At 73.9% G+C, this 113,260-nt stretch carries 112 protein-coding genes and 1 riboswitch (1 of these 113 cut by a window edge); of the genes, 46 read left to right on the top strand and 66 right to left on the bottom strand.

Going from position 1 to position 113,260, the window contains the following annotated elements:
* A protein-coding gene (locus BGP03_RS06925; protein ID WP_296372555.1) for an alpha/beta hydrolase crosses the window boundary here: on the top strand, positions 1–464 show its 3' portion. Its footprint begins 241 nt before the window's first position; only the last 464 of its 705 coding nucleotides appear in the window; the start codon falls outside the window, past its left edge; it ends in the stop codon at positions 462–464.
* Here BGP03_RS06925 and BGP03_RS06920 read toward each other — a convergent pair.
* Together BGP03_RS06920 and dut are read right to left on the bottom strand one after the other, a co-directional pair.
* The gene (locus tag BGP03_RS06920; protein ID WP_298796549.1) at positions 446–2,269 is read right to left on the bottom strand and encodes a DUF3710 domain-containing protein; all 1,824 of its coding nucleotides are present in this window, start codon (positions 2,267–2,269) and stop codon (positions 446–448) included. The two genes, BGP03_RS06925 and BGP03_RS06920, sit on opposite strands and share 19 nt — an antisense overlap.
* On the bottom strand, positions 2,266–2,748 hold the full coding sequence (dut, locus tag BGP03_RS06915; RefSeq protein WP_296372710.1) for a dUTP diphosphatase: 483 nt from the start codon (positions 2,746–2,748) through the stop codon (positions 2,266–2,268). Before dut ends, BGP03_RS06920 begins: the two co-directional genes overlap by 4 nt.
* A 68-nt stretch (positions 2,749–2,816) precedes the next feature.
* On the opposite strand from dut, the gene BGP03_RS06910 reads away from it, so the two are divergent.
* Positions 2,817–3,296: a DUF3093 domain-containing protein gene (locus BGP03_RS06910; protein WP_296372559.1), complete on the top strand. Its 480-nt coding sequence runs from the start codon at positions 2,817–2,819 to the stop codon at positions 3,294–3,296.
* 40 nt (positions 3,297–3,336) lie between these two features.
* Here BGP03_RS06910 and BGP03_RS06905 read toward each other — a convergent pair whose 3' ends face one another.
* A complete protein-coding gene (locus BGP03_RS06905) occupies positions 3,337–3,639 on the bottom strand; it encodes a DUF4193 domain-containing protein (RefSeq protein WP_296372562.1) in 303 nt (100 codons plus the stop codon).
* A gap of 242 nt (positions 3,640–3,881) precedes the next feature.
* Here BGP03_RS06905 and BGP03_RS06900 point away from each other — a divergent pair, with 242 nt between their 5' ends.
* A complete protein-coding gene (locus tag BGP03_RS06900) occupies positions 3,882–4,979 on the top strand; it encodes a phosphotransferase family protein (protein ID WP_298796552.1) in 1,098 nt (365 codons plus the stop codon).
* Positions 4,976–5,614, top strand: a complete 639-nt coding sequence (gene cei, locus BGP03_RS06895; RefSeq protein ID WP_296372566.1) for an envelope integrity protein Cei — start codon at positions 4,976–4,978, stop codon at positions 5,612–5,614. Before BGP03_RS06900 ends, cei begins: the two co-directional genes overlap by 4 nt.
* A gap of 9 nt (positions 5,615–5,623) precedes the next feature.
* On the opposite strand, the gene BGP03_RS06890 is transcribed toward cei, so the two are convergent.
* The gene (locus BGP03_RS06890; protein WP_298796735.1) at positions 5,624–6,388 is read right to left on the bottom strand and encodes an inositol monophosphatase family protein; all 765 of its coding nucleotides are present in this window, start codon (positions 6,386–6,388) and stop codon (positions 5,624–5,626) included.
* Positions 6,389–6,746: 358 nt separating this feature from the next.
* Between BGP03_RS06890 and BGP03_RS06885 the strand changes: the two genes are divergently transcribed.
* Both BGP03_RS06885 and BGP03_RS06880 read left to right on the top strand, forming a co-directional pair.
* On the top strand, positions 6,747–8,198 hold the full coding sequence (locus tag BGP03_RS06885; RefSeq protein WP_296372568.1) for an RNA polymerase sigma factor: 1,452 nt from the start codon (positions 6,747–6,749) through the stop codon (positions 8,196–8,198).
* A 256-nt stretch (positions 8,199–8,454) separates the two neighbouring features.
* On the top strand, positions 8,455–8,934 hold the full coding sequence (locus BGP03_RS06880) for a peptidoglycan-binding domain-containing protein (protein WP_296372570.1): 480 nt from the start codon (positions 8,455–8,457) through the stop codon (positions 8,932–8,934).
* Here BGP03_RS06880 and BGP03_RS06875 read toward each other — a convergent pair whose 3' ends face one another.
* Positions 8,935–9,591: a response regulator transcription factor gene (locus BGP03_RS06875; protein WP_298796555.1), complete on the bottom strand. Its 657-nt coding sequence runs from the start codon at positions 9,589–9,591 to the stop codon at positions 8,935–8,937.
* 30 nt (positions 9,592–9,621) lie between these two features.
* On the opposite strand from BGP03_RS06875, the gene BGP03_RS06870 reads away from it, so the two are divergent.
* Together BGP03_RS06870 and BGP03_RS06865 are read left to right on the top strand one after the other, a co-directional pair.
* Positions 9,622–10,902 carry an ATP-binding protein gene (locus BGP03_RS06870; RefSeq protein WP_298796557.1) on the top strand — a complete coding sequence of 427 codons (1,281 nt, stop codon included), beginning with the start codon at positions 9,622–9,624 and terminating at the stop codon, positions 10,900–10,902.
* 97 nt (positions 10,903–10,999) lie between these two features.
* Positions 11,000–11,485, top strand: coding sequence for a hypothetical protein (locus BGP03_RS06865; protein WP_296372574.1), 486 nt, complete (start codon positions 11,000–11,002; stop codon positions 11,483–11,485).
* A 52-nt stretch (positions 11,486–11,537) separates the two neighbouring features.
* Here BGP03_RS06865 and BGP03_RS06860 read toward each other — a convergent pair whose 3' ends face one another.
* Positions 11,538–12,119 (bottom strand): carboxymuconolactone decarboxylase family protein, encoded by a 582-nt coding sequence (locus BGP03_RS06860; RefSeq protein ID WP_299735875.1) that lies wholly within the window; start codon positions 12,117–12,119, stop codon positions 11,538–11,540.
* Positions 12,120–12,139: 20 nt separating this feature from the next.
* Between BGP03_RS06860 and BGP03_RS06855 the strand changes: the two genes are divergently transcribed.
* From BGP03_RS06855 to dinB, 3 genes are read left to right on the top strand one after another with little or no spacing between them, the layout of a single operon-like run.
* Positions 12,140–12,691: an HD domain-containing protein gene (locus BGP03_RS06855; protein ID WP_296372578.1), complete on the top strand. Its 552-nt coding sequence runs from the start codon at positions 12,140–12,142 to the stop codon at positions 12,689–12,691.
* Positions 12,688–13,773, top strand: coding sequence for an NYN domain-containing protein (locus BGP03_RS06850; RefSeq protein WP_296372580.1), 1,086 nt, complete (start codon positions 12,688–12,690; stop codon positions 13,771–13,773). The genes BGP03_RS06855 and BGP03_RS06850 overlap by 4 nt, the downstream gene beginning before the upstream one ends.
* 30 nt (positions 13,774–13,803) lie before the next feature.
* Positions 13,804–15,006 (top strand): DNA polymerase IV, encoded by a 1,203-nt coding sequence (gene dinB / locus BGP03_RS06845; protein ID WP_298796736.1) that lies wholly within the window; start codon positions 13,804–13,806, stop codon positions 15,004–15,006.
* On the opposite strand, the gene tatA is transcribed toward dinB, so the two are convergent.
* Positions 15,007–15,279, bottom strand: a complete 273-nt coding sequence (tatA, locus tag BGP03_RS06840) for a Sec-independent protein translocase subunit TatA (protein WP_298796560.1) — start codon at positions 15,277–15,279, stop codon at positions 15,007–15,009.
* Positions 15,280–15,506: 227 nt separating this feature from the next.
* Here tatA and BGP03_RS06835 point away from each other — a divergent pair, with 227 nt between their 5' ends.
* Positions 15,507–17,018: an MFS transporter gene (locus tag BGP03_RS06835; protein ID WP_296372583.1), complete on the top strand. Its 1,512-nt coding sequence runs from the start codon at positions 15,507–15,509 to the stop codon at positions 17,016–17,018.
* A gap of 65 nt (positions 17,019–17,083) precedes the next feature.
* Positions 17,084–19,351: an FUSC family protein gene (locus BGP03_RS06830; protein ID WP_299735871.1), complete on the top strand. Its 2,268-nt coding sequence runs from the start codon at positions 17,084–17,086 to the stop codon at positions 19,349–19,351.
* A 41-nt stretch (positions 19,352–19,392) separates the two neighbouring features.
* Here BGP03_RS06830 and BGP03_RS06825 read toward each other — a convergent pair whose 3' ends face one another.
* The 3 genes from BGP03_RS06825 to BGP03_RS06815 all read right to left on the bottom strand — a co-directional run bounded on the left by BGP03_RS06825 (position 19,393) and on the right by BGP03_RS06815 (position 24,714).
* On the bottom strand, positions 19,393–20,940 hold the full coding sequence (locus BGP03_RS06825; RefSeq protein ID WP_298796564.1) for a S53 family peptidase: 1,548 nt from the start codon (positions 20,938–20,940) through the stop codon (positions 19,393–19,395).
* 43 nt (positions 20,941–20,983) lie between these two features.
* Entirely contained in the window at positions 20,984–21,814 is an 831-nt protein-coding gene (locus BGP03_RS06820; protein ID WP_298796566.1) for a hypothetical protein, read from the bottom strand.
* 941 nt (positions 21,815–22,755) lie between these two features.
* Positions 22,756–24,714: a glycoside hydrolase family 3 N-terminal domain-containing protein gene (locus tag BGP03_RS06815; RefSeq protein ID WP_298796568.1), complete on the bottom strand. Its 1,959-nt coding sequence runs from the start codon at positions 24,712–24,714 to the stop codon at positions 22,756–22,758.
* A 310-nt stretch (positions 24,715–25,024) separates the two neighbouring features.
* Here BGP03_RS06815 and BGP03_RS06810 point away from each other — a divergent pair, with 310 nt between their 5' ends.
* A complete protein-coding gene (locus BGP03_RS06810; protein WP_296372594.1) occupies positions 25,025–25,708 on the top strand; it encodes a LuxR C-terminal-related transcriptional regulator in 684 nt (227 codons plus the stop codon).
* A gap of 4 nt (positions 25,709–25,712) precedes the next feature.
* Here the strand turns inward: BGP03_RS06810 and BGP03_RS06805 are convergent, their stop codons facing one another.
* Both BGP03_RS06805 and BGP03_RS06800 read right to left on the bottom strand, forming a co-directional pair.
* Entirely contained in the window at positions 25,713–26,384 is a 672-nt protein-coding gene (locus BGP03_RS06805) for a response regulator transcription factor (RefSeq protein WP_296372596.1), read from the bottom strand.
* Entirely contained in the window at positions 26,381–27,526 is a 1,146-nt protein-coding gene (locus BGP03_RS06800; protein WP_298796570.1) for a sensor histidine kinase, read from the bottom strand. Before BGP03_RS06800 ends, BGP03_RS06805 begins: the two co-directional genes overlap by 4 nt.
* A 165-nt stretch (positions 27,527–27,691) precedes the next feature.
* Between BGP03_RS06800 and BGP03_RS06795 the strand changes: the two genes are divergently transcribed.
* Complete coding sequence (locus tag BGP03_RS06795) at positions 27,692–28,111, top strand: DUF1707 domain-containing protein (RefSeq protein ID WP_296372601.1); 420 nt, start codon at positions 27,692–27,694, stop codon at positions 28,109–28,111.
* Between the two features lie 9 nt (positions 28,112–28,120).
* On the opposite strand, the gene BGP03_RS06790 is transcribed toward BGP03_RS06795, so the two are convergent.
* The 4 genes from BGP03_RS06790 to BGP03_RS06775 all read right to left on the bottom strand — a co-directional run bounded on the left by BGP03_RS06790 (position 28,121) and on the right by BGP03_RS06775 (position 31,791).
* Positions 28,121–28,324 carry a hypothetical protein gene (locus BGP03_RS06790; RefSeq protein ID WP_296372603.1) on the bottom strand — a complete coding sequence of 68 codons (204 nt, stop codon included), beginning with the start codon at positions 28,322–28,324 and terminating at the stop codon, positions 28,121–28,123.
* A gap of 124 nt (positions 28,325–28,448) precedes the next feature.
* Entirely contained in the window at positions 28,449–29,219 is a 771-nt protein-coding gene (locus tag BGP03_RS06785) for an alpha/beta fold hydrolase (protein WP_298796573.1), read from the bottom strand.
* A 1-nt stretch (position 29,220) separates the two neighbouring features.
* Entirely contained in the window at positions 29,221–30,702 is a 1,482-nt protein-coding gene (locus tag BGP03_RS06780; RefSeq protein WP_296372606.1) for a DUF2252 domain-containing protein, read from the bottom strand.
* 204 nt (positions 30,703–30,906) lie between these two features.
* The gene (locus BGP03_RS06775) at positions 30,907–31,791 is read right to left on the bottom strand and encodes an ABC transporter substrate-binding protein (RefSeq protein ID WP_298796575.1); all 885 of its coding nucleotides are present in this window, start codon (positions 31,789–31,791) and stop codon (positions 30,907–30,909) included.
* 86 nt (positions 31,792–31,877) lie between these two features.
* Here BGP03_RS06775 and BGP03_RS06770 point away from each other — a divergent pair, with 86 nt between their 5' ends.
* Positions 31,878–32,228: a YciI family protein gene (locus tag BGP03_RS06770; protein WP_296372610.1), complete on the top strand. Its 351-nt coding sequence runs from the start codon at positions 31,878–31,880 to the stop codon at positions 32,226–32,228.
* Complete coding sequence (locus BGP03_RS06765; RefSeq protein WP_298796576.1) at positions 32,229–33,434, top strand: DUF6596 domain-containing protein; 1,206 nt, start codon at positions 32,229–32,231, stop codon at positions 33,432–33,434.
* On the opposite strand, the gene BGP03_RS06760 is transcribed toward BGP03_RS06765, so the two are convergent.
* Positions 33,424–34,611: a multidrug effflux MFS transporter gene (locus BGP03_RS06760; protein ID WP_296372614.1), complete on the bottom strand. Its 1,188-nt coding sequence runs from the start codon at positions 34,609–34,611 to the stop codon at positions 33,424–33,426. The genes BGP03_RS06765 and BGP03_RS06760 overlap by 11 nt on opposite strands.
* A 35-nt stretch (positions 34,612–34,646) precedes the next feature.
* Positions 34,647–34,781: a hypothetical protein gene (locus tag BGP03_RS06755; protein WP_296372617.1), complete on the bottom strand. Its 135-nt coding sequence runs from the start codon at positions 34,779–34,781 to the stop codon at positions 34,647–34,649.
* 62 nt (positions 34,782–34,843) lie between these two features.
* Between BGP03_RS06755 and BGP03_RS06750 the strand changes: the two genes are divergently transcribed.
* Positions 34,844–35,377, top strand: a complete 534-nt coding sequence (locus BGP03_RS06750) for an O-acetyl-ADP-ribose deacetylase (protein WP_298796738.1) — start codon at positions 34,844–34,846, stop codon at positions 35,375–35,377.
* A 90-nt stretch (positions 35,378–35,467) separates the two neighbouring features.
* Here BGP03_RS06750 and BGP03_RS06745 read toward each other — a convergent pair whose 3' ends face one another.
* Both BGP03_RS06745 and BGP03_RS06740 read right to left on the bottom strand, forming a co-directional pair.
* Entirely contained in the window at positions 35,468–36,574 is a 1,107-nt protein-coding gene (locus BGP03_RS06745) for an acyl-CoA dehydrogenase family protein (RefSeq protein WP_298796579.1), read from the bottom strand.
* The gene (locus tag BGP03_RS06740; protein WP_296372621.1) at positions 36,567–37,748 is read right to left on the bottom strand and encodes an acyl-CoA dehydrogenase family protein; all 1,182 of its coding nucleotides are present in this window, start codon (positions 37,746–37,748) and stop codon (positions 36,567–36,569) included. The genes BGP03_RS06745 and BGP03_RS06740 overlap by 8 nt, the downstream gene beginning before the upstream one ends.
* A 97-nt stretch (positions 37,749–37,845) precedes the next feature.
* Between BGP03_RS06740 and BGP03_RS06735 the strand changes: the two genes are divergently transcribed.
* The 3 genes from BGP03_RS06735 to BGP03_RS06725 all read left to right on the top strand — a co-directional run bounded on the left by BGP03_RS06735 (position 37,846) and on the right by BGP03_RS06725 (position 42,084).
* Entirely contained in the window at positions 37,846–39,462 is a 1,617-nt protein-coding gene (locus tag BGP03_RS06735; RefSeq protein WP_298796582.1) for a CocE/NonD family hydrolase, read from the top strand.
* Positions 39,463–39,484: 22 nt separating this feature from the next.
* Positions 39,485–40,600, top strand: coding sequence for an NDMA-dependent alcohol dehydrogenase (locus BGP03_RS06730; RefSeq protein ID WP_296372626.1), 1,116 nt, complete (start codon positions 39,485–39,487; stop codon positions 40,598–40,600).
* Between the two features lie 65 nt (positions 40,601–40,665).
* On the top strand, positions 40,666–42,084 hold the full coding sequence (locus BGP03_RS06725) for a sigma factor (protein WP_298796585.1): 1,419 nt from the start codon (positions 40,666–40,668) through the stop codon (positions 42,082–42,084).
* Positions 42,085–42,158: 74 nt separating this feature from the next.
* Here the strand turns inward: BGP03_RS06725 and BGP03_RS06720 are convergent, their stop codons facing one another.
* The 9 genes from BGP03_RS06720 to BGP03_RS06680 form a co-directional block, all read right to left on the bottom strand.
* A complete protein-coding gene (locus BGP03_RS06720; RefSeq protein WP_296372715.1) occupies positions 42,159–43,538 on the bottom strand; it encodes a rhamnulokinase family protein in 1,380 nt (459 codons plus the stop codon).
* Between the two features lie 99 nt (positions 43,539–43,637).
* Positions 43,638–45,080 carry an L-fucose/L-arabinose isomerase family protein gene (locus BGP03_RS06715; RefSeq protein ID WP_298796587.1) on the bottom strand — a complete coding sequence of 481 codons (1,443 nt, stop codon included), beginning with the start codon at positions 45,078–45,080 and terminating at the stop codon, positions 43,638–43,640.
* A 67-nt stretch (positions 45,081–45,147) separates the two neighbouring features.
* Complete coding sequence (locus tag BGP03_RS06710) at positions 45,148–47,184, bottom strand: bifunctional aldolase/short-chain dehydrogenase (RefSeq protein ID WP_298796589.1); 2,037 nt, start codon at positions 47,182–47,184, stop codon at positions 45,148–45,150.
* An 81-nt stretch (positions 47,185–47,265) separates the two neighbouring features.
* Positions 47,266–48,426: an L-rhamnose isomerase gene (gene rhaI, locus BGP03_RS06705; RefSeq protein ID WP_296372632.1), complete on the bottom strand. Its 1,161-nt coding sequence runs from the start codon at positions 48,424–48,426 to the stop codon at positions 47,266–47,268.
* Complete coding sequence (locus BGP03_RS06700) at positions 48,423–48,761, bottom strand: L-rhamnose mutarotase (protein ID WP_296372635.1); 339 nt, start codon at positions 48,759–48,761, stop codon at positions 48,423–48,425. The genes rhaI and BGP03_RS06700 overlap by 4 nt, the downstream gene beginning before the upstream one ends.
* A gap of 21 nt (positions 48,762–48,782) precedes the next feature.
* Positions 48,783–49,856: a rhamnose ABC transporter substrate-binding protein gene (gene rhaS, locus BGP03_RS06695; RefSeq protein WP_296372637.1), complete on the bottom strand. Its 1,074-nt coding sequence runs from the start codon at positions 49,854–49,856 to the stop codon at positions 48,783–48,785.
* An 11-nt stretch (positions 49,857–49,867) separates the two neighbouring features.
* Complete coding sequence (locus BGP03_RS06690) at positions 49,868–50,908, bottom strand: ABC transporter permease (RefSeq protein ID WP_298796739.1); 1,041 nt, start codon at positions 50,906–50,908, stop codon at positions 49,868–49,870.
* A gap of 4 nt (positions 50,909–50,912) precedes the next feature.
* Positions 50,913–51,914 (bottom strand): ABC transporter permease, encoded by a 1,002-nt coding sequence (locus BGP03_RS06685; protein ID WP_296372639.1) that lies wholly within the window; start codon positions 51,912–51,914, stop codon positions 50,913–50,915.
* Positions 51,915–51,999: 85 nt separating this feature from the next.
* Positions 52,000–53,499 carry a sugar ABC transporter ATP-binding protein gene (locus tag BGP03_RS06680; protein WP_298796591.1) on the bottom strand — a complete coding sequence of 500 codons (1,500 nt, stop codon included), beginning with the start codon at positions 53,497–53,499 and terminating at the stop codon, positions 52,000–52,002.
* Positions 53,500–53,648: 149 nt separating this feature from the next.
* On the opposite strand from BGP03_RS06680, the gene BGP03_RS06675 reads away from it, so the two are divergent.
* Complete coding sequence (locus BGP03_RS06675; protein WP_296372641.1) at positions 53,649–54,644, top strand: LacI family DNA-binding transcriptional regulator; 996 nt, start codon at positions 53,649–53,651, stop codon at positions 54,642–54,644.
* Positions 54,645–54,710: 66 nt separating this feature from the next.
* On the opposite strand, the gene BGP03_RS06670 is transcribed toward BGP03_RS06675, so the two are convergent.
* Positions 54,711–55,400 carry an FCD domain-containing protein gene (locus BGP03_RS06670; protein ID WP_298796594.1) on the bottom strand — a complete coding sequence of 230 codons (690 nt, stop codon included), beginning with the start codon at positions 55,398–55,400 and terminating at the stop codon, positions 54,711–54,713.
* Between the two features lie 36 nt (positions 55,401–55,436).
* Here BGP03_RS06670 and BGP03_RS06665 point away from each other — a divergent pair, with 36 nt between their 5' ends.
* The 3 genes from BGP03_RS06665 to BGP03_RS06655 all read left to right on the top strand — a co-directional run bounded on the left by BGP03_RS06665 (position 55,437) and on the right by BGP03_RS06655 (position 58,666).
* Positions 55,437–56,162 carry a (Fe-S)-binding protein gene (locus BGP03_RS06665; RefSeq protein WP_298796596.1) on the top strand — a complete coding sequence of 242 codons (726 nt, stop codon included), beginning with the start codon at positions 55,437–55,439 and terminating at the stop codon, positions 56,160–56,162.
* A 73-nt stretch (positions 56,163–56,235) separates the two neighbouring features.
* Positions 56,236–57,699, top strand: a complete 1,464-nt coding sequence (locus BGP03_RS06660) for a LutB/LldF family L-lactate oxidation iron-sulfur protein (protein WP_296372646.1) — start codon at positions 56,236–56,238, stop codon at positions 57,697–57,699.
* A 355-nt stretch (positions 57,700–58,054) separates the two neighbouring features.
* Positions 58,055–58,666, top strand: coding sequence for an LUD domain-containing protein (locus tag BGP03_RS06655; RefSeq protein ID WP_298796598.1), 612 nt, complete (start codon positions 58,055–58,057; stop codon positions 58,664–58,666).
* Here the strand turns inward: BGP03_RS06655 and BGP03_RS06650 are convergent.
* Complete coding sequence (locus BGP03_RS06650) at positions 58,644–58,913, bottom strand: DUF3099 domain-containing protein (protein ID WP_296372651.1); 270 nt, start codon at positions 58,911–58,913, stop codon at positions 58,644–58,646. The genes BGP03_RS06655 and BGP03_RS06650 overlap by 23 nt on opposite strands.
* On the bottom strand, positions 58,895–59,140 hold the full coding sequence (locus BGP03_RS06645; RefSeq protein WP_299735857.1) for a hypothetical protein: 246 nt from the start codon (positions 59,138–59,140) through the stop codon (positions 58,895–58,897). The genes BGP03_RS06650 and BGP03_RS06645 overlap by 19 nt, the downstream gene beginning before the upstream one ends.
* Before the next feature lie 161 nt (positions 59,141–59,301).
* On the opposite strand from BGP03_RS06645, the gene BGP03_RS06640 reads away from it, so the two are divergent.
* On the top strand, positions 59,302–60,075 hold the full coding sequence (locus tag BGP03_RS06640; RefSeq protein ID WP_298796604.1) for a tetratricopeptide repeat protein: 774 nt from the start codon (positions 59,302–59,304) through the stop codon (positions 60,073–60,075).
* A 26-nt stretch (positions 60,076–60,101) separates the two neighbouring features.
* Here the strand turns inward: BGP03_RS06640 and BGP03_RS06635 are convergent, their stop codons facing one another.
* The 4 genes from BGP03_RS06635 to BGP03_RS06620 all read right to left on the bottom strand — a co-directional run bounded on the left by BGP03_RS06635 (position 60,102) and on the right by BGP03_RS06620 (position 63,562).
* Positions 60,102–60,851: an ABC transporter ATP-binding protein gene (locus BGP03_RS06635; RefSeq protein WP_298796606.1), complete on the bottom strand. Its 750-nt coding sequence runs from the start codon at positions 60,849–60,851 to the stop codon at positions 60,102–60,104.
* Entirely contained in the window at positions 60,844–61,578 is a 735-nt protein-coding gene (locus BGP03_RS06630; RefSeq protein WP_298796607.1) for an ABC transporter permease, read from the bottom strand. Before BGP03_RS06630 ends, BGP03_RS06635 begins: the two co-directional genes overlap by 8 nt.
* 122 nt (positions 61,579–61,700) lie before the next feature.
* Entirely contained in the window at positions 61,701–62,678 is a 978-nt protein-coding gene (locus BGP03_RS06625; protein WP_296372660.1) for an ABC transporter substrate-binding protein, read from the bottom strand.
* A 27-nt stretch (positions 62,679–62,705) separates the two neighbouring features.
* Positions 62,706–62,817: riboswitch (TPP riboswitch) on the bottom strand.
* Between the two features lie 13 nt (positions 62,818–62,830).
* Positions 62,831–63,562 carry an SDR family oxidoreductase gene (locus BGP03_RS06620; protein ID WP_296372662.1) on the bottom strand — a complete coding sequence of 244 codons (732 nt, stop codon included), beginning with the start codon at positions 63,560–63,562 and terminating at the stop codon, positions 62,831–62,833.
* Positions 63,563–63,696: 134 nt separating this feature from the next.
* Between BGP03_RS06620 and BGP03_RS06615 the strand changes: the two genes are divergently transcribed.
* Positions 63,697–64,233: a hypothetical protein gene (locus BGP03_RS06615; protein ID WP_298796608.1), complete on the top strand. Its 537-nt coding sequence runs from the start codon at positions 63,697–63,699 to the stop codon at positions 64,231–64,233.
* Positions 64,234–64,746: 513 nt separating this feature from the next.
* Here BGP03_RS06615 and BGP03_RS06610 read toward each other — a convergent pair.
* From BGP03_RS06610 to BGP03_RS06595, 4 genes are all read right to left on the bottom strand, one after another.
* A complete protein-coding gene (locus BGP03_RS06610; protein ID WP_296372666.1) occupies positions 64,747–65,940 on the bottom strand; it encodes an ROK family protein in 1,194 nt (397 codons plus the stop codon).
* The gene (locus BGP03_RS06605) at positions 65,937–67,382 is read right to left on the bottom strand and encodes an ABC transporter permease (RefSeq protein WP_296372668.1); all 1,446 of its coding nucleotides are present in this window, start codon (positions 67,380–67,382) and stop codon (positions 65,937–65,939) included. Before BGP03_RS06605 ends, BGP03_RS06610 begins: the two co-directional genes overlap by 4 nt.
* Positions 67,383–67,416: 34 nt before the next feature.
* Entirely contained in the window at positions 67,417–68,190 is a 774-nt protein-coding gene (locus BGP03_RS06600) for an ATP-binding cassette domain-containing protein (RefSeq protein ID WP_296372670.1), read from the bottom strand.
* A 69-nt stretch (positions 68,191–68,259) separates the two neighbouring features.
* Positions 68,260–69,381 carry a substrate-binding domain-containing protein gene (locus BGP03_RS06595; protein ID WP_296372672.1) on the bottom strand — a complete coding sequence of 374 codons (1,122 nt, stop codon included), beginning with the start codon at positions 69,379–69,381 and terminating at the stop codon, positions 68,260–68,262.
* Between the two features lie 290 nt (positions 69,382–69,671).
* Between BGP03_RS06595 and ppk2 the strand changes: the two genes are divergently transcribed.
* Positions 69,672–70,598 carry a polyphosphate kinase 2 gene (gene ppk2, locus BGP03_RS06590; protein WP_298796610.1) on the top strand — a complete coding sequence of 309 codons (927 nt, stop codon included), beginning with the start codon at positions 69,672–69,674 and terminating at the stop codon, positions 70,596–70,598.
* Between the two features lie 94 nt (positions 70,599–70,692).
* Here the strand turns inward: ppk2 and BGP03_RS06585 are convergent, their stop codons facing one another.
* Positions 70,693–71,505: an EamA family transporter gene (locus BGP03_RS06585; protein WP_296372720.1), complete on the bottom strand. Its 813-nt coding sequence runs from the start codon at positions 71,503–71,505 to the stop codon at positions 70,693–70,695.
* 377 nt (positions 71,506–71,882) lie between these two features.
* Between BGP03_RS06585 and BGP03_RS06580 the strand changes: the two genes are divergently transcribed.
* On the top strand, positions 71,883–72,029 hold the full coding sequence (locus BGP03_RS06580) for a hypothetical protein (protein ID WP_296372724.1): 147 nt from the start codon (positions 71,883–71,885) through the stop codon (positions 72,027–72,029).
* 770 nt (positions 72,030–72,799) lie between these two features.
* Here BGP03_RS06580 and BGP03_RS06575 read toward each other — a convergent pair.
* On the bottom strand, positions 72,800–74,515 hold the full coding sequence (locus BGP03_RS06575; RefSeq protein ID WP_298796612.1) for a DEAD/DEAH box helicase: 1,716 nt from the start codon (positions 74,513–74,515) through the stop codon (positions 72,800–72,802).
* Between the two features lie 196 nt (positions 74,516–74,711).
* On the opposite strand from BGP03_RS06575, the gene BGP03_RS06570 reads away from it, so the two are divergent.
* Together BGP03_RS06570 and phaZ are read left to right on the top strand one after the other, a co-directional pair.
* Positions 74,712–76,409, top strand: coding sequence for an alpha/beta fold hydrolase (locus BGP03_RS06570; RefSeq protein ID WP_296372678.1), 1,698 nt, complete (start codon positions 74,712–74,714; stop codon positions 76,407–76,409).
* On the top strand, positions 76,406–77,233 hold the full coding sequence (gene phaZ, locus BGP03_RS06565) for a poly(3-hydroxyalkanoate) depolymerase (RefSeq protein ID WP_298796614.1): 828 nt from the start codon (positions 76,406–76,408) through the stop codon (positions 77,231–77,233). The genes BGP03_RS06570 and phaZ overlap by 4 nt, the downstream gene beginning before the upstream one ends.
* A gap of 69 nt (positions 77,234–77,302) precedes the next feature.
* Here the strand turns inward: phaZ and BGP03_RS06560 are convergent, their stop codons facing one another.
* Positions 77,303–77,947: a class I SAM-dependent methyltransferase gene (locus tag BGP03_RS06560; protein WP_296372681.1), complete on the bottom strand. Its 645-nt coding sequence runs from the start codon at positions 77,945–77,947 to the stop codon at positions 77,303–77,305.
* Positions 77,948–77,953: 6 nt separating this feature from the next.
* Positions 77,954–78,202 (bottom strand): DUF3039 domain-containing protein, encoded by a 249-nt coding sequence (locus BGP03_RS06555; protein ID WP_296372683.1) that lies wholly within the window; start codon positions 78,200–78,202, stop codon positions 77,954–77,956.
* A 10-nt stretch (positions 78,203–78,212) separates the two neighbouring features.
* Between BGP03_RS06555 and BGP03_RS06550 the strand changes: the two genes are divergently transcribed.
* Positions 78,213–79,145: a pseudouridine-5'-phosphate glycosidase gene (locus tag BGP03_RS06550; protein WP_296372722.1), complete on the top strand. Its 933-nt coding sequence runs from the start codon at positions 78,213–78,215 to the stop codon at positions 79,143–79,145.
* 150 nt (positions 79,146–79,295) lie between these two features.
* Positions 79,296–80,171 (top strand): carbohydrate kinase family protein, encoded by an 876-nt coding sequence (locus BGP03_RS06545; RefSeq protein ID WP_298796616.1) that lies wholly within the window; start codon positions 79,296–79,298, stop codon positions 80,169–80,171.
* A 51-nt stretch (positions 80,172–80,222) separates the two neighbouring features.
* Here BGP03_RS06545 and BGP03_RS06540 read toward each other — a convergent pair whose 3' ends face one another.
* The 7 genes from BGP03_RS06540 to BGP03_RS06510 form a co-directional block, all read right to left on the bottom strand.
* Entirely contained in the window at positions 80,223–80,537 is a 315-nt protein-coding gene (locus tag BGP03_RS06540; RefSeq protein WP_296372686.1) for a DUF3099 domain-containing protein, read from the bottom strand.
* Positions 80,538–80,664: 127 nt separating this feature from the next.
* On the bottom strand, positions 80,665–81,495 hold the full coding sequence (locus BGP03_RS06535; protein WP_296372689.1) for an ATP-binding cassette domain-containing protein: 831 nt from the start codon (positions 81,493–81,495) through the stop codon (positions 80,665–80,667).
* On the bottom strand, positions 81,492–82,226 hold the full coding sequence (gene cbiQ, locus BGP03_RS06530) for a cobalt ECF transporter T component CbiQ (protein ID WP_298796619.1): 735 nt from the start codon (positions 82,224–82,226) through the stop codon (positions 81,492–81,494). The genes BGP03_RS06535 and cbiQ overlap by 4 nt, the downstream gene beginning before the upstream one ends.
* Positions 82,226–82,513, bottom strand: a complete 288-nt coding sequence (locus BGP03_RS06525) for an energy-coupling factor ABC transporter substrate-binding protein (RefSeq protein ID WP_298796621.1) — start codon at positions 82,511–82,513, stop codon at positions 82,226–82,228. The genes cbiQ and BGP03_RS06525 overlap by 1 nt, the downstream gene beginning before the upstream one ends.
* Before the next feature lies 1 nt (position 82,514).
* Positions 82,515–83,189: an energy-coupling factor ABC transporter permease gene (locus BGP03_RS06520; protein WP_298796624.1), complete on the bottom strand. Its 675-nt coding sequence runs from the start codon at positions 83,187–83,189 to the stop codon at positions 82,515–82,517.
* Between the two features lie 74 nt (positions 83,190–83,263).
* Positions 83,264–83,665 (bottom strand): metalloregulator ArsR/SmtB family transcription factor, encoded by a 402-nt coding sequence (locus BGP03_RS06515; protein WP_296372699.1) that lies wholly within the window; start codon positions 83,663–83,665, stop codon positions 83,264–83,266.
* An 18-nt stretch (positions 83,666–83,683) separates the two neighbouring features.
* On the bottom strand, positions 83,684–84,295 hold the full coding sequence (locus tag BGP03_RS06510; RefSeq protein ID WP_298796626.1) for an HhH-GPD-type base excision DNA repair protein: 612 nt from the start codon (positions 84,293–84,295) through the stop codon (positions 83,684–83,686).
* A gap of 128 nt (positions 84,296–84,423) precedes the next feature.
* On the opposite strand from BGP03_RS06510, the gene BGP03_RS06505 reads away from it, so the two are divergent.
* Genes BGP03_RS06505 through dtd form a run of 3 tightly spaced genes read left to right on the top strand, consistent with a single transcriptional unit; the run spans position 84,424 to position 86,838 of the window.
* Positions 84,424–84,843, top strand: coding sequence for a sigma factor (locus tag BGP03_RS06505; protein WP_298796628.1), 420 nt, complete (start codon positions 84,424–84,426; stop codon positions 84,841–84,843).
* 32 nt (positions 84,844–84,875) lie between these two features.
* Positions 84,876–86,381 (top strand): methyltransferase, encoded by a 1,506-nt coding sequence (locus BGP03_RS06500; protein ID WP_298796629.1) that lies wholly within the window; start codon positions 84,876–84,878, stop codon positions 86,379–86,381.
* Positions 86,382–86,415: 34 nt separating this feature from the next.
* Positions 86,416–86,838 (top strand): D-aminoacyl-tRNA deacylase, encoded by a 423-nt coding sequence (dtd, locus tag BGP03_RS06495; RefSeq protein ID WP_298796631.1) that lies wholly within the window; start codon positions 86,416–86,418, stop codon positions 86,836–86,838.
* Positions 86,839–86,963: 125 nt separating this feature from the next.
* Here dtd and BGP03_RS06490 read toward each other — a convergent pair whose 3' ends face one another.
* From BGP03_RS06490 to BGP03_RS06480, 3 genes are read right to left on the bottom strand one after another with little or no spacing between them, the layout of a single operon-like run.
* Positions 86,964–87,332, bottom strand: a complete 369-nt coding sequence (locus BGP03_RS06490) for a hypothetical protein (protein ID WP_296375601.1) — start codon at positions 87,330–87,332, stop codon at positions 86,964–86,966.
* 32 nt (positions 87,333–87,364) lie between these two features.
* On the bottom strand, positions 87,365–87,778 hold the full coding sequence (locus tag BGP03_RS06485; protein ID WP_296375603.1) for a helix-turn-helix transcriptional regulator: 414 nt from the start codon (positions 87,776–87,778) through the stop codon (positions 87,365–87,367).
* A gap of 17 nt (positions 87,779–87,795) precedes the next feature.
* Positions 87,796–89,505 (bottom strand): alpha/beta fold hydrolase, encoded by a 1,710-nt coding sequence (locus BGP03_RS06480; protein ID WP_298796634.1) that lies wholly within the window; start codon positions 89,503–89,505, stop codon positions 87,796–87,798.
* Between the two features lie 313 nt (positions 89,506–89,818).
* Here BGP03_RS06480 and BGP03_RS06475 point away from each other — a divergent pair, with 313 nt between their 5' ends.
* From BGP03_RS06475 to BGP03_RS06455, 5 genes are all read left to right on the top strand, one after another.
* Positions 89,819–91,096 (top strand): DUF3141 domain-containing protein, encoded by a 1,278-nt coding sequence (locus tag BGP03_RS06475; RefSeq protein WP_298796635.1) that lies wholly within the window; start codon positions 89,819–89,821, stop codon positions 91,094–91,096.
* A gap of 149 nt (positions 91,097–91,245) precedes the next feature.
* Complete coding sequence (locus tag BGP03_RS06470) at positions 91,246–92,286, top strand: sigma-70 family RNA polymerase sigma factor (RefSeq protein ID WP_296375609.1); 1,041 nt, start codon at positions 91,246–91,248, stop codon at positions 92,284–92,286.
* A 203-nt stretch (positions 92,287–92,489) separates the two neighbouring features.
* On the top strand, positions 92,490–93,005 hold the full coding sequence (locus BGP03_RS06465) for a flavin reductase family protein (RefSeq protein WP_298796640.1): 516 nt from the start codon (positions 92,490–92,492) through the stop codon (positions 93,003–93,005).
* Positions 93,002–93,535 (top strand): NAD(P)H-dependent oxidoreductase, encoded by a 534-nt coding sequence (locus tag BGP03_RS06460; protein ID WP_296375612.1) that lies wholly within the window; start codon positions 93,002–93,004, stop codon positions 93,533–93,535. Before BGP03_RS06465 ends, BGP03_RS06460 begins: the two co-directional genes overlap by 4 nt.
* A gap of 117 nt (positions 93,536–93,652) precedes the next feature.
* On the top strand, positions 93,653–96,238 hold the full coding sequence (locus tag BGP03_RS06455) for a PEP/pyruvate-binding domain-containing protein (protein WP_298796642.1): 2,586 nt from the start codon (positions 93,653–93,655) through the stop codon (positions 96,236–96,238).
* On the opposite strand, the gene BGP03_RS06450 is transcribed toward BGP03_RS06455, so the two are convergent.
* A complete protein-coding gene (locus BGP03_RS06450) occupies positions 96,210–96,584 on the bottom strand; it encodes a tautomerase family protein (RefSeq protein ID WP_296375617.1) in 375 nt (124 codons plus the stop codon). The genes BGP03_RS06455 and BGP03_RS06450 overlap by 29 nt on opposite strands.
* 29 nt (positions 96,585–96,613) lie before the next feature.
* Here BGP03_RS06450 and BGP03_RS06445 point away from each other — a divergent pair, with 29 nt between their 5' ends.
* Positions 96,614–97,333, top strand: coding sequence for an aldolase/citrate lyase family protein (locus tag BGP03_RS06445; protein ID WP_296375619.1), 720 nt, complete (start codon positions 96,614–96,616; stop codon positions 97,331–97,333).
* Here the strand turns inward: BGP03_RS06445 and BGP03_RS06440 are convergent.
* The 4 genes from BGP03_RS06440 to BGP03_RS06425 are packed head-to-tail and all read right to left on the bottom strand — an operon-like array spanning position 97,308 to position 101,008.
* Positions 97,308–98,246, bottom strand: coding sequence for a ribose-phosphate pyrophosphokinase (locus tag BGP03_RS06440; protein ID WP_298796645.1), 939 nt, complete (start codon positions 98,244–98,246; stop codon positions 97,308–97,310). The genes BGP03_RS06445 and BGP03_RS06440 overlap by 26 nt on opposite strands.
* Entirely contained in the window at positions 98,239–98,769 is a 531-nt protein-coding gene (gene idi / locus BGP03_RS06435) for an isopentenyl-diphosphate Delta-isomerase (RefSeq protein ID WP_363093303.1), read from the bottom strand. The genes BGP03_RS06440 and idi overlap by 8 nt, the downstream gene beginning before the upstream one ends.
* A gap of 2 nt (positions 98,770–98,771) precedes the next feature.
* Positions 98,772–99,920, bottom strand: a complete 1,149-nt coding sequence (locus BGP03_RS06430) for a cation:proton antiporter (protein WP_298796649.1) — start codon at positions 99,918–99,920, stop codon at positions 98,772–98,774.
* Complete coding sequence (locus tag BGP03_RS06425) at positions 99,917–101,008, bottom strand: DUF2252 family protein (protein WP_298796651.1); 1,092 nt, start codon at positions 101,006–101,008, stop codon at positions 99,917–99,919. Before BGP03_RS06425 ends, BGP03_RS06430 begins: the two co-directional genes overlap by 4 nt.
* A gap of 73 nt (positions 101,009–101,081) precedes the next feature.
* On the opposite strand from BGP03_RS06425, the gene BGP03_RS06420 reads away from it, so the two are divergent.
* Entirely contained in the window at positions 101,082–102,134 is a 1,053-nt protein-coding gene (locus tag BGP03_RS06420; RefSeq protein WP_298796653.1) for a glycoside hydrolase family 172 protein, read from the top strand.
* Here the strand turns inward: BGP03_RS06420 and BGP03_RS06415 are convergent.
* Complete coding sequence (locus BGP03_RS06415; protein ID WP_296375627.1) at positions 102,088–102,444, bottom strand: hypothetical protein; 357 nt, start codon at positions 102,442–102,444, stop codon at positions 102,088–102,090. The two genes, BGP03_RS06420 and BGP03_RS06415, sit on opposite strands and share 47 nt — an antisense overlap.
* Before the next feature lie 244 nt (positions 102,445–102,688).
* On the opposite strand from BGP03_RS06415, the gene BGP03_RS06410 reads away from it, so the two are divergent.
* Positions 102,689–103,558, top strand: a complete 870-nt coding sequence (locus BGP03_RS06410; RefSeq protein ID WP_298796655.1) for an SDR family oxidoreductase — start codon at positions 102,689–102,691, stop codon at positions 103,556–103,558.
* Here the strand turns inward: BGP03_RS06410 and BGP03_RS06405 are convergent.
* Genes BGP03_RS06405 through BGP03_RS06385 form a run of 5 tightly spaced genes read right to left on the bottom strand, consistent with a single transcriptional unit; the run spans position 103,464 to position 108,888 of the window.
* Positions 103,464–104,942: an FGGY-family carbohydrate kinase gene (locus BGP03_RS06405; RefSeq protein ID WP_296375629.1), complete on the bottom strand. Its 1,479-nt coding sequence runs from the start codon at positions 104,940–104,942 to the stop codon at positions 103,464–103,466. The two genes, BGP03_RS06410 and BGP03_RS06405, sit on opposite strands and share 95 nt — an antisense overlap.
* The gene (locus tag BGP03_RS06400; protein WP_298796657.1) at positions 104,939–106,573 is read right to left on the bottom strand and encodes a fucose isomerase; all 1,635 of its coding nucleotides are present in this window, start codon (positions 106,571–106,573) and stop codon (positions 104,939–104,941) included. Before BGP03_RS06400 ends, BGP03_RS06405 begins: the two co-directional genes overlap by 4 nt.
* A 2-nt stretch (positions 106,574–106,575) precedes the next feature.
* Positions 106,576–107,343 (bottom strand): exo-alpha-sialidase, encoded by a 768-nt coding sequence (locus BGP03_RS06395; protein ID WP_298796659.1) that lies wholly within the window; start codon positions 107,341–107,343, stop codon positions 106,576–106,578.
* A complete protein-coding gene (locus BGP03_RS06390) occupies positions 107,340–108,185 on the bottom strand; it encodes a dihydrodipicolinate synthase family protein (RefSeq protein WP_296375632.1) in 846 nt (281 codons plus the stop codon). Before BGP03_RS06390 ends, BGP03_RS06395 begins: the two co-directional genes overlap by 4 nt.
* 40 nt (positions 108,186–108,225) lie before the next feature.
* Positions 108,226–108,888 carry a GntR family transcriptional regulator gene (locus BGP03_RS06385; protein ID WP_298796661.1) on the bottom strand — a complete coding sequence of 221 codons (663 nt, stop codon included), beginning with the start codon at positions 108,886–108,888 and terminating at the stop codon, positions 108,226–108,228.
* An 82-nt stretch (positions 108,889–108,970) separates the two neighbouring features.
* Between BGP03_RS06385 and BGP03_RS06380 the strand changes: the two genes are divergently transcribed.
* On the top strand, positions 108,971–110,155 hold the full coding sequence (locus BGP03_RS06380; protein ID WP_298796663.1) for an MFS transporter: 1,185 nt from the start codon (positions 108,971–108,973) through the stop codon (positions 110,153–110,155).
* Between the two features lie 7 nt (positions 110,156–110,162).
* Here BGP03_RS06380 and BGP03_RS06375 read toward each other — a convergent pair whose 3' ends face one another.
* The gene (locus BGP03_RS06375) at positions 110,163–110,912 is read right to left on the bottom strand and encodes an aminotransferase class IV (RefSeq protein WP_298796664.1); all 750 of its coding nucleotides are present in this window, start codon (positions 110,910–110,912) and stop codon (positions 110,163–110,165) included.
* Positions 110,913–111,276: 364 nt separating this feature from the next.
* On the opposite strand from BGP03_RS06375, the gene pabB reads away from it, so the two are divergent.
* Positions 111,277–113,260, top strand: a 1,984-nt coding sequence (pabB, locus tag BGP03_RS06370) for an aminodeoxychorismate synthase component I (RefSeq protein ID WP_299735818.1), incomplete at its 3' end; no start/stop codon positions are given.

Raw genomic sequence — 113,260 nt, 5'->3', positions numbered from 1 at the left:
TCGCGGGACTGCTGCTCGCCCTGCCTGCGTGGACGGGCCCACCGAACGGCGCACCGGCCGCGCTCGCCGCCCGGGCCACCGCCGCCCTGGTCCGCGCCGAGGGGCTGGAGGCCGCGCTCGCCCCGGCCCGTGCGTCCGCCCCGCCCTGGCTGGCGACCGAGCTGGGCCGGGCCTGGGCGGGCTACGGCGACGGGCTCGCCGCCTCCCTGGAGTGCGCGGCCGCCACCCCGGCCCCCGACGAGGCCCGGCTTCGGGGCTCGACGGTGCCCGCCGGGATCGCCGGGCTCGTGGACGACCCGGTGCACCCGCTCGCGGTGGCGCGGCGGTGGCGGGCCCTGCTCCCCCGCTCGGCCCTGCTGACCACCTCGCTCGCCACCTTCGGCGCCGACCCCCGGGCCGTCGGCCGGGCGGCCGTGCTCGGCTGGCTGCGGGCGAGGGACGGGGATCAGTCCAGGCGGTGGTGACGACCCGTCGGACGTTCCGCGGCGGGCGGCGGCAGGGGTAGCGGTTCCGTGACCAACCCCGAGACCGCCTGCTGGGGCATCGACGGCTGGGACACCGGCGGCCGCAGGGTCTCGGTCATCGGGTCGGGCGCGGGGCCGGACCGGGACGCGTGGAGTGCCACCCACGGCCGGGTCTCCGCGCCGCGGCCGGTGCCCGTCCCGTGGCCGTTCCGGTCCGGCGGGGGCTCCACCGCGGCGTGCCGGCCCACCCGCAGCACCTCGGGCACCGCCGCACCTCGGGCGGGAGCCGACGCCGCGGTCAGGGCCGGCTCGGCCAGGCGCCGGCGACCCGCCCGGGGCGGAGCGGGCACCGGACCGGGCCGCACCGCGTCGCGGGCCGGGCCGGACGGGTGTTCGGTTCCCTCCCCCGGACCGGCCGGGGACTGCACCACGGGTCGGCGACCGGAGCGGGAGCCGATTGTCGGCGAGCCGTCCACCGCGCGCCGGCCGTCCGGCCGGCGCGCGGGGTCGACCGCCCGGCCCGACCCGGTCGAGCTGTCGGGCCACGGGGCCCAGGGCCCGGTGAGGCCGGGGCTGACCGGCAGGTGCTCGCCCGGCTCCCGCAGGCGACGGCGCCCCCCGCCCGGGATCGGCGGGGGCAGCACCCAGGGCGCGGTCTCGGAGCCGCGCGGGCTCGCGGCGGGCGGCATCCGGGCGGCGGACCGGCGCCCGTCCACCACGGTGGGCCGGACGTCGGTGGGCCGGACGTCGGTGGGCCGGACGTCGGGGTCGACGGCACGGTGCCCCGGATCCGCCCACGCGGGTGCGCCGTGGGCCGGGGGGCCGGGCCGGGCCGTGATCGGCGGGGCCGCGTCCACGGGGAGCGGACCGTTCACCGCAGGCGCGCGGCGCACCGGGATCGCCGTGGTCGGGGGAGAGAGGTCCGGCGCCGAGAGATCATCGACCGGCGACCACCCGGCCGCCCGGCTCGCAGCCGGCCCGGCCACCGGCAGGGCCGTCGTGGGCTGGGCCGTCGTCGACCGGGAGGCCGCAGGGGCGGGCGCGGCCTCGGCCGGGTACGCCGCGGTGGGTGCGCTCCGGTAACCGTCGTCGGCGGACGGCCGCAGCTCCACGACCGACCCGGTCGCCGCCGGCGCGGCGGTCCCGGTATCGGCGGTCCCGGTGTCGGCGGTCCCGGTGTCGGCGGTCCCGGTGTCGGCGGTCCCGGTGTCGGCGGTCGCCACCGCCAGGTGCTCGGGCACCTCCAGCGGCAGGACGGTCCGCACGGGGTAGGGCGAGCGGCCCCGCACCACGATCGTGCCGCGCATCATGCGACGCAGCTGCGCGTCGAGGGCATCGGCGTCCCGGGTCGGCCCGGTGGCGACCCCGTAGAGCATCCACCGCGCGCCGTCGACGCCGACGAACAGCGAGGTGGCGGCCCCGCTCGTGGCGTGCAGCTCGCGGCCCCAGTCGCCCTGGAACGACCGGACCCGGGCCCCGCCCTCGCGCAGCGAGGCGTCGATCTCCTTGACCAGGTCCGGCCACAGCCGCGACGACTTCGGCGCGGCCAGCGCGCTCACCGACAGCCGCCCCTCGGGCACGGCGACGTGCACCGCCTGCATGCGGCCCTTCTCCGCCGGGTCGACGTCGACGGTGCCGCGCTCGGGCACGGGCACGCGCACCGCGCCGAAGTCGACGGTGCCCGCGGCGAGCGTCACCTCCGGGTCCAGGTCCTCGACGTCGTGCGGGCCGTCGCCGGGGACGTGCACGGGCTCGTACGCGGCCTCGTCCCCGGCGTCGAGCCAGTCCTGCTGCTGGGCGGTCACCGGGCGCCCAGCCGTTCGTGGCCCCCGGTGGACCCGTGCCCGCCCAGGCCGCGCTCGGACGCGGGCAGCTCCGCGACCTCGACGAACCGCACCTGCTCCACCCGCTGGACGACGAGCTGGGCGATGCGGTCGCCGCGGCGCAGCACGATGTCGTCGCGGGGGTCGAGGTTGACCAGGCAGACGAGGATCTCGCCCCGGTAGCCCGCGTCGACGGTGCCGGGCGCGTTCACGATCGACAGGCCCGTGCGGGCGGCCAGCCCGGAGCGGGGGTGCACGAAACCCGCGTAACCGGACGGCAGCGCGATCGCGACGCCCGTGCCGACCAGCGCCCGCTCCCCGGGGGCCAGCACGACGTCGGCCGCGGCGCACAGGTCGGCGCCGGCGTCACCGGGCCGGGCGTAGGCGGGGACGTCGGTCGCGGGGTCGAGCCTGCGCAGGAGCACGTCGACCGGGCGCCCGGGCTCGTCGGCGGCGGGCAGGACGGTGGACGCCTCGGGCTGGGGAGCTGCAGGGCCGGGCACGACGGTTGAGGCTACCCTCGGGTCTCGTGACCGAACATCCGTCGCCCACCCCACCTGCGACGTCCGGCAGCTCCGGATTCGACGAGCGGTTGTCCGTGCCGTGGTTCTGGTACCTGCTGGCCGCCGGGATCGGCGTGCTGCTGGGCGCCGAGATCCACATGGGCTACCCCGGGATCCGGTCCTGGATCGGGTACGTGGTGCTCATCCCGCTGTTCGTGGGGGCCGTGTACTGGCTGGGCCGCACCCGCGTGCAGGTGGCCGGCGGGGAGCTGCGTGTCGGCAAGGCCTCGGTGCCGCTGCGCCACATCGGGCGCGTGGAGACCGTGACGAAGCAGGACAAGCAGGAGGCCCTGGGTCCGCAGCTCGACCCGGAGGCCTACCTCATGCACCGCGGCTGGATCGGCCCGCTGGTGCGCGTGGAGATCACCGACCCCGAGGACCCCACGCCCTACTGGATCTTCAGCGCGCGGCACCCGGACAAGCTCGTGACCGCGCTGGGACGGTGACGCCCCAGCGCGGTGCGCCGGTGGATCAGGCCGCCCGGAGTCAGGCGGCGCAGTCGCGGCAGATGTACTGCGTGCCGTGGGTCTCGGCCAGCCTGCTGCGGTGGTGCACCAGGAAGCAGCTGGCACACGTGAACTCGTCGGCCTGCTTCGGGAGCACCTTGACGGTGAGCTCCTCGCCGGACAGGTCGGCGCCGGGCAGCTCGAAGCTCTCCGCCGTGTCCGTCTCGTCGACATCGACGACGGACGACTGGGCCTCGTTGCGACGGGCCTTCAGCTCGTCGAGCGAGTCCTCGGCCATGTCGTCGGTCTCGTTGCGCCGTGGTGCGTCGTAGTCGGTCGCCATCGTTCCCACCCTCTTGACATGCATATGTGTCTTCGTCGTGCCGCTGGACAACGTCACAGCGACGGTGTTTGTGCCCGGCGATCGAGTGACGCAGGTCTCAATCGGTTGCGGAGTCCCGGATCGGGTCCCGAGACGATCGACTCCCTCTGGGGCGCGCAGACGATAGCCCACGCGCCCCGGACGCGCGCAGCGCCCCGGTCGGCAGCACGCCCGGAGGCCACCCGACCACTAGGGTTCCCAGCGTGGCAGCACCTTCCGAGCCCCGTCCCGACACCGCACCCACCCATCCGGGGGCCGATCCGGCCACCATCGGGGCCTGGCTGGCCGACCGACTCGGCGATCCGGGCTGGCGGAAGTGTGACCTCGCCCCGATCGGGGCGGGTCGCTCGAATCTCACCTATCGGGTGACGAGCGCGGCGGGATCCGTGGTGCTGCGCAGGCCGCCGGTCGGCGAGGTGGCGGCCACGGCGCACGACATGGGCCGCGAACGCCGGGTGATCTCCGCGCTCGCCGGCACGCCGGTGCCGGTGCCGCGGGTGCTCGCGTTCTCCGAGGGCGGCCCGCCGGTGGACGCGCCGTGCTTCGTGATGGAGCTCGTCGACGGCGTGGTGCCGCTGGGCGAGCTGCCCCCCGGGTGGGCCACCGAACCGGCCGACCGCCGCCGCCTCGGCGAGGCGCTCGTGGAGACCCTCGCCGACCTGCACACCGTCGACCCCGCCGCGGTCGGCCTCGGCGACTTCGGGCGCCCCGAGGGCTTCATGGCCCGCCAGGTGCGGCGCTGGGTCACGCAGTGGGAGAAGGCGGGCGAGGCCGGCCACCGCGCCGCGGACGCCGCCGACGTCACCGAGCTGGCCGCGACGCTCGCGGCCGCCGTGCCCACCACGCAGCGGCACGCGATCGTGCACGGCGACTACCGCATCGACAACTGCCTGTTCGACCACGCCGACCCCGGCCGCATCACCGCGGTGCTCGACTGGGAGATGTCCACGCTGGGCGACCCGATGGCCGACCTCGGCCTGCTGCTCGTCTACTGGTCGCAGGCCGACGACGACGCGGTGTGGAGCGCCGGACGCTACATCGACGGCCCCACCCGGCTGCCCGGCTTCCCCACCCGCGCGGAGCTCGCCACCGCCTACGCGCAGCGCTCCGGGCTCGACCTGGACCCCCTGCCCTGGTACGTGGCGTTCGGGGCGTTCAAGCTGGCCGTCGTGCTCGACGGCATCCTCGCGCGCGTGCACGCCGGGATGGTCCCGGCCTCCATGGCCGAGGGCCTCGACGGCAGCGCCGGGCCGCTCGCCGCGCTGGGGCGGCACGTGCTCGCCGAGGGGGTCGGCGCGTGAGACAACGTCCCTACCAGCGTCGGCGCCGCGGCCCGATCCTCACCCTGGTCGTCGTGCTGGCCGTCGCCGCCGTGGCCACCTGGACCACGGTGCTGGTCACCGCGAGCTCCAGCAGCGGCGGCGTCGCCTGCCCCACGCCGACCGCGGGCCCGCCGCCCGGCACGGTCCTGCCCCCCGACGCGCTCGACGCGGTCGCGCCGGTGCCGCCGTCCACGGTGAAGGTGCGGGTGCTCAACGCCGGCGGGCAGCGCGGGCAGGCCAACCTGGTCGCCGCGCAGTTCGGCGACCTCGGGTTCGCCCAGGGTGCCGCGCCGGAGAACGACCCGCTGTTCCCCGACGGGAACATGACCTGCAAGGGCCAGATCCGGTTCGGCCCCGCCGGGGAGGGCGCCGCGAGCACGGTGGCGCTGGCGGTGCCGTGCGTCGAGCTCGTACGTGACGCCCGGACCGACGCCGGCGTCGACGTCGCGGTGGGCACCGCGTTCGGCGACGTGAACCCGGCCAAGGCCGCCCGCGCGGTCCTCGACCGGCTGGCCGCCCCCGCCACGGGCGACGGCGGGGCCAGCAACGCCCCTCCCGCCGCCCCCACGGTCGACCAGGCCACCCTGAAGACGGCCCGCGACGTCTCCTGCTGACGCGGGCGGTCAGACGCCGGCGGCGCCGTGCTCCCGGGCCAGCGCCGCCAGCTCCACGGCGATGCCGGGGGCGGCCGCGAACACCGCGTCGGCCCCGAGCCCGTCGTCGGGCGGGACGCTGCCGGTGGGGCCCGGCACGCGGACCACCGCGCCGGCCTCCGACGCCACGAGCGCACCGGCGGCCCAGTCCCACCAGTTGCACCCGTGCTCGAGGTAGGCGTCCACCCAGCCCGCGGCCACCGCGCACAGGTCCAGCGACGCCGAGCCGGCCCGCCGGATGTCGCGCACCCGCGGGAGCAGCCCGGCCACCATCGCGGCCTGCCGCGTCCGGCGCTGCGGGCTGTAGGAGAACCCGGTGCCCAGCAGCGCCAGCGCGGGGTCGGAGACCCCCGACGCGCGCAGCGGGCGGCCGTCGCACGTGGCCCCGTGCCCGAGCGCCGCGCTCCACACCCGTCCCGATGCGGGCTCGACGACGGCCCCGGCGAGCGACACCCCGTCGCGGACGGCCGCGAGCGACACGGCGTACCAGGGCATGCCGTAGAGGAAGTTCACGGTCCCGTCGATGGGGTCGACGACCCAGGCCACGCCCGTCGCGGCCACCTCCCCGCCGTGCTCCTCCCCCACCACCGCGTCCCCCGGTCGGAGGTGCGCGATCCTGTCGCGCACGAGCGTCTCCACCGCGGTGTCCGACGCGGTGACGACGTCGGTCGGCGTGCTCTTCGTCGACACGCCGTGCCCGGGTTCCCCGTCCCACGGACGGGGCAGCCCCCGCAGGAACGCGGCCGCATCGCCGGCCACCAGCTCCGCGGTCCGTCGCAGCTCACGGGGGTCGTCGGCACCGGGCCGCGCTGCTGCACCGGGGTTCTCTCCAGGGGACTCAGTCACCACCCCATCCGACCACAGGGCCCCCGGCGGGGGGCACCTCGGCACTGCTCGGGGACGCGCGGGGGCAGCAAGGCGCGAACCACCCGGAACACGCAGCTACAATGGCCCGGTACCTCGCTCCGGCACCGCCTCCGACCATCCTGTCGGACGACGATCCGGCGGGTACCTTCGAACCGATCTCGACAGATGGCCGGGTCACGCCTTTCACGTCCGGCCCTGGCAGAGCGCACAGTAGCGAGAGGGCCTAGTGGCAGCCGCAGACTCCGCAAGCCGCACCGACACGACCGTCGACCCGACGGCCGCCGTTCCCACCCGACCCCGCAGTGCGCGGGCCTCAGGTTCTACGGGCACGGCGACTTCTACGGGCACGGCGACGAAGACCGCCTCGAAGGCGGCCCCCCGGGCTCGTACGGCCGCCGCCAAGGGTGGCGCCGCGACGAAGAAGAAGGCCTCGCCCGGCGTCGAGGGCGGCGAACCCACCGACCTCGACGGTGAGCTCGACGGCGCCCCCGAGGTCGGCGACCTCGAGGAGGTCGACGTCACCGCCGATCTCGAGGCCGATCTGGTCGTCGACGGCCCCGAGACGGCCGAGGTCGCCACGGACGACGATGACGACGATGACGACGATGACGACGACGAGGTGGCCAACACCGGCGCCAACCGTCGCAGCCCGTCGTCGCGCCAGCCGTCGTCCACGCCGCAGAAGGGCTCCGACTTCGTCTGGGACGAGGAGGAGTCCGAGGCGCTGCGCCAGGCCCGCAAGGACGCCGAGCTCACCGCCTCGGCCGACTCGGTCCGCGCCTACCTCAAGCAGATCGGCAAGGTCGCGCTGCTCAACGCGGAGGAGGAGGTCGAGCTCGCCAAGCGCATCGAGGCCGGCCTCTACGCCGCGGAGCGCATGCGCCGCTCGATCGACGCCGGCGAGAAGGTCTCCCCGCAGATGCGCCGGGACCTGCGCTGGATCGTCCGCGACGGCGAGCGCGCCAAGAACCACCTGCTCGAGGCCAACCTGCGCCTCGTGGTCTCGCTGGCCAAGCGCTACACCGGCCGCGGCATGGCGTTCCTGGACCTGATCCAGGAGGGCAACCTGGGCCTGATCCGCGCGGTCGAGAAGTTCGACTACACCAAGGGCTACAAGTTCTCCACCTACGCCACGTGGTGGATCCGCCAGGCCATCACGCGCGCCATGGCCGACCAGGCCCGCACCATCCGCATCCCGGTGCACATGGTCGAGGTCATCAACAAGCTCGGCCGCATACAGCGCGAACTCCTCCAGGACCTGGGCCGCGAGCCCACGCCCGAGGAGCTCGCCAAGGAAATGGACATCACCCCGGAGAAGGTGCTGGAGATCCAGCAGTACGCCCGGGAGCCCATCTCGCTCGACCAGACCATCGGCGACGAGGGCGACAGCCAGCTCGGTGACTTCATCGAGGACTCCGAGGCGGTCGTCGCGGTCGACGCCGTGTCATTCACGCTGCTGCAGGACCAGCTCCAGTCGGTGCTGGCCACGCTGAGCGAGCGCGAGGCGGGCGTGGTGCGGCTGCGCTTCGGCCTCACCGACGGCCAGCCCCGCACGCTGGACGAGATCGGCCAGGTCTACGGGGTCACCCGCGAGCGGATCCGGCAGATCGAGTCCAAGACGATGTCGAAGCTGCGCCACCCGAGCCGGTCGCAGGTCCTGCGCGACTACCTCGACTGACAGCCGAACACGCCGCGGGCCCCGAGCAGCAGCTCGGGGCCCGCGGCGTTTCCGCGGTCGGACGGCACCTGGTTGCCGTCCGCCGGGCCCCGAGCAGCCGTGGTGTGCCGTTCGAGCGACGGCGTGTCCCCCGATCGCCCGACACCCGCATCATCCGGTGCGGGGCCCGGCCGGCCGACGGTGCAACGGGCCGGATCGGAAGAACCTTGAGGCATCGGAGCAACCGCCCCGGACACCTCGAAGGGAACCGATCATCATGAGCACCACCCAGACCCCCGCCGTCCAGACCCCCGCCGTCCAGACCTCCGCCGCCACCTCCCGCACCCGCACCGTCGTACTCGCCACCGCCGCCCTGCTGGCCGGCGCGGGCATCACCGCGGGCGTCGTCCTCGGCCTCGGGAGCACCGCCCCCGCCGCCTCCGTCCCGGCCGCCGCGCCGAGCTCGTCGGCCCAGGTCGTCGTGCCGTCCGGGTCGGGCACGCACCACCACGTCACTCCGGTCACGCCCGTGCACCCCGTCGCCCCGTCGGCCGCGATCGAGACCCTGCAGCGCGAGCTCGGGCAGCTGAACTACTACGAGGGCCCCGTCACCGGCACGATGACGAGCCAGACGACGCAGGCCATCACCTACCTGCAGCGCGACGCCCACCTGCCGCAGACGGGCACCATGAACGCCGCCACGCAGGCCGCGCTGGCCAACTTCCTGGCGAACGGCAACAACCAGATGGGGAACTGATCACTCCACCAGGCCCTGCCGCATCGCCACGGCGACGGCGGCGGCCCGGTCGGAGACGCCGAGCTTCTCGTAGAGCCGCTGGGTGTGGGTCTTCACCGTGCTCACCCCGATGAACAGCTCGGCCGCCACCTGCGGCACCGACAGCCCGCGGGCGAAGGCCTGCAGCACCTGGCGCTCGCGCTCGCTGAGCACCGGGCCCTGCGCCGCCGCACGCAGCCGGATCTCCCCCGCCAGCCCGGCGGCGAGCTCCGCGGGCACCACCGTCCGGCCGTGCGCCACGTCGATCACCGCCTCGACGATCTCGGCGCGGCGCGCGTCCTTGGACAGGTAACCGGCCGCCCCCTCCTGCAGCGCCTGGAACACCACGGCGCTCTCCGTGTGGGCCGACAGCAGCAGGACGCGCGTGGCCAGCCCGTCGCGGACGGCGGCGCGGACCACCCCGAGACCGTCGATGTCGGGCATCTCGTAGTCGACGAGCGCCACGTCCGGGGTGTCGCGGCGGATCACGTCGAGGGCCTCGCGCCCGTCACCGACCGCCGCCACCACCTCGATGCGGCCGCTCTGCGTGAGCCCGCGGGCGACGCCGTCGCGGAAGAACGGGTGGTCGTCGGCCACCACCACGCGCACCAGGGGATCACCGCCTCGACCAGCGCTCACGGAGTGGAGCATAGGTGCCACCATGTCCCGATGACATCGCCCGAGGTCGTCGAGCCCGTTGTCGAGCCCGTTGTCGACCCCGTTGTCGACCCCGTTGTCGAAGTGGCCGTCGAGCACGCCCGGCGCGGCGTGCGGTTGCAGGTGGCCCTGCGCTGGGTGCTTCTGGCGTTCCTCGTCCTGACGCTGGTCACCGTGCCGCCGGCGGCGGGCCGCACCGCCTGCGTCGTGATCCTCGCGGGCTATGCACTGTGGACGCTCACCGTCGCGGTCTGGACGCGGCAGGCCCGCGCGTCGGACCTGCGGCTGGCGTGGCTCGCGCTGTTCGTCGACGTGCTGGTGCTGGGTGCGCTCACCCTGATCACCGGCATCGCCACCCCCGACAGCTGGACCTCCGACGTCGTCACCGTCGGGTTCCTGCTGGTCCCGGTGCTGGCCGCCACCCAGCTGCGGCCGCTGGTGTGCGCGGCGGTGGTCGTCCCGACCGTGCTCGTGTACCTGGTGGCGGGCATCGCCACGCGCGAGTCGAACGTCGAGCCGTGGGCGTCGGTGCTGCTGCGGACGGCGATCGCGGCGGGGGTGGCGGCGGGCTGTGTCGGGCTCTCCCGCATCCAGCGCTCCCGCGTGCGGACGATCGGCGGGCTCGTCGCCACCCGTACGCAGCTGCTCGCCGAGCTGGCCGGCATCGAGCAGCGGGAACGCCGTGAGCTCTCGGAGCACCTGCACGACGGCGCCCTGCAGTACGTGCTGGCCGCGCGCCACGACCTCGAGGACGCCCGCGAGAGCGGCGACCAGGAGGCGTTCGCGCGGCTGGAGCAGGCGCTGGGCGAGTCGGTCCGCCTGCTGCGCTCGACGGTCGCGGAGCTGCACCCGGCCGTGCTCGCCCGGGCCGGGCTGCCGGCCGCCGTGCGCGACCTGGCCCGGGAGGCCGCCGCCCGTGGCGGGTTCAGCGCCGAGGTCGACACGACGGGCTGGCCCGACGACCTGCGCACCCCGGTCGACGCGCTGCTCTTCCGCACCGCGCGGGAGCTGCTGGCCAACGTGGCCGAGCACGCGAAGGCCCGCACCGCCACCGTCACCGTGTCCACTGTGGATGGAAAGGCCCGGCTGGTCGTGGCGGACGACGGCGTCGGGATGCCGGAACGCCCGGCCGAGGAGGCGCTGGGCCGCGGCCACATCGGGCTCGCCTCCCACACCGTCCGGATCGACGCCGCCGGCGGCCGGCTGTGGGCCGAACCGGGAAACCCGGGCACGGTCATGACGGTGGAGCTGCCCTGTCCCCCGATCGGTGGACCCCCGGCTCGCCCCGCATGAGGCCCGGCCGGCCGACGGTGGCGGCCCGGGATCGGGCGCATCGTGGAGTCATCGGGGCAGCGAGCCCCACCGGAACCCCACGAAGAGAGACACCGTCATGACCACCGCGACCGCCGTCACCAGCACCGACGCCCCCACCGTCCGCATCCCCCGCGCGACCGCCGCGCCCGTCCTCGACGCCACCCGGCTCTGGACCGGCGGCCTCGCCACTGCGGTGGTCGCCGCGCTCATCGGCCTCGTCGGCACGCTCGTCGTGCGCGTCACCGCCCGCACCGCCGCCCTCACCACCCCGATCGGCGGCGCCGCGCTCGACACGCACGCCACCGTCCTGCTGTGCTTGTCCGCCGCCGGCGCGGCCCTGGTCGCCACCGGGCTCGCCCACCTGCTGATGGTCTCGACCCCGCGCCCGCTGGCCTACCTCGGCTGGATCGTCGGCCTCGCCACCGCCGCCGCGACCGTCCTGCCCCTGGCCGTCGGCGGCCCGCTCGCCGCCGCGGCCGCCGCGGGTGTCATCCACCTGGTGATCGGCCTGGCGATCGGGAGCCTCGTCGCCGGCGCGGCGACCGCCGCCGCCCGCCGCTGACCGCCGCCGACCGCCCCTGACGATCCGGGCCCGGACCACCGGACCCGGATCGTCAGCATGTCGCGAACAGGCGCATCTGCAGTGCGAGCGTGGCGTAGTAGCCGACCAGGGTGGACAGCTCGAAGACCTGCCGCTCCCCCAGCACCCCGGCCAGCGCCTCGTAGTCGGCGTCCGCGAGGCGGCCGCCGGCCAGCAGCGCGCGGGTCAGGTCCAGCGCGGCCCGCTCGACCGGATCGGCCAGGGCCGGCACCGCGCCGTCGCGCAGGGCCGCCAGCTCGTCCTCGGTGAGGCCGACGTGCCGGCCGACCGCCTCGTGGGCCTCCCGCTCGAACGCGCTGTCCCACGCCGCGGCCACGGCGAGCACCGCCATCTCCCGGACCCGCGGCGCCAACGACGACCCGTACCGCAGGGCCACGCCGAGCGCCTGCAACGGTCCGCCGACGGCGGGGCTGCGCAGCATCGCCTCGAACGGGCCGCGCAGCCCGCCGTCGGCGTCGACCAGCGGGAACAGCTGCGGCCCCTGCGCCCGTGGACCGCCGGTCACGGCGTCGTAGAGGGCCCGTTCGGGGCCGTCGAGATCGGCGGGGCGGCGTGGTGACAGGCGCGGCATCGGGCTCTCCCTCGTGACCGGCACGGACGGTACCGTCAGCGATCGTGGACGACCTCGTCACCCTGCTGCGGGAGATGTTCGAGAGCGACGGGGCGAGCGCGTACCTCGGGGAGGACGTCACCCAGGCCGTGCACATGCTGCAGGCCGGTGCGCTGGCCCTGGCGGCCGGTGCACCCGACCACCTCGTCGTCGCCGCCGTGCTGCACGACGTGGGCCACTTCGGCGCGGCCGATCCGATGGGCGGGCACGACAACCACCACGACGACGCGGGCGCCGAGCTGCTCGCCCGCTGGTTCCCGCCGTCGGTCACCGAGCCGGTGCGGCTGCACGTGGCCGCGAAGCGTTATCTCTGCGCCGTCGACCCCGCGTACGCCGCCGTGCTCTCCCCCGCCTCGGTGCACAGCCTGGCGTTGCAGGGCGGGCCGATGGGCGACGCCGAGCGGGCGGCGTTCGAGGCGAACCCGCACCACGCCGACGCGGTGGCCGTGCGGCGCTGGGACGACGCGGCCAAGGACCACGACGCCCCGGTGCCGCCGTTCGACGCGTTCGCGGCGGCCGTCGTGTCCGTGGCCCGTGCGGCTACGGTGACGCCGTGATCACCGACGACGAGCGCATCGCGCTGTTCCTCGACTACGAGAACCTCGCGATCGGCGCCCGCGAGGGGCTGGGCGTGTCCCCGTTCGCCTTCGGTCCCATCGCCGACGCGCTGGCCGAGCGGGGGCGCGTGGTGGCACGGCGCGCCTACGCCGACTGGTCCTACTTCGACGAGGACCGCCGCCTGCTCGCCCGCGCGCAGGTCGAGCTGATCGAGATCCCGCAGAAGGTCGGCGGCTCCCGTAAGAACGCCGCCGACATCAAGATGGCCGTCGACGCCGTCGAGATGGCGTTCGAGCGCGGCTTCATCACCACGTTCGCGATCTGCACCGGCGACTCCGACTTCACCCCGCTCGTGCACAAGCTGCGCGAGCTGGACAAGCGGGTGATCGGCATCGGCGTGCAGTCCTCCACGTCGGCGCTGCTGCCTCCGGCGTGCGACGAGTTCCTGTTCTACGACCGGCTGCCCGGCGTCGAGCCGACGCAGGAACCCCGCAAGCCCGGACGCCGCGAGCGGCCCGCGCCGCGCGAGCGGGTCGAGGTCGTCACCCCCGAACCGGAGCCCGCCCCGGTCGAGGAGCCGGCCCTCCCGGCCGAGGACCGCGAGGTCGGCCCGCTCGTCATCAGCACCCTGACGGGCCTGCAGCGCCACGCCGACGGGCCCGTGCTGGCGTCGCGGCTCAAGCGGGCCATCCTGCGCAAGGACCCCACGTTCGACGAGGCCGACCACGGCTTCCGCGGGTTCGGCGAGCTGCTGCGCAACCTGGAGACCCAGCAGGTGGTGGAGCTGCGCAAGGGCAGTGCGCAGGGCGATCCCGAGGTCACGCTGCCCGAGCACTCCTCCGCCGACGAGGACGCGTTCCGGCTGCTCGTCGACGTGGTGGGCGAGCTGCAGACGCCGTCCACGGGCCCGCAGCTGTCCGGGCTCAAGGACCAGCTGCGCAAGCGGCAGCCCGGGTTCAGCGAGAAGCGCTTCGGCTTCAACACGTTCCTGTCGTTCGCCAAGGCCGCCCGGGCCCGCGAGCTGGTGACGATGGACTGGAACGAGGACATGGGCGACTACCTGCTGCGCGTGCCCGACTGACGCGACTTTGTCGGTGCGTCGTGCGAACATCTGTTCGTGTCCCGAGACGCCACCATCCTGCACGCCGACCTCGACGCGTTCTACGCGTCGGTCGAGCAGCGCGACAACCCCCGGCTGCGCGGCCGCCCGGTCATCGTCGGCGGCGGGGTGGTCCTCGCGGCCAGCTACGAGGCCAAGGCCCGGGGGGTGCGCACGGCCATGAACGGGCGGCAGGCGCGGCAGCTGTGCCCGTCCGCGATCGTGGTGCCGCCGCGCATGGAGGCGTACTCGGCGGCGAGCAGGGCCGTGTTCGAGGTGTTCGCCCACACCACGCCGCTGGTGCAGGGCATCTCCATCGACGAGGCGTTCCTCGAGGTCGGCGGCCTGCTGAAGATCGCCGGGCCGCCGATCGACATCGCCACGGCGCTGCGCCGCGACGTGCTGGAGCAGGTGGGGCTGGCCATCACGGTGGGCATCGCGCGCACCAAGTTCCTGGCCAAGGTGGCCAGCGGCGTGGCCAAGCCCGACGGGCTGCTGCTGGTGCCGCCCGACGGCGAGCTGGCGTTCCTGCGCCCGCTGCCCGTGGAGCGGCTGTGGGGCGTCGGGCGGGTCACCACGGGCAAGCTGCACGCGCTGGGCATCCGCACGGTCGCCGACGTCGCGGATCTGGGCGAGGCCACGCTGGTGTCGGTGCTCGGCCGGGCCGCGGGGCGCCACCTGCACGCGCTGGCGCACAACCACGACCCCCGCCCCGTCGAGACGGGCGGGCGACGCCACTCCATCGGCTCGCAGCAGGCGCTGGGGCGGGGCCTGCGCAGCCCCGAGGAGCTCGACGCGATCCTCGCGGGCACGCTCGACCGTCTCGGCCGCCGGTTGCGCGCCGGCCGGCGCACCTGCCGCACCGTGATGCTGCGGCTGCGCTTCGCCGACTTCACCCGGGCCACCCGGTCGCACTCAATGCCGGAGGCCACCGCCCACACGGCCACACTGCTCGACGCCGCCCGCGGGCTGCTCGCCACGGCGCTACCGATGATCATCGAGCAGGGCATCACGCTGCTCGGGGTGTCGCTGGGCAACCTCGAGGACGACCGCTCGGTGCAGCTCGCCCTGCCGTTCGACGCGCAGTCGGGGCCGGAGCTGGACGTCACGCTCGACGCGGTGCACAAGCGCTTCGGGTCGCGCGCGGTCACCCGCGGCACGCAGCTCGGTCGCCGACCGGCGCTGGAGGTGCCCCTGCTCCCCGACGACGGGTGACTAGCCGGCCTTCTTCTCCGTGCTCACGGGCTCCACCACCGGGGCCGGGGTGGCCACCACCGGCGTCACCGGCGGAATGGCCGCGGGCGGGGCCTGCGCCGCGGGCGGGGCCGGCTCGTCCTTCGACTCCGGGTGCAGCTCCTTGACCTCCGACTTGAGGATGCGCGCCGAACGCCCGAGGCTCCGCGCCGCATCAGGCAGCCGCTTGGCGCCGAACAGCAGCACCAGGACGGCCACGATGATCAGCCAGTGGGTGGGGCTGAGAGCGCCCATGATCGCACCTATCTCCTCGACGGGCCGCAGTGGAAACCGCAGCGTGTCCCTGTAGCCAACGAACGTACGGGGCAGACGGTTCGGATTCCAGCCGACCCACCCCCACACGAAGGTGTGTATCGGACACCGGGAACGTACCGGTCACCCCGATTTGCCGGTGCCCTCCCACCGTCCGAACCTCCCCGGTAGGCGCCACCGTCGGCGCCGTGGGGACATCGGAGTACACCATGACGACAACACCGAACGCGCCGGCCCCAGGGGTGGTGCGCAGCCTGATCCCGGCCCGGATCGACCGCCTTCCGTGGTCGCCGTTCCACACCCGGATGGTGGTCGCACTCGGCGTCGCGTGGATCCTGGACGGGCTGGAGATCACGGTGGCGAGCTCCGTCACCGACGTCCTGACGAAGCCGGACACCCTGGCGCTGTCGTCCGCGGCGGCCGGGCTGGTCGCCAGCGTCTACCTCGCCGGTGAGGTGGTCGGGGCGCTGTACTTCGGGCGGCTGTCGGACAAGCTCGGCCGACGGAAGCTGTTCATGATCACGCTCGCCGTCTACCTGATCGGCAGCGGGCTCACGGCCCTGACGCTGGGCAACAACGGTTTCTGGATCGGCTTCCTCTACCTGACCCGGTTCATCGCCGGAATGGGCATCGGTGGCGAGTACTCGGCCATCAACTCCGCGATCGACGAACTGATCCCGTCGAAGTTCCGCGGCCGCGTCGACATCATGGTCAACGGCACCTACTGGGCCGGCGCGATCATCGGCACCCTGGGCAGCCTGATCTTCCTCAACGTCATGAGCATCAGCGTGGGCTGGCGCATCGCCTTCCTCATCGGACCGGTCCTCGGGCTGGTGATCCTGTTCGTCCGCCGGCACCTGCCGGAGAGCCCGCGCTGGGAGGTCATGAACGGCCGCGAGCGTGAGGCCGAGGAGTCGATCACCTACATCGAGAGCGAGGTCACCGCGGGTGGCCGCGACCTCCCGCCGGTGGACGAGAGCAAGGCCATCGACCTGCAGCCCACCACGGACATCGGGTACCTGGCGCTGGTGCGGGTGCTGTTCCGCGACTACCCGAAGCGCGCGGTGCTCGGTGCGTCGTTGATGATCACGCAGTCGTTCCTCTACAACGCGATCTTCTTCACCTACACGCTGGTGCTGGGCAAGTTCTACGGCGTCGCCTCCACCTCGGCACCGTTGTTCCTCATCGCGTTCGCCGTCGGGAACCTGGCCGGTCCGCTGACCATCGGGCACCTGTTCGACACCATCGGCCGCCGCAAGATGATCGCCGGCACCTACCTCGTCTCCGGCGTGCTGCTCGCCGTCACCGCGTTCCTGTTCAACGCGGGCGTGCTCAACGCCGTCACCCAGACGATCGCCTGGTGCGTGATCTTCTACTTCGCCTCGGCCGGCGCGAGCGCCGCCTACCTGACCGTCAGCGAGATCTTCCCGCTGGAGGTCCGGTCCAAGGCCATCGCGGTGTTCTTCGCGATCGCCCAGTGCTTCGGCGCGCTCGGCCCGGTGATCTACGGGGCGCTCATCGGCGACGGCTCCGAGCCGATCCGCCTGTTCTACGGCTACCTGCTGGGCGCCGCGGTGATGGTGGCCGGCGGGCTCGTGGCCTACTTCCTCGCCGTCGACGCCGAGGGCAGGTCGTTGGAGGAGATCGCCACCCCGCTCTCGGCGGGCGGGCGGCCGCGCACCGGGTTCACCCGGGCCGAGGGAGCCGCCCGGCCGAGCTGAGGTGGCACACTCCCCCTGTGGTGTGGCGGGCGAGGTGGGCGGAGCTGCGCACGACCCTGACCGGCGTGGATCCGGGCCTGGTCCGCCTGCGGCTGGGCGGCATCGCCGCGGCGTCGATGATCCTCGCGGTGCTGGTGATGTCGGGGGTGCGGGCGCTCACCGGGGAGCCGGTCACCGCGGTCCTGATGGCCGGGGTGCTGTCGATGATCGGCAACCTCGCGGTGAACGAGCCCGACATCCGGCGGCTGCGCGTCACCACGGCGCTCATGGTCCCTCCGGCACTGGCCTCGGTCACCGCGGGCACGCTGCTCGCCCCGGACCGGATCGTGGCCGACGTCGTGTTCGTCGCCGTCATGGTCACCGCGGTGTACATCCGCCGCTACGGGCCGCGCGGCAACGCCCTGGGCATGGCCGCGATGATGGGCTACTTCTTCACCCAGTTCCTCAAGGCCGCGGTCGGGCAGATCCCGTTCCTGCTCGTGGCGGCCGCGGTGGGCATCGGGTCCACGCTGCTGCTGCGGGGGTGGGTGTTCGCGGAGAATCCCGGGCGCACCGTGGAGCGGATGACCCGGGCGTTCCGCGCGCACGTCCACCGGCTCGTCGAGGCCACGGCCGACCTGCTGGCGGCCGCACCCGACGAGCGCGACGACGCCCTGCGCGACGTGGCCCGGCGGCGCACCCGCCTCAACGAGACCGCGCTGCTGGTGGCCGACCGGCTGGAGCAGCAACGCGAGGACGACCATCCGGACGCCGGCCGGGACCTGCTGGAGCTCGACCTCCTCGACGCCGAGCTCGCCGCCGAACGCCTCTCGGTGGCCACCCGCAGGCTCGTGCTCGGCGACCACCCCCCGCCCGGCGACGTGGTGCGCCCGCTGCTGGCCGGCATGCGCTCGCTGGGCGCCGCCACCGCCACCGGGGCGTCGCCCGGGGCCGTGGCGCTCCTGCGTGACACGGCCCGGCGCAGTGTCGGCGCGATCGTCACCGGCACCCCGGGGCCCGACGACCGCGCGGGGCGCGCGCTGGAGCTCGGCGACCGCGCCCAGCGGGTCGGGTTCGCGATCACCCGGCTGGCCGACGCCCTGGGCGCCCCCGACCTGCAACCCGACGCGCCGTACCCGGCCGCCGACCCGCCCCCCGCGCCGGCCGCCGACAGCCTCCCCGACCTGCCCGGAGCCGGGACTCCCCCGCCCGACCCCGCCCCGGCCCCCGCCGATGCGCCGGACCCGGAGCCCGCACCCGCCGGACTCGACCTGAGCACCCGCCAGGCCGTGCAGGTCGGGGTGGCCACCAGCCTCGCGATCGTCGTGGGCGAGCTCGTGTCGCCGTCGCGGTGGTACTGGGCGGTCATCGCCGCGTTCGTCGTCTTCGCGGGCACCACCAGCCGGGGCGACGTCCTCAGCCGCGGCTCGCAGCGCGTGGTGGGCACGATCGGCGGGGTGGTCGCGGGGATGGGCCTCGCGCTGGTCGTGGGCGACCGGGCCGTGCCCGCCCTGATCATCATGTTCGGCTGCGTGTTCTTCGCGCTCTACCTGGTGCGGGTGTCGCAGGCGCTGATGGCCTTCTGGATCACCGCGGTGCTGGCGCTGCTGTACGGGTTGATCGGCCAGTTCAGCGTGGAGACGCTCGTGGTGCGCGTCGAGGAGACCGCCGTCGGGGCGGCGATGGGCATCCTCGCGGGCTACCTGATCCTGCCCAAGGGCACGCGGGAGGCGTTCGGCGAGGCCCTGGACACGATGGTCGAGGCCGTCGACCACACCGTCACCGGCGCCGTCGAGCGGATCCTGGGGCGGGGCACGCCCGAAGCCCCGCTGGAGCTCGCCCGCGACATGGACGACGCGCTGGGCGTGCTGCGCGCCCGGGCCAAGCCGCTGGACAACCCCCTGCCTCGCCGCCGCGGCCGGTCGAGCTACCAGCGGGCGCTGCGGGTGCTCACCGGCGTGGACCACTACGCGCGTCGCCTCGCCCGGCTCTCGGACACCGTCGGCTCGCCCGGCTGGGCCCCGACGCTGCAGCCGGCCGCCGACCGCGTGCTCGCCAACCTCGACGGCCTGCGGCTGCTGCTGCACCACCGGGAGCCGGAGCGCCCGATCGCCTCGGCCGAGGATCTGGTGGACACCGCCGAGGCCCACGCCGCCCGCACCGGGGACCACCGCCGACGCGCCGGCGAGCTGACGGTGATCCGGATGCTGCGCCGCATCGACCAGGCGGTGGTCGGCTTCGCCCAGGACCTCGGCGGCGTCCCCACCCCCGAATCCGACGAACGGCACTCTCGTCGCACGGGTGCAGAACTGCGGGACGTGCGTGGCACCACAGAACCAGGGCCCGTGTCCTGATCTGCCGCGAGGGTCGGAGAGCGCAGACGTTCGTCGGAACGTCAGCTGAGCGCCGATGCCAGGGCCGTGCCCACCGGTACACCCAGGCCGGTGCACGCGTCCCAGCCCGGGCCGGCCCGGTAGGCGCCGTTGTCGCCCTCCGTGATGTCGCGGAAGGCCGTGGGCGCCGCGTAGAGCTTCGGCTGCAGCAGGCCCAGCTTCGCGCGGCCGGCCTGCACCAGCCGCGCCACCAGCGCCGCCCACAGCGGGGCCACCGCGCTCGTGCCGCCGATCACGAGGTCCTGCCCGTCGACCCGGATCCGGTAACCGGTCTGCGGGTCGGCCACCGCCGACACGTCCGGCACACCGCGCCCGGGCTTGCCGCCGGGCCCGTCCGGCACCCCGGCGGAGGCCTGCCAGCTCGGCTGCGCGAACACGGTGCTGACCCCGCCGCCCGTGGCACCCTTGCCCGCGCCGTTGTTCCACACCACCTCGGAGGTGACCGCGCCCGTGGTCGCGTTCGCGTCGAGGTGGGTGCCGCCGCAGGCCAGGGCGTGCGGGCTGGAGGCGGGGAAGTCCACATGGGACTTCCCGTCGGTGGCGCGGTCGGTGCTGCCGTCGTCGCCGGCGGCCACCGTGGTGGTCACGCCGAGCGCGGCCGCGTCGGCGAGCGCGGCGTCGAACGCGGTGCGGGCCTGCCCGGTCCAGGTGTCCTCGGACCCGCCCCAGCTGATGCTGATCGCCGCGGGCGTCGGGGTGGCGTGGGCCGCCTGCGCGACGGCGTCGAGGAAGCCCGCGTCGGTGTTGGGCGCGAAGTACACGACGACGTCGGCCCCCGGAGCGAGCGCGCCCGCCACCTCGATGTCGAGCAGCACCTCGCCGTCGGCGCCCTGGGGGTCCCTGCCGGCCACGTTGCTGCCGCCGTCGACGCCGACGGCGGTGACCGTCGGGCCGCTGATCCCGAGGCCGGCGAAGTAGGTGTCGAGCTCGGACTGCGCGAACCCGCCGCCCAGCTCGATGATCGCGATCGTCTGGCCCGAGCCGTCGCTGCCCTCGGGGAAGGAGTAGACCCGGCCCAGCTCGATCGGCGTGTACCCGGCCGAGGCGGCCGCCGCCGTGGCCACGCGGAACCGGGCCCGCGCCTGCGGGCGGTCGTCGAGGCCGAGCACGGCGGTGACGACGCCGTCCAGCTCCGCCGGCACGCTCAGCGCGCCCGCGCGGTAGCGGTGGGTGACCTGCGCCCCGCTGGGGTCCGGCGTGCTGACCTGCGCCAACGACGTGCCGAACGCCTCCGCGAGCACGCCGGCCGGGCCCGCGACCCGCAACCGGCGGGACGCGGCGTCCACCGCGGTGACCTCCACCCCGAGCCCGGTGAGCGTGCGGGTCACGAGCTCGACGTCGGCGGGATCGGCCCCGTGCCGCTCGGCCAGCTCCGCGGGCGTGAGCAGGCCCGGCCCGTCGGGGAGCTCGGCGCGGCGGCGCAGCACCACGGTGGCCTCGACCCTGGTGTCGGCGGGCACCGCCTGCCGGGCCGCCGCGGCGGTGTCGACGGGGGGCCGCTCGCTGCCGGGGATGGTACGGCGGGCGGCGGCGGGGACGGGTTCGCTCATGGGGTCGTTGTACCCCGTTCGGCCCGCCCCCGCCGGGCCCGGTTCAGCGCCGGGCGTCGCGCTTGTCCGCGGACGGGTCGGCGCCCCGCCCGGGCACCTCGACGGGGGCCGAGGACGCCGCCGCCCCGTTCGCCAGCTCCGCCGACAGCACCTGCGCCAGCCGGCCCAGCTCGGCCCGCACGTCGGACTGCAGGGCGACCAGGCGGGAGATCTCCTGGTTGGCCTGGTCGCGCTGGCGCTCCAGCGCGGTCTCCGCACGGGCGCGGGTCTCCTCCGCCGCCGCCTCCGACTCCTGCCGGAGGCGCTCGGCCGCCCGCGCGGCCGCGGCGTGCACCTGCTCGGCCTGCTCACGCGCGGCGGCGAGCTGGTCGGCGATCTGCTGCTCCCGGTCCTGGAGCTCCGCGGTCCGCTGCGCGGCCTGCTGCTCGAGCATCGAGGCCCGCGAGATCAGGGCCTGCTCGGCTTCGTGGCGGTGCCGCTCGGCCTCCGACCGGGCCTTCTCCACGATGGCCGCGGACTCCCGGCTCGCGTGCACCCGCACCTCCGCCGCCTCCTGCTCGGCCATGCGCAGGAGCTTCTCGGCCCGGAAGCCGAAGCTGTCCTCCGGGGCGGCCGGCTCCAGGTGCGCGGACCGGGCCCTGGCCTCACGCAGCTCCTTCTCCGTCGACTCGGCGTGCTCGGTGGCCAGCCGCCGCTGCCGGTTGGCCTCGGCGAGCTCCATCGTCAGGCGGCTGACCTCCTTGTTCTTCTCGGTGACGAACTCGTCGACCTGACGCCGCTCGTAACCGCGCAGGGCGGTGTCGAACAGCGGAGCATCACCGGTGGCGGCGTGCGCCGCGGGGGTCGGTGTCGGACTGGTGGCGGTACCGGCCACAGGGCACATCCTCGTGTTTGACGGTGGGGAGGGACGGGATCAGCGGGACGAGACGACGCGCACGGCCGGCGGGCCCGACCGGTGGATGCGGGCCGCGGGGGTCGGCCGGGCGGGTCGTCGGCCTGGTCCTGGGCGAGCCGCACCATCTGCTGGAGCCGTTCGCGCGTCCCGTCGACCGTGCTCGGGACCGTCGACAGCTCCGCGACGTGGGCCGGCAGCCGGTTCAGCTCGGCCCGGGGCGTGGGCCTGCTCCAGCGCCGCGTCACGGGCGGCGCGCGCCGAGTCGAGCTGCTCACCCAACCGGCCGACGTTCTCGTCGACCCGGGCACGGTCGTGACCCCGTCGGACCACAGCGAAGGAGACGTCGTCGAGCTCAACGGTCATGTGCGGGGCGCTCCTGGGGACGGAGGCGGACGGGGATGGAGGTCTGCGGGCTCGCGACCGGGGCGGGTCGGGGGGTTCGAGCTCGGAGATGGCACCCACGAGCGTGCGCAGTCAGAATCCCGTCCTCACCCGAACCGCGTAACCGCCACCTGGCCCAACGCCACGCGTCGTCACGGAGCATCGGCCGCATCACCCGTTGAGACCATTCACGCGACGACCCCACAGGGGACGAGCCGCGGCTCCGAGGTCGGGGCGGGCCCGGAGCCGGCGACGGTCGGGAAGCCGTCCTTCGGGTAGCGGCGCCCCCGTCGCGGTGAACCGCACCGTTCGCCCGTCCGACCACCGGATGACCACCAGATCCCCCGGCACCCGGCGACCAGGATCGCGGGCGAGACGGGCTCCGCCCTCGTCACCAGCGCCGGGACCCGGGGTTCCAGCCCGTCCGCACCCCCGGACCGCCCCCGGTCGGGGCCCACCGTGGCGGGTCCACCGGCCGCGCCCGCGACACCACGCCGGACGACACCCCCGCCGGACGACACCCACGCCGGACGACGCCGTCAGGACCAGCGCTCGACCGCGCCCGCCGAGTTCACCGTGAGGGTCCCCGTGAGGCGGATGTCGCCCGCCGACCGTCCGACGAGCACCTCGACGGTGCCGGGCTGCAGGACGTGCCGCATGCTGCGGTCCCACACGGCCAGCCGCTCGGGCGGGATCTGCAGGGTGACCGGCAGGCTCTGGCCCGCACCGAGCCGGACCGGGGAGAACGCCACCAGCGACGGGGCGGCCGTGGCGATCGTGCCCGTCCGCCTGCCCAGGTACACCTGCACGACGTCGCGGCCCGGCCGGTGGCCGGTGTTGGTCACGAGGCAGCGGACGCGGACGGACTCCCGGCCCAGCAGCACCGACGGCGCGATGCGCAGCCGCGAGTACTCGAACGTCGTGTAGCCCGATCCGTGCCCGAGGGGATAGGCCACCGAACGGGGCGACGGCAGCACGGGCAGCGACATCGGGAGCCGCCCCTCGGGCTCGGCCCGCCCCGCGAGCACCTCGGCGAACGTGTCGACGTTGGGTCCGAACGGTTGCCAGCCCAGCAGGATGCTCGCCGTGGTGGTGGCCAGGTCGTCGATCCGGTCGACCCGGTCGCTGCTCAGCAGCACCACGCAGCGCCGGCCCGACGCCACCACCCGACCGGCCATCGGGGCCGCGGCCTCGGGATCGCCGGTGAGCACCAACACCGTGGCCGGGCCCGAGGAGCCGGCGTCGGCGGGACCGGGCATCCCGGTGCGCACCTCGGCCCGCGGCAGCAACGTCGTGAGCGACTGCACCAGCTCGTGCCCCTCCGGCTCGGTGGACCAGCCGCCGTCGTCGCCGGGCCCGGCGTCGGCCGACACGACGTGGACCGTCCCGGCCTCGGGCAGCGGAAGCGCCCCCGTCGGGTCCGAGAGGAGCACCAGCGAACCGAGCACGGCCCGCGTGACGGTGGCGGGCGAGCGCACCGGCTCGCCCGCGGCGACGGGCGGAGCCGGGTTGCGGTCCAGCAGCCCGAGCCGCAGCTTGAGCTGCAGCACCGTGGCCGCGGAGTCGTCCACCAGCCACTGGGGCACCGCACCGGTCTGCACCAGGTCGACCACGCGCCCGACCGCGTCCGGACCGTCGTTGATCACGTCGACGCCGGCCTCGATCGCCGACGCGATCGCCTGGTCGATGCCCGCGGCGATGCCGTAGGTGGTGACGAGCCCCTGGATGGCCCCCGCGGCGGACACGACGATCCCGGAGAAGCCCCAGTCGTGGCGCAGCACCTGCTTGAGCAACCAGGAGTCGCTGTGCGCCGGGACCCCGGCGTTGCTCGCCGGCGACGGCACGACGATCGCGGCACCGGCCCGGACGGCGGCCTCCGCGGCGGCGAGCAGGCTGGAGCGCATCGTGCGCTCGTGCCAGCTGCCGTCGCCCGCGGCACCCAGCCGGATGACCAGGGCGACGTGCCGCGCACCGATGAGCCCGGTACGGCCGGCGTCGCGCCCCTGCGCTCCGCGCACCCGGGCGATCGCGATCGAGCTCGCGAGCACCGGATCCACGACCCACCCGGACCCGGGTGAGCCCAGCGTCGCGAAGACCCCCGCGGCCCGCAGCGCCGCCGCCCCCTCGGCCGCGAGGCGCTCGACGGTGCCCATGTCCCAGGTCGACGCCGCGCCCATCGGGCCGGGCAGCAGCGACGGGAGACGCCCGCCGATGGCCACCGGCAGGGCCGGGATCCCGAGCCGGGCGGTGCCCAGGGTCTGCTGGAAGGCCGCGACCCGCGCCGCCATGTCGGTCGCGGGCATCGCCGGTACGAGCACGATCCCCGGCGGTCGGGCCGCGAGGTCCGGCGCCCACACTTCCGGGTCCGCCGGGGGGAGCGGCGTCGTGCTGATCTGGCCGACCTTCTCCTCCAGCGTCATCCGCCCGAGGACCTCACGCACCCGCCGATCCCACGCCGGCCGCGCCGACGCGGCCTCCGTGGAGTCGGATTCACCCATCGAACCGCCCCTCCCCCCTCCTCCGCGCGCCTGGCACCTGAAGGCTGGGAAAGACCGGGGCAGCTGCCGACCAAGCCGTTCCGATGCGGTCGGCGAATGCATAGTTCCGCGAACGATCACAGCTGGTCACCGGCATGTCATGGCCCGGAAGAGCGAAGTCGTTGCGCCATTCGGGACTACCGTGGGGGTCGCAACGGCCCACTCGATCACGACATGGCCACGCGACCTGGGATCACTGTTGCATCCGATCGGCCCACGCACCAGGGTGGATCGCGACGGACCGTGACGAACGGGATCCATGAGGAACTCCATGAGCATCGATCCCACCACCGGCTCTCCCCCCGGTCGGACGACCGCCGTGCCCAGCCCACGTTCGGGCGGCCCGGCCACCGCGCTGCTGGCCATCGCCGACCCCCACGTGCGCCGGGCCATGACCGAGGAGCTGTCCTACCGGGAACCCTGGACGTTCCTGGAGGCCGGCACGCTCACGGATGCGGCCGCCGTCGCCGCTGCGCACGGCCCGGGCGAGCTCGCCCTGGTCGACTCCTCGCTCGACGGGCACACCGACACCGACGAACTCGTCCGGCTCGTCCACACGCTGCGGCAGGGCGGCTGGGAGCACGTGATCACCGTCGGTAACGACGCGCGTTTCGACCGGATCGGCGCCATGCTCTCCGCGGGCGCCCGCGGGCACCTCATGAGTACGGGCGCGTCGGCGTCGGCCGAGCCGACCGCCGCGGCACGGGACGAGGACCTCACCACGCGGCGGGTGCGCGTGCTCGACTCGGGAGGACAGGAGCGGTTGCTCTCGCTCCGCGAGGTGGAGGTGCTGCGCCTGACGGCCGAGGGGCTCGGCAACACCGAGATCGGCGACATCCTCGGGCTGTCGGCACTGACGATCAAGAGCCACCTGGCCCGGATCACCCATCGCCTGCACGCCCAGGACCGCGCCCACCTGGTACTGCTCGCGCTGCGGGCGGGCGCGATCCGCTGACCGGTCAGCCGGCCCAGCCGGGCCGCACCAGCCCGCTCTCGTAGGCCAGCACCACCACCTGCGCGCGGTCGCGTGCACCGAGCTTGGACATCGCCCGGCTCACGTGGGTCTTGGCCGTGGCCGGGCTGACCACCAGGCGGGCGGCGATCTCCTCGTTCGACAGGCCGGCGGCGACGTGCGTGACGACCTCGCGCTCGCGATCGGTGAGCGCCCCGAGCAGGACCGCGTTCCCGGGCCGCGACGGCCGCGACCGCGCGGCGAACTCCTCGATCAACGTCCGCGTCACCGCGGGGGCCAGCAGCGCGTCACCCCGGTGCACGACCCGGATGGCGTGGATCAGCTCGGCGGGTTCGATGTCCTTCACGAGGAACCCGCTCGCCCCGCCCCGGACGGCGTCGAAGACGTAGGAGTCCTCGGTGAAGGTGGTCAGCACGATCACCCGCACCCCGACGAGCGACGGGTCGGCGACGATGTCGCGGGTGGCGGCGAGCCCGTCGACGCCGGGCATGCGGATGTCCATCAGCACCACGTCGGGCTTCGTCTCGCGGGCCAGCCGCAGCGCGGCGGCCCCGTCCTCGGCCTCCCCGACCACCTCCATGTCCGGCTGCGGGCCCAGCAGTGCCCGGAACCCCGCGCGGACCAGCGCCTGGTCGTCGGCGAGCAGGACCCGGATCACGCCGGCAGCCAGGCGTGCACGCGGAACCCGCCGAGGGCGGCCGGGGCCGCGGTGATCGTGCCGCCGAGCGCGGTGGCGCGCTCGCGCATCCCGGCCAGCCCGTTGCCCGGCTCGCCCGGTGTGCCCGTGCCGTCGTCGCCCCGCCCGTCGTCGCCCCGCCCGTTGTCGCAGACGTCCACGGTCACTCCGGGGCCGCTGTAATCCAGCGTCACGGTGGCCTCCGCCGCGCCGGCGTGGCGCCGGGTGTTGGTCAGGGCCTCCTGGACGATCCGGTAGGCCGCCAGGTCGACGTGGGGCGGCAGGTCGCGCCGCTCGCCGCGGATGTCGAGCCGCACGGGCAGCCCGGCGGCCCGGGTGTCGGCGACGAGCGCGTCGAGCTGCGCGAGGCCGGGCACGGGATGGTGCGGCGGCTGCTCGTCGACGCCGCGCAGGACCCCGAGGGTCGAGCGCATCTCGCGCAGCAGCTCCTTGCTGGACTGCTTGATCGCCGTCAGCGCCGTGCGCGCCTGCTCCGGGTCGTCGTCCATGAGGTAGAGCGCCACTCCCGCCTGCACGTTGATCAGCGAGACGTGGTGGCCGAGCACGTCGTGCAGCTCCTGCGCGATCCGCAGCCGTTCCTGCACGCCCTGGCGGCGCTCGGTCTCCTCCCGGGCCGCACGCGCCTGGGTGAGCCGCTCGCGACGGGCCCGGAGTCCCTCCGCCGCCGCGCACACGGCGACGAGCCAGGCGAGCGTCGTGGCCGCCGGCCCCCACGCCGCGCCCGGATCGCGGACGAGGCCGACGACGACCGTGCCGGCGTAGATGGCCCCGACCACCGCGTAGGCGGTGACACGGTGCCCGGCGCCGACCGCCGAGACGAGTGCGACCACCGTCGCCAGGTACACCGGCCCGTAGGGGTAGCCGAGCGCGAGGTAGGCGACGAGCACCGCCCCCACCACACCGAGCACGACCGGTGGGTTCCACCGGCGCACCACCAGCGCCAGCGGCCCCGCGAGCACCAGCGCCACCGCCACCGCGTCGGGGGCGCGTCCGGTCTGGTGGTAGGTGGAGAACGTCGTGCCGGCCATCCCGAACACCGCGACGGCGGCGGGCAGCGCCAGCGTCGGGCGCGCGCCGCCCCACCAGCCGGGAAACGGTGACACCGCTCCACCGTAGGACAGCGGGGCACCGTCGGCGTCGTCCCGCGGGCGCAACGGCGACCACCTCCGGGGGAGTAGGTCCGTCGATCGCCGTGCGCCCGGTGGGGCAGCGCAACGGCCTCCGCCGTACCGACGCGCTCGCGACGGGGCGCGGACAGGATCGACGGCATGAATCCAGTACAGGTCAACCAGATCCGGGTCTCCGACGCCGACCGCGAGGTGGTGGCCGACCGGCTGCGCGCCGCCGCCGCGGAGGGGCGCCTCACGCTCGACGAGGCCGACGAACGCCAGGCCCTCGCCTACGCCGCCCGCACCGCCGACGATCTCGCCGTGCTCACGACGGACCTGCCCGCTCCGCCGGCCCCGCCGGTGGAGCTCGGGCCGCAGGCGCGACGACGGCTCGCGATCCACGCCGCCGTGGTGGCGGTGATCGCGGCGCTGGTGCTCACCCGGTGGGTGGTCGGGGTGGTGGCGTTCGGGGCCGCGCCGTTCTTCTGGCCGGTGTGGCCCCTGTTCTGGTTGGGAGTGAGCCTGGTGGTGCACCACCGCCGCGCCCGCAGGCGGGCGGCGGGTGCACCACGCGGGTGATCCGGGAGCTCAGCCCACCGGCATCCGGTCGACACCGGCGTCGAGGCCCAGCATGGCCAGCATCTCGGCACAGTCGGCCGCGTCGGCCGAACGACCGGCCACCACGCGGGCGGCACGCATGTTCTGCAGGTCGTTGCTCTCGGCGTTGGCCACCTGGGCGGCGGCGAAACGCCCGCCCGCGTCGGTGGTGGAAGGGTTTCCGGTCCAGCTCATGCGTCCGTGACTCCCTTGCTCGTCACGCTCGGCCCACTGCTGGCGACCGGCGCGACCGTTCGTCAGGCGGCGCTCTGCCACGAGGCGGGAGCTGGCGGCCCCCACCCGACCTGACCTACCGAGTCTACCCCGCGGGATCCCGATCACGGGTTTCCGCGACGACACCGTGACCGCCCGCCCATGCCGCGAGGTGGGGGGCGAGCGCGGCGTAGAGCTCCGGATCGGTGCCCATCCCGGTGTGGCTGCTGTGCACCTCGACCCACTCCGCCTCCGGGTCACGGCACGACCGCCAGCCGACGACCCCGTCGTCACGGGAGTAGACGGCCAGGGCGGGCGTCCGCAGCGGGGCCGCCAGACCGGCTTCCGTGGCCGCGCGGCAGGTGCCGTGCAGGCAGCCGTGGTCCAACACGCCCTGGACCCCGATCCGGGAGAGCCCGAGCAGGACCCGCAGCACGGCCAGCGCCACGCCGCGCGCGTCGAGCGGGTCGAGCACGGGGCTGCCCATCATCACCACGCCGGCCACGAGATCGGGGCGGCGCACCGCCACCAGCCGGCCGATCCAGCCGCCCCGGCTGTGCCCGACCAGCACGACGGGTCGACCGGTGGCCCGCGCGAGGTCGGCGACGCGGCGCTCGAGGCGGTGCACCAGATCGGCCGTGCAGCCCAGGTTCAGGCCCAGACCGGCCCCGACGGCGGTGTACCCGCGGCCGGTGAGCCAGCGCCGCAGCACCGCCATGCTCGCGTCGGCGCCCCCGAAGCCGGGCACCACCACCACGCCCGTCCCACGGCCCTCCGCCGTGCCGTCCGTCCAGATCGGGTGGCGGTGCAGGGCACGCCGGCCCACTCCGAGCACCGGACCGAACTCGCGCACGAGCAGCCGCAGGCGCTCCCCCATCTCAGACCCCGCGCTCGACGGGCAGGCGGCCCCGGTCGACGGCGGTGACGAGCGCGGCGTGGTCGGCCTCGGTCTGGTCGGCGTAGGCGCGGGCGAACCGGCCCAGCGCGTCGTCCACCTTGGACGAACCGCCGACGTACCCGGCGATCATCGACGCCCCGCTGGTGCGCGCGTGCCCCTTCGCCAACAGGTGCCCGACGACGCCGGCGTAGTCGATCAGCGCGGCGGCGTCGATGCCCTCGAGCGCGATGGTGCCCTTCATGTTCCGGAACTGGCGCACGTAGAACTGCATCCCCGGCCCGCCACCATCGCGGCTCCCGCGCCCGGGCACCCCACCGGCTGCGGAGTCCCGGGCGAGCCCCGAGACGGTTGTCCAGCCCAGTAGCGGGTCGCTGACCGTCTGCAGCGCCTGCTGGTACTCCACCACCCGCTGCCCCTGGTGGGCGTGCCACGCCGACTCGCCGTGCACATGGTGGGCCAGCACCGACCGTCGGGCCTGCTTGAGCTGCAGGAACACCACGTCCTCGGGCGACGAGCCCTCCAGCAGCGCCACGTAGGCGCGGAGCCCGACGCTGCCGACCCCGACCACCTTGTGCGCGACGTCGACGAGCGTGTAACCGCCGAGCACGCGGCGCCAGTGCGAGGCCAGCGTCAGCAGGTAGTCGTCGAGCGCGGCGGCCACCAGGTCCCGCTCGTGGCCGGGCAGCCGGGTGATCAGCGGCGGCTCCTCGACGATCCGGCGCCGGCCGTCGACCTTCTCGGTGAAGCGCGGCAGGGCGCGGTCGCTGGTGCGGTGCCGGGCGCGCTTCGCCGCCCGCTCGATCTCGTGACGCAGCGGCTTGCCGCTCTCCTCCTGCAACCGGTCGACGTCGAGCCGCTGGTAGGAGCGCGACAGCAGCGGCATGTCGGCCAGCAGCCGCACCTCGTCACGGTAGGCGGCCACGCACTGGGCGACGGCCTGCGCGCAGTGGTCCTCGCTCGCGCCGTTGTGCCGCCCGGCCACCCAGATGCTGGCGACGAGCCTGCGCAGATCCCACTCCCAGCCGCCGGGGTGGGCCTCGTCGAAGTCGTTGAGGTCGATCACCAGGTCGCGCTCGGGCGAGGCGTAGAAGCCGAAGTTGCCCAGGTGCGCGTCGCCGCAGACCACCGGCGTGATGCCCGTGGCCGGCAGGCCCGCCACGTCGGTGGCCATCACCACGGCCGTGCCGCGCAGGAAGCCGTAGGGCGAGGCGATCATGCGCCCGACCCGGACGGGGATGAGCCGGTCCACCCGCCCCTCGTGCGACTGCATGATCTGCTGCACCGGATCGGGGCGGTCGGCGGGCGGCGCCCACTCCCCCAGCGAGCTGCGCGGCACCTTGTGGCGCAGGCTGCGGCCCAGCTCGTAGCGCTCCGCGCGGGGAGCCGGGCGCCGGCGCAGCGAGGAGTAGGGGGTGCCGTCGGCGTCGGCGAGCACGATGTGGCCGGGACGGGGAGTGCTCACGAGGCGGATGCTACGCGGATGCCGTCACCGTTTCCGGAGCCGACGAGCCCCGCCGCGTCCCGTGCCGGGGTGTTCCCGGCCCGCCGCGTGCCCATGATCGTCGCGGGCCGCACAGGAGCGTCCTCCTCCGGACGCCGACGTGCGGCACCCGGCGATCTTCCGGACCCGTGGCCCCCGGACCCGAGTGGCGCCGGAGCCCGCGGGCTACCCCACCCGCCGGACCCGCCCGGCCGGCGGCGCCGCCACGGCCTCGGCGTGCAGCGCCCACGCCAGCGCCTCGATCCCGTCCACCAGACGCGGGCCGGCGCGCACCACGTACGCGGCGGAGTCGATCGCGACCACCGGCACGCCCGGCAGCCGCTCCCGCACCACCTCCGACTGCTCCACGGCCGCGGCGAGGTCGTACCCGCACGGGGCCGTGAGTACGACGTCCACGTCCAGCGCGGCCAGCTCGTCCCACGTCGCCGTCACCGACCGACCGCCCTCCACCCCCGCCACCGGCTCACCGCCGGCCCGCCGCACGAGCTCGGGCACCCAGTGCCCGGCGAGGAACGGCGGGTCGGTCCACTCCAGCACGAGGACGCGGGGCCGCGGGCGGCCGTCGACGGCGGACGCCACGGCGGCGAGCCGCGTCCGCAGCGCGTCGACCAGCGCGGAGGCCTGCTCCGGTGCCCCGCCCCGGCGCCCGACCGCGGCGATCGCGGCCAGCACGTCGTCCACCGTGTGCGGGTCGATCGAGAGGACCTCGGCGTCCGAACCGATCACCGCCAGCGCGTCCTCGACGGTGCCCGCGGGCAGCGCGCAGACCCGGCAGAGGTCCTGGGTGAGGATGAGCTCCGGGTCGAGGCGGCGCAGCTCGGCGGTGTCGACGGCGTACATCGGCAGCCCCCGGGCCACCCGGTCGCGGACCACCGCGTCGATCTCGCCGGGGCCGAGACCGGCGGGGAGCGCGGTGTCGACCACGACGGGCAGTCGCTCCCGGATCCCGGCGGGGTGGTCGCACTCGAACGTGACCGCAACGAGGTCGTCGACGAGTCCGACCGCCGCCGCGATCTCGGTGGCCGCGGGAAGCAGGGAAGCAATTCGCACGAGGTTGTCCTTTCGCCGCCGACTCGTTCGTCCCTAGGTTGACGCCGAGGAACCGCTTCGGCGCAACCACCCCCGAGGAGCACCCCATGCCCCAGTACGCCGCCCTCATCTACTCCGCCGACGTCGACTGGACGCTGCCGGAGTACGGCGACGAGATGAAGGAGTACAACGCGTTCGGCGAGGCCGCCGCCGCCGTGATCCGCGGTGGCGCCGCGCTCTACCAGACCTCCACCGCCACCACGGTGCGCGTGCAGGGCGGCAAGGGCGGTGACGTCGTCACCTCCGACGGACCCTACGCGGAGACGAAGGAGGCCCTGACCGGCTTCTACCTCATCGAGTGCGCCGATCTCGACGAGGCCGTCAAGATCGCGGCCACCATCCCCGGCGCGTGGGACGGCGCGGTCGAGGTGCGTCCGGTCATCGACTTCGGCGGCTGAGTGCCCCTCGATCCCGCGCACGCCGCCCTCGTCCGCCTCGTGCGCGACGAGGGCACGCGCGTGCTGGCCACCCTGATCCGGCAGGTCGGTGACGTGGCGCTGGCCGAGGACGCCGTGCAGGACGCCACGGTCCGGGCGCTGGAGACCTGGCCCCGCGACGGCGTGCCCGACGAGCCGCGGGCCTGGCTGACGGTCGCGGCGCGGCGGCGCGCGATCGACATCGTCCGCCGGGAGGCCGCGCGCACGGGCAAGGAGGCCGCGGCGATGGAGCTGACCGGCCCGCCCGAGGAGCAGGACGATCTGCTCCGGCTGGTGTTCACCTGCTGCCACCCCGCGCTCGCGGTGGAGACGCAGGTCGCGCTCGCGCTGCGGACGCTGTGCGGGCTCACGACTCCCGAGGTCGCCCGCGCCCTGCTGGTGCCCGAGGCGACCATGACCAAGCGGCTCACCCGGGCCAAGCAGAAGATCGCCCGCGCCGGCATCCCCTACCGCGTGCCCGACGACCACGAGCTGCCCGAGCGGCTGCGTGGCGTGCTGTCGACGGTGTACCTGCTGTTCAACGAGGGCTACGGACCGACGGCGACGCCGCGCCCCGCCCTGGTCGACGAGGCGGTGCGGCTCACCCGGCTGCTGCGCGAGCTGATGCCCGGTGAGGCGTCGGTGCTGGGGCTGCTGGCGCTGGAGCTGCTGCTGGACTCCCGCCGCGACGCCCGCCACGACGCGGACGGGCGGCCCGTGCTGCTCGCCGACCAGGACCGCGGGCGGTGGCGCGCCGAGCTGGTGCAGGAGGGGGTGATCCTGGTGGGCGAGGGGCTGCGCCGCTCCCCCGACCGCCCCGATCCCTACGTCGTGCAGGCGGCGATCGCGGCCTGCCACGCGCTGGCCCCGCGCTACGCCGACACCGACTGGACCGCCGTCCTGTCCTGGTACGACGTGCTGCTCGCCGTCGCGGACACGCCGGTGGTGCGGCTCAACCGGGCCGTCGCGGTCGGCGAGCGGGACGGCCCGGCGGCGGGGCTGGCGGCGATCGACGCCGTGACCGGCCTCGACGACTACCCGCTGCGGCACGCCTCCCGCGCCGAGCTGCTGGCCCGGCTGGGCCACACCGCCGACGCGCGGGCCGCCTACGCCGCCGCGCTGGCCCTGCCCCAGGACGCGGCCCAGCTCGCCCACCTGCGACGACGGGCCGAGCGGGTCAGCCCGTAGCCGCGGGCTCCCGCACCCGCACGCCGAACTGCACGATCGCCGCGCCGGTGGCCGTCGCGAGGATCGTGATCGCCATGACCAGCGGCGTCACCCCACCCAGCGAGGCCAGGGGCGGCACGATCGCCGCGAACGCGAACTGCAGCAGCCCGATCACCGCCGAGGCGGTGCCCGCGGCGCGGCCCTGGTCGGCCAGCGCCAGGGCCGTCGCGTTGGGCATGATCACGCCGGTGCACGAGACGAGCACGAGCAGCGGCGGCAGCAGCGCCCAGACCGACCGCGACAGCAGCACCCCGACCAGCATCGCCACGGCGGCGAGCAGCGCGACGACCACGCCGGCCGCCAGCAACCGCCGCGGCCCGACCCGCCCGACGAGCTGTGCGCTGAGCCGCCCGACGAGCACGATCGCCACCGCGTTCACGCCGAACACGATCGCGAAGCCCTGCGGGTCGAGGCCGTAGGTGCCCTGCAGCACGAAGCTCGCCATCGCGATGTAGACGAACATCCCGCACACGCCGATGCCCTGGACCACGGCGGGGACGATGAACCGGCGGTCGCGCACGACGTCGCGCAGCACCGTCGCGACCCCGCGCAGCCCACCGGTCCGGCGACGGTCGGCGGGCAGCGTCTCGGCCTGCGTGAGAGCGGCCCCGAGGAGCACGACCCCGACCGCCGCGAGCACGAGGAACACGCCGCGCCAGTCGGCGACGCGCAGGACCAGGCCGCCCAGCAGCGGCGCGACGACCGGCGCGATGTTGCTCACCAGCATCAGGAGCGCGAACATGCGCGCCGCGAGGGCACCGTCGTAGAGGTCGCGGACCATGGCCCGGGCGATCACCAGCCCGGCCCCGCCGGCGAGGCCACTGAGCAGCCGCAGCGCCAGCAGCAGCTCGATCGAGGGCGCGGCGGCGCACAGTGCGGCCGTGACGGCGAAGAGCCCCACGCCGACGAGCAGCGGGACGCGGCGGCCGACCCGGTCCGTGAACGGGCCGACCAGCAGCTGCCCCAGGGCCAGGCCGATCATGCAGACCGAGAGGGAGAGCTGTCCGGCGGCCTCGGTGGCGCGCAGGTCGGCGGTGAGCTGGGGCAGGGCGGGCAGGTAGAGGTCCAGCGCCAGCGGGCCGAAGCTGGAGAGCCCACCGAGGGCGAGCACCCGGCCGCGGGGCAACGAGACGGTCACCGGACATTCCTACGGTGCGCCGGGCCCGTTTGTCGTCAGAGGGTGGCGAGCGCAACCAGGAACAGGGCGACGGTGAGGACGAACGCGAGGCCGATGAGGCGGCCGGCCCAGGGGGCGGCGGTCAACGCGGGTCCCGGCGCGGCGACGCGGCCGGGGGTGATGGCGGTCATGTGCTGGTTATCGCCGCTGTGACCTGCCGAGTTAGCAGCTCTCCGGCGTGTCACCAGAAATGATGACGCGCCGCGCGAGAATCGGGGGCGTGACCCGGATCGAACTGGAGCTCGGCGACATCACCACCGTGTCCGCCGACGCGATCGTCAACGCCGCCAACTCGTCGCTGCTCGGGGGTGGTGGCGTGGACGGCGCCATCCACCGCAGGGGCGGACCGGAGATCCTTGCGGCCTGCAAGGCGTTGCGCGCCAACGACTTCCGCGACGGCCTGCCCACCGGCCAGGCCGTCGCCACCACCGCGGGCCGGCTGGCGGCGCACTGGGTGATCCACGCGGTCGGGCCGGTCTTCACGACCACGCAGGACCGCTCGGAGCTGCTCGCGACGTGTCACCGGGAGGCGCTGCGCGTCGCCGACGAGGTGGGCGCCACCACCGTCGCGTTCCCGGCGATCTCGACCGGCATCTTCGGCTGGCCGGTGGCCGACGCCGCCCGGATCGCGGTGGCGACGGTGCGGGCGACCCCGACCGCGGTCACCGAGGTGCGCTTCGTCCTCTTCGACGCCCCGGCGCTGGCGGCCTTCGAGAGCGCCCTCTGACAGACGACCGCCACATGGTCACCTCTGGCTCTCAGGAGGCGGCTCCGGGCAGCCGTAGGTGACCATGTGGCGGAGTCGGGGGTCGCAGGGTCAGCCCGTCGCCACCACCAGGGCGCCGTTGCTCACCGCCGTGTCCAGCACCGCGGCCGCGATGTGCTCGCGGTGCTCGGTGGCGCTGCCCAGCAGCGCGGCGTCGGTGACCGCGCGCTTCACGTAGAGCTGGGTGGCGTGCTCCCAGGTGAAGCCGATGCCGCCGTGCAGCTGCACGGTGTCGAGCGCGACGCGCTGGTAGGCCTCCGAGCAGGTGGCCTGCGCGATGCTCACCGCCAGGTCCGGGTCGTCGGACGCGTCGTCCAACGCCCAGGCCGCGTGGTAGGCCGTGGAGCGCGCGTGCTCGACCAGCACCAGCATGTCGGCGCACCGGTGCTTGACGGCCTGGAACGAGCCGATCGGACGGCCGAACTGCAGCCGCGTGCCCGCGTAGGCGACGGTGAGGTCGAGCAGCCGCTGCGCCCCGCCCACCTGTTCGGCGGCCAGCAGCGCCGCGCCCACCCGGAACGCGTGGGCGACCGCGGGGCCGGCGTCGGCCGCGAGCAGCCGCGCGGGCGTGGCGTCGAACCGCACGGTGGCCTGGCGGCGCGTCTGGTCCAGTGTGGACAGCGGGGTGCGCGCGGCGTCCTGCACCGCGAACAGGCCCACCCCGTCCGCCGTGCGCGCGGCGACCACCAGCACGTCCGCCGAGCCGTCGACGACGTGGCGGACCTCGCCCGTCAGCGCCCCGCCCGACTCCGTCACGGTGACCAGCGCCGGGTCGAAGCGGCCGGCGCGGTCGGGCACGGCGAGCGCGGCGGTGCGGGTGCCCTCGACGAACTCGGACACGTCCTCCCCCACCGCGACCAGCGCGGGGACCGCGAGGCCCACCGTGCCCAGCACCGGCCCGGGCAGCAGTGCCGCCCCGAACTCCTCGGCGACCACCGCCTGGTCGACGAGCGTGCCGTCGGCGCCCCCGAGGGCCTCGGGCACGGCGAGCCCGAGCACGCCCAGCTCGCCGCCGAGCCCCGCCCAGGTGGCGGGGTCGTAACCGGCGTCGGTCTCCATCAGGCGGCGCACGGTGGCCTCGTCGGACCGCTTGGCCAGGAACTCCCGGACGCCCGTGCGCAGGTCCTGCTGCTCGGGCGAGAACACGAACTCAACCACGGGGGATGTCCTTCCACGCCTTGCCGGAGTCGGCGCGCAGATCCCCGGGCAGGCCCAGGATCCGCTCGCCGAGGATGTTGCGCAGCACCTCGGACGTGCCGCCCTCGATGGTGTTGGCGCGCGAGCGCAGGAACCGCTGCTGCAACGGCCCGCGGTACTCCTCCCGCGGGATGTCGCGGCGCAGCTCGTAGGAGCCGTAGAGCGTGGCCTCCGGGCCGAGCAGCTCCATCGCGAACTCGTAGACGTCCTGGTTGAGCTCCGCCGACACGAGCTTCGCGATCGAGCCCTCCGGGCCGGGCTGCCCCGAGCCCTGCGAGCGCCGGGCCCGCTCGTCGGTGAGCCGCTGGGCCTCCGCGCGCGTCCAGAGGGCGGCGAGGCGGTCGCGCAGCACCGGGGTCCGCCGCTGCGGGTAGCGGGCCCACAGCTCGACGGCGTCGGCGATCGCGCCCGCGCCGCGCACCGACGACGTGCCGCCGATGGCCGAGCGCTCGTTCATCAGCGTGGTCATCGCGACGCGCCAGCCGTTGCCGACGGCGCCGAGGCGGTGGGAGTCCGGGATCCGCGCGTCGGAGAGGTAGACCTCGTTGAACTCGGCCTGCCCGGTCATCTGCCGCAGCGGCCGCGTCTCGACACCGGGCGCCTGCATGTCCAGCACGAAGTAGGTCAGCCCCTTGTGCTTGGGCTGGTCGGGATCGGTGCGGGCGAGCAGCAGCGCGTAGCGGGCGACGTGGGCGAGGCTCGTCCACACCTTCTGGCCGTTGACCACCCAGTCGTCGCCGTCGCGGACGGCCGACGTGGCCAGCCCGGCCAGGTCGGAGCCCGCGCCGGGCTCGGAGAACAGCTGGCACCAGATGTGCTCGGTGGTGGCCAGCGGGCGCAGCAGCTCCTTCGCCAGCTCCGGCGCGCCGTGCTCCAGCACCGTCGGCGCGGCCATGCCGTGGCCGATCGGGTTGAGGAAGAACGCGTTGTCCGCACCGGCGCCCTGCAGGATCGCGTCGGCCCGGGCCTGCAGGCCGCGGGAGACCCCGAGCCCGCCGAGCCCGACCGGGAAGTGCACCCAGGCCAGGCCCGCGTCGTAGATCGCGCCGAGCATCTCCTGACGCGGGGTGGAGCGGGGATCGTGGGACTCGACCACCTCGTGCGCGGTCTCGTCCACCAGGTCGCTGTCGGCCATGACACCTCCGTGACGGCCCCCGGCCCGGAGTGCCGTTGATCGCGGTCAGTCCTGACCGTAAGACACGGGCCGCCGTTTGACGAGAGAGGATGGCGGCATGACGACGACGAGGACGGCACGGGCCGTCGACGCTCTGGTCACCCGGCTGTTCGGGCTGCCGGCCGCCCGCACCGGCTACACCCGCCGCGAGGAGCGCACGCCGATGCACGACGGCGTGGTGCTGCTGGGCGAGCACTACGTGCCCGCCACCGACCACGCCCTCGGCACCGTGCTGGTCCGCACGCCCTACGGCCGTACCGGCCCGTTCGACGCCACGTCGGCGCGGACGCTGGCCGCCCGCGGCTACCACGTGCTCGTGCAGAGCTGCCGGGGCACGTTCGGCTCCGGAGGCACGTTCGACCCCTTCGCCGCCGACGTCGACGACGCCCACGACACCGTCGCCTGGCTGCGCGGGCAGGACTGGTTCGACGGGCGGCTGGCCACCAGCGGCGGGTCCTACCTCGGCTGGACCCAGTGGGCGCTGATGGCCGATCCGCCGCCGGACCTGAAGGCCGCGGTCGTCGTGGTGGGGCCGCACGACATCTCCGCGCCCGTCTACGGCGACGGCGCGTTCTCGCTGGCCGACTTCCTGAGCTGGAGCAACATGGTCGCCCGCCAGGAGGACGCCGGCGGGTTCGTCTCCCAGGCCGTGGCGCGCGTCCGCGGAGCCCGCGGCGTGGTCGCCGCGTACGACGAGCTGCCCCTCGGCGCGGCCGGTGACAGGCTCACCGGGCGGCGGGCACCCTGGTACCCGGACTGGGTGGCGAACCCCGACCGCGACGCGCCCTACTGGACGCCGCGCAGCGCCCGCGAGGCCCTCGCCACGGTCCAGATCCCGATCCTGCTCGTCGGCGGGTGGCAGGACCTGTTCCTGCGCGACACGATCGAGCAGTACGACACACTGCACGGCCGCGGCGCCGACGTCGCCCTGACCGTCGGGCCGTGGACGCACCTCCAGACGGCCACCTCGGGCGGTGCGGTCGTCGCCCGCGAGACCCTGGCCTGGTTCGACGAGAACCTCGCCGGCGCCACCGGCCGCACCCGCCCGGCGCCGGTGCGGATCCACGTGACGGGGGCCGGGGAGTGGCGGGAGCTCGATGCGTGGCCGCCGCCCGCCGTCGACACCGTGCGCCACCTCGGGGCCGGGGGTGCGCTGGGTCCGGAGCCGGGGGAGGTCTCCGCCACCTTCCGCTACGACCCCGCCGATCCCACACCCTCGGTGGGCGGGCGGCTGCTGACCGGGAGGAGCGGGGTGCGCGACAACCGCCCGCTGGAGGCCCGCCCGGACGTCGTCACGTTCACCACGGAGCCGATGGCCGCCGACCTCGACGTGATCGGCACGCCCGTCGTCGAGCTGGAGCACGGTACCGACAACCCGCACGCCGACGTGTTCGTGCGGCTCTGCGACGTCGACGTCACGGGCCGGTCGTCCAACTTCTCCGACGCGCTGGTGCGGCTGGGGCCGTCGCGGGAACCGGGTGCCCTGCGCCTCGAGCTGGACCCCTGCGCCCACCGGCTGGCCGCCGGCCACCGGCTCCGGCTCGTGGTGGCGGGCGGCGCGCACCCGCGCTGGGCCCGCAACACCGGCACCGCCGAGCCGCCGGAGAAGGCCACCACGCTCGTGCCGTCGACGCACACGATCACGGGCGGCCGGGTGATGCTGCCCGTCGGGTAATTCTGTCGGGTAATACTGCGGTGTGCGAACGCGAGGAGCGGTACTGAGACAGGTCCCCGGGGTCTACGAGGTCGTCGAGCTGGAGGTGGACGACCCCCGCCAGGGCGAGATCCGCGTCCGGATGGTCGCCAGCGGGCTGTGCCACTCCGACGACCACCACGCCACCGGCGACCTCAAGGTCGGGAAGCTGCCGTTCGCCGGCGGTCACGAGGGCGCGGGCGTGGTGGAGGCCGTCGGGCCGCACACCCCCGGGTTCGCCGAGGGCGACCACGTCGTGTTCTCCTTCCTGCCCAGCTGCGGCCGCTGCCGCTGGTGCGCAACCGGCCGGCAGAACCTGTGCGACATGGGCGCGTCGCTGGCCACCAACGCCCGCTGGGACGACCCCACCAGCTTCCGTCTCAGCCTCGACGGCGAGCCGACGGGCCAGATGAGCGGCATCTCCACGTTCGTCGAGCACACCACGGTGTCGGTGGCGTCGGCGGTCAGGATCGACCCCTGGATCCCGCTCGAAGCAGCGTGCCTCACCGGCTGCGGCGTCGGCACCGGCTGGGGTGCCGCCGTCAACTCCGCGGAGGTCCGGCCCGGTGACGTCGTCATCGTCATGGGTGTGGGCGGCATCGGGATCAACGCCGTACAGGGCTCCGCACACGCGGGCGCATCCGCCGTGATCGCCGTCGACCCGGTCGCGTTCAAGCGCGAGAAGGCGTTGACACTGGGCGCCACCCACGCCGTCGATTCGATCAAGGAAGCCACCGCGATCGGCCGCGAGCTGACCAACGGCCAGGGCGCCGACGCCGCGATCGTCACGGTCGGGGTCACCACCGGAGCCATGGTCGGGGCAGCACTGCGGGCCGTGCGCAAGGCCGGCACCTGCGTCGTCGTCGGGCTGGGCGAGACCCGCACCCGCGACGGCGACATCCCGCTCACCGAGCTCGTGCTCTACCAGAAGCGCCTGCAGGGATCTCTGTTCGGCGCCTCCGCCCCCACCGCCGACATCCCCGCCCAGCTGCGCCTCTACCAGGAGGGATCGCTCAAGCTCGACGAGCTGATCACCACCCGCTACACCCTCGACGAGATCGCCCGCGGTTTCGAGGACATGCACGCGGGCCGCAACCTGCGCGGCGTCGTCGTCTTCTGACGGAGTAACGCTGTGGCCGTCCGTGGCGAGCACCGTCCTGCGGATGGGCGAGCCAGGGGGCAGCGATGCCAGAACCGATCGACGTACGGGCCGAGTTCGACACGTTCTTCAAGAGCGCGTACCCGTGGCTCGCCTCGCAGCTGCGGGCCATCACCGGGGACGCCGAGGCCGCGCACCGGGCGGTGGACGAGGCGTTCGTGCGTTGCTGGCGGTCCTGGGCGTCGGTGCGCAGGACGGCGGACCCGACGGGCTGGGTGCGCTGGACCGCCCTGCGCGTCGCCGCGAGCACCCGCCGCGAGCTCCCGTTCCGTCGCCGCGCCCCCGCGCCGTCGGCCGTCACCGCGGACTCCGAGGAGGCCGTGGTCCTCGACGCGCTGCACCGGCTCCCGGCGTCGCAGCGGCGCGCGATCGTCCTGCACTACATGGGTGAGGTCACGGTCGCGGAGCTGGCGCGGCGCAGCGGCAGCACCCCCGATGCCGTCGAGGGGTTGCTCGACACCGGGTTCGACGCGCTCGTGGGCCTGCTGACCTGGCCCGACGCCGAGGAGGACGACGGGTCCATCGACCCCCGCTACGACTGGACGGCCGAGGCGCTCGGTGACACCGCCACCCGCCTGGCCGCCGACGTCGCCGTGCCGTCCCCGGCCGCCGTGCTGCAGCGGGCGGCGGTGCTGCGCTGGGCGCGGCGGGCCGTTCCCGTCGCGGTCTCCGCCGCGTGCGTGAGCAGCGTCGTCGTCCTGGCCGCGCAGCTGAACCCCGGCGGTGGCGCCGCGGCCCCGCGCACGCCGTACACGTACTCGGTGGCAGGCCCCGAGCCGTACACGGCCACGCAGCCGTACGGCACCGACGCCGTCGTCGGCGAGCCGGCGACCGCCGCACCGGAGGTGCCGCTGGGCACCTCGATCGTCTCGATCGCCCGGTCCACCCCGCTCGCGGACTTCGGGATCTCCGTTCCCGCGTCCTCGCCGACGGGGAACCCCCCGGTGGCAGGTGCGGTCGGCGCGTCCGGGTCGTCGGGATCGGCCGGCACTGCCGTGGCCGGCGGCTCGGGCGGCTCCGGAGGCGGGGCCGCCACCCCGCCCGCCGGTGGTTCGGGCACCGTCCCGCCCGCGTCCGGTGCACCCGGGACCGTCCCGCCGGCGACGGTGCCGGCGTCGACCGTGCCGCCCACGACCACGCCGCCCACGACCACGCCGCCGACGACCGCGCCGACCACGACCACGACACCGCCGCCCACGACACCGCCGCCCACTACGACGACCACGACAGCCCCGCCCACCACCACGCCGCCACCGAGGACCACGACGACCGAGCCACCCACGACCACCACCGCGGCCCCCGCCGTCACGACGAAGGCCACGACCACCGACCCCGCTCCCGTCGAGCCGACGACCACCGGGGCCGCGGCCACCACCACGACGACCACGAAGCCCGTCCCGACGACGGCCGCGGACCCGACGACGGCCGCGGCCGCCGGCTCCTGACCCCCCGCCACCACCACGGTGATCGCGGGCAGATGGTCGCCCGAGGTGATCGACAGACGACCATCTCGCCGTGATCACCGCCCGATCGCCGGGGTCAGGCGGCGTTCTACTGCCGCCCAGGCTGCCTCGTCGCCCGACGGGGCGTGGTGGGTGAGCGACTGCGTGGCGGCCAGGAGGGCGCGGAGCTCCGGCAGGCCGCCCTCCACCACCGCGAGGGCGCGGGCCTGGACCAGCGCGTTGCCCAGGGCCGCGGCCTCCACCGGCCCCGCGACGACGGGCAGGCCGCACGCGTCCGCGGTGAGCCGGCACAGCAGGTCGTTGCGGGCTCCCCCACCGACCACGTGCACGACGTCGACCTCGTGGCCTGAGCACGCCACCGCCTCCCGCACGGCGCGGCGGTGGGCCAGCGCGAGGCTGTCGAGGATGCAGCGGACGGTGGCCGGGCGCGACCCGGGCGGGTCCTGCCCGAGCTTCGCGCAGGCCGCCGCGATGCGGGCCGGCATGTCACCGGGCGGGATGAACGCGGGGTCGCCGGCGTCCACCACCGCGGCCAGGGCCGGCTCGCGTTCGGCCGCGGCGAGCAGCGGGGCCAGGTCCGGGTCGCCCCACGCGCGCAGGCACTCCTGCAGCAGCCACAGGCCCATGACGTTGCGCAGGTAGCGCACGGTGCCGTCGACGCCCAGCTCGTTGGAGAAGTTCGCGGCGCGGCTCTCCTCGGTGAGTACGGGCGCGGCCAGCTCGACCCCCACCAGCGACCAGGTGCCGGTGGCGACGTAGGCGAAGCGATCCGTGGTCGCGGGCACCCCCACCACGGCGGACGCGGTGTCGTGGGAGCCCACCGCGACCAGCGGGACGGGTCCGAGACCGAGTTCCGACCGGAGGGTCCCCAGCCGGGTACCGGGCTCCACCAGCGGCGGGAACAGCCCGGCGTCGATCCCGGCGCGGGTGATCACGTCCTTGGACCAGGTGCGCGCCCGCACGTCCAGCAGTCCCGTCGTGGACGCGTTCGTGATCTCCGCGGCGTGGGATCCGGTGAGCCAGTGGCCGATCAGGTCGGGGATGAGCAGCAGCTCGCGGGCCGCGTCGAGCTGCGGGGTGCCGGCCGCGGCCACGAGCTGGTAGATCGTGTTGAACGGCAGCACCTGGACGCCGGTGGTCACGTACAGCTCGGACGCCGGCAGGGGCAGCCGGTCGGCGACCCCGTCGGTGCGGGCGTCGCGGTAGTGCACGGGGTTGCCCAGCAGCGCCCCGGACGCGTCGAGCAGGCCGTAGTCGACGGCCCACGAGTCGATCCCGACGGCGTCGAGGTCCCCGGCGGCGCGCAGGCCGTCGAGGATGCCGCGGTAGAGGCCGGGCACGTCCCAGTGGAGGGTGCCGCCGACGCGGACGGGCCCGTTGGGAAAGCGCGCCACCTCGGTCAGCTCGAGGTGGTCCGGTCCGACCTCGGCCACCATGACCCGCCCGCTGGAGGCGCCGAGGTCGACGGCCGCGACCCGCGCCTCCGGCGCCCGTGCGCGGATATCGGTGCCCTGGCCCTGATTTCCGCTCACGACCTACACCTGCACGAACTCGACGCCCACCAGCTCCGCCACGGCCTTCAGCTCCGCGGCGCGATGGCCCGTGCCCAGGGCCCAGTGGTGGTCGACGCCCGAGGCGCTCCAGTGGTCCGTCCACTCGCCGGGATCGCAGCCGAAGTCGACACGCGACGTCGTGTTGCCGATGCGCAGCAACGGACCCGGCACGACCGTGCCCTCCGACGCGACCATCACGAAGCGGCCGTCGCGGCGCTGCCCGAGTCCCAGGAGCGTGACCGGTCCCGGCCGCACGTCGAACTCGACCGACACCCCCCAGCCCCGCTTGCCGTGGTAGACCCCGAGCCCCCGCAGCAGCGGCCGGTTCGCACTGATGGCGAGGTGGGCGGGACCGTCGTGGCCCATCTCCACCACGTCGTCGACGAAGTTCAGCGCCTGCAGCTCCGTGAACGAGCCGCCCGCGCCGAGCCGGTCCATCACGAGCATCGCGATCGAGTTGCGCAGCTCGTACTCCCCCGCCGCCGGGACGCCGCGGGCGGTGAGCAGCGACGCGCCGAGGATCATGCCCGCGCCGAGCTTCTCGTGCTGCTCGCCGTCGAGGCCGCGGTGGTAGTAGGCCAGGGAGTCGAGGGCGAAGTCGTCGACGAGCCGGTCCAGCCCGACCGACACCCGTGCGCCCCAGGCGAAGTCCTCCTCCACGACGGAGTCGTCGAGCTGGAACACCGCGCGCGCCAGGTCCATCCGGGCGGTGGTCTCCGCGTCGGTGACCTTCTCGACCCGGACGCGCAGGTCGTCGAACTCGAGGACCTCGACGTGCCCGCCGAGCTGGGTGGACACGGACGTCAGGTCGGTGGCGACGTCGAGCATGCCCGGGTAGAGGTGCCCCATCAGCCCGTGCCGGCCGTGCCGCAGCGCACCCGTGACCCCCGCGGCCCGCACCCAGCGCGCGATCCGCGTCCAGGCGCGCTCGTCCTCGACGTAGCCCGACACCGACCGGAAGTCGACACCCGCGCGCTCGAACGCGTTGGCCATCTCCGGCAGCGGGCAGGCACCGCAGTAGGCGAGCCAGGCACCGGTGTCGAACGTGGCGTGGTCCATCCACTCGGTGGGTTGCAGGTTGATCAGTAGCACCGGGGCGCCGCTGCGCTGCGCGACGGGCACGAGCATCGACGCCGTCATGTACGTCGTCAGGAAGCCCACGATGAGGTCGCAACCGGTCACCCGGAGCTTCTCCGCCGCGGCCGCGCCCTCCTGGGCGTCGGAGATGAAGCCGACGTCGACGACGTCGATGTCCCCGAGGGCCGACAGCCGCTCCGACACCCGACGGGCGGAGCGCTGCAGCTGCGGGAGCAGGTCGGGGAACTGCGGCCAGTACGCGCCCAGGCCCCCGGCGACGAGCCCGACGGTGGTGCGCCGGGGCGTGACCCGCGTGAGGCCGGCGGGGGTCTCGAGGACCGAGGTCATGTCTCCTCCTTCGTCGGTCGTGCGCGGATATCAGGGTGGGAACACCGTTATCCGCGCACGGGGTACGTCAGCGCAGGAACGCCGCCGCCACGCCGGCGTCCACCGGAATGTGCAGGCCCGTGGTGTGGCTCAGGTCGCCCGCCGTGAGGACCAGCACCGCCGCCGCCACATGCTCGGGCAGCACCTCCCGCTTGAGCAATGTGCGCTGCGCGTAGAAGGCGCCGAGGTCCTCCTCCGCCACCCCGTAGACGGCGGCGCGCTGCGCACCCCAGCCGCCGGCGAAGATCCCCGAGCCGCGCACGACGCCGTCGGGGTTGACCCCGTTGACGCGGATGCCGTGCTCCCCGAGCTCGGCGGCGAGCAGCCGCACCTGGTGGGCCTGGTCGGCCTTGGCCGCGCCGTAGGCGACGTTGTTGGGGCCGGCGAACACGCCGTTCTTGCTGGCGATGTAGACGATGTCGCCGCCGTGCCCGTCGGCGATCATCGCCCGGGCGGCGGCCCGCGAGACGAGGAACGAGCCCCGCGCCATGACGTCGTGCTGGATGTCCCAGTCGGCCTCGGTCGTCTCCAGCAGGGGCTTGGAGATCGACAGCCCCGCGTTGTTGACGACGAGGTCGACACCGCCGAACGCGAGCGCGGCGGCGGCCACGGCGTCGGACACGGCGTTCGCGTCGGTGACGTCGACGGTCACGGGCACGGCGACGTCGGTGGAACCCAGCTCCGCCGCCACGGCCGCGGCGGCGGTCGCGTCCCGGTCGGCGACCACGACGCACGCGCCCTCCGCCGCCAGGCGCACGGCGATCGCGCGGCCGATGCCCGACCCGCCGCCCGTCACGAACGCGACGCGGCCGGCCAGGGCCTTCGGCTTCGGCAGCCGCGCGAGCTTCGCCTCCTCGAGCGCCCAGTACTCGATGCGGAACTTCTCCGACTCCGCGATCGGCGCGTAGGTGGACACCGCCTCGGCGCCCCGCATGACGTTGATGGCGTTGACGTAGAACTCGCCCGCGACGCGCGCGGTCTGCTTGTCGGCCCCGAAGCTGAACATGCCGACGCCCGGGACGAGCACGATCGCGGGGTCGGCGCCGCGCATCGCCGGGGAGTCGGGGGTGGCGTGCCGCGCGTAGTAGGCGGCGTAGGCCTCGCGGTACTCGGCGTGCAGCTCCTTCAGCCGCGCGATCGCCTCGTCGAGGGGGGCGTCGGCGGGCAGGTCGAGCACCAGTGGCGCGACCTTGGTGCGCAGGAAGTGGTCGGGGCAGCTCGTGCCCAGCGCGGCGAGCGGGGCCAGCTTCTCCCGCGACAGGAAGTCCAGCACCACGTCCGAGTCGGTGAAGTGGCCGACCTGGCGACGGTCGGTGGAGGCGAGCCCGCGGACCACCGGCGCCAGCGCGGCGGCCCGGGCGCGACGCTCGTCGTCGGGAAGGGCCGCGTAGCCGGGCCGGACGGGCCCGAACGGCTCCGCCGCCCCACGCTCGTCGAGGAACCGCTGCGCGCCCGCGATGATCGAGCGCGACCGGGCCTCGCACTCGTCGCTCGTGGCACCCCACGCGGTGATGCCGTGCCCGCCGAGGATGACGCCGATCGCCTGCGGGTGGGCCTGCTGCACGGCGGCGATGTCGAGCCCCAGCTGGAAGCCCGGGCGCCGCCACGGCACCCAGACGACGCGGTCGCCGAAGATCTCCTTGGTCAGCGCCTCGCCGTCGGCGGAGGTGGCGATGGCGATACCGGCGTCGGGGTGCAGGTGGTCGACGTGCGGGGCCTCGACGAGCCCGTGCATGGCCGTGTCGATCGACGGGGCCGCGCCGCCGCGGCCGTGCAGACAGAAGTCGAACGCGGCCACCATCTCGTCCTCGCGCTCGACGCCCGGGTAGACGTCGACGAGCGCGCGCATCCGGTCGAGGCGCAGCACGGCCAGCCCGGACTCGGTCAGCGTGCCGAGGTCACCGCCGGATCCCTTGACCCACAACAGATCCACGGGTCCGCCGGTGACGGGATCGGTGACGGTCCCGGAGGCGGAGGTGTTGCCGCCGGCGTAGTTGGTGGTGGTGGGGTCTGCGCCGAGCCGGTTGCTCCGCGCGAGGAGGTCCTGGACTACCTGGTGACTCATGGTCCCTTCCGGGGGTCGGTACTGCTCAGAGGTCGTGCGCGGAAATCAGTGCTCCGGCACTGATTTCCGCGCACGGGGGGTTCAGGCGCCCCAGCCCGCCTGCTGGCCGCCGACGCGGGACTCCTCGATCTGCTGCTGGTAGCCGCTGCGGTGGTAGGCCGCCACCGGGTCGGGGTCCAGCCCCATCTCCTCGCGCAGGTCGCGCAGCAGGGGGCGGACGTCGGTGTTGTAGGCGTCCATCAGCACCGCGTTGGCGCCGAGCACGTCGCCCGATTCCTGGGCACCGGCCAGCGCGTCCTGGTCCACCAGCAGGGCCTTGGCCGTGGCCTCCTGCACGTTGAGCACCGAGCGGACGATCGCCGGGATCTTGGCCTCGATGTTGTGGCACTGGTCCAACATGAACGCGATGCCCGACGCCGGCGAGATCGCGTCCGCCGAGACCAGCTCGTGCAGGATCCGGAACAGCTGGAACGGGTCGGCCGCCCCGACCATCAGGTCGTCGTCGGCGTAGAAGCGGGAGTTGAAGTCGAACGCCGCGAGCTTCCCGGCGCGCAGCAGGAACGCCACGATGAACTCGATGTTGGTGCCCGGCGCGTGGTGGCCGGTGTCGATGCAGACGCCGGCCTTCTCGCCCAGCTCGATGCAGTGGGCGTAGGAGGTGCCCCAGTCGGGCACGTCGGTGGTGTAGAACGCCGGCTCGAAGAGCTTGTACTCCAGCAGCATCCGCTGGTCCGGGCCCAGCCGGTCGTAGACCTCCCGCAGGGCCGCAGCGAGCCGGTCCTGGCGGGCCCGGATGTTGTCCTGGCCCGGGTAGTTGGTGCCGTCGGAGAACCACAGCTTGAGGTCCCGGCTGCCGGTGGCGTCCATGATGTCGACGCACTCGAGCAGGTGGTCGGTGGCCTTGCGGCGCACCCGGGGGTCGGGGTTGGTGACCGAGCCGAGCTTGTAGTCGTCGTCCTGGAAGACGTTGGCGTTGATCACGCCCAGCCCGACGCCCTCGTCCTGGGCGAACGTGGCCAGGTCCTCGTAGGAGTCCACGCGGTCCCACGGGATGTGGAGCGCGACGGTGGGCGCGACCCCGGTCAGCCGGTGCACCACCGCGGCGTCGGCGATCTTCTCCTGCGGTGTGCGCGGCACGCCGGCCTGGGCGAAGACCTTGAACCGGGTGCCGGAGTTGGCGTAGGCCCACGAGGGGGTCTCGATGCGCTGCTCGCGGAGAGCAGCCCTGACTGCGGCGGTCATGCGATGAGCTCCAGCTGTGTCTCGAGGTGGAACACCTCGTCGAGGACGAGGAAGGACTCGTCGGGTCCCCGGCCGGACAGACCGGTGAAGAACGGCGCCATCTCCGCCTGCCACCGGGCGTTGACGTCCGTGGCGGCCATGGCGGCCTGCGCGGCGGCGAGGTCGTCGCACTCGACGTGGCCCACGAGCAGGCCGTCGTCTCGCAGATGGAGCGAGTAGTTGCGCCAACCGGCGTCCCGGAGCGCGGCGAGCATGTCGGGCCACACCGCGCGGTGCCGCTGCCGGTACTCGTCGAGCCGGTCGGGCCGGACCTGGAGCAGGAAGCAGTACCGCACGGTGTGGCTCCTCGAGACCTGTCAGAAGTTGAACTGGTCGATGTTCTGCGCGGTGAAGACCGTCGGCGGGCCGAGGACGATCTCCCCGTCGACGCCGATCGTGTAGTCACCGAGCTTGCCGGCCTTGAACGTCTCGCCCTGCTTGCCGGTGATCTGGCCCGACGCCAGCGCCGCGCCCGCGTAGCTCGCGAGGTAGCCGATGTCGGCCGGGTTCCACAGCGCGAACTGGCTGACGGTGCCGTCCTTGACGTACTGCCGCATCTGGTTCGGCGTGCCCAGGCCCGTGATCGCGACCTTGCCCTTGTAGCTGGAGCTCGACACGTAGCGCGACGCCGCCGCGATGCCCACCGTGGTCGGCGAGACGATCACCTTCAGGTTCGGGTGCCGCTGCAGCAGGCCCTGTGCCTCCTGGAACGACTTCTGGTCGTCGTCGTTGCCGTAGACGGTGTCGACGAGCTTGAGACCCGCGTTCTCCGGCTTCTTCAGCTCGGTGTTCATCACGGCGATCCAGGCGTTCTGGTTCGTGGCGTTGGGCGTGGCCGACAGGATCGCGATCTCGCCGTTGCCGCCGGCGAGCTGGCTCGCCATCTTCACCAGCTGCTCGCCGATGCCCTGCGTGGTGGCCTGGTTGATGAAGACGTCGCGGCACTCCTTCGCGGCGTCGGAGTCGAACGCGACGACCTTGATGCCGGCCTGGCGCGCCTGGTTGAGCGACGGGCACACGGCGTTGGGGTCGTTGGCGGCGATCCCGATGACGTTCTGCTGCTGCTGGATCAGCGTGTTGATGTAGCTGACCTGCGACGACGCGCTGGCGTCGTTGGGGCCGACCAGCTTGTACTCGCCCTTGAGCTCCTCGACGGCCGCCTTGCCGCCGCCCACCTCGATGTCGGTGTAGGGGTTGTTGAGCTGCTTGGGCAGGAAGGCGATCTTGAGGCCGTCCTTCAGCGGCGCGTTCGGGTTCGCGACGCCGCCGGCGGCGGCCGAGCCGGAGTCGGTGGAGGCCGAGTCCTTGGTGGTGCCACCGCACGCGGTGAGCCCGAGGGCCAGGACGGCGCCGAGCGCGACAGGCGCGATCAGACGTGAGCGTAGGGACATGAGCATGCCTCTCAGGAGGACCGGACAGCCGGCGACGGTGACGGGTCGGACGAAACGGGGAGCGGCTCGGGTGGAGCCGCGGGCGCCGGCGGCGGGGGGCGCCGGCGACGACGGGCCACGGCGGAGCGGATCGCGCCCACCGCGTTCGGGGCGAGCACACTGACGATGAGCAGCAGGCCGGTCACGACCTGCAGCGCCTCGTTGGAGACGTCGGCGAGGCGCAGCGCGTTCTGCACGGCGGCGAGCAGCATGACGCCGCCCAGCACCCCCCAGAGCGTGCCGCGCCCGCCGAAGATCGAGACCCCGCCGAGCAGCACCGCGGCCACCACGGCGAGCTCGAGCCCGGTGCCGTTGTCGGCGCGGGCGCTGGAGTAGCGCAGGGTCCACAGCACGCCGGCGAGCGCCGCGACGGCGCCGCACACGACGTAGAGCCAGAACTTCGTGCGGGCCACACGGATCCCGGAGAACCGCGCGGCGTCGACGCCCGCACCCATCGTGAACAGCGACCGGCCCAGCGGCGTCGCGTGCAGGACCGTGCCGAACACGAGCAGCAGCACCAGCAACGGCCACACCAGGTTCGGGATGCCGGCGGAGCTGCCGATCACCCACTCGGTGTAGCTGCCGGGGAACTGCGCCACGGCCCGGTCGCCGAGCACGACGAACGCGAGCCCGCGGTAGAGCGCGAGCGTGCCGATCGTGACGGCCAGCGAGGGCAGCCCGAACCCGGTGATGAACAGCCCGTTGACCGCGCCGAGCACCGCGCCGAGCACGAGGCAGATCGGGATGATCACCTCGATCGACATCCCGCCGTCCCACAGCGCGCCCATGACGGCGCTGGACAGCCCCAGGGTCGAGGCCACCGAGAGGTCGATCTCCCCGGTGACGATGATCAGGGTCATCGGCAGCGCGATCAGCAGGACCGGCGCGAGGTCGAGCACCATGAACGAGGCGTTGCGGCCGGTGGCGAAGTCGGGCACCACCAGGCCGGCGACGATCACGAACAGCACGAGCACCGCGAGGATGGCCGCGTCCCAGCCGGTGAACCTCTTCATCAGGTCAGACACGCGAGGACTCCTTCCGCAGGCGCGCGGCGACCCGGGCCGCTACGGCCCGGTCGGTGCCGATGGCCAGCAGGATCAGGGCGCCGACGATCGCCTGCTGCCAGAACTGGTCGATGCCGAGCACCGGCAGCGCGCTGCCGATCGTGGTGAGCAGCAGCGCGCCGATCGCGGCGCCGTAGGCCGTGCCGCTGCCGCCGAACACCGCGACCCCGCCGACCACCACCGCGGCCACGACGTTGAGCTCGTAACCCGTGCCGGCGGCGGCGTCGACGGTGCCGAAGCGCGCGGCGAACAGGACGCCGGCCAGACCCGCGCACGCCCCGCTGACCGCGAACGCCGCCAGCGTGCGCCGGCCCACCGGGATGCCGGCGAGCCGGGCGGCGGCGGGGTCGGAGCCCATGGCGTAGAGCTCGCGCCCCGAGCGGTGGTTGCGCAGGACGTAGCCGGTGACGATCACGACGACGGCGGCGATGACGATCAGCCACGGCACACCGAGGACCGTGGCCGTGCCGAAGGCCAGGAAGCCGCCCGGCAGCTCGTCGGCGTTGATCTGCTGCCCGCCCGCCCACAGGAACGCGACGCCGCGGAAGACGTAGAGCGTGCCGAGGGTGACCACCAGCGCCGGCACGTTGCCGAACCGCACCAGCGCGCCGTTGACCAGGCCGAGTGCGCCGCCGATCACGATCCCGACCAGCACCGCGACCACGACGGGTGTGCCCGGCGCGGCCTCCAGCAGCGAGCCGACGGCGTAGGCGGAGAGGCCGAGGACGGAGCCGACGGACAGGTCGATGTTGCGGGTGATGACGACGACGGTCTGACCCGCGGCCATCACGACGAGGATCGCCGCGGCCAGCACCAGGTCCCGGAGGCTCTGGCCCGAGAGGAACAGCGGGTTGACCACCGCGGTGACGACGACCAGCGCGACGAGCGCCAGCACGATGCCGAGCTCACGCGCCCGCAGCGCGACCGCGACGCGGGAGGAGGTGGGTGTGCTCACAGCGCCACCCCCGGTGCCAGCAAAGCCACTTTGCTGTCGTCACGTGGCCGTAACGTGGCCTTCCTGAACCTCGGCCGGGTGTCCCTCATGCCGCCACCTGCCCCGTCGCCGCCCGCATGACCGACTCCTCGTTCGCGTCCGACCGGGCGATCTCGGCCACCAGGTGGCCCTCGCGCATCACGAGCACGCGGTCGGCCATGCCGAGCACCTCGGGCAGTTCCGACGAGACCATGACGATCGCGACGCCGTCGGTGGCGAGGTCCGACAGCAGCCGGTGCACCTCGGCCTTCGTGCCGACGTCGATGCCGCGGGTGGGCTCGTCGACGATGAGGACGCGTGGCGCGGTGGAGAGCCACTTGGCCAGCACAACCTTCTGCTGGTTGCCCCCCGACAACCGCGCCACCGGGTCGTCGAGGCGGGCGTACTTGGTCTGGAGGCGAGCGGTCCACTCCGCGGCGGAGCGCCGTTCGGCCCCGCCGACCAGCAGCCCGAAGCGCGCGAGCGAGCGCCAGCGGGTGGAGGTGGCGTTGCGCTCGATGGAGGCCTCGAGGACCAGGCCCTGCTGGCGCCGGTCCTCCGGGACGAGCGCGATGCCGGCGGCCATGGCCGCCCGCGGCGAGCCGGCCCGCAGGACCGTGCCGCCGACGCGGACGGTGCCGCCATCGCGCGGGTCGACGCCGAACACGGCCTGCACCACCTCGGAGCGCCCGGCGCCGACGAGACCGGCGAGCGCGACGATCTCACCCGCGCGGACCTGGAACGACACGTCGCGGAACACGCCCGCACGGGACAGTCCCTCGACCTCCAGGACCACGTCGCCGACGGGGACCTCGCGCTTGGGGAACAGTGTGTCGAGCGGGCGGCCGACCATCCGGCGGACGATCTCGTCCACCCCGATCGCGTCGAGCGGGTCGGTGGAGACGTGCCGGCCGTCGCGCATGATCGTGACGCGGTCGCAGAGTGCGGTGATCTCCTCGAAGCGGTGGGAGATGAACAGCAGGGCGGCGCCCCCGTCTCGGAGGGAGCGAGCCACGGCGAACAGCCGCTCCACCTCGACGCCCGACAGGGCGGCGGTGGGCTCGTCCATGACGATCACACGGGCTTCGCGGGACAGGGCCTTCGCGATCTCGACGATCTGCTGGTCGGCGATGGACAGGCCCCGCGCCGGCCGGCCGGGGTCGATCGCGACGCCGAGCCGGACGAACAGGTCCGCGGCGAGCCGCGAGGCGGCTCGGTGGTCGACGCGGCCGAGCGATCGGCGCGGCTGGCGGCCCATCACGATGTTCTCCGCGACCGAGAGGTCGGGGAACAGCGTGGGTTCCTGGTAGATGACGGCGATGCCCTCGGAGATCGCGTCGGCGGGCGAGGCGAGCTCGAGCGGGCGGCCGTCGAGCAGGATCCGGCCGGTGTCGGGGCGGTGCACCCCGGCGAGCATCTTCACGATCGTCGACTTGCCGGCACCGTTCTCCCCCACGAGCGCGTGGATCTCCCCTGCGTGCAGCGGGAACGACACGTCGCGGACGGCGGCCACCGCGCCGAAGGACTTGGCGACGGAGGCGACCGCGAGCAGTGGGACCTGGTCCATCGGTCTCCCTTGACCTCGGCTGTGAAACGTTTCAAGATGTGAGCCAGGCGACCATAAGGGCACGGTCGCCGCGTCGTCAAGGCCCGCAGTACTGTCCTGTTTGCTCACGTTTCACGAGGGGGATCGTGTCCGGACCGTCTGCACCGAGCATGAAGGACGTCGCCGCGCGCGCCGGCGTCTCGCTCGGCACGGTGTCCAATGTGCTCAACCGGCCCGAGCGGGTCAGCGACCGCACGCGCCGCCGCGTGGAGACCGCCATCGAGACGCTGGGCTTCGTGCGCAACGAGTCGGCCCGCCAGCTGCGCGGTGGGGGCAGTCGCACCCTGGCCTACGTCGTGCTCGACACGTCCAACCCGTTCTTCACCGACGTCGCCCGCGGCATCCAGGAGACCGCCGACGCCCAGGGCCTGGTCGTGTACCTCTGCAACAGCGGCGACGATCCGCACCGCCAGGCCGCCTACCTCGACCTGCTGGAACAGCAGCGCGTCGAAGGCGTCCTGATCACGCCGGCCGACGCCGCCGACCCCGGCATCGCCGCGCTGGCCCGGCGCGGCATGCCCGTCGTCGTCGTCGACCGGGGGGCGGGGCCGGACCGGTGCTCGGTCACCGTCGACGACGTGCTCGGCGGCGACCTGGCCACCACCCACCTGCTCGACATCGGCCACGAGCGCATCGCCTTCATCGGCGGCCCGCGGGCGCTGGGCCAGGTCGCCGACCGCATCGCCGGGGCCGAGCGCGCACTGGCCCGGGCCGGTCGCGGCGCGCTGACGGTGCTGGAGACCACGCACCTCGACGTCTCCGAGGGGCGGCGCGCGGGCGAGCGCCTCATCGGCCTGCCCGCGGCCCGCCGCCCGACGGCCGCCTTCTGCGCCAACGACCTGCTCGCCCTCGGGCTGCTGCAGCAGATGGTGCGCCTGGGGCTGCGCGTGCCCGAGGACATGGCGATCGTCGGCTACGACGACATCGAGTTCGCCGAGGCCGCCGCCGTGCCGCTGACCTCGGTGAGCCAGCCGCGCCACCTTCTCGGCCGCACGGCGGCGGAGCTGCTGCTGGCCGAGGCCCACGGCGGTGCCGACCACGAGCACCGCCAAGTGGTCTTCGATCCCGAACTGGTGGTGCGTACCAGCACCCGCCCGCACCCCTAGGTCGCCGGCCCGCCGACGAACGGCACTCTCGTCGGGCCCTGTGCGACGAGAGTGCCGTTCGTCAGGTCAGTGAACGCCGGCATCGCGGTAGTAGCCCTCGATGTGGGCGCGGACCGCCCGTTCCGCCTCGTCCGCCCGACCCTCCTGCACCGCCCCCAGGATCTCCCGGTGCTCGGTGCGCAGCCGAGCGGCCATCGCGTCCCAGTCCGCGACGGTGCGCGCGCCGGCGCGGACGTAGGCCAGCACCGCCCCACGTACTCCGGTCATCACGGCCGTCACCAGCACGTTCCCGGCCGTGCCCACCAGCGCCTCGTGGAACGCGGCGTCCAGCTCGAGGAACCGGTCGGGCTCGAGGCCGGGGGCGTCCATCGCGTCGAGCAGGGCGGCGGCCCGGTCGAGCGCGGCGGCGTCGCCGCTCGCCGCGGCCATCCGCATCCCCCAGCCCTCCACGAGCAGCCGCAGCTCCACGACGTCACGGACGGGGAGGCCGCTCGTGGCCACGTGCAGCCGCAGGGCGGCGCCGAGACCGGTGGCGGCGTCGGCGATGAGGACCGCGCCGGCGTCCGGGCCCGAGCCGGTGGCCGTGCGGACCACCCCCATCGCCTCCAGCACCCGCACCGCCTCGCGCACCGACGGCCGCGAGACCCCGAGCTGCTCGGCGAGCACCCGCTCCCCCGGCAGCCGGTCGCCGAGGGCCAGCCGGCCCGCGGTGAGATCAGCCTCGATCCGGGCCAGGACCCGCTCATGGGTTCGCACCGGCGGAGCGTAGCGAACTGTGGTAAGACCACACCCGTGCGGATCGCTCTGTTCGTCACCTGCCTCGCCGACGCGATGGCGCCCCAGGTCGGGAAGGCCACCGTCACGCTGCTCGAGCGGCTGGGCCACGAGGTGGTGTTCCCGTCGGCCCAGACGTGCTGCGGCCAGATGCACACCAACACCGGGTACCAGCGCGAGGCGGTGCCGCTGGTGCGCCACCACGTGGAGGTGTTCGAGCCCTACGACGTGGTGGTCGCACCGTCGGGATCGTGCGTCGGCTCGGTGCGCCACCAGCACGCGATGGTGGCCCGGGACGCCGGCGACGACGCGCTCGCCGACCGCGCGACAGCGGTGGCCACCCGCACCTACGAGCTCTCGGAACTGCTGGTGGACGTGCTCGGCGTCGAGGACGTGGGCGCCTACTTCCCGCACCGCGTCACCTACCATCCGACGTGCCACTCGCTGCGCATGCTGCGGGTGGCCGACAAGCCGTTGCGGCTGCTGCGCAACGTCCGCGGCATGACGCTCCTGGAGCTGCCCGCCGCCGACCAGTGCTGCGGGTTCGGCGGCACGTTCGCGCTGAAGAACGCCGACACCTCGACGGCGATGCTGGCCGACAAGATGCGCAACGTCCTGTCCACCGGCGCCGAGGTGGCCACGGCCGGCGACGCGTCGTGCCTGATGCACATCGGGGGCGGCCTGTCCCGCCTCCAGAGCGGCACCCGCACACTGCACCTGGCCGAGATCCTGGCGTCGACGTGAGCGCCTCCGGCGCCCGTGCGCGGATATCCGTGCCAGGACACCGTTATCCGCGCACGACTCCCGGAGGGCCGCGATGAGCAGCACCTTTCTCGGCGTGCCCGCCCCGCGGGGCGTCGGGCACCTGCGCGGCACGCAGACCTTCCCGGACGCCGCCCGCGTCGCGCTCGGCGACTCCCAGCTGCGCCGCAACCTCGGCCACGCCACCTCGACGATCCGGGCCAAACGCGCGGCCGTCGTCGGTGAGCTCGACGACTGGGAGCAGCTGCGGCTCGCCGGGTCGGCCCTGAAGACGGCCACCATGGCCCGCCTCGACGAGCATCTGGAACGCCTGGAGCGCGAGGTCACCGCCCGCGGTGGCACCGTGCACTGGGCCCGTGACGCCAACGAGGCCAACGCGATCGTCACGCGGCTGGTGCAGGCCACGGGTGAGACCGAGGTCGTCAAGGTCAAGTCGATGGCCACCCAGGAGATCGGCCTCAACGAGGCCCTGGAGGCCGCCGGGATCGAGGCCAAGGAGACCGACCTCGCCGAGCTCATCGTGCAGCTCGGCGGCGACCTGCCCAGCCACATCCTGGTGCCCGCGATCCACCGCAACCGCGCGGAGATCCGCGAGATCTTCCTGCGCGAGATGCCCGGCGTCGACCCCGAGCTGACCTCCGAGCCCCGGCTGCTCGCCATGGCCGCGCGCAAGCACCTGCGCGAGCGCTTCCTGCGGGCCAAGGTCGCGATCTCCGGCGCCAACTTCGGCATCGCGGACACCGGCACCCTGCTCGTCGTCGAGAGCGAGGGCAACGGGCGGATGTGCCTGACGCTGCCCGACACGCTGATCACCGTGATGGGCATCGAGAAGGTCGTGCCCACATGGCAGGACCTGGAGGTGTTCCTGCAGCTGCTCCCCCGCTCGTCGACGGGCGAGCGGATGAACCCCTACACCTCGGCCTGGACGGGCGTCACCCCCGGCGACGGCCCGCAGGACTTCCACCTGGTGCTGCTCGACAACGGCCGCACCGCCACCCTCGCCGACGAGGTCGGGCGCGCCGCGCTGCACTGCATCAAGTGCTCGGCCTGCCTCAACGTCTGCCCCGTCTACGAGCGCGCGGGCGGGCACGCGTACGGCTCGGTGTACCCCGGCCCGATCGGCGCCGTGCTCTCGCCGCAGCTCACGGGTGTGGAGGACAACGCGTCGCTGCCGTACGCGTCGAGCCTGTGCGGCGCCTGCTTCGACGCGTGCCCGGTGCGGATCGACATCCCGTCGCTGCTGGTGCGGCTGCGCGCCCAGCACGTGGACGCCAACCGGGGCGGTGTCCCGAGCGCGGAGGCCGCGGCGATGGCCGCCGCGTCGTGGGTGATGTCGACGCCCGGCCGGTTCGGTGCGGCGGAGTCGGCGTCGAAGCTGGGGCGCCTGCTCGGTCGCTCGACGGGCCGCATCTCCTCGCTGCCGCCCCCGCTCTCGGCGTGGACGGCCAGCCGCGACGCCCCGCGCCCACCGGAGGAGACGTTCCGGCAGTGGTGGGCGCGCGAGCGGGGCACGTCGTGAGCATTGGTGATCCTCGGCAGCCGCACGGCAGCGACCCGACGAGGACGCTCGGATGCGACGCACAGCCATCAACGACCACCACGCACCCGCGCCGGCCCACTGACCGTCACCGCAGGGCCGCACCCGACCGGACCGGACCGCGCGCCGCCCCGCGATCCGGGCCCGCGTACCGCCCCCGTGATCGGTACCGGACGCACCCCGGCGCCTCCGGCGGGGCCGCACAGTGCGGCACGCGGCGATCACGGACCACCGCAGCGCACAGCACGACCGGTGCTCGCCGGCTGCCGCCCGCCACCGCCCTCCCCGGGACCACAACGTGCGGCACCCACCGCTCACCAGGACGGGAGACGACCTGATGAGCGCCCGTGAGGACGTGCTGCGCCGGATCCGGGGGGCCAACGCCGCCGCCGGCAACCCCCCACCGCCCGAGGTCCCCCGCGACTACCACCGCACCGGTGCGCTGGCCCCGGGCTCCCCGGCCGTACTGGAGCTGCTGGCCGACCGGCTCGTCGACTACAAGGCCACGGTGCTCGACGCGGGCGACGACGTCCCGGCCGCCATCCGCACGGCACTGGCCGGCGTCGACGGCCCGGTCCTCGTCCCGCCCGGTCTCCCGGACGGCTGGTGTCCCGACGGCACGGTGGACGCGGGGTTCGCGCCCGCCGAGCTCGACGGCTACGCCGCGGTGGTGACGGGCTGCGCCGCGGCCTGCGCGGTCACCGGCACGATCGCGCTGGACGGCTCGCCCGACCAGGGCCGGCGCGCGATCACCCTCGTGCCCGACGTGCACGTGTGCGTGGTGCGCGCCGACCAGGTGGTGGAGACGGTGCCGGAGCTGCTGGCCCGGCTGACCCCGACGCGGCCGACCACGTTCGTCAGCGGGCCGTCGGCCACCAGCGACATCGAGCTGGAGCGGGTGGAGGGCGTGCACGGCCCCCGCACGCTCATCGTCGTGCTGGCAGGTTGACCGTCTCGCGGGCCGCCGCCCGCCGGCGCGGGGCACCGTTGGCGATGATCACCGCCGCCCACGGGAGCAGACCCGTGGCCAGCACCATCGCGGCGCCGGCCCACGGCTGCCACAGGTACAGCGGGTAGGACCCCGCGAACCCGACGAGGTGCACCATCATGATCGCGACGTAGACGCGGCGCCGGTGCGCCTGCTCCTCGCTCAGGGACGGGGCGGCGTCGGTGACGGTCACGGGATGCTGTGGCATGAGAGCCCCAGCATGTGCCTGTAGTTCGCGGGCCGCAACCGCATCGCGTGCAGCACCGTGGGCTCCTCACCGGGCGCCACCACCACCTCGAGGAGGTCACGCCGCGGGGTGAGCCCGATGTGGAGCACCGTGTCGCCCTGCTCGACCGTGCACAGGGGCGCCGCGAGAACCAGCCGGATCTCCTCACGGCCGATTCCGTGTTTGCCCGCACTGCGCGTGAGCCGCACGGCGTCCACGCTACCGGGCACGCGTGGTCATGGCCCGAGTACCCGTGGTGAAGAATTGCGGAAGTTCGCTGAGACCTCCTCCACATCGGATGCGCATTCACCTCGAATGATCCGCCGTCCGGTGTAGTTTCGACCCGACAACGGGGATCGGGGGGCCGACGATGGCGTGGTGGTCGAGGAAAGCCAGCCACAGCGCGGGCGATCAGGCGCACCTGGACGCCATGGGCTCGCTCGTCGCGTCGAACACGGCCGCCGCCGCGCGGCTGCGGGCCGACCGTCCCGACCTCGCCGTGTCCCTGCTCGTGGAGACGCTGGCCGGATGCCGGGAGCGGCTGGGCTCCGTGCACCCCGACACGCTCACCGTCGCCGGCAACCTGGGCGTGGCGCTCGTGCAGGCCGGGCGCTGGTCGGAGGGCATCGACATCCTCACCGGCAACCACGCCGCCCGCACGGACGTCTTCGGCGCGGACGACCCCCGCACCCTCACCGCGGGCGAGGCCCTGGCCACGGCGTTCCGGCTGGCCGGACGCGCGGAGGAGGCCGTCGACCTCGCCACCGCGATCACCGCCGAGCGCCGCCGCACCCTGGGCCCGGAGCACCTCGACACCCTCACCTCCCGCATGAACCTGGCGCTGGCCCGCGCGGCCACGGGCGACGTCGAGTCGGCGTGGACGCTGCTCAAGGCGGCACTGCACGACGCCGAGCACACGCTCGGCGGCGCGCACGCCCACACCATCGCACTGCGCGGCGCCCTCGCGGCGTGCCTCGCGCACCTCGGACGCCCGCGGGAGTCGACCGAGGAGTTCGACCGGGCCGTCGCCGACTCCACCGAGCTGCTGGGCGCCGACCATCCCGATACCGTCGCACTCGTCGAGGATCTCGAGAACGTGCACAGCCCCGAGCGGTTCGCGCTCACGTCGGCCATTCCCGCCTGATATTTCCACTCCGCGTGGAGGGGGAATTACACAGCGTTCAGGGTGAGCATTCCGAGCAGTTCTGCGGCGATCTCCGAGAATCGCACCGAGGTGGTCGTCGCGAGATCACGGGGCCGCGGGAGATCCACCACCACCTCGTGCCGGACGGTCGTCGGGCGCGGCCCGAGCACCACGACGCGGTCCGAGAGCAGCACGGCCTCGCGGATGTCGTGGGTGACCATCACGACCGTCCAGCCGAAGCCGGCGCGGACGTCGGCGAGCCACGTCTGCATGCCGGTGCGGGTGAGCGAGTCCAGCGCCCCGAACGGCTCGTCGAGCAGCAGCACGGGCCGGTCCTGCACCACCGTGCGCAGCAGCGCCGCCCGCTGGCGCATCCCTCCGGAGAGCTGCGCGGGGCGGGCGTCCTCGAACCCGGCCAGCCCGAACGTCGGGAACAGCGCCCGCGCCCGCTCGCGCGCCTCGGAGCGGGGCATCCCGGCCACCTCCAGCCCCAGGGTCGTGTTGGCGAGCACGGTCCGCCAGGGGAACAGCAGGTCCTGCTGGGGCATGTAGGCGAACGGGTCGACGCGGCCGGTGGCGTCCTTCCCGTCGACGAGCACGCGCCCGGAATCGGGGCGTTCCATCCCGGCGACCACGTCGAACAGGGTGGACTTGCCGCAGCCGCTGGGCCCGATCACCGACACGAACTCCCCGGTGTCCACGTCGAACGAGACACCGTCCAGCACCGGGAGACCGGGGTAGGCCTTGGTCAGCCCCTCCACGCGCAGGTCAGACATCGCGGTTCCACGGGATGACGAGCCGCTCCACGAGGTAGGTCAGCGCGAACAGCGCCACCGACAGCACCGCCGTGACGACGACGGCCGCCAGCACCAGGTCGGTGCGGAACGAGTTCTTCTGCAGGTTCATGAAGATCCCGAGCCCGGCCGTGGCCCCCACGTACTCGGCGAAGATCGCGCCGGTCACGGCGTAGGTGATGCCGATGCGCAGCGCGGTGAAGAACCGCGGCAGCGCGCCGGGCAGCCGGACCAGCCGGAACTGCTCCCACCGCGACGCGCCCATGCTGCGCAGGAGGTTGGTGGCCTGACGGTCGGTGGCGGCGAACCCCTCGATCAGCCCCACGGCGATCGGGAAGAACGTCACCAGTGCGATCACCACGACCTTGGGCAGCAGCCCGAACCCGAACCAGATGATCAGCAGCGGCGCGATCGCGATGATCGGCAGGGTCTGCGACACCACCAGCAGCGGCGTCAGCGCGCGCCTGAGCCACGGCGAGAAGTCGACGGCCACCGCCAGCACCCATCCCACCAGCAGCGACACCGCGAAGCCCACGAGCGTCACCTGCAGGGTCGGCAGCGTGTTGGCCCACAGCTGCTCCCGGTAAGCCCACCCCTGCTCGACCACCCTCAGCGGGGAGGGCAGCACCTGCGGCCGCACGTCGAACGCGACCACAGCGACCTGCCAGACGACGAGCAGCAGCACGACGAGCACGAGCGGCGGCGCCACCCGCCGCACCACCCCCACCCCGCGAGTCGGGGTCTCCGTGCGCGCGAGTCGAGGTCTCCGTGCGCGCGAGTCGGCCCGTCCGTGCGCGCGGGCCGGGATCTGCGCGAGACCGTCGGCGCGGCTCACGAGGCCAGGTGCGCGTTGGTGAACCATGTCGAGAAGTCCGGGCGCGTGGTGAGCGGTTTGCCGTCCGGACCGGCCAGCGTGCCGGTGTCGAACGCGAACCCGGAGTAGCCCGACCACATCCCGGCCGTCTGCGGTCCGACCTTCCCCGAGCCGTCCTTGAGGTACTTCGCCGCGAGCATGTCCTGGCTGCGCGTCACCAGCGTGGGCTCGGTGAACGTGCCGGGGTTGGCGTCCATCAGCAGCTGGGCGGCCTTGCCGGGGTCGTCGGCGCCCAGCTGGTAACCGCGCTGCGCGGCCTGCACGAACGCCGTGGCCTGGTCCGGGTGGGCGGCGAGCCACGGGGAGTTCGCCATCAGCAGCACGCTGTAGGCGTCGGGGAAGCCGTAGTCGGTGTAGGCGAACGTGCGGAACGGCTCGCCGCGCATCTCCGCCTCGATGCCCTCCCACGCCAGGAACGGTTCGGTGAAGTCGGCCTGCCCCGCGTAGACCGCCTCGTACGCCGAGGTGCCGAGCACGACGGTCGTGAACACCCCGCGGCCGCCCGCATTCTTGATCACCGCGGCCATCTTCGGCTGCTCACCCGGCGCGCCGAAGCCGCCGTAGACCTTGCCGTCGAGGTCCTTGGGGGTGCGGATGTCGGTCCGCCCGGCCTTGACTCCGATCTCGGTGCCCCAGTGCTGCAGGATCGCCATGACCGAGGTGATGTCGGCGCCGGCGGCCTTGGAGTAGGTGAAGGAGTCCTGGAACGAGATGCCGAACTCCGCTGCGCCCGACGACACGAGCGTGTCGGGCGAGGTGGAGTTGTAGGGCAGGAACTGCACGTCGAGGCCCGCGTCGCGGAACCAGCCCTGCTGCTGGGCGACGTAGAGCCCGGTGTGGTTGGTGTTGGGCGTCCAGTCCAGGGCGATGCGGACGGTCTGCGCGCTGCTGCCTGCACCTCCCCCGCACGCCGCGAGCAGGGGCGACGCCGCCAAGGCGGCGAGGATGGTCCTTCTGGGTACGCCAGTCACTGCGTTCCTCCCTACACCGGTACTAACCGGATCAGGTTCGAACGGTCGACGGCCGGCCTGCCGCCCTCTCAGCCTCGGATCGTGGGCTCCCGCGGGTCGGAGGTGACGTTACCTCGTCACAGGAGGGACTGGTTCGCCCCACCGTCGACGGGGGTGGCGGTGCCCGTGACGAACCGGGCCTGCTCGGAGCACAGGAACGCGACGACGGCCCCGAAGTCCGACGGCTCGCCGACCCGCCCGGGCGGCCGCTTGCCGCCGTTCATGCCGCGCAGCCGGGCGGTGTCGTGCAGGCCGGGCAGCACCGAGTTGACGGTGACGCCGTCGGCCGCGCACTCCGTGGCGAGGGTCTTGAGGAACCCGGTGGCGCCGGCGCGTGCGGTGTTGGACAGCACCAGGTTCGGGTACGGCTGGCGCACGCCCGCCGACGTGATCGCGACGATCCGACCCCATCCCGCCGCGCGCATGCCCGGCACCGCGGCCAGGCACATGTGGACGACGGCGAGCAGGCTGCGGTTGAGCGCCTCCTGGTACGCCGACGCGGGGGTGGCGAGCGCGGTGCCCGGCGCCGGACCCGGCCCGTTGGTGACCAGGATGTCGACCGGCCCCGCCTCCTCGACGAAGCGCGCGGCCTCCTCGGGGCGCGTCAGGTCGGCCACGACGTACGCGGCCCCGATCCGCTCGGCCGCCTCCTTCGCCCGGCCCTCGTCGGAGCCGCAGATCGTGACCCGCACCCCCTCGGCCGCCAGCGCCTGCGCGCTCGCGAACCCCAGCCCGGCCGTGCCCGCGGCCACGGCCGCGCGTCTCCCGCTGATTCCCAGATCCATGACGGTGATCAGACCACGGATCATCAGAACTGGGTATCCGCAGGTCGGACACGCAACACCGGCGTCAGGACGTCCGATGTGCACGGCAACGGACCTGCACGGACGCAGGTCGCCGACAGTCGGGGAGCCCACCATGACCACCACGCCGCAGCAGCCCCGTGATCCCGAACCAACCGCACTGGGGCACCGACCCCACCACGGCCATCCCCGTCCAGCGCGCCGGGTCGCCGCTGCCGCAGGCCCCGAAGCCGCCGAAGGCCCGCCGCCGCTGGCCGTGGGCCGTCGGCGGGCTGGTCGTGGGACTGGTCATCGGGGCGACCGCCCACGCCGGCTCGGCCACCCCGGCCGCGGCGACCCCGGCCGCCGCCCCGGCGTCCGCCACCGCCCCGGCGGCCCCCGCGGCTGCCGCGGTCCCGGCCGCTCCCGTCGCCCCGGCCGCCCCCGCCGGTCCCCTGACGTCGTTCTCCGACGGCACCTACGAGGTGGGCACCGACATCGCCGCGGGCAAGTACAAGACCCCCGGCCCGGGCAGCACCGACGCCCTGAGCGCCTGCTACATGGAGGTCGGCGACGGTTCGGGCCAGGTCGGGGGCATCGACAAGAACGACATCCTGACCGGACCCGGCGTCGTCACGCTGAAGGCGGGCAAGGTCTTCACCGTGAAGAACGGCTGCACCTGGACCAAGGTCGGCTGACCCCGGCGTCGCGACCCCCTCCTCGTACCCGGACAACGCGGCGGAGGAGGTCACGGCCGCCCACAACGACGTCGACGGCGTGCCCGCCACCGAGCACGACGCCCTGGTCAACGGCGTGCTGAAGGACGAGTGGGGCTGCGACCGGGCTGATGCTGTCGGACTGGTTCGCCACGCGCTCCACCGGCGGGTCCGCGAACGGCGGGCTCGACCTCGTCATACCCGGCCCGTCGGAGCACCGGGGCGGGAAGCTCGTCGCCGCCGTCCGGTCCGGGGACGTGCCGGAGGCGACGGTCCGCGAGGCGCTCGACCCCGAGCACCCGGCCCACCCCTGGGTGCAGGCGCACTACGACAGCCTCGAGCGCTGGCTCACCGCGGCCGTCGAGCACGGGCGGGAGTGGGGCGAGTTCCGCGCCGACACCCCCGTCACCACGCTCGTGTGCCTGACCATCGCGGCGGAGTTCCGGCACGTCGTCGACGCGCGGCGGCAGACCTGGAAGATCTGGCCCGAACGATCTACACGGCCCCGAGCACCGGCTCGAACGCCAGCTCCGCCGCGCCCACCAGCTTCGCGTCGCGGCCCAGCGGGCTCAGCTCGATCCGCGTCCCGCCGACGGCCCGGCTCACCAGGCTGCGCTCGTGCACGAGGTCGCGCACGTGCCCGACGACGGCCGAGGGCAGCGCGGTGAACAGGTCGCCGAGCACCACGAGCTCCGGCGCCATCATGTTGACGACCGTCACCAGCCCGGTGGCCAGCCACTCGGCGAACTCGTCGAGCGGGCCGGGCCGGGCGCTGGTCTCCAGCGAACGCAGCTCGGCCACCACCACGCCGCGCGCGGTGTCCTCGGGCAGCCCGAGGGCGCGGCACATCGCCGCCTCCCCCACCTCGGTCTCCCAGCAGCCGCGCGACCCGCAGTAGCAGGGCCGCCCCCCCGGCCGGACGACGAGGTGGCCGATCTCCCCGACGTAGCCGCGGGTGCCGCGCAGCGGCCGGCCGTCGGAGATCACGCCACCGCCGACGCCCTTGTCCGCGGAGATGTAGACGAGGTCGGTGACGTCGCGGGCCACGCCGCGGACGTGCTCGGCCAGCGCCCCGAGCTCGGCGTCGTTGGCCACCTGCACCGGCAACTTGAGCACCGACGCCAGGCGCGTGCCCAGCGCGACGTCGCGCCAGCCGAGGTTGGGGGCCTCGTGCACCCAGCCGTCGTCGCGGCGGACGACGCCGGGCAGCGACACCCCGACCCCCGCCGCGCTCACGGCCAGCTCCTCCGCGAGCAGCTGCGCCGACTCCGCGACGTGGGTGATCACCTCACCCGGTGTGCGGGTGCGGCTGTGCAGGTTCCAGCTGTGGCGTCCGAGCACCTGCCCGCCGATGCCGACGATCGACATCGCCACCTGCTCCACCCGCACGTCCACCGCGAGCACCACCGCGGCCTCCGGCGAGGGCAGCACCATCAGCGAGGGCCGCCCGGCGCCGTTGCGCTGCGCCGGGACGGCCTCGGTGACGACGCCGGACTCCGCGAGCCCGTCGACCACCGACTTGATCGTGCTGCGGTTGAGCCCCAGCTCGGTGGCCAGCGTGGCCCGCGTGCAGGGCCCGTCGACGTGCAGGCGGCGCAGCAGCGCGGCCCGGTTGTGCCGTCGTGCCTCGTCGGGCCTGGCCCCCGAGGTGGAGGCGGCGCCACCGTCTCCCCCCCAGGCGCGGCTCATCTCAGCGGGACAGCTGACCTACGGCGCGACAGCACGTCCACACCCGCCGCCAGCAGCAGCACGATGCCGTTGACGAGGAACACGACCGACGACGGCTGGCCGAGCAGGCCCAGGCCGTTGTTGACGGTGGCCAGCACGGCACCCCCGATCACCGCGTTGCTCACCCGCCCCCGTCCACCGAACAGCGACGTGCCACCGATGACGGCGGCCCCGACCGCGAACAGCAGCGTGTTGCCGCCACCGGCGTCCGGCGAGACCGACCCGACCTTCGACGAGTAGACGATGGCGCCGATCGCCGCGAACGCCGACGAGATGACGAACACGGTGGCCCGGATGCGCACCACGTCGATACCGGCCCGGCGGGCGGCCTCGCGGTTGCCGCCGACGGCGTAGACGTGCCGGCCGAAGCGCGTGCGGTCGAGGATGTAGGAGCCCGCGACCAGCAGGACCAGCACGATCGGCACCACGTAGGGCACGCCGCTGATCACCACGAGGGTGCTCTGCGACCGGTTGACCGTCAGCAGGAACGTCGCGATGGCCGCGAGGATCACCACCGCGGCGATCTTGAGCAGGACCAGCCCAGTGGGCTGCGCGACCAGACCGAGCCTGCGCCGCGAGACCTGCCGGTTGAGCAGCACCGCGGCGTAGCCACCGGCACCGACGACGAACAGGATCCAGCTGCCCAGCGTGGAGAGGTTGCCGTTGGCCACGGCGTTGATCACGGGGTCGCGCAGGCCCAGCGTGCCGCCGGTGCCGATGAGCTGCAGGATCACGCCCTGCCAGGCGATGAACAGCGCCAGCGTGACGACGAACGACGGCATCCCGACCTTGGCGATCAGGAAGCCGGTGACGCAGCCGATGACGGCGCCGACGCACACGGCCAGCAGCATCTCCAGCCACGGGTTCGGCGGGAAGCCGACCACCAGCAGCAGCAGGGCGACCACGCCGAGCACGGCACCCCACCAGATCTTCAGCAGGACGGCCAGCACGACCGCCACCAGCAGGACCACGGCGAAGGCGACGAACACGCCCGTGCCCATCGCGCCCAGCAGGTTGCCGTTGCTCACCAGGTGCAGTGCCATGACGGCGGCGGCGAGCCCGGACGCGGTGCCCGCGGCGAGGTCGATCTCGCCGGTGAGCAGCACGAACACCAGGCCCATCGCGATGATCGTCTGACCGGCGCCCTGCTGGAGCAGGTTGGCCAGGTTGATCAGGCTCGGGAAGATCTCCGGCGCCAGCACGGTGAACAGGACGAACAGGGCCAGCAGGCCGAGCAGCGCCGGCAGCGAGCCGAGGTCGCCGTTGCGCAGGTTCGCGACGTAGCCCCGCAGGGCCTCGCCGGTGGACTTCGCGGTGGTGTCGATGCCGAAGTCGGCCGCCCGCGTGGACGCGGGGCCGGCGCGGTCGGCCGCGGAGGTTTCCTTGTCGGTGGGGGCGGTCATGACTGCACCTCCGCGGGACGAATGACGTCGGTGCTCATACCGTCACGCTCTCGGGTCGTTGCAGGCCCAGCTCTCCCGAGCGGCCCGCGGTGATCAGTTCCACGGCCTGCCCGTGGGTGATGCTCTTCGTCGGCACCTCGGCGACCATGCGCCCGAGGTACAGGGTGGCGATGCGGTCCGAGACCTCGAACACGTCCGCCATGTTGTGGCTGATCAGCACGACGCCGAGGCCCTGCTCGGCGAGGCGCCGGATGAGGTCGAGCACCTGGCGGGTCTGGGCCACGCCCAGCGCGGCCGTCGGCTCGTCGAGGAGCACGACCTTGGAGTCCCACAGCACGGCCTTCGCGATCGCGACGGTCTGGCGCTGGCCACCGGAGAGGGCGGCGACGGGCATCCGCACCGAGGTGACGGTGCGCACCGACAGCGAGGCGAGGGTGCGCCGCGCGGCCTGCTCCATGTCGGCCTCGTCGAGCAGCCACGGCCGGCCGCGCTCGCGGCCGAGGAACATGTTCTGGACGATGTCGAGGTTGTCGGCGAGCGCGAGGTCCTGGTAGACGACCTCGATGCCGAGCTTGGCGGCGTCGGTGGGTGCGTTGAGCGTCACCGGGACGCCGTCGAACAGCACCTCGCCGGAGTCGATGGGGTGGATGCCCGCCACGCACTTGACCAGCGTGGACTTGCCCGCGCCGTTGTCGCCGACCAGCGCGGTGACCTCGCCGGCCCGCACCGTGAGATCCACGTCGTGCAGCACCTGGACCGCGCCGAAGCTCTTGTTCACCCCGCGTAGCTGCAGGATCGGTTCACTCATGGGGCACCTCCGTGCCGAAGGGTGCGGCAGGCGGGATCACCGCCTGCCGCACCCACGAGGGTCGGTCGGTTACTTGATGCCGAGCTGGTCGCACGCGGCCTGGGTGGCCGGCACGCAGATCTCGGACGCCTTGACCGCGCCCGCGTCCACCACGGTCTTGACGTTGTCCTTGGTGATCAGCTCCGGGGTGAGGAGCACGGACTTGACGGTGCGCTTGCCCGTGGGGTCGTCGGACGAGGCGGTGGCGATCGCGTCGGCGCCCGAGGCGTCGCCCTTGGCCAGCGCGCCGGCGAGCTGCGCGGTGGCCTCGGCCTCCTTGGAGATGTCCTTGAAGACGGTCATGTACTGGTCGCCGCGCAGGATGGCCTGCAGGCCGTCCGGGGTGGCGTCCTGGCCGGTCACCGGCACCTTGCCGTTGAGGCCGACCTTGGTCAGGACGGTGATGATCGCGCCGGCGAGGCCGTCGTTGGCCGCGGCCACGCCGTCGACCTTGCCGCCGTTCTTGGTCAGGATCTGCTCGAACGTGGTGCCGCCGACCTGGTTGTCCCACTTCGGGATGGCCTGCTTCTCCACGAGCTTGAGCGCACCGGACGCGAACAGCGGCTGGAGCACCGTCTGCTGGCCGTTGTAGAACAGCGTGGCGTTGTTGTCGGTGGGGGCGCCCTCGATCTGGATCACCTGCGCGCCGGGCTTGGCCTTGAGCGCGTCCGCGAGACCCTGCCCCTGCAGCGCGCCGACCTTCACGTTGTCGAACGACACGTAGTAGCCGCTGGTGCCGCCGAGGTTGAGCCGGTCGTAGTCGATGACCGGGATGCCCTGGGCCTTGGCCTTGGCCTCCACCGCGGCACCGCCCTCGCTGCTGATCGAGGCGATGACCAGCACCTTGACGCCGCTGGAGATCATGCCGTCGGCCAGGGTCGAGAACTTCTGCTCGTCGCCCTGGGCGTTCTGGATGTCGGCCTGCAGGCCCTGCTTCGCCATGGCGGCGGTCAGCAGCGGCTTGTCGAAACCCTCCCAGCGGGCCGAGCTGGCCGTCTCCGGGAGGATGACGCCGACCTTCGCACCGGAGGCGGCGGCGGGCGCGCTGCTGGCCCCGCCGGCGCTCGGGGTGGCCGCGTTCTGCCCGCAGGCGGCGAGCGTCAGGGCGAGGCCCAGCCCCGCAGCCGCGAGCGCAGTCTTCTTCACGCGCATCTCGTGTTCCTTCCACAGCGTCGGGGAGTCCCGCCGAGGCGGGTAAATGTTGTGACCGGCAACGTATGTCCCCAACTGGAGTGGTGCCAAGCACACTGAATCGTTCAAGTTCCCGAAATCGGTCACGTTTCCGCAACACGAGCTCCGATTTGTTGCGACGCCCACCGTCCGGAGGCCGCCCAGTAGGCCGAACGGCCCACACCCGGCGTCACCACACCGACGCCCGGCGGCACCGCCACCGTCCATCCCGCGTTCACCGTCCGGACACGCCGACGGACGAAGGTGCGCCGGTGGCCATCCCGGACTTCCTCGCGGACCCCTCCGCCCTGCGCGTCGACGACTCCGACGACGACGACCCCGTCCTCGTCGGCCCCGACGGCAGCCACGTCGACACGTGGCGCGAGGGCTACCCCTACGACGAGCGCCTCTCCCGCGGCGAGTACGACCGCACCAAGCGACTGCTGCAGATCGAGCTGCTCAAGCTGCAGAACTGGGTGAAAGAGACCGGCCAACGCGTCGTCATCCTGTTCGAGGGCCGCGACGCCGCCGGCAAGGGCGGCACGATCAAACGCTTCATGGAGCACCTCAACCCGCGTGGCGCCCGCGTCGTCGCGCTGGAGAAGCCGACCGAGCGCGAGTCCACCCAGTGGTACTTCCAGCGCTACGTGGCCCACCTGCCCGCCGCCGGCGAGATCCTCATGTTCGACCGCAGCTGGTACAACCGTGCCGGCGTCGAACGGGTCATGGGCTTCGCCGAGCCGCGCGAGTACATGGAGTTCCTGCGCACCACTCCGGAGCTGGAACGGATGCTCGTGCGCAGCGGGATCACGCTGGTCAAGCTGTGGTTCTCGGTGTCGCAGAACGAACAGCTCACCCGCTTCACGATCCGCCAGGTCGACCCCGTCCGGCAGTGGAAGCTCTCCCCCATGGACCTCGCCTCGCTCGACAAGTGGGAGGACTACACCGAGGCCAAGGAGGCGATGTTCTTCTACACCGACACCGCCGACGCGCCGTGGACGGTGATCAAGAGCAACGACAAGAAGCGGGCCCGGCTCGAGGCCATGCGCCACGTCCTGCGCCTGTTCGACTACCCCGGCAAGGCCCTCGACGTGGCCACCGACCCCGACCCGCTGATCGTCGGTCCGGCGGCCGAGCTGTTCGAGTACGGCGAGCGGACCGGCCACTTCCCGCCGCTCGCCGCCCGTCCACACGAGTAACGACCGATTTCACTCAGGTGCCCCAGCGTCACCTGATCCGGGCGAAATCAATTACGCAGTGTCATATTCGGCAGATTACCCTGCGTGATCCGTGTCACGTCCGCAGCACCGGCGCCGGCTCGTCGCCGTCGCGGGACCGCAGCGCGACGGCGGCGATGACCGCGGATATCCCCGCCGCTTCCCACAAGCCCGGGACCTGCTGCAACGTGAGCAGACCGACCACGGTGGCCGTGGCCGGGAGCAGGGCCAGCAGCACCGCGAACCGGGCCCGGCCGACCCGGCGCAGCACGATCTGGTCGATCACGTAGGGCACCACGCTCGACAGCACCCCGACCCCCACGGCGATGGCCGCCACCAGGGGGTCGCCGAGCGCGGAGAGCGCTCCCACGCCCCCGACGAACAGCAGCGGGGAGAGCATCACGGCGGACACCGCGAACCCCACGGCCATGTCGTCGAGCCCGTTCCCGGCGCTCGCCACGCGCTTGCCGAGCACGATGTAGGCCGCCCACATCGCCGCCGCCGTCAGGGCCCACAGCACCCCCGACGGACTCCCTGACCAGCGCACATCGGCGATGAGGAGCACCCCGAGGGCAGCCAGCACCACCGCGGCGACATCGCGGGCGCGCTGCGACGCGAGCGCCGCCACCGCCACCGGCCCGCAGAACTCGACGGCCACCGCGGTGCCCAGCGGGAGCCGGGCGATCGCCTCGTAGAACGCGATGTTCATCAGCGCCGTCGCCATGCCGAACAGAACGGCCCTCCCGAGGCGCCTCCCCCGCCACGCCACCCGTTCGGGTCGTCGCCAGATGATCAGCACCACGGCGGCCCCCACCAGCCGTAACACGGCGACGGTGGTCGGCGACAGGCGATCGAACAGTGCGACCGCCAGCGCCGCCCCGACGTACATCGAGACGGCGCCGGCAACGAACAGGGCAGGGGCCGGGACCCGGTTCCGCACGCTGCTCGTCACGACTGCTCAGCGTAATCGCCCCCGCGGGAGTGTTAACACAGCCCACCTTGCGGTGACCCGGTACGCACCGCAGAATTCACTCATCGTCAACCGACGACAGGGTGTCAACCGAACCAGCCAACTGAATCTGCTCGCTCCCGCGGCAAACGTGACGGTCGTCGCGACACGCGACGGGAACACGAGCAGGGGTGCTGAACGTCTGGGAGAGTGGACGCACCGCGCAAGCGGTCGTCACAGTGAACGGTCTCGGGAGTTGTCCCGGGGCCGAACGGAGGGAGACCGCCATGCAGCCAGGAACCCTTACCCGGCCCGAGTTGACTCTTGCCGACCGCTGCGACCGATGCGGCGCGGCGGCGAAGGTGCGAGCCGTACTGCCCAAGGGCGGCGAGCTGCTCTTCTGCGGTCACCACGCGAAGGCCCACGCCGACAAGCTGGCCGAGATGCAGGCACAACTCCAGTAGGCACGTGACCAAGCCGGCTCGAGACCGGCCCACCACACGTCCGCGGAGGGGCGGGGACCACACGGTCCCCGCCCCTTTCGCCGTCCCCGGCAATCCCGACCCCGCGAGTCGGGCCCTCCATGTCCGCGAGTCGGGCCCTCCGTGCGCGCGAGTCGGGCTCTGCGTGCGCGCGAGTCGCGTCCGGGACGTGGGACGGACCGGTCGCGGAGCCCTCGGGGGATCACCAGTGAGCCTGCCGCCGGCGCCGGACCATGATCACCATCCGGGGATGCGTAGCCGTGCCCGACGCTGCGCGGCGTCCCGAACCGACGATCACCATCGGACCAGCCCGTCGCCGTCATGATCAGCGCTCACCCGTTCGGGCGATGACCCGAACCAGTGCGCATTCGGCGACCCGGTTCCGGCCCCTCACGCCCGCCGGTCCCGGAACGCCGATCATCGACGATCCGTCCGGCCGTGATCGCCGGTCGGGGACGTGTGGCTGCACGTGGGACGGTTCCGCGTCCCCGGTCAACGATCACCGCGCAGCCGCTTCCGCCGCGTCTCGCGTCCCGGCCAGCGACGCCCCGTAGGCCCCCGACTCGCGCACACGCACACCCCAACTCGCGGGCACATACGGCCCGACTCGGTCGCACGCAGACCCCGACTCGCGCACACGCACACCCCGACTCGGTCGCACGCAGACCCCGACTCGCGGGCACGTGCGGCCCGACTCGCGGGCGGCGCCGGGGCGGGGGCGGGGCGGGGGCGGGGCGGGTCAGCGCGGCGGGTCAGCGCCAGCTGCGGAGGGTGGCGATGCGCTCCTCGAGCTGCTCGATGCTCGCCATCGCCGTGGGCGGGCCGCCGCACTTCGCCCGCAGCTCGTTGTGGATCATGCCGTGCGGCTTCTTCGTGCGGTGGTTGTGCAGCGCCACCAGGGTGTTGAGCTCCTTGCGCAGCTTGTTCAGGTGCTCGCGCACCGACAGCTGGGGGCGCTCCGCCGGCGGGGCGGGCACCACCGGTGGGGCGGCCGCGGCGGACTTGCGTTGCGAGCGCGTCAGCCAGTCCTTCTGCCGCTGGGAGAGCAGGGTGCGCACCTGGTCTGGCTCCAGCAGCCCGGGCAGCCCCAGGTAGTCCTCCTCGTCGGCGGAGAACGACGTGCCCTCGTAGATGAGCTGGTCGAGCTCGGCGTGGGCCTCCAGCGCGGTGAACGACTTCTCGTCCTCCCCCGGCTCGTCCTCCTGCCGGTTGGCGGCGGCGAGCTCCTCGTCGTTCCACTGCTCCTCGGGGCGGTGCGGCTTGCCCAGGACGTGGTCGCGCTGGGCCTCCAGCTCGCTCGCCAGGCCCAGCAGCACGGGCACCGACGGCACGAACACCGACGCGGTCTCCCCCGGCCGCCGCGACCGCACGAAGCGCCCGACGGCCTGCGCGAAGAACAGCGGTGTGGACGCGCTGGTGGCGTAGACCCCGACGGCCAGCCGGGGCACGTCGACGCCCTCACTGACCATTCGGACAGCCACCATCCAGCGGTCGTCGGACTCGCTGAACCGCGCGATGCGCGCCGACGCGCCCTGCTCGTCGGAGAGCACCACCACCGGCGGCGTACCCGTCACCTCGGTGAGGATCGCCGCGTAGGCGCGTGCGGTGGTCTGGTCGGTGGCGATGACGAGCCCGCCGGCGTCGGGCATGCCGCCCGCGCGGTGGCCCGTCAGGCGCCTGTCGGCCGCCCGCAGGACCGCGGGCATCCACTCGCCACCGGGATCCAGCGCGGTGCGCCAGGCGCGGGCGGTCTGCTCACCGGTCATCGGCTCGCCGAGGCGCGCCGTGATCTCCTCGCCCGCGCTGGTGCGCCAGCTCGACAGCCCCGAGTAGGCCAGGAAGACGACGGGCCGGACCACTCCGTCGGCGAGGGCCTCCGCGTAGCCGTAGGAGTGGTCTGCGCGGCTGCGCAGGGCCCCCTCGGCGTCGGGCAGGTAGTCGATGAACGGGATGGGGCTGTCGTCGCTGCGGAACGGGGTGCCGGTGAGCGTGAGGCGGCGGGTGGCCGGCTCGAACGCCTCCTTGATCGCGTCACCCCAGGAGCGCGCGTCGCCGGTGTGGTGCACCTCGTCGAGGATCACCAGCGTGCGGCGGTTCTCCGTCCGCGCGCGGTGCAGCAGGGGGTGGGCGGCGACGCCCGCGTAGGTGACGGCGATGCCCGTGTAGTCCGACGACGTGGCGCCGGTGGAGTTGCGGAAGTCGGGGTCGATCGCGATGCCGACCTGAGCCGCGGCCACCGACCACTGCGTCTTGAGGTGCTCGGTGGGCGCCACGACCGTGATCCGCTCGATCACCCGGTCGGCCAGCAGCTCCGACGCCACCCGCAGCGCGAAGGTGGTCTTGCCCGCGCCGGGCGTCGCGACCGCGAGGAAGTCCTGCGGCGCGGCGGCGAGATAGCGGGCCAGCGCACTGCGCTGCCAGGCGCGCAGCGGACGGGACGCGGGCGCGATCGGTTGGGCTTGCGACACACGACTCCCTGACGTCTCGGCTGCGAGGGTTCCGCGGGCCTCGGGGCGGCTCCGTGCGGGCAGGGGCCAGGGTAACGGGACGGCATCGGCGGCCCCGCCGCCCACCCCGGGCGCCCACGATGGAAGGGTCAGGACTTGCCGCTGCGGGTCCCGGCCACTCAAGCTGGGCCCACCCGCTGTGAGAAGGAGCACGATCATGAGCACCGACGAGCCGGACGTCGACGTCGCCACCGGGCTGGACATGCTCCTCACCGACGGTGCACTCGGACCGTTGCGCCGGATGCTGCCCGCCGCGTCCGGGATCCGGATGGCCGCCAAGCTCGCCGCGAAGCCGGTCACGGTCACCCGCCGCGCCGCCGGCCTGGCGGCGGAGATCGCGCGCATCGGCATCGGCAGCTCCGAGGTGGCGCCCAGTCCCAAGGACAAGCGCTACGCCCACCCGCAGTGGAGCACCAACCCGGTGCTGCGCCGCCTCGTGCAGGCCCACATCGCCGCCGGCGGCACGGCCACCGAGCTCGTCGAGGACGCGGAGCTGAACTGGGCCGATCACGAGCGGGTCCTGTTCGCCGTCGGCAACGTCATCGACGCGCTGGCGCCCAGCAACAGCCTGCTCAACCCGGTGGCCTGGCGCGCCGCGATCGACTCCCGGGGCGCGAGCGTCGTGCGCGGCACGCGCCGGCTGGTCAGCGACATGTCCTCGGCGCCGCGGGTGCCCACGATGGTGGAGCCCGACGCGTTCACCGTCGGCGAGGACCTCGCCGCCACCCCCGGCGCCGTGGTGCTGCGCACGCCGGTGTTCGAGCTGATCCAGTACCTGCCCACCACGCCGACGGTGCGCGAGCTCCCGCTGCTCCTGGTGCCGCCGACGATCAACAAGTACTACGTGGCCGACCTCGCGCCGGGCCGCAGCATCGTCGAGAATCTGGTGGCCAGCGGCCAGCAGGTGTTCCTGATGTCGTGGCGCAATCCCTCCGCCGAGCACGCGGAGTGGGACCTCGACACCTACGGCCAGGCCATCCTCGACGCCCTCGACGCCTGCGAGACGATCACCCGCACGCCGTCGACGTCGCTGATGGCGTTCTGCTCCGGCGGCATGATCACCGCGATGCTGCTCGCCCACCTCGCGGCGATCGGCGCGCAGGAGCGGGTGGCGTCGGTGACGTTCGCCGTCACGGTGCTGGACCAGAACCGCGCCGGCACCACCGGCGCGCTCATGGACGCCGACACCGCGCGCACCGCCGTCGAGTCGTCGGCGAAGAAGGGCTACCTCGACGGCCGCACGCTGGCCGAGGTGTTCGCCTGGCTGCGGCCCAACGACCTGATCTGGAGCTACTGGGTCAACAACTACCTGCGCGGCGAGGCGCCCAAGGCGTTCGACATCCTGTTCTGGAACGCCGACACCACCCGCATGACGGCCGGCCTGCACCGCGACTTCATCGACATCGCGCAGCGCAACGCCCTGGTCACGCCGGGCGGGGCGAGCATGCTCGGCACGGCGGTGGACCTGTCGAAGATCGACCGGCCCAGCTACGTCATCGCGGGGATCGCCGACCACCTGTGCGCCTGGCAGTCCTGCTACCGCACCACGCAGCTGCTCGGCGGCGAGAGCCGGTTCGTGCTCTCCACCAGCGGCCACATCGCATCGCTGGTGAACCCGCCGGGCAACCCGAAGTCGACGTTCCGCGTCTCGCCCGAGGACGCCGCCGTCCCCACGCCGCCGTCGGCGGACGGGTGGCTCAGCGTGGCCACCACCGTCAAGGGGTCGTGGTGGCCCGACCACGCCGCCTGGCTGGAGCCGCACTCGGGAGGGACGGTCGACGCCCCGCCGGAGCTGGGCGGGCGCGGGCTGCACGCGATGACGCCGGCCCCCGGCGAGTACATTTTCGAGAAATGAGTACCTCCTTGGAAGACGACGTCTTCGAGACCGTCGTCCGCGGCCGTCGCTTGCGCGTCTCGATCCGCCGCGCGGCGGGGCCCGGCCCGGCCCGCACCCCGTTGCTGCTGCTCAACGGGATCGGCGCGAGCCTGGAGCTGCTCCAGCCGTTCGTCGACGAGCTGCCGCCCGCCATCGAGGTGATCCGCTTCGACGTGCCCGGCATCGGCGGCTCCCCGGTGCCGCGGATCCCGTACCACATGTCGACGCTGGCGCCGCTCGTCGGCACGATGATCCGCCGCCTGGGCTACGACAAGGTCGACGTCATGGGGTTCTCCTGGGGTGGCGGGCTCGCCCAGCAGTTCGCCGTGGTGCAGCGGCGCCAGACCCGCAAGCTGGTCCTCGCCGCCACCGGCACCGGCTCGCTGATGGTGCCCGCGCGGCCGAACGTGCTCGCCAAGATGCTCACGCCGCGCCGTCACCAGGACCCGGACTACGCCCGCACCATCGCCGGCGAGATCTACGGCGGCACGATGCGGTCCACCCCGGAGGCCGCCGCCAACGTGCTGCACGCCTTCACCCGCAAGGGCCCCAGCCGCGGCTACTACTACCAGCTCCTCGCCGGAGCGGGCTGGAGCAGCCTGCCCGCGCTGGGCCTGATCCGCCAGCCCACGCTGATCATCGCCGGGGACGACGACCCGATCATCCCGATCGTCAACGCGAAGATCATGGCGCGCGGCATCCCGAGGTCACGACTGCACATCTACGAAGGAGGCCACCTGGCCCTCCTGACGGAGGCGAAGGACCTGACACCGGTGATCGACCACTTCCTCCTGGAGGACTGAGTCCCGGGGCGGCCCCGCCCTGCCCTGCTCCCGTCCCCAGTTCCGACGGGCGCGCGCCGGGACGGTGCGTCAGGCGGCGGAGCGGTCCGCCTCGTCGTCGGCCACCCGCGCCACCGCCAGGCGGTGGCTCAGGTAGCGGCTGGCGCTCATCGTGTGCAGCTCCACCAGCTCGACGCCGGCAGCGGTCATGCACGCGCGGAAGTCGTCCTCGTAGGTGACGCGGCCGAAGTCGATCGTGGTGACGTGCCGGATCATCGGTTTCGCCCGCTCCATCAGCTTCGATCGTCGCTGCTGGAACGTCTGCGTGGCGAAGACGCGCCCACCCGGCACCAGCTGGGCCACCACGTGCGTGATGGCGGCCGCGGGGTCGGGCAGCAGCATCAGGCTCGCGCTGAAGTAGACGGCGTCGTAGGGGCCGCCCTCGTGGTCGTACACCGACGCCAGCAGCGGCTCGACCCGGTCCGAGAGGCCGGCCCTGGCCAGCTCGCGGTGGCAGCGCGTGACGTAGTCGGCGTCGATGTCCAGGCCGACCACGGTGAGGTCCTTGTCACGCACCAGGTCGGCACACCGCGACATCGCGGCCCCGGTGCCGATCCCGACATCCAGGACGCGGGCACCCTCCGGTAACCGCGCCAGGACCTCGCGGTACCAGTCGGTGGTCATCCCCACGATGAGGCGGTCGTACAACCAGCCGCGGACGGCGAGCTTGGGCATGTCGGGTCAGGAGTCCCCGCCGGGCCGCAGACCGTCGTAGATCTTCTTGCAGTCCGGGCAGACCGGCGACCCGGGCTTGGGCGAGCGCGTGACCGGGAACGTCTCCCCGCACAGCGCCTGCACCAGGTTGCCCAGCACCGCGCTCTCGGTGATCTTGTTCTTCTTCACGTAGTGGAACATCTTGGGCTCGTCGTTGCCCGTTGTGTCGGTGCCCTCGGGGCGGGTCTCGACGTCGGGCAGCACCTGGGTGGCCATGTCGTACATGATGCCCCACGTGTCAGCTCCCGTCTCCCGCTCCCTCGTCCGGACCTCCCCCGAGGTGGCCGACACCCTGGCCTCCGGACGCGCCGTCGTCGCGCTGGAGAGCACGATCCTCGCCCACGGCCTGCCCGCCCCGGCCAACCGCACGGCCGCCGACGACATCGAGGCCGCCGTCCGCGCCCACGGCGCGGTGCCCGCCACCGTCGCCGTGCTGGACGGGGTGCCGCGCGTCGGGCTCTCGGCCGCCGAGCTGGACCGCGTGTGCTCCGGCGACCTCGTCAAGCTCTCCGCGCGCGACCTCGGCGTCGCCGTCGGGCTCGGCCGCGACGGCGCCACCACGGTGGCCGCCACCGCCACCCTCGCCCACGCCGCCGGGGTGGCGCTGTTCGCCACCGGCGGGCTCGGTGGCGTGCACCGCGGCGCCCGCGACACCTGGGACGTCTCGGCCGACCTCGGCGCGCTCGCCGGCACCGGAGTGTTCGTCGTCTGCTCGGGGGTGAAGTCGATCCTCGACGTCGCCGCCACCCTGGAGGTGCTGGAGACCGAGTCCGTGCCGGTGCTGGGCTACGGCACCGACGCCTTCCCCGGCTTCTACCGGCGCGACTCCGGCCACGCCGTGCCCTGGCGGATCGACTCCCCCGCCGAGGCCGCCGCCGTGTGGCGCGCCCACACCGCGCTCGGGTCCGCGGCCGGGGCGGTGCTGGCCCAGCCCGTCCCGGAGGCCGACGAGCTCGACGCGGCCCTGCACGACCGGCTGCTTGCCGAGGGGCTCGCGCTGCTCACCGAGCGCGGCGTCACCGGCAAGGACGTCACCCCCGCGCTGCTGGAGCACTTCCACGCCGGCAGCGAAGGTGCGAGCCTGCGGACGAACCTGGCGCTGGTGCTGGCCAACGCGGGTCTGGCGGCGCAGGTCGCGGTGGCCCTGGTCGCCCCATGACCCCGCGAGTCGGCGCTTTTCCGTGCGCGAGTCGGCGGTTTCCGGCGCGCGAGTCGGCGGTTCCGGGCCCGCGAGTCGGCGGTCTTCGGTGAATGAGTCGACGGCCAGGTCCGGACGGGGCGCTGTCCACCGCCCTCCCGCGGCGGCGACGTGAGCAGCGCACCCAGGATCGTCGTGGTGGGTGACGTGGCCGTCGACGTGCTGGTGGAACCGTCACGACCCGCCGTGCCCGGCGCCGACGTCCCCGCCCGCATCCGGACGACCGCCGGCGGGGCGGGCGCGAACACCGCGGCGTGGCTCGCCCACCTCGGCGCGGACGTGACTCTGGTGGGGCGCGTCGGCGACGATCCGGCCGGGCGCGCGGCGGCCGACGAGCTCCGCACGGCCGGCGTGCTTCCGGTGCTGGCCGTCGACCCGCACCACCCGACCTGCACCGTCGTGGCCCTGCTCGGCGACGGCGACCGCACGCTGCTCTCGGACCGCGGCGCCGCGGCGCACCTCCGGCCCACCGACGTCCCGGACCTCGACGCCGACCACCTGCACCTCTCGGGTTACGTCCTGCTCGATCCCTCGTCGCGCGCGGCCGGGCTCGCGGCGCTGGAGGCCGCCCGTGCGGCCGGGATCAGCACGTCGGTGGACCCGCAGGCCGCGCCCGCCCTGACGCGCGCGTTCCGGGAGTGGGTCCGCGGGGCGGATCTCCTGCTCCCCAACGCCGACGAGCTGACGGCGCTGGGCGGGGCCGACACCCTGCTCCGCGACGTCACTGCGGTGGCCGCCACGTGCGCGGGCGACGGGGCCACCTGGCACGACAGACGCGGGACCTGGTCGACGGGCACCACTGCCGTCGACGTCGTGGACGCCACAGGCGCCGGGGACGCGTTCGACGCCGGTCTGCTGGTGGCCTGGCTCGACGGGGCCGGGCCGGAGGCCGCCCTGCGGTCCGGGTGCGCCGCGGCGGCCCGTGCCGTCGGACGGTCGGGGGCGCGGCCGCCGGCGCCCACCGAAAATCGCCGACTCGCGCGCTGAATACCGCCGACTCGCGCGCGGAAAAGCGCCGACTCGCGGGTGTGGTACCGGTCAGCCCTCGATGACCGGGTGCTCCCGGGCCTCGAGCTGCCTCGCCTCGCCCTGGTACTTGTTGACGTCCTCGCGCTTGCGCGGCAGCCGGTCGTTGGCGATCAGCACCGCCATCCACGGCAGCGGGATCGAGATGATCAGCAGGGTCACGGCCAACCACGGGATCGTGTAGAAGATCGCCGCCAGGATCATGAGCGGGACCCGCATGCCCATCATGATCTTGTAGCGGTGCTTGCGGGCAGCCAGTTCCTGCTCGTAGGACATCGGTGCATCCGTGATCAGAACGGGATCCACCGAACGCTGAGCGTCGCTCACCGTCACTCCTCGCTGGCGCCCGGGGGCGCCGTCGCGGCGGGTGTTGGACGACCCACGACATCGGGTCCCCCGCCGTGTTTCATCGTGCCATCCACCCTCCGGGACCGCCTGCCGGGCCCGGGGCGCGTCACCGTTCGGAAAGAACCTCGGCGAGCACCTCGTGCAGCTCCGCGGCGGTGCGGGGACGGGTCGGCCACCCGACCCGGGCCAGCAGGCGGTGCACCGCCGGAGCCCAGGCCGGGCCGAGCCGGGCGGAACGCAGCAGGTCGGCGTCGGCGAGCACCGCGTCGGCGGGTCCGGTGCGCACCACGCCGGAGGCCACGACGGCGACGTCGTCGGCCCAGCGGTGGGCGAGATCGACGTCGTGGGTGGAGAGCACCGGGGTCGTCCCGGCCGCGTGCAGCTGCGCCAGCGTGACGAGCAGCTCCTCCACACCGGCCGGGTCCAGCCCCGCGGTGGGCTCGTCGAGCACCAGCAGCCGCGGCCGCATCGCGACCGCACCGGCGATGGCCGTGCGCTTCTTCTGCCCGAACGACAGCAGGTGGGTGGGGCGGTCGGCGAGGTCGGCGATGCCCAGGGCGACGAGCGCCCCGTCGACGCGGCGGGCGACCTCGTCGGCGGGCAGCCCCATGTTCACCGGCCCGAACGAGACGTCCTGCGCGACGCCGGCGGCGAAGAGCTGGTCGTCGGGGTCCTGGAGGACGAGCTGCACCTGCTGGCGCAGCGTGGTGAGCCCCCGACGCGTGCGGCGGACGGGTGCCCCGTCGAGCAGCACCTGCCCGGCGGACGGCTCCAGGGTGCCCACGAGCAGCCGGAACAGGGTGGTCTTGCCGCCGCCGTTGGGCCCCAGCACCGCGACGCGCCGCCCGGCGTGCAGCTCCAGGTCGGCCCCGGTGAGGACGGGCCGGCCGGGCTCGTAGGAGAACGCCAGCCCGGACGCGGCGAGCACGGGGGTCATCCGAGCACCATCGCGGCCGTGACGACGCCCGCCAGCACCACCGCCGTCACCGCCAGGAACCGCCACGACACCGGACGCGCCTCCACCTGCACCCGCAGCGAGCCGGTGTAGCCGCGCAGCGCGAGCCCCTGCTCGAGGCGGCGTGCCCGGTCGAACGACCCGACGAACACCGCACCGGACTGCCCGGCGACCGAGCGGTAGGTGGTGCGCCAGGTGCGGAACCCGAGCCGCCCTGCCTGGGCCTCCCGGACTCCTGCGATCGTGTCGAGCAGCAGGAACAGCAGCCGGTAGATCAAGGAGGCGATCTCCGTGACGGCCGCGGGCACCCCGAGCCGCTCCAGGCGGGGCAGCGTGTCGGCGAGCGGGGTGGTGGCCGCGAACAGCACCAGGCCCAGCAGGGCGGCGAACGCCCGGCCGGCCAGCGCGAGGGCCGGCCCGGCGCCGGCCGGCTCGAACCGGACGAGCACGGCTCCGCCGACAGCCACCAGCAGCGGAACCGACCCGACCGCGATGAACACCAGCGGCGCGCGGACGGCCCGCCACACCTGCGCCGGACGCAGGGCCACGGGCCCGAGCAGCACGACCAGCGCCACGCCCCCGACGAGCAGAGCACCCGGCCACGGCGGCAGTACGACCGCGCACGAGAGCAGGCCGAGCGCGAGCGCCGCCTTCTCCGCGGGGTGCCGGCGCCGCCAGGGGTTGGTGTAGGCGAGCGCGTCGAGGGAGTGCATCAGTCCCGGTTCAGGCGACGACGGGTGCGCGCGACCCCGAAGAAGTAGCCCAGGAACCCGGCGCCGATCGCGGCCTGCAGCGCGAACAGCCCCGACGCCGTCTCCGGCGACGGCTCGAAGAACGGCGTGAACCAGGGCTCGAACCCGGGGTTCGCCGCCTCGATCTGCGCGGCCGCGATCCCGTCGGCGCCGCCGAAGCCGGTGGCGCTGCCCAGGAACAGCGGCACGGCGGCGAGGGCGACCACGGCCAGCACGATCAGCCAGTTGATCAGTGTGGAACGGGACACCTCAGGCCTCCACGGGTCGACGCAGGACACCCAGCCGGATGAGCTCGGCCGGGCTGACCTTCACGAGCAGCCGGACGATCAGGACGGTGAGCAGCCCCTCGCTGACCGCCAGGGGGATCTGGGTGATCGCGAAGATCGACCCGAACTTCACGACCGACCCGAGCACGCCCGACGCGGGGTCCGGGTACGCGAGCGCGAGCTGCACGGACGTCATGCAGTAGGTGGCGAGGTCCGCGAGCGACGCGGCGAGGAACACCGCGGGGGTGAGGCCACCACCGAGGCGCTTCACGAGCCGGTAGACCCCATAGGCCATCCAGGGCCCGACGATCGCCATCGAGAACGCGTTGGCCCCGAGCGTCGTGATGCCGCCGTGGGCCAGCAGCAGCGCCTGGAACATCAGCACGATCGTACCGAGCAGCGCCATCACCGGGGGCCGGAACAGCACCGCCCCGAGCCCCGTGCCGGTGGGGTGCGAGCTCGACCCCGTGACCGACGGGATCTTCAGCGCCGACAGCACGAAGCTGAACGCCCCGGCCGCGCCGAGCAGCAGCTTCGTCTCGGGCTCGTCGCGGACCTGGCGGACCACGGCACGGGCCCCGTGCACCACGAACGGGGCGGCGACCACGGTCCACGCGACGGCGTGCAGGGGCGGCAGATACCCCTCGGCGATGTGCATGCGGGCTCCCCGGATCGTCGACTGTCCGGTTCGGGACCCTATGTGCCGTTCACGCCACTTGCAAGGCTGAACATTCACTCATGTGTTGTCGCGTCGTGGACGTGCAGGACGACCTCCCCGACGACGCCCTCGGACACGACGTCGAGCAGCCGCTCGGTGAGCCCCCCGGTGACGCGGTAGCGCACCAGCCGGCCCTCGCGGTGGGCGGTGACCATGCCGTGGGCGCGCAGCAGTCGCAGGGCGTGCGACACCGCGCTGTCGCTCATCTTGACGGCGAACGCGAGGTCGGAGACGCAGAGGTCGCCGGCGTGGTGCAGCGCGAGCAGGATGCTCAGGCGGTGGACGTCGCCCAGCGCGTCGAGCACCGTGGCGGCGTGCTGCACCTGCCCGGTGTCGGCGAGCACGGCGGTGGCGTCGCACACCTGGTCGGGATCGATGACGCGCACATCGCGACGGGTCTCGGGAACCTGGTGCACACCGGCGATGCTAGACCGTCACCCCGATGCGGCCGCCTTCTTCGCCGCCTTCTGCGCCTGCTTGTACTCGCGCACCTTGCCCAGCGTGGCGGGCGAGACGACGTCGGCGACCGACTTGAACACGCCGTCCTCGCCGTAGCCGCCCGCGGCCTCGCGCCACCCGTCGGGCGTGATCCCGCGCTGCTTGCCGAGCAGCGCGGTGAAGATCTGCGCCTTCTGCGCGCCGAACCCGGGCAGGGCGAGCAGCCGCGCGTACAGCTCCTTGCCGTCGGTGACGTCGCGCCAGATCAGCGTGACGTCACCGTCGTAGGAGTCGACGATCGCCTGGCACAGCACCTGGACTCGGCCGCCCATCGACTTCGGGTAGCGGTGCAGCGCCCGCGGCGTCGCGAAGATCGCGATGAACGCCTCGGGGTCGTACCCGGCGATCTCGCGGGCGTCGAGGGCGTCGCGGCCCAGCCGCCGGGCGAGCTCCGCGGGCGACCAGAAGGCGTGCTCCATCGGGATCTGCTGGTCGAGCAGCATCCCGATCAGCAGCGCGAGGGGGTCGCGGTCCAGCAGCGCGTCGGACTCGGCGTCCTGGCTCAGGCTCAGTGGCACGGCGGAGAGCCTACTGCGCGGCGGGTGCATCCAGGAGGGACCGCGAACCGACGGCCCACCCTGATCGTCTCGCGACCCCGGCGCGGGTGCGGTTGGCTGACGTGGACGTCGCGCGGCGGCGTCCGACGACACCAGCGAGCCGATCGGGTGATCATGGGGTGAGCGAGCGCCGCTACGCGCGACCGTTCCCGACCCGGGCTGCGGCCGACCCGGTCGTCGAACGCTTCCTCGCCGGGGACCCGGCCGCGCTGCGCGAGCTCTACGACCGGCACGCGGCCGTCGTGCACGGTTTCGCGCTGCGCCGCCTGCGCGAGCACCACGACGCCGAGGACGTCACGCAGCAGGTGTTCGTGCGGGCGTGGCGCGGCCGGGCCACGCCCGATCCCCGGCGCGGGCCGGTCGGGGGCTGGTTGATGGGCATCACCCGCCACCAGATCGCCGACCGGCTCACCGCCCGCACCCGCGACACCGAGCGGCTGGCGTTCTTCGACGACCTGACACACCACATCTCGGCGGAGAAGTGGGACGGCAATCCCGGGCACTCGCGGATCAGCCTGCTGCGGGGCACGGTGCTGTGAGGGCGGGCGGCGTGATCGGGGAGACTCGCTCCGTGCTGCTCTCCCCCTCCACCGCCGACGCCCTCCGCACCGCCCTGACGACGGCCGGCTACACCACCGACGGCGTGCGCGACCTGCTCGGCCCGGGCGCCCACGCCGCGCTGGGCCGGGGCGAGGTCGAGCCCGCGTTCCGCGCCGCCGCCGGCGGCGGGGAGCTGGGTGTGCTCGTCCGGCTGCTGCTGCTCGGCGCGGTGGAGGGCGACGCCGCCGTGACGGCCGCGCTGGGGACGCCCTCGGCGCTGGAGGCCGCCGGGCTGCTGGCCCGCGACGGCGACGGCTGGCGCGCCGTGCTCGACCTGCGCCCCTACGGGGTCGACGCCGGGGACGAGCCGGGCAGCGACTGGTGGGTGCTCTCGGACCTGGACCTGCGCCGCCAGGACCGCGACCACGTCACCGGCGTCGGCGCGGCGTCGCTCACCCTGGCCGCGGCCACCGTGCGCCGCCCCGTCGGGTCACTGCTGGACCTGGGCACCGGCTGCGGGGTGCAGGCGCTGCACGCCACACGGCACGCCCGCGCGGTGACCGGCACGGACCTCGCACCCCGCGCACTGGCGCTGGCGCGGGCCACGTTCGCGCTGAACGACCTCGACGTCGAGCTCGTCGAAGGTCCGTGGATGGAACCCGTCGCCGGGCGCCGCTTCGACCAGATCGTGTCCAACCCGCCGTTCGTGCCGGGGCCGGCCCGCGTCGACTACGTCTACCGCGACTCCGGCCAGGACGGTGACGCCGCGCTGGCCGCGCTGATCGCGGACCTGCCCGGGTACCTGGAGCCCGGCGGGGTGGCACAGCTGCTGGGGTCGTGGCTGCACGTCCGCGGCGAGGACTGGCCCGACCGGGTGCGCTCCTGGCTGCCGGACGGCGTCGACGCGTGGATCATCCAGCGCGAGGTGGCCGACCCGGACCTGCACGTCGGCACCTGGCAGCGCGACGCCGGGCTGGACCTGGCCTCCCCCACCGCCCGCGCCCAGGCCGGTGCGTGGCTGGACTGGATGGACGCCGCCCGGGTGGAGGCGATCGGGTTCGGGATGATCACGCTCCGCAGGCCGGACGAGGGGCGCACGGACGGCCCCGGAACGGTCGTGTTCGAGGACCTGCCCGGCGCCGTCGACGACCCGCTCGGCCCCGAGGTGGAGGGCTGGCTCGACCGCGTCGACTGGCTGCGCGCCCACGCGGGCGACGACGCGCTGCTCGACGCCCGGCTGACCGTCGCGCCGTCGGTGGTGCTGGAGCGCTGGGCCGATCACCGGGCCGAGCCGGGCGCCGAGGGGTGGGCCGAGGCCGGCGCCGCGGTGGCCCGGACGGACGGCCCGCGCTGGCGCCACGAGGTGGACGAGCCCGCCGCGGCCCTGCTCGCCGGCTGCTCGGGGGCGTTGCCCCTGCGCGACCTGGTGGAGCTGCTCGCCTTCGCCCACGACCGCCCCGCCGACGAGCTGGTGGCCGCCACCCTGCCCGCGGTGCGCGAGCTCGTGCGGCACGGGCTGCTGTTGCCGTCCTCGTGAGGCGCGCCGACGCAGGCCCTCCCGCGGAGGCGGCATGAGAGCGGTGGCGGCCCGGGTCACCCGCGCGTCGGTGACCGTGGGTGGCGAGGTGGTCGGCGAGATCGGGCCGGGTCTGCTGGTGCTGCTCGGCGTCCACCGCGACGACACGGCCGACGCCGTGGGAGTGATGGCGCGCAAGCTGCACGAGCTGCGGATCCTCGACGGCGAGCGGTCCTGCGCGGAGGCGGGCGCGCCACTGCTGGTGATCAGCCAGTTCACGCTCTACGGCGACACCCGCAAGGGACGACGCCCGTCCTGGTCGGCGGCGGCCGGCGGAGCGCAGGCGGAGCCGCTGGTGGACACGGTGGTGGCCGCGCTGCGGGAACGCGGGGCCACCGTGGCCACCGGGGTGTTCGGCGCCGACATGGCCGTCGAGTCGGTGAACGACGGCCCGTTCACGGTGCTCGTCGAGGCCTGAGAAGGCTCGTGATCACCGGGACCGGGCACCGGCGGCCGCATCCGGCCGCCGGTGCCCACTCCCGACGATCACGGCACGCGCCTGCAGGGGCGTGCCCGGCCCGGCCCCCTCGGTCCGGCCTGCGGTCAGCTCTCGGTCGCGCCGGCGGCCCTGCGGCTCGCGGCCTTCGCGGCGCCGGCGGCCTTGCTGGTGACCGTCTCGGTGACGTTCACGGCGTGGCCGGTGACGGTCTCGGCGGTACGGGCGGCCTGCTCGGCGACGGTCTCGGCCGCCTTGCCGCCGGCGTCCAGGACGGTGCGGACGACGGCCCGCTGGCCGTCGAGCATCTGCTGGGCGAGGTCGAAGTACCGGTCGGCGGCGACGTGGGCGCCCGGGAGCTTCGGCTGGCCGCCGGTCAGGGACGTGACGGTGTCGGCCCAGGTGCGGACGGCGCCGGTGACGGCGTCCTGCGTACGGGTGGTGAACTCGGTGAACTGGTCGGTGAGGGTGCTCATGCATTCCATAGTGCGCACCAGCGTTAAGTATGTCAAGCAGACCCGTCGACGAAGCTCCGGTAGACCCCCAGCAGGGCCGTGCGCTGCTCCGACGACAGCCGGGGATCCGCCCGGATCGCCTCCTCCGTGCCGCTCACGGGCTCCGCGTCGGAGGCCGCCGAAGCGGACGCCCACCCCGCCTGCTTGAGCAGCTGCTCGGTGGACAGCTGCAGGGCGTCCGCGATGGAGTGCAGCACCTTCAGCGACGGCTGGTGCAGGCCCCGCTCCACCTGGCTGAGGTAGGCGTTGGACACGCTGGTCATCGACGCCATCTCGCGCAGCGACAGCTTCGCGAGCTGCCGCTGCGCCCGGATGAACCCACCCAGCGCGTTGATCTGGGCCGACCAGCCCGACCCGCCGGGGACGTCGGCGGGATCGCGGTCGTCGGACGATCGTGCGGCGCTCATGGGGCCATCATCGCGCCTCAGGCCCCCAGCACGTAGCTCCCGGGCGCATCCTGCAGTGGCGGGTACACCTCGCTGCCGATCGGCGGCGGGGTGCGCTGCTCGCCCGCGCGCTCACCGATCCACGGCGTCCAGTCCTCCCACCAGCTCGCCTTGTGCTCGCCGGCGTCGTCGCGCCAGCCCTGCGGGTCGGCGGGCAGGTGCTCCGCCTCGCCGTACCAGTGCCGCGACTTCGCCGACGGCGGGTTGACGACACCCGCGATGTGCCCGGCGTTGGAGAGCACGAACCGGACGGTGCCACCGAGCTTCGCCGCGCCGGCGTAGACCGACTTCCACGGCGCGATGTGGTCGCCCTCCGCGCTGACGACGTAGGTGTCCTGGCGCACCGAGGTGAGGTCCAGGCGCTCCCCCGCGAGCTCCAGCTTGCCCTCGGCGAACTGGTTCTGCAGGTAGAGGGTGCGCAGGTACTCGGTCTGCATGGCGGCGGGCATCCGCGTGGAGTCGGCGTTCCAGGCGAGCATGTCGAAGGCCGCCGGGTCCTCGCCGAGCAGCCAGTCGTTGATCACGTAGTTCCACACGAGGTCGTTGACGCGCAGCAGGTCGAAGGTGGTCTTCATGCTCTCCGCGGGCAGGTAGCCGCGGCGGCTCATGCTGCGCTCCATGCGGTCGACGGTGGCGTCGTCGGTGAACACGCCGAGCATGCCCGGCTCGGTGAAGTCCAGCAGCGTGTTCATCAGCGTGAGCGAGTTGATCCGGTCGTCGCCCCGGGCCGCGAGCCACGACGCCGCGGCCGTGGCCAGGGTGCCGCCGAGACACAGCGCCGCCACGTTGACCTTCTCCGCGCCGGTGACCTGCTGCACCACGCCGAGGGCTTCGAGGGGACCTTCGCGCAGGTAGTCGCTCATCGTGAGGTCGCGCAGGGTCTCGTCGGGGTTGCGGTAGGAGATGACGAACACGGTGTGGCCGTGCTGCACCGCCCACTCCACGAGGCTCTTCCCGGGTGCGAGATCCATGATGTAGTACTTGTTGATCCACGGCGGCGAGAGCAGCAGCGGGACCTCGTAGACCTGCTCGGTCTGCGGCGCGTACTGGATGAGCTCGATCAGCCGGTTGCGGAACACGACGGTGCCGGGCGTGGCGGCGAGGTCGCGGCCGGGCTCGAACTGGCCGGGCGTGGTCTGGCGCGGCATGCCGCGGTTGGTGGCGAGGTCGCGCAGCGCGTTGCGTGCGCCGCGCACCAGGCTCTGCCCGCCGGTCTCCAGGGCCTTCTTCAGCATCGCCGGGTTCGACCACGGCCAGTTGACGGGCGACGCGGCCTCGATGCTCTGCTCGACCAGGAAGTCGATCTTGCGACGGGCCACCGGCCCGAGCTGCAGGCCGCCCGCCACCGTGCGCAGCTGCTCGGCGAACAGCGCGTGCTGCTGGCGCATCAGGAAGTAGTAGGGGTTGCCGTCCCAGGCGGGGTCGGCGTAGCGGCGGTCCTTCTCGGGCAGGGCGGCCGGTCCGGCGCCGTGCGAACCGAGGCCGCGCAGCAACGCCGTGCCCGCGGCACGCGCGGAACCCGTGGTGAGCCCGAGGAGCCCCTTCGCGACCGGTAGCGGACGCCGCACGAGCGCCCGGCCGGCCTCGCCCAGGGCGCCGGCGAAGCCCACGGGATCGACGGCCGCGGCGAAGCCCCGCGGATCCAGCAGGTCGCGCAGCGCGGCGGTGGCCTCCGCCGCGGTCGTCAAGGCCGTGTCTCGGTTCAGCTGCCCACTCGAACGGGTCACACCGTCTCGCCTCCTCGTTGTGGCTGGGTTTCCTGTCGGGTACCGATGGTGACGAGCTACCCACGGGTAGACATCCGAGCAGGTCACAGGTCACGTGAGTGCCCCGTCACGCCCCGTCGTACACGGCCCGGCCACGGGCGGACAGGGATTGTGACCGGATGGCGGAGCGGTGCGTGCGATACCACGCAGTGGGCTGGCGCTTGCTCGATTCGTCAAGCGGTGGTTACCGTTCGGTAGCCGCGACGTTGCGGCACATCCCCGAGGGAGACCGGCCGTGACCGCACCGAGCACGAAGTCCGCACCCACCGTCCTCGAGTCGCTGGGGTACCTCACCTCGTACAACGCGAACGCCGCCGTGCGCACCGCCGCCGAGCTCACCCGGGCCGCCGGCACCGCCTGGGTGGACGCGCTCACCCGCGCCACCACGCCCGTGGAGATGGCCACGCGCGGCCTGATGTGGGTCAACGCGATGAACGACCGCCGCAAGCCGCGCTGGCACCGCGCCAACGAACTCGTGTTCAGCACGCCGTACGCACACCTGCACGACTTCAGCGCCGCCGACGCCGATGCCGACGTGGTGCCCACGCTGGTGCTGCCGCCGCAGGCCGGGCACTCCAGCCACGTCGTGGACTTCTCCCCCGTCCAGAGCCAGCTCGACGTCATCGCCGCGGCCGGTCTGACACGCGTCTACGCGCTGGAGTGGCGGCCCGCCACCACCGCCACCCGGGACGTCTCGATCACCGAGTACCTGCAGGTGATCGACCGCTCGATCCGGCGGATGGGCGGGCGCGCCAACGTCGTCGGCGACTGCCAGGGCGGCTGGCTCGCCGCGATCTACGCCGCCCTGCACCCGCACCGGGTCAACACGCTCACGCTCGCGGGCGCCCCGATCGACTTCCACGCGGGCGAGTCGGTGATCGCCTCCTCCACGCGGGTGATGACGCGCGCGATGGGCCTGGCGCCGTACAAGGCGCTCGTGGCGCTGGGCGGCGGCAACATGCCCGGTGCCGCCGTGCTCACCAACTTCATCGCGATCCAGCCCGAGTCGGAGATCTCGCGGCAGCTCCAGCTGCTGGAGAACATCGACGACGCCGGGCACGTCGAGCGCTACCGGATGTTCGAGGACTGGTTCAAGCACACCCAGGACATCCCGGGGGCGTTCTACCTGTGGCTCGTGGAGCACCTGTTCCAGCGCAACGAGCTGATCTCCGGTGACCTCGTGATCGACGGCAGGAAGGTCGACCTCGCGGCCATCACCTGCCCGCTGTTCCTGCTCGCGGGGTCCACCGACCACATCACCCCGCCCCCGCAGCTGTTCGCCGCGGCCGAGGCCGTCGGCACCCCGCGCGACCAGATCACGATGCGCACCGCACAGGGTGGGCACCTGGGCCTGTTCATGGGCCGCGACGCGCTGCGCGAGGACTGGCCGCCGCTGCTGGAGGCGGTCTACGAGCACTCGGTGCCGGACGTCACGTCCGCCCACCGGCCCGCTCGTGGCGCCGCCGCGGTGGTCGGCGACCCGACCGGAACGCCGCGCGTTCCCGCCCCGTAGCGCGTCGCTGAGGGGTCGCTGAGAGCCGTCCTGACAGCATTCAGCGGCGGGGAACGTTCTGCGGAACGCGGGCGTTCAACCCTGTGAGAGCCCCGGCGGCGGGTGTCAGAGACCTACCGCACGGGGTCGCGCAGGGGAGGAACACTCAGATGACCGCAATCATGGACACCGCCATCCCGGCCCAGCGTACCGACTCCGAGACCACCGAGTCGACCCTTCCGGCGTCCGGCCGTCCCGAGCTCACCGCCGAGGACCTCGACGCCCAGAGTCCCGCCGCCGACCTGGTGCGGGTGTACCTCAACGGCATCGGCAAGACGGCACTGCTCACGGCGGCCCAGGAGGTCGAGCTCGCGCGGCGCATCGAGGCCGGTGTCTTCGCGCAGCACGTGATCGACACCGCCACCGCCGACGGCACCGAGCTCGACCGGCAGTACGCCGCCGACCTGCGCTGGGTCGTCCGCGACGGCCGCCGGGCCCGCAACCACCTGCTGGAGGCGAACCTCCGGCTCGTCGTGTCGCTGGCCAAGCGCTACACCGGCCGCGGCATGCCGCTGCTCGACCTCATCCAGGAGGGCAACCTGGGACTGATCCGCGCGGTCGAGAAGTTCGACTACGCCAAGGGCTTCAAGTTCTCCACCTACGCCACGTGGTGGATCCGCCAGGCCATCACGCGCGGCATGGCCGACCAGGCCCGCACCATCCGGCTGCCCGTGCACCTCGTCGAGCAGGTCAACAAGCTGGCCCGCATCAAGCGCGACCTGCACCAGAAGCTGGGCCGCGACGCCACCCACGAGGAGCTCGCCGCGGAGTCGGGCATCCCCGAGGAGAAGATCGCCGATCTCCTCGACCACGCCCGCGACCCGGTGAGCCTCGACATGCCGGTGGGGTCCGAGGAGGAGGCGCCGCTGGGCGACTTCATCGAGGACGGCGAGGCCACCGACGCCGAGACCACGGTCATCTCGCACCTGCTCCACGACGACCTGCGCCGCGTGCTGGCCACCCTGGAGGACCGCGAGCAGCACGTCATCCGCATGCGCTACGGCCTCGACGACGGCCAGCCGCGCACGCTCGACCAGATCGGCCGGCGCTTCGGGCTCTCCCGCGAACGGGTCCGCCAGATCGAGCGCGAGGTCATGGCCAAGCTGCGGATCGGCGACCGGGCGGAGCGGCTGCGCGCCTACGCCAGCTGATCCCCGCCCCCAGCACCGAACCTGACCGGCGCCGTCCGATGATGGGCTCCCCGTGAGCACGGACGGCGCCGGTCGGGCGTCTGTCTACCAGCGCGGGACCGCAGATCCTGGCCCGCGGCGGCACGACGCGGCCGCGGTTCACCCGGTCGTGGGCGGATCACACCGGGTGGAGGATTCGCAGGGCAGCGCCTAGGGTCGGAGGGATGACAGGCAGTGCGCCGCCCGGGCCCGTCTCCCCCGCCGTGATGCGGGACGTACTGGGCCACTTCGTCTCCGGCATCGTCGTCATCACCGCCGACGGGCCGGACGGCCCGCTCGGTTTCACCTGTCAGTCGTTCGCGTCGCTCTCCCTCGACCCGCCTCTGGTCAACTTCTCCCCCGCACGCACGTCGTCGACCTGGCCGCGGATCCGCGAGGTCGGCACGTTCTGCATCAACGTGCTCGCTGCCGACCACCAGCACGTCAGCGCCGGGTTCGCGCGATCGGGCGTCGACAAGTTCGAGGGTGTGGACTGGCGGCCCGCCCCGGCTTCGGGCGCACCGGTGCTCGACGGCGTCAGCGCCTGGGTGGACTGCGAGCTGTGGGCCGAGCACGACGGCGGCGACCACACCATCGCCGTCGGGCGCGTGCTCGACCTCGGCGCGGACGCCACGCGCCTCCCCCTGCTGTTCTACCGCGGGCGCTACGGCGTCACCGCCGACCCGGAGGCCCGCGCGTGAGGATCATCGGAGTGTCGGGCGGACCCGACGCGGGCGGCCGCACGAGCACCGCGATCGCGGGTGTCCTGGCCGGGGCCACCGGGGCGGAGACCGCGCTGATCGAGCTGTCGGAGACCGCCCTCCCCGACGTGATCGCCGCGATCGAGAGCGCGGACGCCGTCGTGTTCGGCAGCCCGATCTACCGGGCCGGCTACAGCGCCCTGCTCAAGGACCTGCTCGAGCGCACCGAGCGCGGCAGGTGGGGCGAGAAGACCGCGCCGCTGCAGGGCAAGGTGGCCGCCACCGTCCTCACCGGGGCGAGCGGTCACCACTTCCTCGCCACCAACGACCTGCGCAACGTGCTGGCCGGGTTCTTCGCCGTGCAGGTGCTGTCGCCCGGCCTGTACTTCGACCCGTCCGGCTACGAGGACCGCACCACCCTGAACGAGGCCAGCACCGCCCTCACGGCGGCGCACGGGGCGGCCCTGGCCGACCTGGCGTCGGCGGTCCGCGGCTCGAAGGCCCTGGGAGCGATCACCCCCCAGGTCTGAGGGCCGGGCCGCGCGCCGGCCTCATGATCGCCGCACCCGCAGACCAACCGAACCCCCCGTCCCAGCGTCAGCTCATCGGCTGTCGAATTGCTCTGACCGGTGGCGCTACCGTGCCGCATGGCAGCGACGACGGCGTCCGTGATCGGTCTCGACGATCCCGACGCCGGGCTGCCTGCGCTCGTCGGGGGCAAGGCGGCCAACCTCGCGGCGATGATCGCGGCGGGGTTCGCGGTACCGGGCGGGTTCTGCGTCACCACGGCCGCCTACGTCCGGGCCGCGGACGCCGCCGGGCTGGCCCCGGTGGTCGCGGTACCCGGCCCGGACCTGGGTGCACGGGCGCGGGCCGCGCTGCTGGCCGCCCCGGTCGCGGACGACCTCGCCACGGACGTGGCCGCCGCCTACGCGGAGCTGGGCTCCGACGTGCCCGTCGCCGTCCGGTCGTCGGCCACCGCCGAGGACCTGCCCGGCGCCAGCTTCGCCGGCCAGCAGGACACGTTCCTCAACGTCGTGGGGATCGGCGCGGTGCTCGACGCCGTGCGCCGCTGCTGGGCGTCGCTGTGGACCGACCGCGCCGTCGCCTACCGCGCCGAGGCCGGCGTCGCGCACGCCGAGCTGGCCGTCGTCGTGCAGCGCATGGTGGACGCGCAGGTGGCAGGCGTGCTGTTCACCGCCGACCCGGTCAGCGGGCGCCGCACGCGCACCGTGATCGACGCCGCGCCCGGGCTGGGTGAGGCCGTCGTGTCCGGGGCGGTGAACCCCGACCACATCGTCGTCGAGGGCGACGGGACGGTCGCCGAGCACCGCGTCGGCGACAAGGCCGTGGCCGTCCGCGCGACGGCGGGCGGGGGCACCGAGCGCGTGGCGGGCACGGTCGACGGGCCCTGCCTGACCGACGCGCAGGTCCGCGACCTGGTGGCCCTCGGGCGTCGCGTCGAGGCGCACTTCGGTGCGCCGCAGGACGTCGAGTGGGCGATCGACGCCGCGGGCGCGCTGTGGCTGACCCAGTCGCGGCCCATCACGACGCTGCACCCCGTGCCCGTGGCGAACCGGCCCGGCCTGCGCGTGTACGTCTGCGTGAGCCTGGCCCAGGGGCTCACGCGCCCCCTCACGCCGATGGGCCTCTCGGCGTTCCGCGTGATCACCGCGACCGGAGCGACCCGCGCGTTCGGCGTGCCTGTGGCCGATCCGCTGGACGGCCCGCCGGCGTTCGTGGTCGCGGGTGGGCGGGGTTTCGCCGACGCGACGCCGGCACTGCGCAACAGCGTGGGCCGGGCACTGGTGCCGCGCGCACTCGACGTCATGGAGACGCGATCGGCCGTGGTCCTGCGCGGGCTGATGGACGATCCCCGGCTGTCGGTGCTGAACCGCTCACCGTGGCCGTTCGCCCGGCGGCTGCTGCGCACGCTGCTGCACTTCCGGATTCCCCCGCTGCTCGCACTGGCCCTGATCCGGCCGGCGGCCGCGCGCCGGCACGTGGACCGGATCGGGGAACGCCTGCGCGCCGCACCCACCCCGTCCGACCCGACGCCCGACGACGTCGTGGACCTGCTGCGCCAGGTGTTCCCGATCCTGCCGACGACCGCCCCGGTGGCCGCGGCCGGGTTCGTGATGCTGGGGCTGGCCCGGAAGGTCGCGGGCCCGGACCTCGACGCCGACGCCACCCACGAGGTGCTGCGCTCGCTGCCATACAACTCCACCACCGCGATGGACCTGGAGCTGTGGGCGGTGGCCACCCGCATCCGGCGGGACCCGGCGTCCGTGGCCGCGCTGGCCGACGGGAGCCCGCCACCGCCGGTGCTCGCCGCCGAGCTCGCCGGGTTCCTCACCGAGCACGGGCACCGGGCCGTGGCCGAGATCGACCTCGGGATGCCGCGCTGGTCCGACGACCCGTCGCACGTGCTGGGGTCGCTGGCCAACTACCTGCGGCTCGACGACCCGGAGCGGACCCCCGACGTCCTGTTCCGGCGCGGGGCCGCGGCGGCCGAGGAGGCCGTGGCCGCGGCGGTGGCGCGCGTGCGGCGCCGGTCCCGGCTGCGGGCGGCCGTGGTGCGGTTCGCGCTGCGCCGCACCCGCGAGCTCGCCGGGATGCGCGAGACCCACAAGGACTTCCTGGTGCTCCTGCTCGCCCGGGCGCGCGCCGCGCTCGCGACGATCGGCGCGGGGCTCAGGGCCCGGGGGCTGCTCGACACGGCCGATGACGTCTTCTTCCTGGACCTGCGCGAGGTCTCCACCGCGCTGGACGGCGCCGACCACCGCTCGCTCGTGGCGCGGCGCCGCGAGGAGTACGCCCGTGAGCTGCGCCGCCGGCACATCCCCCGCGTCCTGCTGTCGGACGGCACCGAGCCCGAGGCGCTGGGCGCCCCGCCCGCCGACGGCGCCCTGGTCGGCACGGCCGCGTCGGCCGGCACCGTGACGGGCGCGGTGCGGGTGGTGCTCGACCCCGTCGGCGCCCACCTGGAGCCCGGCGAGATCCTCGTCGCACCGTCGACGGACCCGGGCTGGACGCCGCTGTTCCTCACCGCGGGCGGGCTGGTGATGGAGATGGGCGGCTCGAACTCGCACGGCGCCGTGGTGGCCCGGGAGTACGGGATCCCGGCGGTGGTCGGCGTCCCCGACGCCACCCTGCGCCTGCACACGGGCGAGCAGGTCACGGCGGACGGAGCCGCGGGAGCGATCAGTCGTCCGACGCCTCCGGCAGGATGACGCCCTCCTCCATCACGGCGTGGCCGGGCACCTCCTGCAGGAACAGGGCGAATCCCTCGACGGGTTCGCCGGTGACCTCCGCCCACGCCGCGGCCAGGCCGGTGATCAGCTCCCGCTTCACGGCCTCGGTGCGGCCCGCCCGGATGATGCCGACCATCCGGCCGTGCTCGACGGGTTCGCCGGCCACGAACAGGCTCCCGGGCGGCACCTCGACGAACGAGCAGTTGACGTACCGGGCCGGGGCTCCGGTGACCTCGGTGTGGACCTTCGTGAAGGCCGCCGCGAGCTCCGCCTTGCGCCGGGCACTCGGACCACCTGCGGGGATCGTGAACTGGTAGAAGGGCATGCCCCATTCTGGCCTGGCAGAGTGTCCGCGTGGGAACTCTTCGTCTCGACGGTGGGCAGGTCGGCGGCTGGTTGCAGCTGCCCGGGTCCGCGACGGCCGAGCTGATGGGCTCGGTCGGGTTCGACTTCGTCTGCGTCGACCAGCAGCACGGCCTCGTGGGCGACGACGCGCTCCTGCCGATGCTGCAGGCCCTGCGCGCGACGGGTACCCCGTCGCTGGTGCGAGTCACGGCCAACGAGCCGGCCGCGATCGGGCGCGCCCTGGACCGCGGCGCGGACGGCGTGATCGTCCCGCTCGTCGACTCCCCCGAGGAGGCCGACGCGGCGGTCGCGGCCTGCCACCATCCCCCGCGGGGCTCACGCAGCTACGGGCCCACGCGCGTGAACTGGATGGGCGAACGGCCGGCGCCGCTGTGCGTCGTCATGGTCGAGACGACCACCGCGGTCGCCGCCCTGCCCCGCATCCTCGAGGTCGACGACATCGACGGGATCTTCATCGGCCCGTCGGATCTCGCGCTCGGCGCCCGTCTCCCGCTCGACGGCGGTCCGGAGCACGACGAGCTGGTGGCGTCGATCATCGGAGCGTGCCGCGACGCCGGGATCCCGGTGGGCATCTACTGCGCGTCCGCCGCCCACGTGCACCTCTACCGGGACATGGGCGCGACGTTCACTGCGATGATGTCCGAGGCCACGATGCTGCGCGCCGTGGCCACCGAGCACCTCCTCAGTGCTCGTCGAACAGGACGCTGACCGACTCCCCGTTGTGGATCCGGCGCACGGCTTCCGCCAGCGCGGGAGCGATGGAGATCCGGGTGAGCTTCTTCGACGTGTCGGCCAGCGGGACCGTGGTGGTGCAGACGATCTCCTCGACGTCGTCGCGCTCACCGATCCGGGCCAGCGCGCCGTCGGCGAACAGGCCGTGGGTGCACGCCACGCGCACCGAGGCCACGTCCAGCTCGGCGAGGCGGTCGAGCAGCTCGATGATCGTGGAGCCGCGCGCGATCTCGTCGTCGAGGACGACGACGTCGCGGCCGCGGACGTCGCCGATGATGGAGCTGATCACGACCTTGTCGTCGGCCAGCCGCTCCTTGGCCGCGGCCGCGACGGGCACGCCGAGCATCCCGGCGAACCGCGAGGCCTCCTTGGCGTTGCCGAGGTCCGGGGAGACGACCACGCCGTTGCGGAGGTCCACCCGGCGGAAGTGCTCGGCCAGCTCGTGCAGGGCGTGCAGGTGGTCCACCGGCATCGAGAAGAAGCCGTGCACCTGCGGCGAGTGCAGGGTCATGGTCAGGACGCGGTCGGCCCCGGCGGTGCGCAGCAGGTCGGCCACCAGCCGCGCGCCGATGGAGATGCGCGGGGCGTTCTTCTTGTCCGAGCGGGCGTAGGCGAAGTGCGGCATGACCACGGTGATCCGCGCGGCCGACGCGCCGCGGGCGGCGTCGAGCATGAGCAGCAGCTCGACGAGGTTCTCCTGCACCGGCGGCACGAGCGGCTGCACGACGAACACGTCGCGCTCGCGGCAGTTGGCCAGCAGCTGCACCTCGAGGCAGTCGTTGGCGAACCGGGTGACCCGGCTCGGCGCGAGCGGCACCTCGAGGTGGTGGCAGATCGCCGCCGCGAGCTCGGGGTGCGCCGAGCCGCTGAAGATCGTGATCTCACGCAACGCGGAGCTCCGCGTCGAGCAGGGGCGCCTGCAGGCGCGCCCACGGCGAGAGCTCGCTCGTCGCGTCGTCGGCCGCGGCCAGGAACCGGTCCCACGTCCACCACTCGTAGGAGTCCACCTCGTCCGGCCGGGGCCGCGGCTCGCCGACCACCGTGCCGACGAACACGGGACAGCGCTCGTTCTCCTCGATCCCGCCGGCCGAGGCGCGGTAGGAGAAGTCCGGCAGGACCAGCCGCAGGCCGGTGACGGCGAGACCCAGCTCGTCGTCGAGACGGCGCTGGACGGCCTCCTCCAGCGGCTCGCCGGGGGCGGGGTGCCCGCAGCAGGTGTTGGTGAGCACGCCCGGGAACGTGCGCTTGCCCCGCGCCCGGCGGGTGACGAGCAGCCGGCCGGCCGGGTCGAAGCCGTAGCAGGAGAAGGCCAGGTGCAGGGGGGTGGTGGGACCGTGGACGGTGGCCTTGTCGGCGACACCGACCGGGCGTCCGTCGTCGTCGAGCAGTACGACCTGTTCGGGTGGGGAGATCGTCACGCCCTGACGGTAGTGCCGCGCCGCCCCAGCAGCACGCCGCCGGCCGCCGCAACCGCGATCGTCACCAGGACGGCGCTGACGATCGCCGCCGCCTGGCCCGCGTCGAGGACGCGTTGCGCGAGCCCGATCGACACCACCGCCGACGGCACGCCGAGCGACGCCGTGCCCAGCAGACCGACCGCCACCGGGCGGCGCAGCACCAGCGCCACCACGACGTGGACGACGGTGGCGAGCAGCGCGATGCCCGCGAAGAGCAGCAGGGACCGTCCGGAGGTGAACAGCGCCGCGAACTGCAGCCGGGCGCCGAGGATCACGAAGAACAGCGGCACGAGGAACCCCTCGGCCACCCCGACGAGCTGCTGGGCCAGGCGCCGGGGCTCGCCGGTGGCCGCGAGCACGACCCCGGCGGTGAAGCCGGCGATGAGGATGCTCGTGCCGAACGCGGTGGCGAGCGCGGCGAGGGCGAACAGGACGCCCAGCCCGATCCGCAGGTCCAGGGCCCAGCCGCGGTTCTTGGACATCTTCCGGACCGTGTGGATGCGGTCGGTGCGGCGCAGCGCACGCAGCACGAGGAACACCGCCACCCCCGCCAGCAGCACCAGGCCGGCGCCGGCCAGCACCTTCCTCAGCGCGCCGGTGGCGAGCACGAGCGGCACCGCCAGCACCGTGACGATGTCGGTGAGGCTGATCCACGCCGTCGCGACGACGGCCGCGGGGGTCGCGAGCACGTCGGCGCCCAGCCCCTGCAGGACCGGCAGCGCCACCGCCGCCGACGACGTCGCCACCAGCACGGCCAGCACGAACGGCCGGTCCGGCCCGACCGTCGTCAGCAGGAAGCCTGCGGGGACGGCGAGCGCCAGCACCAGCACCGTGCCCAGGGCGGCGACGGGCAGCGACGCACGCATCTTCGCGTCCCGCAGCGGCAGGTGGGTGCCGACCACGAACATCAGCGTCGCGAACCCGACGTCGGACAGGAAGGCGACGGTGGGCTGGTCGGGGTCGATGAGGCCGAAGCCGGTGCGCCCCAGCAGGACGCCCGCCGCGATCTCGCCGACCACCAGCGGGATCCCGAGCCGCGGAAGGGAGGCCAGCAGCGGACCGGCCAGACCTGCCACGGTGATGAGGGCGAGGATGCCGAAGGTCATCGGAGCTTCCCCGCCGCGAACGCCGCGAAGTCGGCCCGCACCTCGTGGACCGCGCCCCGGGCGGCCTCGAGCAACCAGCCGTCGGGGCGGGCGGCGAGGTCGGCCTGCAACACCGCGGCGTCGACGGACGCCAGGTGGACGTTCGCGATCTCGCGGCCCATCGCGCGCAGCAGCCGCTTCTCCTTGCGGACGGCCGGCAGGTCCGACAGCTCGACGCGCCGGCAGTCGGGCGCGAGCCGGCGCAGGACCCAGCCGTGGGCGATGCGCAGGGAGGGGTCGGGTGAGTGCCGGATCCGGCCGGCGAGCTCTTTCCCGCCCGCCCCCGCCGCGTCGGCCGCCGGCGGGTCGCCGCGCAGCCACCGCGTGGCGGGCGGGGACAGGGCCTTGACCTCCCGGGCGACCGGGCCGCCGGACCAGGTCCCGACCGCGACGAACCGCAGGTGGTCACGGCTGCCCATACCGGCGGTCCGGCTCAGGATCCGGACGCCCCGGGTGCCGTCGGGCAGGGCCGCGCGCAGGGCCCCGCCGACGCCCGCCGGCACGTCTCCGGCCGCGTGCAGCCTCGCGATCCGCCGCCAGAACCGGGCGCCACCGGCCGGGCCGCGGCCCAGGTGCAGGTCGTCGCAGCCGCCGTCGAGCAGCACCGGGTCCCCGCCTGCGTCCAGCGCTCCCGTGTAGCCCTTGAGGATCGCGGCGGCCGCCGTCGCCGGCGCGATCCCGAGTCGCGACGTCCGGGCGGCCAGCATCGCGCTGGCCAGCAGGCGGACGAGATCACCCGGCCACGGCAGGGTGTCGGCCTCGTCGAGGTCGTTGACGCCCCAGGCCAGGCGGCCCTCGGCGTCGCGCCAGGTGCCGAAGTTCTCGATGTGCGCGTCGCCGACCGCGAGGACCGGCACGGCGTCGGCGAGCGGCCCGGCCTCCCGCGCCCAGCGCTGGGCCCAGCGGTAGTAGGAACCGCGCAGGAACGCGAAGGGGTCCTTCGCCATCAGCCGGTGCCGGTCGGCCCGCCCTGCGGCCGTGATCGGCGTGCACGCGGCGGCCCACTCCTCGTAGGAGCGGGTCGCGGCGAGAACGTCGGGCAGGGGCATCCGATCATCGTGCCGCGCGGCCCCGGCGTTGACCACTCTCGACCGGGTGTCGTCGGAGGAGCATGATCGCGCCGTGTCTGACGTCTCGCGTCTGCGTCCGGGGGTCGTGACCCGCTCCGTCAGCCCGGAGAACCCGACCGGGGCGCCCGGGCAGGGCGGCCGGGCCACCGAGGGCACCGGGTCCGGCCCGGGGCGCGAGCTGGGACCGGGCTGGAAGATCTCCCCGAGCATCGAGATCCCCGCCAACGGCACGATCGACCTGGCCGACGTCGAGGGTCCGGGGCGGATCACCCACATCTGGATGACCACCCACACGAACCACTGGCGCTCGCTGCTGCTGCGCGCGTTCTGGGACGGCGCGCGGCAGCCCGCGATCGAGGTACCGGTCGGGGACTTCTTCGGGCAGGGCTGGGGCAGGTTCGCGCAGGTCAGCTCGTCGATGATCGCGGTGAACCCGCACGGCGGCTTCAACAGCTACTGGCCGATGCCGTTCCGCCGCTCCGCCCGGCTGACGGTCGAGAACCTCGCCGACGCACCGGCCGTCGTCTACTTCCAGGTCACCTACGACTCCGGCACCGACGAGGCCGCGAGCGGCTACCTGCACGCGCAGTGGCGCCGGTCGAACCCCGTCGTGCAGGCTCTGCACACACTGGTCGACGGCGTGACCGGCGCCGGCCAGTACGTCGGCACCTACCTCGCGTGGGGCGTCAACTCGCGGGGGTGGTGGGGTGAGGGCGAGATGAAGTACTACCTCGACGGCGACGGGGAGTTCCCCACGATCTGCGGCACCGGCACCGAGGACTACTTCGGCGGCGCCTGGAACTTCGACGTGCCCGGGCAGGGCTACACCGCTTACACGACCCCGCACCTCGGGCTGCACCAGATCATCACGCCGGACGGGCTCTACGAGAGCCAGCAGCGCTTCGGCATGTACCGCTGGCACGTGGCCGACCCGATCCGGTTCGCCTCGGCCCTGCGCGTGGACGTCCAGGCGCTGGGGTGGCGGGCCGGGCACCGCTACCTGCCCCTGCACGACGACATCGCCTCGACGGCGCTGTTCTACCTCGACGCGCCGGCTGCTACCCGACCGCCGACCCCGACGCCGGACGAGCTGGAGACCCTGTAGCCGACCAGCTCGACAGCAGCGGCAGCATGCGCGCCGTGTCCGAGTCCGGTTGCGCGGTGTAGACGACGAGCCGCTGGTCGGAGGCGTGGGGGGCGGCGACGATCTCGATGTCGAACGACAGCGCGCCGGCGGTGGGATGGTCGATGCGCTTGGCCACCGACGCGTAGTCGCGGACGGTGTGGTCGTCCCACCAGCGGCCGACGTCCGGGTCGGCGGCGCGCAGCCCGGCGATCAGGGCGACGAGGCGGCGGTCGTGGGGACGCCGGCCCGACTCGCGGCGCAGTGCGGCCACCGCGGCGGCCGCGAACACCTCCCGGTTGACGATCCGTTCCCCGCGCCAGCGGGTCCAGGAACAGGTAGCGCACGAACGAGCTGCCCGGCTCCATCGGACGGCCGAGGATCGCGGGCAGTCAGCCCGTCACGGCGGGATAGCAGGAAGGCGCCCAGGGCGACCCGGTCTCGTGCCATGCCCCGATCGTAGGGACGCGGGTCGCCACGTGGGTGGTCCTGGCGTGCCCTGGTCCGCACCGGGACCGGCCCGTAGGACTGGGACCATGACCACACCACGCCTCACCGGACGCACCGCGATCGTCACCGGCTCCACCAGCGGCATCGGCGCCGCCGTCGCCCGCACCCTGGCCGCCGAGGGCGCCCACGTCGTCGTCACCGGCCGGGACGCCGCGCGCGGCGACGCCGTCGTCAAGGAGATCCGCGAGGCCGGCGGCCGGGCCGACGTCGTCGTCTCCGACCTGGCCGGGTCCTACGCCGGGATCCGGGGGTTCGCCGCCGCGGCGACCGACGTGCTGGGCGGTCGCGTCGACATCCTCGTGAACAACGCGGGCATCTACCCCGCCACGCGCACCGAGGACCTGGCCGACGACGACCTCGACGCCATGCTCGCGGTCAACGTCCGCGCCCCGCACGTGCTGGTCGCCGCGTTGGCCCCCGCCATGGCCGCCCGCGGCGACGGCGTGATCATCACCGTCGGCTCGTGGATGGCGCGGGTGGGCATCCCGTTCGCGGCGATGTACTCCGCCACCAAGGCCGCCGACGAGCAGCTCACCCGCAGCTGGGCCGCGGAGTACGGGCCGCGCGGCGTGCGGGTGAACACCGTGGCCCCGGGCGCGACCCTGACCCCGGGCAACGAGGACAGCCGGGCGGTGCTCGACGCGATGACGGCCAGCACCCCGGCGGGCGTCGTGGTGCGGCCCGACGACATCGCGAGGGGCGTGCTCTTCCTCGCCTCCGACGACGCCGCGATGGTGCACGGCGCCACCCTCGACGTCGACGGCGGGATGTCGGCGACGCGGTCGGGGTGGCCCGGCGGGCTCACACCTGCGTGCGGGCCAGCGCGTGCACGATGTCGCGGGTGGCCGGGTGGAGCTGCGTGTAGAGGTCGAACAGCTCGTCGTAACGGGCCGTGACCGCCGGGTCCGGCGTGCGGACCTCGCGCACCGGGTTCCACGCCGCGATGTCCGCCTCCCCCACCGCTCGGGCGGCGAGGTGGGCGGCGCCGTAGCTCGCGCCGATCGTCACGGTCGGGATGTGCTGCTCCAGGCCCGTGACGTCGGTGACGATCTGCGGCCACAGGGCCGACGTCGTGCCCCCGCCGACCGCCACCACCCGGTGCACCCCGGCCCCGGCGTCGCGCATGGCCTCGACGTTGTGCCGCACGCCGAACGCGGTGGCCTCCAGGGCGGCGCGGTAGAGGTCGCCGCGGGTGTGGGAGACCGTGAGGCCCGCGACGACGCCGCGGGCGTCGGGGTCGGCGATCGGGGTCCGCTCGCCGGCGAAGTAGGGCAGCATCAGCAGCCCCCGCGCTCCGGTGCCGGACGCCTCGGCCTCCGCCTGGAGCTCCGCGTGCTCGGGTGAACCCACCAGCGTGCGCAGCCATTCGGTGACCGCGCCCGAGGTGGCCATGCCGCCCGCCAGGTTGCGGGTGCCGGGGAACGCGCCGACGGTGCTCCACAGCTCCGGCACCAGCAGGCGCTGCGCCGTGGTGGCCACGAGGAACATCGTGGTGCCGTACATGAGCATGAGGTCGCCGACGCCGGTGGCGCCGACGCTGATCGACTCCGTCCAGGCGTCGATCGTCCCGGTGATCACCGGGACGCCGACTGGCAGGCCGGTGGCCGCCGCCGCCTCGGCGGTGACCGGCCCGGCCACGTCCCCGGGCCAGCGCAGCTCGGGCAGCTCGATGCCCGGCGCCACGAGGTCACACCACGGCCGGTACCAGGCCTGCGCGACCGAGTCGTAGAGCGGCACCGACTGGCTGGCGGAGTGGTGGTCGAGCACGTAGGCACCGGTCAGCCGCTGCGCGAGGAACGACGCGGGCATGTAGAGCCGCCGGGCGCGCGCGGCCACCTCCGGCTCGTGCTCGGCCACCCACGCGATCTTCGGCCCGACGGCCTGCGTGGAGAGCAGGCTGCCGCAGCGTTCCAGCACGTCGTCGCGGCCGAGCTCGGTGGTCAGGCGCGCGATCTGCTCGGTGGCGCGGGTGTCGACGCCGTAGAGGATGGCGGGACGGACCGGCTCGTCACAGGAGTTCGCGAGCGCGACGCACGGCCCCATCCCGCTGACCCCGACGGCCGAGACACCCTCGGCCCCGAGCTCCCGGGTGATCGAGACGAACTCGTCCCACCAGACGTCCGCGTCCATCTCGACGTGGCCCGGGTGCGGCCGCGACACGGTGTGGGGACGGACGGCGGTGGCCAGCACCGTGCCGGAACCGTCGACCAGCACGCCCTTCGTGCTCCCCGTGCCCACGTCGACGCCGAGAAAGGTCGTGCGGGCGCCGGAGGCGCTCACACCCGCACGTCCCCGCACAGGTGCACGGCGACGCCGAGCCGGTCGAAGAAGGCGGCCTTGGCGACCAGACCGGCGTCGGCGGACGTCGGGTCGGGCGCATAGACGATCTGCACGTGGTTCGCCTTGTGCCGCGCCATGAACTGGTCGCGGCTCACCCCGTGCGTGACGACGTGGGCGATCGGCCACTCCGGGTTGGTGGCCGCCCAGCGCCGCTCGGTCTCCTCCTCCGGCAGCTCGACGACCGACGCGCGCCCGATGTCGAGGTGCAGGCGGGCAGCGCCGTTCGTGTTCGGGGCGATGTAGAGCCGCGACCACACGATCTCCCCCGGCCGCGAGACGCCCTTGATCGTGCCGCCCCCCGCCGGGAAGTAGACGGGGTTCTGCCGCCAGCTGGTGGCGCCCTCGTAGCCGCCGGTGAGGTGCGACGGCGGCACGGAGCCGGAGATCTCGTAGACCCAGACGAAGTCGTCCCCGTACTGCTCACCCCAGCGCACGTCGTGCAGCGTCGTGGCCGGGTCCAGGCCCATCGCCGTCCAGACGCGGTTGGTGACCAGCGCGTCGACGGCCACCCCCTCGTCGTCCTCGTTGAAGTGCGGCAGCGCGACGCCGTCGTAGAGCACGCGGGAGCCGTCGCGGCTGGTGACCGGCGGCCGGGCGACGTTGTTGAGCAGCCCTTCCGGCAGGTCGGACGCGGGCGCGAGGTCCTTGAGGCCCTGCTGGTACTGGATGCCGACGGCGTCGAGGCCGAAGTCGTCGGCGATCCGCAGCGCGGCCACGTACATCTTCATCTGCTCGTGGAGTTGGCCGTCGGTGAGCTCGGTGGCGTCGTCGGGACCGGTGCGGAACGTCATCCCGGCGTCCTCGAGCCACGTCCGGGTCGCCGTCGCCTCGTCGTCGGAGACGCGCCGCATCTCGGCGAACAGCGCGCTCTGCGACAGCCGTTCCTTGTAGATGCCGAGCGGGTTGAGCAGCTCGTCGTCGATGATCGCGTTGTACATGCCCATGCAGCCCTCGTCGAACACGCCGACGATGGCCTTCTCGGTGAGCAGCTGCTCGGCCAGCGCGACGCCCAGCTCCTTCTCGGGCGACGCCGCGAGCGACGGCAGCGGGCGCACGTGCGACGCGTCGTGGACGATCGGCTCCCCGGCCACCCATGTCGCCAGGGCGTCGAGGAAGTAGCGGTCGGTGAAGTCCACCGACCAGATCGTGGAGTACTCCCGCCCCATCTTGGTCAGGCCCGCGTTGAGGCCGAGCAGCCCGACCAGGCCGGGCCAGGTGCCGTCGAAGTTGGCGACGGTCAGGATCGGGCCGCGGTGGGTGCGCAGCCCGGCGAGCACGTGGTGGCTGTACTGCCACACGGCCTCCGCGACGATCAGCGGCGCGTCCGGCGGGATGGTGGCGAACACCTCCAGGCCCTGACGCTGGCTCGCGATGAACGTGTCGTGGGCCTTGACCACCGTCCAGCCCAGGTCCGCGAACGCGGAGCTGACCGCCTTCTCCAGCGCCTCCTGCGCGGGCCAGCCGGCGGCGTTGGCCGCGGGGCGCAGGTCGCCGCTCGCGACCATGTACGCGGTGCGCGGCGGCGCCGTCGGCTCGGGACGGGTGGCGGGCAGGGCGTACGTCCCGGACATCGTCACTGTGCGTCCTCCAGATCGGTGATCGGCAGCGTCACGAGCACGATGCCACGACGCTGCCAGGTGTAGGTCACGAGAAGAAGATCTCCGTCCAGGACCGCGGACGGGTAGGAGTACTCGCCGACGCCGTCGGTGACGACGCCGCCGTCCCCGGCCGGAGGCCCGACCCGGCCTCCCCGTCGCCGGCGTCGAGCACCAGCGCGGCCCCACCAGAGCGTCGGTTGGATGTGTCCGGCGCCGGTCAGCGCGGCGTGGTCGACGGGGATCGGCGCGCGCAGCCAGGTGGTGCCGCCGTCGGAGGAGACGTCGACGAACGGGTCCCACCGGACCGGCCCGCCCCACCGCTCCACGGATCCGGGCGCGAGCCACAGGCCGCCGGGCGTCACGAGCGGCGGGTTCCTCACCGGGCCCCGCCCGCCGGACGCGTCGCCGGGCACGAGCTCGCGCGCCCGGTCCCACGTGACGCCGCCGTCGTCGGAGTGCGTGACGAGCGTGGTCCACTCCGAGATGCGCGGGCCCACCTTCAGGAACAGCCACAGGTCGTCGGCCGGGCCGGGGGCCAGCACGGGGTTCCAGTGGGCGACGTCGCGGCCGGTGTCGAGCACGTGGGTCGAGCCGTCGCGCCAGACGACGATCCGGTTGTCCGGCGTGCCCTCCCGGGTGCCGGCGAACCAGGCGGCGACGGGCCGGTCGTCCACCGCCGCGACGGTGCCGGCGTGGCACTGCGTCCAGCGCGGGTCGTCCAGGGTGAGGAACTCGCGCTTCACGACACCGCGGCCGGCACGAGCCGGGCGATCGCCTCCGGGTCCGGGACGGCGGGCGAGGTCATGCGCAGCGCGCCGTTGCCGTGGCCGAGCAGCGCCAGCGCGTACTTGATGCCCTCCACCGATCCCCGCAGCGCGGCGAGCACGGCGTCGGCCTGCGCCTGGGCCTCCCGCTCGGCCTCCGCGTCACCGGCGTCCCCGGCGGCAGCCAGCGCCATGAACGGTTCCGGGAACGCCGCCGACAGCCCGGACACGATGCCCGCGCCGCCGGCCCGTACCACCGCGGCGAGCGTGGTGTCGGCGCCCGACCACAACCGCCCACCGGCGGGCAGGGCCTCGATGTACTCCCCCACGCGGTCGTTGGCGGCCCCGGAGAGCTTGGCCCCGGCCAGCCCGGTCTCGGCCGCGATCCGCCCGAACTCCGACGGCGTGACGGTGACGCCGCTGCGCTCGGTGAACAGGTACCCGTACACCGCCGCGGGGCCGGCCGCGGCCGTCGTCGCCGCGAAGTGCCGCGTGACCGCGTCGACGTCGGCGGGCAGGTAGTACGGCGTGAGCACGGCGAGGCGGCGCACGCCCAGGGCCACGGCGTCGCGGGTCAGGGCCATCGTGTCGCGGGTGCTGGCGGCGCCGACGTGCACGACGACGTGCTCGGGGCCGAAGACGTCCAGCGCGGCCGACGCGAGGGCGCGGCGCTCGGTGCGGTCCAGCGCCGGGAACTCGCCGGTGGTGCCGGCGACGAACACGCCGTCGACGCGGCCGTGCAGCCAGGCGTGGTGGGCGGCGGTGGCGGCGAGGTCGACCTCGCCGGCGTCGTCGAAGAGGGTGGGGACGGCGGAGAGCACTTCGGGCACGGTGGGGCCTCGCATCGTCGGGTCGGAGGATTCAGGCGGCCGAGCGGGTGGCCATGAAGGCCCGCATGCGCGAGCAGGAGCCGTCGAGGTGCACGGCCAGCGCGGCCAGCGCCGGCTCCACCTCCCCGGAGCGGACCACCGCCGACAGGTCGGCGTGGTCCTGGGCGACGGGGGCGAGGTCGCGGTCGGTGTTGGTCACCGCCAGCATCGCGGCGAACAGCGGCCGGTGCAGCGCCCACGTGGACGCGAGCCTGCGGTTGGCCGCGATCGCGTAGAAGCCGCTGTGGAAGTCGAGGTCGGCGGCGCCGAACCGGACCGGGTCGGCCGCGGCGGCCGCCTCGCGCATCACGGCGACGGCGTCGTCGAGCGGCGCCCAGTCGGCCTCCGCCGCCCGCGCGATCACCTCGCGCACCGCCAACGTCTCGAGCGCGCCGCGCACGGCGTAGAGCTCGACGATGTCGGTGTCGGTGAGCCCCCGGACCGAGACGCCGCGCTTGCGCGTCTCGACCAGGCCCTCGATCTCCAGCTGCTTCAACGCATCCCGGACCGGGCCGCGGCTGACGCCGAACCGCTCGGCCATCCAGCCCTCGACCAGGTGCGTGCCCTCGGCGAGCTCGCCCCGCACGATCAGTGCCCGCAGCTGGCCGAGCAGCTGCTCGCCGAGCGGCGGCTGACGGACCGGGGTGACGATCATCGGGACTCCCTTGCTCGGTGACACCAGCCTAGGGCCCGCCCGGTCGACGGTCAACGTTGACCGTTGACGGTTAACCGTAAACGTGGCCACAATCGCCGCGTTCGGCACGTTCGCCGTCGGCTTCCTCGCGCGGCCGCTCGGCGGGCTGTTCTTCGGCCGCCGCGGCGACCTCGCCGGCCGCAAGTCGACGCTGCTCATCACGCTCACCGTGATGGGCCTGTCGACGATCCTCATCGGGCTGCTGCCCGGCGCCGCGACGATCGGCGTGTTCGCCCCGCTGCTGCTCGTGCTCCTGCGCCTCGTGCAGGGCTTCGCGGTCGGCGGCGAGTGGGGCGGCTCGATGATCATCGTGCTGGAGTCGGCGCCCCCGGAGCGGCGCGGGTTCTTCAGCGCCTGGCCCAACACCGGCGACTTCTCCGCGCAGATCCTCATCACCGGCGTCTTCGCCTGGGTCTACACGCTGCCGCAGGACCAGCTGCTCAGCTGGGGCTGGCGGGTGCCGTTCCTGCTCTCGGCCGTGATCCTCGTCGTGACGTTCTGGATGCGGCGCACGCTGCACGAGAGCCCGGTGTTCACCGACGCCGTCGCCCCGGTGCGGCCGGCCGTGAAGCAGCGCGGCACCATCCGTGCCACCTTCGTCGACGACCGGCGCAACCTGCTGCTGATCATCGGTCTGCGCTTCGCCGAGGCGCTGCCCTACTTCCTGCTGACCGTGTTCGCGCTGTCCTACGGCAGCACGGCGCTCGGGATCGACAAGAGCGTCCTCAACACCGCGATCCTCATCGCGTCGGTGCTCGCGTTCGTGGCCCACGGGGTGTTCGCCACCATCTCCGACCGCGTCGGGCGCCGGCCCGTCTACTTCTTCGGCGCCGCGGTGGTGTTCGTGATGGCGTTCCCGTTCTTCGGAATGCTGCAGTCGGGGTCGTTCCTGCTGATCACACTCGGATACGTCCTCGTCCTGAACGTCGGGCACAATGCCATCAACGCGATCCAGCCCGCGTTCTTCGCGGAACTGTTCCCCGCCGACCGCCGCTACACGGGGGCCGCGGCGGGCCGCGAGATCGCGTCGATCCTGGCGGGCGGGCTCACCCCGTTCATCGCGACGGCGCTGGCCGGACCGGGCGGCACGCGCTGGCCGCTCGTCGCCGGCTACGTGATGGTCGGAGCACTGATCACGATGGTGTCGGTCTGGAAGGCGCCCGAGACGTTCCGCCGCGACCTCCGGGCGACGTCGGCGACACCGGTCGTCGAAAAGGCGGACGCCTGAGGCAACCTCAGACGGACGTGAGCTCGGCGGCCAGGTAGCCGCGCCACGTCTCCGCCCGCTCGACCGCTCCGGCTGTCACCGCGCAGCCCCGCCAGCCGGTGACGGCCCGGATGCCGTGCAGGGCGCTGAGCGACCAGGTCTCCAGGCCGTCGAGGTCGGCCGGGACGACCCGCTCGCGCCGCACCTCGACCCCTCGGCGGGCGGCCTCGTCGACGATCCTCCGGCGCGTCACGCTGTCGAGAACCGGCAGGTCAGCGGCCGGAACGCACAGCACATCGCCCCGCCACCAGACGACCGCGCTGTAGGCACCCTCCAGCAGCGTGCCGTCGGCGGTGCAGAGCACGGCCTCCCCCGCACCCAGCTCCGCCGCCCGCGCCCGCACGCCGCCCAGCATCACGAGGTCGGGCCCCTTGGTGCGCGGGGCGACGCGCGGGTCGGGCCCGGGGTGCGGGGCGAGCACGACCTCGGTGCCGGTCGGGGGCGCGGGCCGGACCCGCAGCCGCAGCTCGGCCCCCGCCCCGAGCTCGACGCGGGGGAACAGCCGCCCGTGCGTCGGCAGGTGGGCCGGGACGGCGTCGAAGAACGCGCCGGCGGACACGCCCGCGGCGCGACACGCCGTGACGAAGCGGTCCCGGTGGTGCCCCAGCCCGGCGATCGCGCCGTCGTCCACGAGCCAGGAGTCGGCGACCAGCAGGTCCGTGCCCGCATCGGCGGGCCGCAGGCCCGATCCGTCCCAGACGAGAACGTCCTCGACCATGCCTGCGCTCCCTGGAAGTTGTCCGGTCAATTTCCGCCCCTGGCGTGGGAGAAGAATGAACCCCCACCGAACCGGGAACAGAAGGGACCCCGTCGCGCGCACTGATCCAACCACGATACGGTGACGCCGTTCCACCGCCTTCTCCTGCCCGTCACCGCCGACGGGAGGACCTGCGTGATGAGCGACGGCCATGCTGAGGCAGGCGTCGCCACCGGGGTTAGTGAGGCGACCGTGTAGAGCCCGCAGGACCGCGCCCGGACCGCTCCCGTACAGGTCACGAGGTTTGCTCCCCGCCTCGCGACCCATCACCTCCCGGGCCCCGGCGGTGCTCGACCGTTTCACCGAGCTCCCTGGAAGGGACGGCATGCGAACGCTGATCATCGACAACTACGACTCCTTCACCTACAACCTCGCCCACTATCTGGCCGAGATCAACGGGTGCGAGCCGACCGTCGTGCACAACGACGAACCCGGCTGGACCGTCGAGGATCTGAACGCATTCGACAATGTCGTGGTCTCCCCCGGGCCCGGGCATCCGGGACGGGAGGCCGATTTCGGTTTCAGCCGCGAGGCCGTGCTCCATTCCCCCATTCCGCTGCTCGGCGTGTGCCTCGGCCACCAGGGCCTGTCGTTGATGTGGGGCGGCGAGGTGGACCTCGCCCCCGAGCCGTACCACGGCCGTGAGTCCGACGTGCTGCACGACGACGCCGACCTGTTCGCCGGCCTGCCCAACCCCCTGCGGGTCGTCCGCTACCACTCGCTGACGGTCACGAAGGTGCCCGCCGACCTGGAGGTCACGGCGCGCACCGAGAGCGGCCTCGTGATGGGCGTGCGGCACCGCACCCGCCCGGCGTGGGGCGTGCAGTTCCACCCCGAGTCGATCCAGACCGAGCAAGGCATGGAGCTGCTGCGCAACTTCGCCGAGCTCACCCGGGCCTGGCGCGCCGAGCACCCGCGCGAGGCCGGCGCCACCGCCCCGGCCATCCCCGTCCGCGACCGCCAGGTCGCGCCGTTCCGCCGGCTGACCGTGCTGGCCGAGAGCCGCGAGGTCGTGCTGCCGGTCGAGACCGCGTTCCGCGAGCTGTTCGGCGACGCCGAGCACTCCTTCTGGCTCGACAGCAGCAAGCAGGACCCCACCCTCGGCCGCTTCTCCATCCTCGGCGACGCGTCGGGCCCGCTGGCCCGCGTCGCGAAGGCCGACGTGTGGACGGGCGAGATCGCGCTGACCGGCGCCGACGTGCTCGGTCCCGCGGAGGCGCAAGACAGCGCCGCCTCGGGCACGAGCGTCGTGCGGAGCGGCTTCTACGACTGGCTCGACGCCGACCTGCGCTCGCTCGACGTCACCGTCCCGGACCTGCCGTTCTCGTTCGCGCTGGGCTGGGTCGGCTACCTCGGCTACGAGCTCAAGGCCGAGTGCGGCGGCGACCGGGCCCACCGCTCCAACGACCCCGACGCCGCGATGATCTTCGCCGACCGCGCCATGGTCGTGGACCACGCCACCGGCACGGTGCACCTGCTCGCGCTGGCCGAGGACGGCGACGACATGCCGTCCCACGAGTGGATGCACGCCACCTGGGAGCGGCTGGCGAACCTGCCCGCCGACGCGGACGACGACCGTGGCGCCGCCGAGATCAGCTCGGAGATCGGCGAGCTGAAGCTGCGCCACGACCGCAACCGCTACCTGGAGCTGATCGAGGACTGCCAGCGGGCGATCCACGCCGGCGAGACCTACGAGGTCTGCCTGACCAACATGGTCACCGGCAAGGGCACCCTCGACCCCTGGCAGGCCTACCGGTTCCTGCGCCGCGAGAGCCCCGCGCCGTTCGCGTCGTACCTGAAGATGGGCGACCTGTCGGTGCTCAGCACCTCGCCGGAGCGGTTCCTGTCCGTCTCCGCCGAGGGCGCCGTCGAGTCGAAGCCGATCAAGGGCACCCGGCCGCGCGGCGCCACCCCCGAGGAGGACCAGGCGCTGGTCGAGGACCTCTCGCGGAGCGAGAAGGACCGCGCCGAGAACCTCATGATCGTCGACCTGGTGCGCAACGACCTGAGCATCTGCGCGAAGCCCGGGTCGGTCGAGGTGCCCAGGATCTTCGACGTCGAGACGTACGCGACGGTGCACCAGCTCGTCAGCACGGTGCGGGCGCAGCTGCGCGACGACGTCACCGCGGTGGACTGCATCCGCGCGGCGTTCCCGGGCGGCTCGATGACCGGCGCCCCGAAGATCCGCACCATGCAGATCATCGACGAGCTCGAGGCCGGCCCGCGCGGCGTCTACTCCGGCGCGCTGGGCTACCTGTCGCTCACCGGCTCGGTGGACCTCAGCATCGTCATCCGCACGTCCGTGGTGA

It is taken from the genome of Pseudonocardia sp. 73-21 (assembly GCF_001899645.1).
Lineage (GTDB): Bacteria > Actinomycetota > Actinomycetes > Mycobacteriales > Pseudonocardiaceae > Pseudonocardia.
The sequence above is the reverse complement of the archived record's forward strand: the minus strand, read 5'-3'. Positions and strand labels throughout refer to the sequence as shown.

Coding starts and splice junctions, on each gene's coding strand:
- BGP03_RS06905 (WP_296372562.1), bottom strand. CDS start 3,639: ATGGCGACCGACTACGACGCACCACGGCGCAACGAGACCGACGACATG.
- BGP03_RS06880 (WP_296372570.1), top strand. CDS start 8,455: ATGAGCACCACCCAGACCCCCGCCGTCCAGACCCCCGCCGTCCAGACC.
- BGP03_RS06870 (WP_298796557.1), top strand. CDS start 9,622: ATGACATCGCCCGAGGTCGTCGAGCCCGTTGTCGAGCCCGTTGTCGAC.
- BGP03_RS06865 (WP_296372574.1), top strand. CDS start 11,000: ATGACCACCGCGACCGCCGTCACCAGCACCGACGCCCCCACCGTCCGC.
- tatA (WP_298796560.1), bottom strand. CDS start 15,279: ATGGGCGCTCTCAGCCCCACCCACTGGCTGATCATCGTGGCCGTCCTG.
- BGP03_RS06835 (WP_296372583.1), top strand. CDS start 15,507: ATGACGACAACACCGAACGCGCCGGCCCCAGGGGTGGTGCGCAGCCTG.
- BGP03_RS06825 (WP_298796564.1), bottom strand. CDS start 20,940: ATGAGCGAACCCGTCCCCGCCGCCGCCCGCCGTACCATCCCCGGCAGC.
- BGP03_RS06815 (WP_298796568.1), bottom strand. CDS start 24,714: ATGGGTGAATCCGACTCCACGGAGGCCGCGTCGGCGCGGCCGGCGTGG.
- BGP03_RS06810 (WP_296372594.1), top strand. CDS start 25,025: ATGAGCATCGATCCCACCACCGGCTCTCCCCCCGGTCGGACGACCGCC.
- BGP03_RS06795 (WP_296372601.1), top strand. CDS start 27,692: ATGAATCCAGTACAGGTCAACCAGATCCGGGTCTCCGACGCCGACCGC.
- BGP03_RS06790 (WP_296372603.1), bottom strand. CDS start 28,324: ATGAGCTGGACCGGAAACCCTTCCACCACCGACGCGGGCGGGCGTTTC.
- BGP03_RS06785 (WP_298796573.1), bottom strand. CDS start 29,219: ATGGGGGAGCGCCTGCGGCTGCTCGTGCGCGAGTTCGGTCCGGTGCTC.
- BGP03_RS06770 (WP_296372610.1), top strand. CDS start 31,878: ATGCCCCAGTACGCCGCCCTCATCTACTCCGCCGACGTCGACTGGACG.
- BGP03_RS06755 (WP_296372617.1), bottom strand. CDS start 34,781: ATGACCGCCATCACCCCCGGCCGCGTCGCCGCGCCGGGACCCGCGTTG.
- BGP03_RS06750 (WP_298796738.1), top strand. CDS start 34,844: ATGACGCGCCGCGCGAGAATCGGGGGCGTGACCCGGATCGAACTGGAG.
- BGP03_RS06740 (WP_296372621.1), bottom strand. CDS start 37,748: ATGGCCGACAGCGACCTGGTGGACGAGACCGCGCACGAGGTGGTCGAG.
- BGP03_RS06735 (WP_298796582.1), top strand. CDS start 37,846: ATGACGACGACGAGGACGGCACGGGCCGTCGACGCTCTGGTCACCCGG.
- BGP03_RS06725 (WP_298796585.1), top strand. CDS start 40,666: ATGCCAGAACCGATCGACGTACGGGCCGAGTTCGACACGTTCTTCAAG.
- BGP03_RS06720 (WP_296372715.1), bottom strand. CDS start 43,538: ATGGTGGCCGAGGTCGGACCGGACCACCTCGAGCTGACCGAGGTGGCG.
- BGP03_RS06715 (WP_298796587.1), bottom strand. CDS start 45,080: ATGACCTCGGTCCTCGAGACCCCCGCCGGCCTCACGCGGGTCACGCCC.
- BGP03_RS06710 (WP_298796589.1), bottom strand. CDS start 47,184: ATGAGTCACCAGGTAGTCCAGGACCTCCTCGCGCGGAGCAACCGGCTC.
- rhaI (WP_296372632.1), bottom strand. CDS start 48,426: ATGACCGCCGCAGTCAGGGCTGCTCTCCGCGAGCAGCGCATCGAGACC.
- rhaS (WP_296372637.1), bottom strand. CDS start 49,856: ATGTCCCTACGCTCACGTCTGATCGCGCCTGTCGCGCTCGGCGCCGTC.
- BGP03_RS06690 (WP_298796739.1), bottom strand. CDS start 50,908: ATGAAGAGGTTCACCGGCTGGGACGCGGCCATCCTCGCGGTGCTCGTG.
- BGP03_RS06680 (WP_298796591.1), bottom strand. CDS start 53,499: ATGGACCAGGTCCCACTGCTCGCGGTCGCCTCCGTCGCCAAGTCCTTC.
- BGP03_RS06675 (WP_296372641.1), top strand. CDS start 53,649: ATGAAGGACGTCGCCGCGCGCGCCGGCGTCTCGCTCGGCACGGTGTCC.
- BGP03_RS06660 (WP_296372646.1), top strand. CDS start 56,236: ATGAGCAGCACCTTTCTCGGCGTGCCCGCCCCGCGGGGCGTCGGGCAC.
- BGP03_RS06655 (WP_298796598.1), top strand. CDS start 58,055: ATGAGCGCCCGTGAGGACGTGCTGCGCCGGATCCGGGGGGCCAACGCC.
- BGP03_RS06650 (WP_296372651.1), bottom strand. CDS start 58,913: ATGCCACAGCATCCCGTGACCGTCACCGACGCCGCCCCGTCCCTGAGC.
- BGP03_RS06640 (WP_298796604.1), top strand. CDS start 59,302: ATGGCGTGGTGGTCGAGGAAAGCCAGCCACAGCGCGGGCGATCAGGCG.
- BGP03_RS06635 (WP_298796606.1), bottom strand. CDS start 60,851: ATGTCTGACCTGCGCGTGGAGGGGCTGACCAAGGCCTACCCCGGTCTC.
- BGP03_RS06620 (WP_296372662.1), bottom strand. CDS start 63,562: ATGATCCGTGGTCTGATCACCGTCATGGATCTGGGAATCAGCGGGAGA.
- BGP03_RS06610 (WP_296372666.1), bottom strand. CDS start 65,940: ATGAGCCGCGCCTGGGGGGGAGACGGTGGCGCCGCCTCCACCTCGGGG.
- BGP03_RS06605 (WP_296372668.1), bottom strand. CDS start 67,382: ATGACCGCCCCCACCGACAAGGAAACCTCCGCGGCCGACCGCGCCGGC.
- BGP03_RS06600 (WP_296372670.1), bottom strand. CDS start 68,190: ATGAGTGAACCGATCCTGCAGCTACGCGGGGTGAACAAGAGCTTCGGC.
- BGP03_RS06595 (WP_296372672.1), bottom strand. CDS start 69,381: ATGCGCGTGAAGAAGACTGCGCTCGCGGCTGCGGGGCTGGGCCTCGCC.
- BGP03_RS06585 (WP_296372720.1), bottom strand. CDS start 71,505: ATGTACGTCGGGGCGGCGCTGGCGGTCGCACTGTTCGATCGCCTGTCG.
- BGP03_RS06570 (WP_296372678.1), top strand. CDS start 74,712: ATGAGCACCGACGAGCCGGACGTCGACGTCGCCACCGGGCTGGACATG.
- phaZ (WP_298796614.1), top strand. CDS start 76,406: ATGAGTACCTCCTTGGAAGACGACGTCTTCGAGACCGTCGTCCGCGGC.
- BGP03_RS06560 (WP_296372681.1), bottom strand. CDS start 77,947: ATGCCCAAGCTCGCCGTCCGCGGCTGGTTGTACGACCGCCTCATCGTG.
- BGP03_RS06555 (WP_296372683.1), bottom strand. CDS start 78,202: ATGGCCACCCAGGTGCTGCCCGACGTCGAGACCCGCCCCGAGGGCACC.
- BGP03_RS06550 (WP_296372722.1), top strand. CDS start 78,213: ATGCCCCACGTGTCAGCTCCCGTCTCCCGCTCCCTCGTCCGGACCTCC.
- BGP03_RS06535 (WP_296372689.1), bottom strand. CDS start 81,495: ATGACCCCCGTGCTCGCCGCGTCCGGGCTGGCGTTCTCCTACGAGCCC.
- cbiQ (WP_298796619.1), bottom strand. CDS start 82,226: ATGCACTCCCTCGACGCGCTCGCCTACACCAACCCCTGGCGGCGCCGG.
- BGP03_RS06520 (WP_298796624.1), bottom strand. CDS start 83,189: ATGCACATCGCCGAGGGGTATCTGCCGCCCCTGCACGCCGTCGCGTGG.
- BGP03_RS06510 (WP_298796626.1), bottom strand. CDS start 84,295: ATGCACCCGCCGCGCAGTAGGCTCTCCGCCGTGCCACTGAGCCTGAGC.
- dtd (WP_298796631.1), top strand. CDS start 86,416: ATGAGAGCGGTGGCGGCCCGGGTCACCCGCGCGTCGGTGACCGTGGGT.
- BGP03_RS06490 (WP_296375601.1), bottom strand. CDS start 87,332: ATGAGCACCCTCACCGACCAGTTCACCGAGTTCACCACCCGTACGCAG.
- BGP03_RS06485 (WP_296375603.1), bottom strand. CDS start 87,778: ATGAGCGCCGCACGATCGTCCGACGACCGCGATCCCGCCGACGTCCCC.
- BGP03_RS06470 (WP_296375609.1), top strand. CDS start 91,246: ATGACCGCAATCATGGACACCGCCATCCCGGCCCAGCGTACCGACTCC.
- BGP03_RS06465 (WP_298796640.1), top strand. CDS start 92,490: ATGACAGGCAGTGCGCCGCCCGGGCCCGTCTCCCCCGCCGTGATGCGG.
- BGP03_RS06455 (WP_298796642.1), top strand. CDS start 93,653: ATGGCAGCGACGACGGCGTCCGTGATCGGTCTCGACGATCCCGACGCC.
- BGP03_RS06450 (WP_296375617.1), bottom strand. CDS start 96,584: ATGCCCTTCTACCAGTTCACGATCCCCGCAGGTGGTCCGAGTGCCCGG.
- BGP03_RS06430 (WP_298796649.1), bottom strand. CDS start 99,920: ATGACCTTCGGCATCCTCGCCCTCATCACCGTGGCAGGTCTGGCCGGT.
- BGP03_RS06425 (WP_298796651.1), bottom strand. CDS start 101,008: ATGCCCCTGCCCGACGTTCTCGCCGCGACCCGCTCCTACGAGGAGTGG.
- BGP03_RS06410 (WP_298796655.1), top strand. CDS start 102,689: ATGACCACACCACGCCTCACCGGACGCACCGCGATCGTCACCGGCTCC.
- BGP03_RS06400 (WP_298796657.1), bottom strand. CDS start 106,573: ATGTCCGGGACGTACGCCCTGCCCGCCACCCGTCCCGAGCCGACGGCG.
- BGP03_RS06385 (WP_298796661.1), bottom strand. CDS start 108,888: ATGATCGTCACCCCGGTCCGTCAGCCGCCGCTCGGCGAGCAGCTGCTC.
- BGP03_RS06375 (WP_298796664.1), bottom strand. CDS start 110,912: ATGGTCGAGGACGTTCTCGTCTGGGACGGATCGGGCCTGCGGCCCGCC.